This window comes from Klebsiella sp. 1SOBk10mer (assembly GCF_046602535.1).
In the GTDB taxonomy this organism is placed as follows: domain Bacteria; phylum Pseudomonadota; class Gammaproteobacteria; order Enterobacterales; family Enterobacteriaceae; genus Klebsiella; species Klebsiella quasipneumoniae.
The window spans coordinates 1-115,343 of sequence record NZ_JBKIUP010000007.1; the positions used below are offsets into that span (position 1 = coordinate 1).

General features: G+C 54.5%; 100 protein-coding genes, 1 tRNA gene and 8 pseudogenes (1 of these 109 running past the window's edge). 47 read left to right on the forward strand and 62 right to left on the reverse strand.

Annotated elements, in window-relative coordinates; translation table 11 throughout:
* Window positions 1-345: pseudogene (locus ACLH1I_RS18130) on the reverse strand (carbohydrate porin); the annotation flags it as partial.
* Window positions 346-675: 330 nt separating this feature from the next.
* A complete protein-coding gene (gene xylA, locus ACLH1I_RS18135) occupies window positions 676-1,995 on the reverse strand; it encodes a xylose isomerase (RefSeq protein WP_017900971.1) in 1,320 nt (439 codons plus the stop codon).
* A 426-nt stretch (window positions 1,996-2,421) separates the two neighbouring features.
* Here xylA and ACLH1I_RS18140 point away from each other — a divergent pair, with 426 nt between their 5' ends.
* From ACLH1I_RS18140 to ACLH1I_RS18150, 3 genes are all read left to right on the forward strand, one after another.
* The gene (locus ACLH1I_RS18140) at window positions 2,422-3,861 is read left to right on the forward strand and encodes an MFS transporter (protein ID WP_072206957.1); all 1,440 of its coding nucleotides are present in this window, start codon (window positions 2,422-2,424) and stop codon (window positions 3,859-3,861) included.
* Between the two features lie 58 nt (window positions 3,862-3,919).
* Complete coding sequence (locus ACLH1I_RS18145; RefSeq protein WP_053810821.1) at window positions 3,920-5,599, forward strand: glycoside hydrolase family 43 protein; 1,680 nt, start codon at window positions 3,920-3,922, stop codon at window positions 5,597-5,599.
* Window positions 5,600-5,843: 244 nt separating this feature from the next.
* On the forward strand, window positions 5,844-6,713 hold the full coding sequence (locus ACLH1I_RS18150) for a phosphorothioated DNA-binding restriction endonuclease (protein WP_023317468.1): 870 nt from the start codon (window positions 5,844-5,846) through the stop codon (window positions 6,711-6,713).
* A 28-nt stretch (window positions 6,714-6,741) separates the two neighbouring features.
* On the opposite strand, the pseudogene ACLH1I_RS18155 reads toward ACLH1I_RS18150, so the two are convergent.
* From ACLH1I_RS18155 to ACLH1I_RS18180, 6 genes and pseudogenes are all read right to left on the reverse strand, one after another.
* Window positions 6,742-6,834, reverse strand: a pseudogene (locus ACLH1I_RS18155) (type VI secretion system tube protein Hcp); the annotation flags it as partial.
* A gap of 1 nt (window position 6,835) precedes the next feature.
* Window positions 6,836-7,102, reverse strand: coding sequence for a hypothetical protein (locus ACLH1I_RS18160; protein ID WP_053810950.1), 267 nt, complete (start codon window positions 7,100-7,102; stop codon window positions 6,836-6,838).
* A gap of 60 nt (window positions 7,103-7,162) precedes the next feature.
* Window positions 7,163-7,270: pseudogene (locus ACLH1I_RS18165) on the reverse strand (tlde1 domain-containing protein); the annotation flags it as partial.
* Between the two features lie 669 nt (window positions 7,271-7,939).
* On the reverse strand, window positions 7,940-8,587 hold the full coding sequence (locus tag ACLH1I_RS18170) for a hypothetical protein (protein WP_411302875.1): 648 nt from the start codon (window positions 8,585-8,587) through the stop codon (window positions 7,940-7,942).
* 139 nt (window positions 8,588-8,726) lie between these two features.
* A complete protein-coding gene (locus ACLH1I_RS18175) occupies window positions 8,727-8,966 on the reverse strand; it encodes a hypothetical protein (protein WP_411302876.1) in 240 nt (79 codons plus the stop codon).
* A 317-nt stretch (window positions 8,967-9,283) separates the two neighbouring features.
* A pseudogene (locus tag ACLH1I_RS18180) lies at window positions 9,284-10,382 on the reverse strand (IS3 family transposase).
* A gap of 160 nt (window positions 10,383-10,542) precedes the next feature.
* Between ACLH1I_RS18180 and ACLH1I_RS18185 the strand changes: the two are divergent.
* From ACLH1I_RS18185 to ACLH1I_RS18200, 4 genes are all read left to right on the forward strand, one after another.
* Complete coding sequence (locus ACLH1I_RS18185; protein WP_151629324.1) at window positions 10,543-10,815, forward strand: ogr/Delta-like zinc finger family protein; 273 nt, start codon at window positions 10,543-10,545, stop codon at window positions 10,813-10,815.
* A gap of 430 nt (window positions 10,816-11,245) precedes the next feature.
* Entirely contained in the window at window positions 11,246-11,668 is a 423-nt protein-coding gene (locus tag ACLH1I_RS18190; protein ID WP_406946351.1) for a hypothetical protein, read from the forward strand.
* 45 nt (window positions 11,669-11,713) lie between these two features.
* A complete protein-coding gene (locus ACLH1I_RS18195; protein ID WP_406946350.1) occupies window positions 11,714-12,283 on the forward strand; it encodes a DUF1837 domain-containing protein in 570 nt (189 codons plus the stop codon).
* Window positions 12,267-14,816 carry a DEAD/DEAH box helicase gene (locus tag ACLH1I_RS18200; protein WP_411302877.1) on the forward strand — a complete coding sequence of 850 codons (2,550 nt, stop codon included), beginning with the start codon at window positions 12,267-12,269 and terminating at the stop codon, window positions 14,814-14,816. Before ACLH1I_RS18195 ends, ACLH1I_RS18200 begins: the two co-directional genes overlap by 17 nt.
* A 49-nt stretch (window positions 14,817-14,865) precedes the next feature.
* On the opposite strand, the gene ACLH1I_RS18205 is transcribed toward ACLH1I_RS18200, so the two are convergent.
* From ACLH1I_RS18205 to ACLH1I_RS18270, 14 genes and pseudogenes are all read right to left on the reverse strand, one after another.
* Window positions 14,866-16,131, reverse strand: coding sequence for a tyrosine-type recombinase/integrase (locus tag ACLH1I_RS18205; protein WP_117058229.1), 1,266 nt, complete (start codon window positions 16,129-16,131; stop codon window positions 14,866-14,868).
* Window positions 16,132-16,423: 292 nt separating this feature from the next.
* Window positions 16,424-17,221 (reverse strand): helix-turn-helix transcriptional regulator, encoded by a 798-nt coding sequence (locus ACLH1I_RS18210; protein WP_058836876.1) that lies wholly within the window; start codon window positions 17,219-17,221, stop codon window positions 16,424-16,426.
* Between the two features lie 143 nt (window positions 17,222-17,364).
* Entirely contained in the window at window positions 17,365-18,210 is an 846-nt protein-coding gene (locus tag ACLH1I_RS18215; RefSeq protein WP_058836877.1) for a DUF4942 domain-containing protein, read from the reverse strand.
* 81 nt (window positions 18,211-18,291) lie between these two features.
* On the reverse strand, window positions 18,292-18,495 hold the full coding sequence (locus tag ACLH1I_RS18220) for a DUF957 domain-containing protein (RefSeq protein WP_058836878.1): 204 nt from the start codon (window positions 18,493-18,495) through the stop codon (window positions 18,292-18,294).
* 62 nt (window positions 18,496-18,557) lie between these two features.
* Complete coding sequence (locus tag ACLH1I_RS18225; protein ID WP_058836879.1) at window positions 18,558-19,016, reverse strand: DUF5983 family protein; 459 nt, start codon at window positions 19,014-19,016, stop codon at window positions 18,558-18,560.
* Window positions 19,013-19,390, reverse strand: a complete 378-nt coding sequence (locus tag ACLH1I_RS18230) for a TA system toxin CbtA family protein (RefSeq protein WP_119676835.1) — start codon at window positions 19,388-19,390, stop codon at window positions 19,013-19,015. Before ACLH1I_RS18230 ends, ACLH1I_RS18225 begins: the two co-directional genes overlap by 4 nt.
* A 51-nt stretch (window positions 19,391-19,441) precedes the next feature.
* Window positions 19,442-19,801: a type IV toxin-antitoxin system YeeU family antitoxin gene (locus tag ACLH1I_RS18235; RefSeq protein ID WP_040246534.1), complete on the reverse strand. Its 360-nt coding sequence runs from the start codon at window positions 19,799-19,801 to the stop codon at window positions 19,442-19,444.
* 22 nt (window positions 19,802-19,823) lie between these two features.
* Entirely contained in the window at window positions 19,824-20,045 is a 222-nt protein-coding gene (locus ACLH1I_RS18240; protein ID WP_058836881.1) for a DUF987 family protein, read from the reverse strand.
* A gap of 20 nt (window positions 20,046-20,065) precedes the next feature.
* Window positions 20,066-20,545, reverse strand: a complete 480-nt coding sequence (gene radC, locus ACLH1I_RS18245; RefSeq protein ID WP_058836882.1) for a RadC family protein — start codon at window positions 20,543-20,545, stop codon at window positions 20,066-20,068.
* 11 nt (window positions 20,546-20,556) lie between these two features.
* The gene (locus tag ACLH1I_RS18250) at window positions 20,557-21,021 is read right to left on the reverse strand and encodes an antirestriction protein (RefSeq protein WP_058836883.1); all 465 of its coding nucleotides are present in this window, start codon (window positions 21,019-21,021) and stop codon (window positions 20,557-20,559) included.
* Window positions 21,022-21,375: 354 nt separating this feature from the next.
* Window positions 21,376-22,194, reverse strand: a complete 819-nt coding sequence (locus ACLH1I_RS18255) for a DUF932 domain-containing protein (RefSeq protein ID WP_058836884.1) — start codon at window positions 22,192-22,194, stop codon at window positions 21,376-21,378.
* A 161-nt stretch (window positions 22,195-22,355) separates the two neighbouring features.
* Window positions 22,356-23,948 (reverse strand): annotated as a pseudogene (tnpC, locus tag ACLH1I_RS18260) (IS66 family transposase).
* 30 nt (window positions 23,949-23,978) lie between these two features.
* Window positions 23,979-24,329, reverse strand: coding sequence for an IS66 family insertion sequence element accessory protein TnpB (tnpB, locus tag ACLH1I_RS18265; protein WP_009309933.1), 351 nt, complete (start codon window positions 24,327-24,329; stop codon window positions 23,979-23,981).
* Window positions 24,326-24,433, reverse strand: a pseudogene (locus ACLH1I_RS18270) (IS66 family insertion sequence element accessory protein TnpB); the annotation flags it as partial. The pseudogene ACLH1I_RS18270 and the gene tnpB, both read right to left, overlap by 4 nt.
* 32 nt (window positions 24,434-24,465) lie before the next feature.
* Between ACLH1I_RS18270 and ACLH1I_RS18275 the strand changes: the two are divergent.
* The 3 genes from ACLH1I_RS18275 to ACLH1I_RS18285 all read left to right on the forward strand — a co-directional run bounded on the left by ACLH1I_RS18275 (window position 24,466) and on the right by ACLH1I_RS18285 (window position 27,318).
* Window positions 24,466-25,637 (forward strand): IS3 family transposase gene (locus ACLH1I_RS18275; protein WP_370511359.1). Its coding sequence is split into 2 segments (ribosomal slippage): window positions 24,466-24,724 and window positions 24,724-25,637, totalling 1,173 coding nucleotides; the frame shifts between segments, so codons are not numbered across the junction.
* A 711-nt stretch (window positions 25,638-26,348) separates the two neighbouring features.
* The gene (locus ACLH1I_RS18280) at window positions 26,349-26,978 is read left to right on the forward strand and encodes an inovirus Gp2 family protein (RefSeq protein WP_058837149.1); all 630 of its coding nucleotides are present in this window, start codon (window positions 26,349-26,351) and stop codon (window positions 26,976-26,978) included.
* A 121-nt stretch (window positions 26,979-27,099) separates the two neighbouring features.
* Window positions 27,100-27,318 (forward strand): helix-turn-helix transcriptional regulator, encoded by a 219-nt coding sequence (locus ACLH1I_RS18285; protein WP_058837150.1) that lies wholly within the window; start codon window positions 27,100-27,102, stop codon window positions 27,316-27,318.
* 340 nt (window positions 27,319-27,658) lie between these two features.
* Here the strand turns inward: ACLH1I_RS18285 and ACLH1I_RS18290 are convergent, their stop codons facing one another.
* The 4 genes from ACLH1I_RS18290 to ACLH1I_RS18305 all read right to left on the reverse strand — a co-directional run bounded on the left by ACLH1I_RS18290 (window position 27,659) and on the right by ACLH1I_RS18305 (window position 30,851).
* The gene (locus ACLH1I_RS18290) at window positions 27,659-29,251 is read right to left on the reverse strand and encodes a YfjI family protein (RefSeq protein ID WP_058836888.1); all 1,593 of its coding nucleotides are present in this window, start codon (window positions 29,249-29,251) and stop codon (window positions 27,659-27,661) included.
* Window positions 29,252-29,402: 151 nt separating this feature from the next.
* A protein-coding gene (locus ACLH1I_RS18295; RefSeq protein ID WP_228703518.1) for an IS1 family transposase occupies window positions 29,403-30,100 on the reverse strand; the annotation gives its coding sequence in 2 pieces (ribosomal slippage) (window positions 29,403-29,851 and window positions 29,851-30,100; 699 coding nt in all).
* Between the two features lie 33 nt (window positions 30,101-30,133).
* Entirely contained in the window at window positions 30,134-30,526 is a 393-nt protein-coding gene (locus ACLH1I_RS18300) for a hypothetical protein (protein WP_058836890.1), read from the reverse strand.
* The gene (locus ACLH1I_RS18305) at window positions 30,513-30,851 is read right to left on the reverse strand and encodes a hypothetical protein (RefSeq protein WP_058836891.1); all 339 of its coding nucleotides are present in this window, start codon (window positions 30,849-30,851) and stop codon (window positions 30,513-30,515) included. Before ACLH1I_RS18305 ends, ACLH1I_RS18300 begins: the two co-directional genes overlap by 14 nt.
* A gap of 648 nt (window positions 30,852-31,499) precedes the next feature.
* Here ACLH1I_RS18305 and ACLH1I_RS18310 point away from each other — a divergent pair.
* The 6 genes from ACLH1I_RS18310 to brxL all read left to right on the forward strand — a co-directional run bounded on the left by ACLH1I_RS18310 (window position 31,500) and on the right by brxL (window position 44,965).
* Window positions 31,500-32,102: a DUF1819 family protein gene (locus ACLH1I_RS18310; protein ID WP_119676838.1), complete on the forward strand. Its 603-nt coding sequence runs from the start codon at window positions 31,500-31,502 to the stop codon at window positions 32,100-32,102.
* The gene (locus ACLH1I_RS18315) at window positions 32,099-32,701 is read left to right on the forward strand and encodes a DUF1788 domain-containing protein (protein WP_058836893.1); all 603 of its coding nucleotides are present in this window, start codon (window positions 32,099-32,101) and stop codon (window positions 32,699-32,701) included. The genes ACLH1I_RS18310 and ACLH1I_RS18315 overlap by 4 nt, the downstream gene beginning before the upstream one ends.
* Before the next feature lie 11 nt (window positions 32,702-32,712).
* Complete coding sequence (gene brxC / locus ACLH1I_RS18320) at window positions 32,713-36,354, forward strand: BREX system P-loop protein BrxC (RefSeq protein WP_058836894.1); 3,642 nt, start codon at window positions 32,713-32,715, stop codon at window positions 36,352-36,354.
* A gap of 45 nt (window positions 36,355-36,399) precedes the next feature.
* Window positions 36,400-40,083: a BREX-1 system adenine-specific DNA-methyltransferase PglX gene (gene pglX / locus ACLH1I_RS18325; RefSeq protein ID WP_047724722.1), complete on the forward strand. Its 3,684-nt coding sequence runs from the start codon at window positions 36,400-36,402 to the stop codon at window positions 40,081-40,083.
* A 189-nt stretch (window positions 40,084-40,272) separates the two neighbouring features.
* Entirely contained in the window at window positions 40,273-42,870 is a 2,598-nt protein-coding gene (gene pglZ / locus ACLH1I_RS18330) for a BREX-1 system phosphatase PglZ type A (protein ID WP_064157774.1), read from the forward strand.
* Window positions 42,871-42,880: 10 nt separating this feature from the next.
* On the forward strand, window positions 42,881-44,965 hold the full coding sequence (gene brxL / locus ACLH1I_RS18335; RefSeq protein ID WP_135716043.1) for a protease Lon-related BREX system protein BrxL: 2,085 nt from the start codon (window positions 42,881-42,883) through the stop codon (window positions 44,963-44,965).
* Between the two features lie 51 nt (window positions 44,966-45,016).
* Here the strand turns inward: brxL and ACLH1I_RS18340 are convergent.
* The 6 genes and pseudogenes from ACLH1I_RS18340 to ACLH1I_RS18365 all read right to left on the reverse strand — a co-directional run.
* Window positions 45,017-45,163 (reverse strand): annotated as a pseudogene (locus tag ACLH1I_RS18340) (transposase); the annotation flags it as partial.
* A 189-nt stretch (window positions 45,164-45,352) separates the two neighbouring features.
* The gene (locus tag ACLH1I_RS18345; protein ID WP_047724723.1) at window positions 45,353-46,240 is read right to left on the reverse strand and encodes a hypothetical protein; all 888 of its coding nucleotides are present in this window, start codon (window positions 46,238-46,240) and stop codon (window positions 45,353-45,355) included.
* Between the two features lie 75 nt (window positions 46,241-46,315).
* Window positions 46,316-47,095, reverse strand: a complete 780-nt coding sequence (locus ACLH1I_RS18350; protein ID WP_049109222.1) for a hypothetical protein — start codon at window positions 47,093-47,095, stop codon at window positions 46,316-46,318.
* A gap of 234 nt (window positions 47,096-47,329) precedes the next feature.
* Window positions 47,330-47,491, reverse strand: coding sequence for a hypothetical protein (locus ACLH1I_RS18355; protein WP_040216727.1), 162 nt, complete (start codon window positions 47,489-47,491; stop codon window positions 47,330-47,332).
* 865 nt (window positions 47,492-48,356) lie between these two features.
* Window positions 48,357-49,628 (reverse strand): tyrosine-type recombinase/integrase, encoded by a 1,272-nt coding sequence (locus ACLH1I_RS18360; protein ID WP_048288338.1) that lies wholly within the window; start codon window positions 49,626-49,628, stop codon window positions 48,357-48,359.
* 200 nt (window positions 49,629-49,828) lie between these two features.
* Window positions 49,829-49,913: transfer RNA gene (locus tag ACLH1I_RS18365), tRNA-Leu, on the reverse strand.
* 594 nt (window positions 49,914-50,507) lie between these two features.
* On the opposite strand from ACLH1I_RS18365, the gene ACLH1I_RS18370 reads away from it, so the two are divergent.
* The 8 genes from ACLH1I_RS18370 to ACLH1I_RS18405 all read left to right on the forward strand — a co-directional run bounded on the left by ACLH1I_RS18370 (window position 50,508) and on the right by ACLH1I_RS18405 (window position 58,888).
* The gene (locus ACLH1I_RS18370) at window positions 50,508-51,182 is read left to right on the forward strand and encodes a carbonic anhydrase (protein WP_198079905.1); all 675 of its coding nucleotides are present in this window, start codon (window positions 50,508-50,510) and stop codon (window positions 51,180-51,182) included.
* Complete coding sequence (locus ACLH1I_RS18375; RefSeq protein WP_198079904.1) at window positions 51,179-52,648, forward strand: SulP family inorganic anion transporter; 1,470 nt, start codon at window positions 51,179-51,181, stop codon at window positions 52,646-52,648. Before ACLH1I_RS18370 ends, ACLH1I_RS18375 begins: the two co-directional genes overlap by 4 nt.
* Window positions 52,649-52,759: 111 nt before the next feature.
* Window positions 52,760-53,779: an NADPH-dependent aldehyde reductase Ahr gene (locus tag ACLH1I_RS18380; RefSeq protein ID WP_048294079.1), complete on the forward strand. Its 1,020-nt coding sequence runs from the start codon at window positions 52,760-52,762 to the stop codon at window positions 53,777-53,779.
* A gap of 130 nt (window positions 53,780-53,909) precedes the next feature.
* Complete coding sequence (locus ACLH1I_RS18385) at window positions 53,910-54,794, forward strand: carbohydrate ABC transporter permease (protein ID WP_004146807.1); 885 nt, start codon at window positions 53,910-53,912, stop codon at window positions 54,792-54,794.
* Window positions 54,784-55,671, forward strand: coding sequence for a carbohydrate ABC transporter permease (locus tag ACLH1I_RS18390; protein WP_032456915.1), 888 nt, complete (start codon window positions 54,784-54,786; stop codon window positions 55,669-55,671). The genes ACLH1I_RS18385 and ACLH1I_RS18390 overlap by 11 nt, the downstream gene beginning before the upstream one ends.
* Window positions 55,672-55,681: 10 nt before the next feature.
* Window positions 55,682-56,506, forward strand: a complete 825-nt coding sequence (locus ACLH1I_RS18395; protein ID WP_017899879.1) for a phosphodiesterase — start codon at window positions 55,682-55,684, stop codon at window positions 56,504-56,506.
* Window positions 56,507-56,511: 5 nt separating this feature from the next.
* Complete coding sequence (locus ACLH1I_RS18400; protein WP_135683508.1) at window positions 56,512-57,585, forward strand: ABC transporter ATP-binding protein; 1,074 nt, start codon at window positions 56,512-56,514, stop codon at window positions 57,583-57,585.
* Window positions 57,578-58,888, forward strand: a complete 1,311-nt coding sequence (locus ACLH1I_RS18405) for an ABC transporter substrate-binding protein (RefSeq protein WP_073901621.1) — start codon at window positions 57,578-57,580, stop codon at window positions 58,886-58,888. Before ACLH1I_RS18400 ends, ACLH1I_RS18405 begins: the two co-directional genes overlap by 8 nt.
* 185 nt (window positions 58,889-59,073) lie before the next feature.
* Here the strand turns inward: ACLH1I_RS18405 and iolE are convergent, their stop codons facing one another.
* From iolE to iolD, 4 genes are read right to left on the reverse strand one after another with little or no spacing between them, the layout of a single operon-like run.
* Window positions 59,074-59,973, reverse strand: coding sequence for a myo-inosose-2 dehydratase (gene iolE / locus ACLH1I_RS18410; protein WP_002886970.1), 900 nt, complete (start codon window positions 59,971-59,973; stop codon window positions 59,074-59,076).
* Between the two features lie 23 nt (window positions 59,974-59,996).
* Entirely contained in the window at window positions 59,997-60,881 is an 885-nt protein-coding gene (locus ACLH1I_RS18415; RefSeq protein ID WP_004152193.1) for a sugar phosphate isomerase/epimerase family protein, read from the reverse strand.
* Window positions 60,882-60,922: 41 nt separating this feature from the next.
* Window positions 60,923-61,936, reverse strand: a complete 1,014-nt coding sequence (locus ACLH1I_RS18420; RefSeq protein ID WP_004186740.1) for a Gfo/Idh/MocA family protein — start codon at window positions 61,934-61,936, stop codon at window positions 60,923-60,925.
* A 46-nt stretch (window positions 61,937-61,982) separates the two neighbouring features.
* Complete coding sequence (gene iolD / locus ACLH1I_RS18425) at window positions 61,983-63,923, reverse strand: 3D-(3,5/4)-trihydroxycyclohexane-1,2-dione acylhydrolase (decyclizing) (protein ID WP_004152191.1); 1,941 nt, start codon at window positions 63,921-63,923, stop codon at window positions 61,983-61,985.
* A gap of 514 nt (window positions 63,924-64,437) precedes the next feature.
* On the opposite strand from iolD, the gene ACLH1I_RS18430 reads away from it, so the two are divergent.
* Together ACLH1I_RS18430 and ACLH1I_RS18435 are read left to right on the forward strand one after the other, a co-directional pair.
* Entirely contained in the window at window positions 64,438-66,351 is a 1,914-nt protein-coding gene (locus ACLH1I_RS18430) for a bifunctional 5-dehydro-2-deoxygluconokinase/5-dehydro-2-deoxyphosphogluconate aldolase (protein WP_069734328.1), read from the forward strand.
* Window positions 66,352-66,502: 151 nt separating this feature from the next.
* On the forward strand, window positions 66,503-67,360 hold the full coding sequence (locus ACLH1I_RS18435; protein WP_004206536.1) for a MurR/RpiR family transcriptional regulator: 858 nt from the start codon (window positions 66,503-66,505) through the stop codon (window positions 67,358-67,360).
* 991 nt (window positions 67,361-68,351) lie between these two features.
* On the opposite strand, the gene iolB is transcribed toward ACLH1I_RS18435, so the two are convergent.
* Window positions 68,352-69,161 carry a 5-deoxy-glucuronate isomerase gene (gene iolB / locus ACLH1I_RS18440; RefSeq protein WP_004206535.1) on the reverse strand — a complete coding sequence of 270 codons (810 nt, stop codon included), beginning with the start codon at window positions 69,159-69,161 and terminating at the stop codon, window positions 68,352-68,354.
* A gap of 18 nt (window positions 69,162-69,179) precedes the next feature.
* Window positions 69,180-70,685 (reverse strand): CoA-acylating methylmalonate-semialdehyde dehydrogenase, encoded by a 1,506-nt coding sequence (locus tag ACLH1I_RS18445; protein ID WP_004146794.1) that lies wholly within the window; start codon window positions 70,683-70,685, stop codon window positions 69,180-69,182.
* 351 nt (window positions 70,686-71,036) lie between these two features.
* On the opposite strand from ACLH1I_RS18445, the gene ACLH1I_RS18450 reads away from it, so the two are divergent.
* The gene (locus tag ACLH1I_RS18450) at window positions 71,037-71,858 is read left to right on the forward strand and encodes a TIM barrel protein (protein WP_151629317.1); all 822 of its coding nucleotides are present in this window, start codon (window positions 71,037-71,039) and stop codon (window positions 71,856-71,858) included.
* Window positions 71,859-71,955: 97 nt separating this feature from the next.
* Window positions 71,956-73,458, forward strand: a complete 1,503-nt coding sequence (locus tag ACLH1I_RS18455; protein ID WP_048322798.1) for a helicase HerA-like C-terminal domain-containing protein — start codon at window positions 71,956-71,958, stop codon at window positions 73,456-73,458.
* Window positions 73,459-73,506: 48 nt separating this feature from the next.
* On the opposite strand, the gene lptG is transcribed toward ACLH1I_RS18455, so the two are convergent.
* Entirely contained in the window at window positions 73,507-74,589 is a 1,083-nt protein-coding gene (lptG, locus tag ACLH1I_RS18460; protein WP_002886956.1) for an LPS export ABC transporter permease LptG, read from the reverse strand.
* Entirely contained in the window at window positions 74,589-75,686 is a 1,098-nt protein-coding gene (lptF, locus tag ACLH1I_RS18465) for an LPS export ABC transporter permease LptF (RefSeq protein ID WP_012969078.1), read from the reverse strand. The genes lptG and lptF overlap by 1 nt, the downstream gene beginning before the upstream one ends.
* Window positions 75,687-76,075: 389 nt before the next feature.
* Here lptF and pepA point away from each other — a divergent pair, with 389 nt between their 5' ends.
* The 4 genes from pepA to ACLH1I_RS18485 all read left to right on the forward strand — a co-directional run bounded on the left by pepA (window position 76,076) and on the right by ACLH1I_RS18485 (window position 81,630).
* Window positions 76,076-77,587, forward strand: coding sequence for a leucyl aminopeptidase (gene pepA / locus ACLH1I_RS18470; RefSeq protein WP_004206531.1), 1,512 nt, complete (start codon window positions 76,076-76,078; stop codon window positions 77,585-77,587).
* Between the two features lie 121 nt (window positions 77,588-77,708).
* Window positions 77,709-78,152 carry a DNA polymerase III subunit chi gene (holC, locus tag ACLH1I_RS18475; RefSeq protein WP_004206530.1) on the forward strand — a complete coding sequence of 148 codons (444 nt, stop codon included), beginning with the start codon at window positions 77,709-77,711 and terminating at the stop codon, window positions 78,150-78,152.
* Window positions 78,152-81,007: a valine--tRNA ligase gene (locus ACLH1I_RS18480; RefSeq protein ID WP_017900564.1), complete on the forward strand. Its 2,856-nt coding sequence runs from the start codon at window positions 78,152-78,154 to the stop codon at window positions 81,005-81,007. The genes holC and ACLH1I_RS18480 overlap by 1 nt, the downstream gene beginning before the upstream one ends.
* Before the next feature lie 119 nt (window positions 81,008-81,126).
* On the forward strand, window positions 81,127-81,630 hold the full coding sequence (locus tag ACLH1I_RS18485) for a GNAT family N-acetyltransferase (RefSeq protein ID WP_017900565.1): 504 nt from the start codon (window positions 81,127-81,129) through the stop codon (window positions 81,628-81,630).
* Window positions 81,631-81,913: 283 nt separating this feature from the next.
* Here the strand turns inward: ACLH1I_RS18485 and miaE are convergent, their stop codons facing one another.
* Together miaE and rraB are read right to left on the reverse strand one after the other, a co-directional pair.
* Window positions 81,914-82,678: a tRNA isopentenyl-2-thiomethyl-A-37 hydroxylase MiaE gene (gene miaE / locus ACLH1I_RS18490; protein WP_004206526.1), complete on the reverse strand. Its 765-nt coding sequence runs from the start codon at window positions 82,676-82,678 to the stop codon at window positions 81,914-81,916.
* Window positions 82,679-82,736: 58 nt separating this feature from the next.
* Window positions 82,737-83,159 (reverse strand): ribonuclease E inhibitor RraB, encoded by a 423-nt coding sequence (gene rraB / locus ACLH1I_RS18495; protein ID WP_004206524.1) that lies wholly within the window; start codon window positions 83,157-83,159, stop codon window positions 82,737-82,739.
* A gap of 98 nt (window positions 83,160-83,257) precedes the next feature.
* Here rraB and argL point away from each other — a divergent pair, with 98 nt between their 5' ends.
* On the forward strand, window positions 83,258-83,353 hold the full coding sequence (argL, locus tag ACLH1I_RS18500; protein ID WP_370736902.1) for a putative translational regulatory protein ArgL: 96 nt from the start codon (window positions 83,258-83,260) through the stop codon (window positions 83,351-83,353).
* Window positions 83,323-84,327 carry an ornithine carbamoyltransferase gene (argF, locus tag ACLH1I_RS18505; protein WP_004178387.1) on the forward strand — a complete coding sequence of 335 codons (1,005 nt, stop codon included), beginning with the start codon at window positions 83,323-83,325 and terminating at the stop codon, window positions 84,325-84,327. Before argL ends, argF begins: the two co-directional genes overlap by 31 nt.
* 69 nt (window positions 84,328-84,396) lie before the next feature.
* Here the strand turns inward: argF and ACLH1I_RS18510 are convergent, their stop codons facing one another.
* A complete protein-coding gene (locus ACLH1I_RS18510) occupies window positions 84,397-84,849 on the reverse strand; it encodes a YhcH/YjgK/YiaL family protein (RefSeq protein ID WP_049003738.1) in 453 nt (150 codons plus the stop codon).
* 194 nt (window positions 84,850-85,043) lie between these two features.
* Here ACLH1I_RS18510 and ACLH1I_RS18515 point away from each other — a divergent pair, with 194 nt between their 5' ends.
* The 5 genes from ACLH1I_RS18515 to ridA all read left to right on the forward strand — a co-directional run bounded on the left by ACLH1I_RS18515 (window position 85,044) and on the right by ridA (window position 87,135).
* On the forward strand, window positions 85,044-85,148 hold the full coding sequence (locus ACLH1I_RS18515) for a pyrBI operon leader peptide (RefSeq protein ID WP_002886930.1): 105 nt from the start codon (window positions 85,044-85,046) through the stop codon (window positions 85,146-85,148).
* Complete coding sequence (locus tag ACLH1I_RS18520; RefSeq protein WP_227650304.1) at window positions 85,123-85,182, forward strand: pyrBI operon leader peptide; 60 nt, start codon at window positions 85,123-85,125, stop codon at window positions 85,180-85,182. The genes ACLH1I_RS18515 and ACLH1I_RS18520 overlap by 26 nt, the downstream gene beginning before the upstream one ends.
* Window positions 85,183-85,184: 2 nt before the next feature.
* Window positions 85,185-86,120 (forward strand): aspartate carbamoyltransferase, encoded by a 936-nt coding sequence (gene pyrB / locus ACLH1I_RS18525; protein ID WP_004206522.1) that lies wholly within the window; start codon window positions 85,185-85,187, stop codon window positions 86,118-86,120.
* Window positions 86,121-86,134: 14 nt separating this feature from the next.
* Window positions 86,135-86,596 carry an aspartate carbamoyltransferase regulatory subunit gene (gene pyrI, locus ACLH1I_RS18530; RefSeq protein ID WP_002886927.1) on the forward strand — a complete coding sequence of 154 codons (462 nt, stop codon included), beginning with the start codon at window positions 86,135-86,137 and terminating at the stop codon, window positions 86,594-86,596.
* A 152-nt stretch (window positions 86,597-86,748) separates the two neighbouring features.
* Window positions 86,749-87,135, forward strand: coding sequence for a 2-iminobutanoate/2-iminopropanoate deaminase (gene ridA, locus ACLH1I_RS18535; RefSeq protein WP_002886926.1), 387 nt, complete (start codon window positions 86,749-86,751; stop codon window positions 87,133-87,135).
* A 73-nt stretch (window positions 87,136-87,208) separates the two neighbouring features.
* Here the strand turns inward: ridA and mgtA are convergent, their stop codons facing one another.
* A complete protein-coding gene (mgtA, locus tag ACLH1I_RS18540; protein WP_004206521.1) occupies window positions 87,209-89,917 on the reverse strand; it encodes a magnesium-translocating P-type ATPase in 2,709 nt (902 codons plus the stop codon).
* 145 nt (window positions 89,918-90,062) lie between these two features.
* Window positions 90,063-90,314 carry a mgtA regulatory leader peptide MgtL gene (gene mgtL, locus ACLH1I_RS18545; RefSeq protein ID WP_349817321.1) on the reverse strand — a complete coding sequence of 84 codons (252 nt, stop codon included), beginning with the start codon at window positions 90,312-90,314 and terminating at the stop codon, window positions 90,063-90,065.
* Here mgtL and treR point away from each other — a divergent pair.
* From treR to nrdG, 5 genes are all read left to right on the forward strand, one after another.
* Entirely contained in the window at window positions 90,295-91,242 is a 948-nt protein-coding gene (gene treR / locus ACLH1I_RS18550) for a trehalose operon repressor TreR (protein ID WP_004206520.1), read from the forward strand. The two genes, mgtL and treR, sit on opposite strands and share 20 nt — an antisense overlap.
* A gap of 131 nt (window positions 91,243-91,373) precedes the next feature.
* Window positions 91,374-92,792 carry a PTS trehalose transporter subunit IIBC gene (gene treB, locus ACLH1I_RS18555; RefSeq protein ID WP_004206516.1) on the forward strand — a complete coding sequence of 473 codons (1,419 nt, stop codon included), beginning with the start codon at window positions 91,374-91,376 and terminating at the stop codon, window positions 92,790-92,792.
* A gap of 51 nt (window positions 92,793-92,843) precedes the next feature.
* Window positions 92,844-94,499: an alpha,alpha-phosphotrehalase gene (gene treC / locus ACLH1I_RS18560; protein WP_117263642.1), complete on the forward strand. Its 1,656-nt coding sequence runs from the start codon at window positions 92,844-92,846 to the stop codon at window positions 94,497-94,499.
* Window positions 94,500-94,884: 385 nt separating this feature from the next.
* Window positions 94,885-97,023 (forward strand): anaerobic ribonucleoside-triphosphate reductase, encoded by a 2,139-nt coding sequence (nrdD, locus tag ACLH1I_RS18565; RefSeq protein ID WP_004206513.1) that lies wholly within the window; start codon window positions 94,885-94,887, stop codon window positions 97,021-97,023.
* Window positions 97,024-97,345: 322 nt separating this feature from the next.
* Window positions 97,346-97,810, forward strand: a complete 465-nt coding sequence (gene nrdG / locus ACLH1I_RS18570) for an anaerobic ribonucleoside-triphosphate reductase-activating protein (RefSeq protein WP_032456904.1) — start codon at window positions 97,346-97,348, stop codon at window positions 97,808-97,810.
* 3 nt (window positions 97,811-97,813) lie between these two features.
* Here nrdG and ACLH1I_RS18575 read toward each other — a convergent pair.
* From ACLH1I_RS18575 to pmbA, 14 genes and pseudogenes are all read right to left on the reverse strand, one after another.
* Window positions 97,814-98,095: pseudogene (locus ACLH1I_RS18575) on the reverse strand (type II toxin-antitoxin system RelE family toxin).
* A complete protein-coding gene (locus ACLH1I_RS18580) occupies window positions 98,085-98,327 on the reverse strand; it encodes a type II toxin-antitoxin system RelB/DinJ family antitoxin (protein WP_002886901.1) in 243 nt (80 codons plus the stop codon). Before ACLH1I_RS18580 ends, ACLH1I_RS18575 begins: the two are co-directional and overlap by 11 nt.
* 77 nt (window positions 98,328-98,404) lie before the next feature.
* Window positions 98,405-100,315: a BglG family transcription antiterminator gene (locus ACLH1I_RS18585; RefSeq protein WP_151629313.1), complete on the reverse strand. Its 1,911-nt coding sequence runs from the start codon at window positions 100,313-100,315 to the stop codon at window positions 98,405-98,407.
* Window positions 100,316-100,337: 22 nt separating this feature from the next.
* On the reverse strand, window positions 100,338-101,489 hold the full coding sequence (locus ACLH1I_RS18590) for a lactonase family protein (protein WP_151629311.1): 1,152 nt from the start codon (window positions 101,487-101,489) through the stop codon (window positions 100,338-100,340).
* A gap of 66 nt (window positions 101,490-101,555) precedes the next feature.
* On the reverse strand, window positions 101,556-102,296 hold the full coding sequence (dagF, locus tag ACLH1I_RS18595; RefSeq protein ID WP_049003745.1) for a 2-dehydro-3-deoxy-phosphogluconate aldolase: 741 nt from the start codon (window positions 102,294-102,296) through the stop codon (window positions 101,556-101,558).
* On the reverse strand, window positions 102,293-103,411 hold the full coding sequence (locus tag ACLH1I_RS18600; RefSeq protein ID WP_151629309.1) for a DgaE family pyridoxal phosphate-dependent ammonia lyase: 1,119 nt from the start codon (window positions 103,409-103,411) through the stop codon (window positions 102,293-102,295). The genes dagF and ACLH1I_RS18600 overlap by 4 nt, the downstream gene beginning before the upstream one ends.
* On the reverse strand, window positions 103,395-104,528 hold the full coding sequence (locus ACLH1I_RS18605) for an amidohydrolase/deacetylase family metallohydrolase (RefSeq protein WP_198079903.1): 1,134 nt from the start codon (window positions 104,526-104,528) through the stop codon (window positions 103,395-103,397). The genes ACLH1I_RS18600 and ACLH1I_RS18605 overlap by 17 nt, the downstream gene beginning before the upstream one ends.
* A 112-nt stretch (window positions 104,529-104,640) precedes the next feature.
* Window positions 104,641-105,285: a DUF4310 family protein gene (locus ACLH1I_RS18610; protein ID WP_004206504.1), complete on the reverse strand. Its 645-nt coding sequence runs from the start codon at window positions 105,283-105,285 to the stop codon at window positions 104,641-104,643.
* Between the two features lie 13 nt (window positions 105,286-105,298).
* Window positions 105,299-106,075 carry a DUF4311 domain-containing protein gene (locus ACLH1I_RS18615; protein ID WP_002886897.1) on the reverse strand — a complete coding sequence of 259 codons (777 nt, stop codon included), beginning with the start codon at window positions 106,073-106,075 and terminating at the stop codon, window positions 105,299-105,301.
* Window positions 106,076-106,096: 21 nt separating this feature from the next.
* Window positions 106,097-106,396 carry a DUF4312 family protein gene (locus ACLH1I_RS18620; protein ID WP_004206503.1) on the reverse strand — a complete coding sequence of 100 codons (300 nt, stop codon included), beginning with the start codon at window positions 106,394-106,396 and terminating at the stop codon, window positions 106,097-106,099.
* Between the two features lie 2 nt (window positions 106,397-106,398).
* Window positions 106,399-106,761, reverse strand: a complete 363-nt coding sequence (locus tag ACLH1I_RS18625) for an SFCGS family glycine-rich protein (RefSeq protein ID WP_004206501.1) — start codon at window positions 106,759-106,761, stop codon at window positions 106,399-106,401.
* Window positions 106,762-106,771: 10 nt separating this feature from the next.
* Window positions 106,772-107,110: a PRD domain-containing protein gene (locus tag ACLH1I_RS18630; RefSeq protein WP_004206500.1), complete on the reverse strand. Its 339-nt coding sequence runs from the start codon at window positions 107,108-107,110 to the stop codon at window positions 106,772-106,774.
* 289 nt (window positions 107,111-107,399) lie between these two features.
* Window positions 107,400-107,786: a cytochrome b562 gene (gene cybC, locus ACLH1I_RS18635; protein ID WP_002886893.1), complete on the reverse strand. Its 387-nt coding sequence runs from the start codon at window positions 107,784-107,786 to the stop codon at window positions 107,400-107,402.
* A gap of 36 nt (window positions 107,787-107,822) precedes the next feature.
* Entirely contained in the window at window positions 107,823-109,175 is a 1,353-nt protein-coding gene (gene pmbA / locus ACLH1I_RS18640; RefSeq protein ID WP_151629305.1) for a metalloprotease PmbA, read from the reverse strand.
* A 95-nt stretch (window positions 109,176-109,270) separates the two neighbouring features.
* On the opposite strand from pmbA, the gene yjgA reads away from it, so the two are divergent.
* Together yjgA and ACLH1I_RS18650 are read left to right on the forward strand one after the other, a co-directional pair.
* Window positions 109,271-109,822: a ribosome biogenesis factor YjgA gene (gene yjgA / locus ACLH1I_RS18645; protein ID WP_004206498.1), complete on the forward strand. Its 552-nt coding sequence runs from the start codon at window positions 109,271-109,273 to the stop codon at window positions 109,820-109,822.
* Between the two features lie 565 nt (window positions 109,823-110,387).
* A complete protein-coding gene (locus ACLH1I_RS18650; RefSeq protein ID WP_017900577.1) occupies window positions 110,388-111,596 on the forward strand; it encodes an aldose 1-epimerase family protein in 1,209 nt (402 codons plus the stop codon).
* A 43-nt stretch (window positions 111,597-111,639) separates the two neighbouring features.
* Here the strand turns inward: ACLH1I_RS18650 and ACLH1I_RS18655 are convergent, their stop codons facing one another.
* On the reverse strand, window positions 111,640-112,167 hold the full coding sequence (locus ACLH1I_RS18655) for a GNAT family N-acetyltransferase (protein ID WP_017900578.1): 528 nt from the start codon (window positions 112,165-112,167) through the stop codon (window positions 111,640-111,642).
* A gap of 68 nt (window positions 112,168-112,235) precedes the next feature.
* Window positions 112,236-113,609, reverse strand: coding sequence for a UDP-N-acetylmuramate:L-alanyl-gamma-D-glutamyl-meso-diaminopimelate ligase (mpl, locus tag ACLH1I_RS18660; protein ID WP_004206494.1), 1,374 nt, complete (start codon window positions 113,607-113,609; stop codon window positions 112,236-112,238).
* Window positions 113,610-113,784: 175 nt separating this feature from the next.
* Here mpl and fbp point away from each other — a divergent pair, with 175 nt between their 5' ends.
* Complete coding sequence (gene fbp, locus ACLH1I_RS18665) at window positions 113,785-114,783, forward strand: class 1 fructose-bisphosphatase (RefSeq protein WP_004206493.1); 999 nt, start codon at window positions 113,785-113,787, stop codon at window positions 114,781-114,783.
* Window positions 114,784-114,827: 44 nt separating this feature from the next.
* On the opposite strand, the gene yjfF is transcribed toward fbp, so the two are convergent.
* On the reverse strand, window positions 114,828-115,343 hold the 3' portion of the coding sequence (yjfF, locus tag ACLH1I_RS18670; RefSeq protein WP_002886825.1) for a galactofuranose ABC transporter, permease protein YjfF. The gene runs 483 nt beyond the window's last position; only the last 516 of its 999 coding nucleotides appear in the window; its start codon lies beyond the right edge, outside the window; the stop codon is at window positions 114,828-114,830.

Here is a 115,343-nt window from a genome sequence, read left to right on the forward strand (position 1 = left end):
GCGGCCGATCGCCGAGGCGCCGTTATAGGAGCCGTCGACGCCGACATATTTCTGGTCGCCGGTCTGGAAGTGGGCGCCATAGCGGGCGTAGCCGCTGAACTTGAGGCCGAACGGAATGGCCATATCCGGCGAGGCGGCGGTGGTCTGCGGGTTGGTGATCACGTCGACCTTTTTGTCGGCCGCGGCGTCGATTTTCGCCTGGCGGTCGGCCAGCGCTTTATCAACGGCTTTGGCGACGATGGCGTCGATCTGTTCCTGAGTAAATTCTTGCGCCATTACAGAGGTAAGCGGAAAAAACGCGGCGATAACCGCCATGGTTAATGGAAGTTTTTTTATCATTGTCATGAGTTTCTCAATATAGGTTAATTTTATTCAGACAATAACCAGCCTATTCTGAGCTGACAGAATATGTCGCTATCATCAGAACAAGTTATTTTTTATTTTGTACGGTCACAGAGGCATTACACAATTATCGCGACTCTTCCTCCTTCACTAATATTAAACAGGTGGCACAATAGCAGAACCATCCGCACAGCGAATTGTTCATCTATAGACAGTCAAACAGATAGCCTTGCGGCGCAGACAGCATAAATACAACACGAACCAATAAACGATATTTCCTGGCAGCGGGCAGATGGCGGAATATATGCCCCCGCAGGGGCATATCAGCCAAATTTAACCAAAGATATAGGTATTGACGAGATTTTCGAGTAATTCCTGACGCCCGCTGTGATGCTGCGGATTCAGATTATGCTGCTCAGCGTACCGGGCAATATTATCCAGCGACATGCGGCCGGCCATAATTTGTTGCCCCAGCTCGCCCTGCCAGCCGGCATAGCGTTTTGCCAGAGCCCGATCGAGCTTGCCATCCTCAATCATGCGCGCGGCCAGCTTGAGGGACAGCGCCATCACGTCCATGGCGCCAATATGGCCATAGAACATGTCGTATTTGTCGGTGCTTTGCCGGCGAACTTTGGCGTCAAAGTTCAGGCCGCCGGTGGTGAATCCCCCGGCTTTGAGGATCTCGTACATCACCAGAGTATTTTCTTCCACGCTGTTCGGGAACTGATCGGTATCCCAGCCGAGCTGCGCATCGCCGCGGTTGGCGTCAACGGAGCCGAAAATGCCCAGCGCGATGGCGCTGGCGATTTCATGATGGAAAGAGTGCCCCGCCAGGGTGGCGTGGTTGGCTTCAATGTTCACCTTGATCTCATTTTCCAGACCAAACTGCTTCAGGAAGCCATACACCGTCGCGACATCGTAATCGTATTGATGCTTGGTGGGCTCCTGCGGTTTCGGCTCGATAAGCAGCGTGCCGCCAAAGCCAATCTTATGCTTGTGCTCCACCACCATCTGCAGGAAGCGGCCAATCTGCTCGCGCTCCTGGCGCAGATCGGTATTCAACAGCGACTCGTAACCTTCGCGGCCGCCCCACAGCACATAGTTTTCGCCGCCGAGCTGGTGGGTGGCGTTCATGGCGGTCACCACTTGCGTGGCCGCCCAGGCAAACACCTCCGGATCGGGGTTGGTCGCCGCCCCGGCGCCGTAGCGCGGGTGGGTAAAGCAGTTGGCGGTGCCCCACAGCAGTTTCACGCCGGTTTGCTGCTGTTTCTCCGCCAGCACTTCGGTCATCACGGCGAAATTATGCAAATACTCTTTCAGCGACGCGCCTTCTGGCGAGACGTCGACATCGTGGAAGCAGTAATACGGCACGTTGAGCTTATAGAAAAATTCAAACGCCACGTCCGCTTTGCGTTTGGCCATTTCCAGCGCATCGCCCGCGGCCTGCCAGGGACGCTCAAACGAGCCGGCGCCAAACATATCCGCGCCATTCCAGCAGAAGTTATGCCAATAACAGGCGGCAAAACGCAGATGATCTGCCATGCGTTTTCCCAGCACGATTTCATCCGGATTATAGTGGCGAAACGCCAGCGGATTATCGGTTTTAGGTCCGGCAAAAAGAACGCGTTCGAGCTGGTCAAAATAAGTTTGCATGATGAACTCCGAAATTGAGGAAGCCGAAAATTAACAACTGTGACACATCGTGTATTCTCATCGTCGGTTGCTCAATTACGTTATTTCACTCAGCGATTGAGAAAATGCTCAAATGTGAGCCATCTCGCAAATAAAACTATTTTAAATATCTCGCTTCGCGCGCGTATAGCGTACACTTCCTGGGGAATTCAGTTGAACATAGCGAATTAAAATGCCGGTTTTGTCACATTGCATATCTGTCAGAAAATTAGCGGCGGATAACGATTCAACGCAGGTGATACAGGCCTTTGCTTCGAGGATCACAGAAGTAAAAAAACATAATTACTTAATTTAAAAACGTAATAGATTCTTCCAGGTCAACTGTGTCAGAAAGTGTTTCACCTACACAAAACAAACCGGAGTCTGCTTAGAATGAGTAAAAACATAATGCACAGTCGGCATGATGAATATCATAAATTAACCCGCGGAGAACGAATTGGTTATGGCATGGGCGACTTTGCGCAAAACCTGGTTTTCGGCACCATTGGGGGTTTTCTGGCTTTGCATATGCTGACGGTAAATACCATCAGCACGGCAACGGCAGGCTTTATTTTTCTTTTTGTCCGTATCATTAATGTGTTTTGGGATCCGATGGTCGGAACCTACGTGGATAAACGAACCTCGAAAGCAGGAAAATATCGTCCCTGGCTGTTACGAGCCGGCGTGCCGCTGGTGATCCTGTCGGCATTACTGTTCGCGCCCATCCCCGGAGTGAAAGGTTCGGTGGCTTTCGCCTTTATTATTTATCTGGCGCTGGACCTGGTTTATTCCTTAGTTAATATTCCCTATGGCTCGCTGAATGCCTCGCTGACCCGCGACCCGGAATCGATCGATAAGCTGACCAGTACCCGTATGATGCTGGCCAACAGCGCCAACCTGCTGGTCTATACCCTGTTCCCGATGTTTGTGCAGATGGCGGCGCCGAAAGATCGCAGCCTGAAAGACACCGGCTTTTTCGGCCTTGAGCTGAATCTGGGCAACTATACCGATCCGTCGGCGAACTACGCCTGGTTTGGCGTGTACGCCATCTATATGATCATCGGCGCGGTGGCCCTGTTTATCTGTTATAAATTCACCAAAGAACGCGTTGTCGCGACCGCCGAGCAGACCGCCAACGTCAAAACCACCGACCTTTTCCACGAGCTCAGACATAACCGCCCGCTGGTTATTCTCGGCATGTTCTTTATGCTGGCCTTTACCTTCATGTTCTTTATGAACACCGTTAACGGCTTCTTCAACCAGTACGTCGTCGGCCACTCCGAATGGATGGGCGCGGTGGGTCTCGTCGCGTCTATTCCCGGCATCGCCTTCCCGATTTTCTGGCCGAAACTGAAAAAAATCTTTGGTAAAAAAGGCTTCTTCCATCTGTTCCTCGCCATGTTCATCGTCGGCGAACTGCTGACCTACGTCTGGTCCCGCGAAGGGATGCACGACGCCCTGTGGCTGGCCTATATCGCCACCTTTATTAAACAGTGGGGCTTAACCTCCGCCACCGGCTTTATGTGGGCGCTGGTACCGGAAGTCATCGCGTATGGCGAATTAAAATCTGGCAAACGCAATGCCGCCATTATCAATGCCATTATGGGACTCTTCTTCAAGATCGGCTTCACCATCGGCGGCGCGATCCCGCTGTGGCTGCTGGCGGTGTATGGATTTAATGAAAGCGGCGCCGTGCAGAGCGCCAGCGCCATCGACGGGATCATTATGACCGCGGTGTGGATCCCGATTGCGCTGGCCGCTATTTCGATGGTGATCATGCAGGTTTATCCGATCTCCGATAAACATGTTACCGACATCAACCGTCAGCTGGATGAGATCCGCGTGTAGTTAAAAAAATTATAAATCAGACCGATTCGTCACTTTCCAATTTAAAAGGTGTAATGAAATGTCACTTATTCAAAACCCGATATTACGCGGCTTTAATGCCGACCCCAGTATTATTCGCGTCGAGGATACGTACTATATTGCCAACTCGACGTTTGAGTGGTTCCCGGGCGTGCGTTTACATGAGTCGAAAGATCTGAAAAACTGGAACCTGCTGCCTTCGCCGCTCTCCACCACCACCCTGCTGGACATGAAGGGCAACCCCTCCTCCGGCGGCATTTGGGCGCCGGCGCTCTCCTGGGCCGATGGGCAATTCTGGTTGGTGTATACCGATGTGAAGGTCACCGAAGGCGCCTTCAAAGACATGACCAACTATCTGACCACCGCAAAGGATATTCGGGGCCCGTGGAGCGACCCGATCAAGCTGAACGGCGTCGGGTTTGACGCCTCGCTGTTCCATGACGACGATGGCCGGAAATATATCGTCCAGCAAACCTGGGATCACCGGGAGTACCATCACCCCTTCGATGGCATTACCTTAACGGAGCTGGATACCAACACGCTGAAGTTAATGCCGGAAACCGCGCGCACCATTTACCGCGGCACCGCCGTGGCGCTGGTCGAGGGGCCGCACCTCTATAAACTGAACGGCTACTACTATCTGTTTGCCGCCCAGGGCGGCACCGTGTTTACCCACCAGGAGGTGGTGGCGCGGTCGAAAACCCTCGAGGCCGACAGCTTCGAAACCGAACCGGGTGACGTGTTCTTAACCAACGTCGATACCCCGGACAGCTACATCCAGAAACAGGGCCATGGCGCGCTGGTCTCCACTCCGGAAGGCGAATGGTATTACGCCTCGCTCTGCGCCCGGCCGTGGAATCGCCCGGGGGAATCCATCTACGACCCGCGCGGCTGGTCAACCCTCGGCCGGGAAACCTCGATCCAGAAAGTGTACTGGGACGATGAGGGCTGGCCGCGTATTGAAGGCGGTCACGGCGGGAAGACCTTCGTCGAAGGGCCGAAAGACGCAATCTTCACCGAAAGCGCCAGCGATAACAGCCAGCAGGATGACTTTACGTCGCCAGCGCTCGACCCGAACTGGAATACCCTGCGGGTGCCGTTTACGGCCAAAATGGGCACCACCGGCAACGGCAAATTAACCTTAATCGGTCAGGGTTCGTTAGCCAATACGCATGACCTGTCGCTGATTGCCCGCCGCTGGCAGGCCTTCTATTTTGACGCCGCGGTGAAGGTGAAATTCGAGCCCTTCAGCTATCAGCAGATGGCCGGGTTAACGAATTACTATAACGACCGCCACTGGAGCTTTGTCTTCCTGACCTGGAATGAAATTAACGGCAAGGTCATCGAAGTCGGCGAAAATAACCGCGGGAAATACACATCGTACCTGAAAGATAACGCCATCAAGGTGCCGGACGGCGTGGAATACGTCTGGTTCCGGACCAAAGTCCGCAAGCAGACCTACAGCTATGAATACAGCTTCGATGGCGTGACCTTCACCGAGATCCCGGTCCAGCTGGATGCCGCAGTGCTGTCCGATGACTATGTGTTGCAGAGCTATGGCGGGTTCTTTACCGGGGCGTTCGTCGGCCTGGCGGCGGTAGACTACGCCGGGTACGGCACCCAGGCTGAGTTTTATCAGTTCGAGTATCAGGAACTGGGCGATAGGTTAGCGGCCGATGGCAGCTACAGCTGGGAGGCTGGCGAGACGCGGGATAAGTAAGAGTGTGTGAGCCCACGCTACCGGTAAGGTAGCGTGGGGTTTGTGGTGTGCGGGAACGCAACGGTTATGCGCTCCCGATTTTTTCCAAGCTTGCGCCGCAGGAGGCGAACGCGATCTCCACTCCCACAGCAAGATCCGTTGTGATAGTTAAAAAGCGATCCACCTGGAATCGCCGCATCTGGTAGGTTGATCGGCAAGGATTTTGCGAGCATCATCGCATTTATTTAGCTGCCAATGTAACGCTATGCCCTCCAGTACGACCCTGCAACACGCGATCGAGAACATCACCATCTGGCGCAAAGGCGAACAGCGTGCGCCGCATAAGCCACTGTTGCTGCTGTACGTCCTCTCGCAGTACCAGCGCGGCCATGCGCGGATGTTCGACTACGCCTCAGAGATACGCGATGAGCTGCATAGCCTGCTGGAACGCTTTGGCCCGCAGCGCCGCCAGTACCGGCCGGACATGCCCTTCTGGCGCCTGAAAGGCGACGGCTTCTGGGAACTGCACAACAGCGAACAGTGCTCAACCCAGGGCAGCCGACAGCCGCCCGGCAAAGAGCTGGAGCTCTGTCACGTCGCCGGCGGCTTTGATGAGCCGCATTTTGCACTACTCAACAGAAATAAGAAGCTGATCAATACCCTCGCCCATCAGATCCTCGAGGCGCACTTCCCGGAGAGTATTCAGGAAGACCTGGCTGAAGAGATGGGGTTTGATCTGCTGCAGATCCGCAAAGAGCGCGATCCGCATTTTCGCCAGCAGGTGCTGCGCGCCTATAACTATGAGTGCGCGATCTGCGGCTTCAATATGCGTCATGATAATACCTCCGTCGCCCTGGAAGCGGCTCATATCAAATGGAAGCAGCACGGCGGCCCCTGCGAAATCCCTAACGGCCTGGCGCTCTGCGCGATTCACCATAAGGCCTTTGATAAAGGCTCCATTGGTCTGGATGAGGATATGCGCATCCAGGTTTCGCCAGCGGTGAACGGCGGGGGCATTGTTGGCAGGCTGTTCTGGGATTTTGATGGTAAGCCGATTACCTTGCCGCAGGGGAAAGAATGCTATCCGCAGGAAGGGTTTGTGGCATGGCACCGGCGGGAGGTGTTCAGGGGATGAGGGGGTATGGGGATGGTGATAAGCGGGTTTCGATGCTGCCTTCTCGCTCCTGAACATCAACAGATCCTTTCGTGTCTGCGCCACCATCGTCTTTAAGCCACATATACGGAGGAATTGGCATCTCATTTGCTACTTATCGTTGAAATTAACTGCAATGTCATAATGTAGAGTACAGTTGAAAGGAATATTAGTATTATCAGCAATATATAAAAGAAAGTGTCATACATCGTATCGGCGTTCACACTCCCGAACAAGAAGTGGCAAATATCCCTTGCGATATTATAATCGAGATAGATTTCCGGCCTTGGAAGTGCACGACCCAGAACCAAAAACAGCAATATGAAATAAATAATCTTACTGATTTTACGGGCAAACGTTGTTAGAGCCACTGGCAACACCTTATTGGCCGCATCCTTAATTTCTCCTCCCTTTTGAGAAAACCATTTCCCTTCATTGCGGTCAACATTCCAGTATTTTCTTAAGGGCAGCGGACCATCTTTCACGACTGCGCTGCATGCGGCTTTATCGCGATATACACCCCGCCCTGAATGCGCAATAAAAACACCGACGCCGTAAAATTAAAAAGGCGCATAATCGGCACCATTTAATATCAACTTTCCCTGTAGAGTCATGACATACCATCGTTCCTTAATGATTTGAGATATGGTAGCGGTTGGTTTAGAGAGGTCCAGAGTTAGGCTATGATTTTCAGATAATATTAATTTTATTAGGAGTTGGGATTAAAGCATTAGGTAGTATGCAGTGGCAGTGTTTGTGTAAGTATCCCGTATAATTGAGCCATTCATATTTAGAGATCATTAAGATCTGGCCGGATTATTGGATGATTCGCAGCGTCGCAGGCATGTGCGCTATCCGGAACGACTGATGGTTTAGCTGACTGAGCAGTTATGTCGTCCGTTGCCATAACCTGCAAAGATATCCTGTTATTTGCTCCAGTCACAGGTTGAAAAACAACGCCTGTTTTCGTGATTAGTGTTAGAATCATGGAACAGAATATCATAAATGTAGACCTTTACGCATGAGTTGAGGCTTTGTTTCTGGCGACACCACCCATGCTATACCTACCCACGTCATGGCTTAGAATTATGAGAAATCGGAGCAGATCCAGGCTATGCGGGAGACAACAAAGAATTATATTTTGTGAGTATAGTAACTCTTAATTGTTATCTCCGAAAGCTAACACATTAATAAGAAAAGAATATTACCTACGAATTGTTACCCATAACCCATTCTAAGTGAGTGGCTATATTTTTATTCCTATCTATGTTAATTTTCCCATCAACAAAATCGATTACAAAAAAATGTTCATTTTTCGGCTGAACAGTGTTGGAATAAAAAGAGAAGTATTCATTGTTATTTTCACATTGAAAATCTACAGCGATTGCTTTTACTCTCTTGTGGTTAACCAGCTCTGTGAACATTTTATTTAAATCCGGGCGTTTACTTTCTTTATCATCATTTTGTAGTTCCGTATCAAAGTATCGTATAAAACAATTTTCAATGATCCTCCCCTCTTTATCTACCTCAACCTCATCTATCTGAGAATTAGCAATACCAAAACTAACATTATAATCATCATTATGTGATATTACTACAGGATTAAATATGCTAAAGTAAACAAAAAAATCATTATCCTCGTTTGAAACATTATAAAGCATTCTTGATAAACCACGATGAATAAAATCTATAGGTCGTTTATGTGGGTGACGAGTATATCCAACATAATGTATCTCAGTACTTATTCCCAATTTTATATAGTTATCTTTAAGAAAATCATGGATAGAAATTACACTCACATGTTTACCATCATGTTCAACATATAAATATTTATCAGTCACTCTTATTTTTGGCATTATTTTCCTCTTGCCACTTGGCGTAACATCAAAAAAAGAATATTTTAACTTTAACTTTCTACACTCCTGTCCAATTAATAAAGTTAGGTTTAAGTCCTTCGTAAAATAAGAGTAACTTGGTTTTTTCTCAGTGGAAAACCTAACTTTTTTTTTTTGCACCTAAAAAATAGATAAATCTTTTTTCACAATGCTCATTCAAATAAGCCTCAACCGACCCAAGATAATTCTTTATGATTTTATTGGTGTCAATACTATCGGGTGGGTTTATAAGCATATCATACCAAATGCAATTAGTATTTATAAGTTCTACCCACCAAGACTTTTCCGATTCAAAATAAATTTTGTTGGAATTTATAAAGCCAAAATCGCCACGTCCCATAATACTACCTCATAAAATATTTACCGCAGTTTAACTAAAACTCTTTTGTATACCAAAGTTATTTCTCTTAGTTGACATGAGAAAATAACATTCTATAAAGAGCTTCTGACTTTAATGTCTAAGCATTGTATATCAAATATTAAAAAAAGTTCCAGCAGATAAGCTAAGAGTATGTAGAGCCTTTGCAAAAAATGATTGTTACTGATGCTGTAACCGTATTGGACTGTCCCCATCCCGGTAATCGATTCTGCCCTATAGTTTGAGCATAGGGGGAGCATATGGACATGACCCTGGCCCAAATTCAGTGCAGTGCTAAATCAGAGAGCTTCGTCTTTCCGGAGACTTCGGATGAATTCAGCCGGAGTCATGTCATTTAATGATGAATGCGTTCTCTCATGATTATATTCCCTGCGCCAGTTGTCGAGTTTGTCCTGCGCATCTTCCAGCGAGAGAAACCAGTGAATGTTCAGGCTTTCATCCCGCAGACTGTCGTTAAATGATTCAATTAACGAGTTATCCGTTGGTTTTCCGGGGCGGGAGAAGTCCATTGTGACCCCGTGCTCATACGCCCATTTATCCAGACTTTTCGAAATAAACTCGCTGCCGTTATCTGTCTGAATACGTACCGGCAGGCGCTTGCCCAGCACCCGTAACCTTTCCATCACACCGACCACATCCTCACCTTTCAGCGACTTCCCGGCATGGATCGCCACACACTCCCGACTAAAATTATCCACTACAGTCAGCGCCCGGAAACGTCGTCCGTTAAACAGGTTATCCGACACGAAATCCATACTCCAGCACTGATCGACACCGGTCAGGACCGGACGCTGCTGACGATGTGCTGCACTGACATGCCTGCGGGGGCGCTTTTTGCGCAGGTTGAGGCCTTCCAGACAGTAAATCCGGTGTGTTTTCTTGTGGTTAACAGGCCAGCCTTCCCGCCGCAGCTGAATATGAATACGCGGACAACCGTAGCGGATCCGGGTTTCCGCTATTTCCCGGATACGCAGGGTTATCGCCCGATCATCCCACCGGATCTGCCAGTGGTAAACGGTTCTGCTCTGCATCAGCAGTCCGCATCCCCGTCGGACACTGATACGGTAAGCCTCCCGCAGAAAATGCACCGCCTGTCGCTTCTGAGCCGGCCTCAGAACTTTTTTTGATAACTTCCTGCAGCATCTCCTTGTCCAGACTTAAATCGGCCACCAGACGTTTCAGACGCTAATTCTCTTCCTCAAGCTGGCGCAGGCGGCGCAGCTCTGTCACGCAAATGCCGCCAAACTTTTTCTTCCAGTGGTAAAATGTGGCTTCAGAAATGCCCATCTTTCTGCAGACTTCCTCCACCCGAGTGCCGGTTTCGGCCTGTTTCAGCGCAAATGCTATCTGTTCTTCGGTATAGCGGGTCTTTTCCATGGCGATGTGCCTCTCTGTGAGATGGAAGAAAGACCGGAGACTTCAGTTTAGCCTGGCAATGTTTTCAGGGAGGAGATCAAAATCAGAGGAGATCACTGGCACAACATCTGCGCTTTCAGCAACGCCTGAATGACATTAACGATATGCAGGAGTGATATTAATGGCACTTAAATGTCCCGAATGCGGTACGACGGCACACGCCAGAACCTCCGCCTATGAAGCACGATCGGTTAAACGCTCATGGTATCAGTGCCAGAACCTGGAATGTTCCTGCACATTTACCGCACTCGAAAGTGTGGATACGATAATTATGAAGCCCCGGCGCAATGAAAATGTACCAGTCGAACCGGAGCAACCTGAAAAGCAGCAGAGAACGCTCAATCGCTATGGCTCCGCGTCAAAGCTGTCAGGCCGTCAGCAAATCCCTGTCTGATTAGCAAAAAACGCCCACGTAATCCCGGTCCAGTACCGGGATTTTTTACGCCTTTTCCCTGGCTGGCCTGAGAGCGCGTGAGTGCATGTCTATGGCGCATGAAAACGCATGAGTGTCATGCGCCATTTTTGACGCGAAAGCCCTTGTGCGGCAGCTTCTGAGACGATTTACGGGGTGCATGAAAACCAGTCTGTTAAGCGAAGCGGGCAGGCGGGCGGGGCTGCGCGCGCTGAGATACAAAAGATAACCAATTATCAATGAGGTCATACTCAATAATTTGGCTATCAGCCAGTCACATGCTTAATGCTACAACTTGATAGCTCAATTTTTATCACGCATACTGCTGGCATTATCCGTAATCAGATAACTCCTAAAGAACTGATTAGAACGGCTTCAAATCACAACTTTAGACTGAGAGGTTGAACAAGGAATGAAATCTGAAGACACTAATTCGTTACATAAAATATACAATCCAGTTTATGGACTTGATAATATCGTATTACTTGCACAAGAGTGTCAGTCTACAGATCCAGTAAAAGTTAATCTTCTTTGCTTAGGATTCAAAGAAGACTTACCCAAAGACAAAGAGCTTGCTGAAACTTTATTTTTAGAGTTAGTTCATTATTGCATTCCCCATCCAGTTATAGCGAAAAGAAAAGCCTTAAGTCAAACTGAAGGCAAAGATGAGGCAAGGCTTTATAGTGAACTTGCAAGAGAAGCACGTAGTCTTTTTATGAAATATAAATTAGAAAGTACGTTAACTATAAAAAAAGGTGAAACTCAGGAGAAGTTTGAACAACGAGTAAGGAATGCTAATTTACGCTATGGTGAAGTGGGTGAATTAATATCATAGTGTATAGCAATCCATTTTTTAAAAGCAGCGCAATTAGTCTCAAAAATGGCTCTCAAAACATCATCTGAAATGCCTGTTTTTGGACTGGATGGAATACATGCAACCGTAGATGACGAGGGAACATTAACGGTTTTTTATCTAGAATCTAAAATGACAAGAGAGTTCACTAGTGGCTCTGAACAATTTTCTAAATCAGTAAGTGGTTTTGAAAGCGATAGAAAGAGCCGTAGAAATGAATATAGAATACTACAAGATTTGAGCAACTTAGAGTCCCTAGAGGGAGAGGAGCGAAAGAAAGCAGTACAATACTTTGATCCTTATTCAAGTGAATCATCAAATGTCAGAGAGCGCTTCGTTGGAATTATTGCCTACAATGAAGAAGGTTATAAAAATAAAATAGCAATTGACGATGAATCCCCACTTTCCATCCATTTAGATCACTTTAAGAAAAGTTATATCGGTAGTTATAAAGATAAAGTAAAAATTATAACAGAAGACCTATCAAAAGCGGGAGCGACCCCGCAAAAATGTAGGGCGTACATCTTTGCATTGCCTGACGTTGATACTTTTAAATTGGATTTTGCAAAGGAGTTATCAGGTGAACACTTTAGCTAATGAAGTCATCAACCAAATAAAAAGTCGTTTAGAATTTAAAAATGATCTTGTTTTTTTATTTGCATACTCTTTTTTGCAGAAGCATACACAAACTTCTTTCTCTGCACTTCAAGGCAAAATAGAAAGTGACAGTGTCGTTATATACAAAAGATTAATTGAGTCTGCATACTTATTTTCCCAATCCGAGTCAGACGAGGATAAAAACTTAGCTCAAAGCATTGCATATCATCTAAATATAATTACAAGTGATAACTATTTAAAACAATTATCTGAAAATTTATTAAGGGCACTTGGTAACCTCCCAGGAGCAAGTTATTTAAAAGAAAAAAATGGATTTATACCAGAAACCTTTTATGCTTATTTAAAAAGATCTTTCATTGAAAATGAAAATAAAGTAAAAATAGCCAACAAAGAGATAATATTAACGAACTTTCAAAAGAAAGTATGGGAATCATTACATTCAAATGTTCCACAAGCTATATCTGCTCCAACCTCAGCTGGTAAATCGTTTTTAGTCGTAGAGATGCTTGCCAATAGGATAATTAGTGGGGAATTAAACTCTGCTATTTATATAGCACCTACTCGAGCCTTAGTAAATGAGATAACACAAAAATTTATTAACAAGACTTTACCATATCAAAATGAAGTTAGAGTAACATCCATACCTACAATTAACGGTGAATATTATAAACAGATATTTGTCTTAACACAGGAAAGGCTACAGGTCCTTCTTGATAATTTTAAAAACAAAATAGACATAGTAGTTATTGATGAGGCCCAATCAATTTCTGACGAAATTAGGGGGATGATATTACAGGATTGCCTAGACAAAATAAGCATACAAAACCCAGATGCAAAATATGTTTTTCTTGCGCCTGGTGCCGAAGGCTTCAATGATTTAGCTGATATTATTGGTATTGATACAATCCACGTAGAAAAAACCAATTTATCTCCAGTGGTCCAAAACAAAATAATTATTAAAGTAGACCCTGCGAAAGAAAATAACTTACAACTATCATTATTAGATAACTCAAACATATTATCTATAGGTGAATTAACTTCAACAAGAGGATTTGCTAATGAAAATACTAGATTAGCTGCTGTAGCTTTAGAATTAGGAAAAGATGAGGGCTCTCTTGTTTATGGAACCGGAGCTGCTAATGCAGAAGACGTTGCCAAGCAAATATCATCTGGGTTGCCTCTTCTAGAAAATGATAGCGATTTGAAAGAACTTTCAAATTTTATAAAAAAACATGTCCATAAGGATTACTCTCTTGCAAATCTGGTATTAAGAGGGGTGGGGTATCATTATGGTAAAATGCCTAGCTTATTAAGAGAAACATTAGAAAAAAACTTTACAAATAACAATCTTAAGTTTTTAGTGTGTACTACAACTCTATTCCAAGGGGTTAATCTTCCAGCAAAAAATGTTTTTATTGATACACCTACTCGAGGGAACAGAGGGGAAGCATTAGATCCAGCATCGCTTTGGAATTTCGCAGGACGGGCTGGTAGACTAGGTTATGCATTCTCGGGGAATGTTTATCTTATTGATTATGATGATTGGGAAACAAAACCTTTAGATTCTAAAATAGATTTCAAAATTACATCATCTTTTAAGAAAGTAATCAATGAAGATTTTGACACAGTAATATCCCGTTTAGATAAAAACAATCATTTAGGAGTAAGCCAATATAGTAATGTTGATGCAGCGGCGGGTCTTTTAATTTCCAGAGCAGCAAAAGGCGATTTACACAATTTTCTTGAGAGATCTTTTCGAACGATTCCTGATAAATCTAAGCTTGAAATTATTGAAGATGCTACATATAGCTCACTAGAATCTCTTAATATCCCCCATAATATATTGACGTTAAACTGGACTGTCGATCCATTTGGGCAGGAAAGATTATACAATAGATTTATTCAGAAGATAAAAGATAATAAGATTGACGAACTTATACCACGACATCCTTCAGGCAATGTTTACACTAATTACGTTGGTGTTTTTAGCAGAATAAATAAATACATTCTCAATCATAATACATCTAAGTTTTCTAACTACCTCACAGCCATGGCATTAAATTGGATGAGAGGGAAATCCCTTCCAGAGATCATATCTCTTTCGATAGCAAAGAAAAAAGAAAAAAATTCTACCCGACCAGTGAATGTAGACCGAGCTGTACGAGAGGTTTTTGATTTCGTTGAGGATAACCTGCGATTCAAATACGTTCAACTTGGTAAGGCATATATTGATTTATTGCGACAAGCTTTAATTGAAAATAATCAAGCTGAAAAAGCGGAAGAAATATATGACTTCCCTTTATCACTTGAATTAGGTGTTTCCTCAATAGCTGGACAAGTTTTTATTGAGCTAGGGCTATCAAGAATATCAGCATCCTATCTCGAAAATATAATCCCAAACTCTAATCCTACAATAAGCACGGCAAAAGAGTGGCTAAGAAACAATGATTATGATTCATTAAACTTGCCACTTACCATTTATTCAGAATTAGAAGACAAAGGATTGTTATAATATCATTAGACATGAAAGGGCTGTATTCTTCAGCCCTTTCTTAAAAAAATTAATTGCGATTGTTCATTTTGGCGAAATCATATGGTGTTATGTAAATGATTTTTATCTCATCAAGATAGTCAGCCCACCACTGGACCATCAACCGGCGCTCATCCAAATGTTCAGAAGTATGAATATATGCTGCACGTACATTGTTACGTTCCGAGTGGCTTAGCTGGCGCTCTATCGCATCATCGCTCCATAAACCTGACTCTCCCAACGCACCACGCGCCATCGTCCTAAACCCATGTCCGCAGACCTCTGTTTTAGTGTCATAGCCCATCGCACGTAATGCGCTATTTACCGTGTTTTCACTCATAACCTTGGTTGGGTCATGATCCCCCGGAAAAAGCAGCTCTTTATCACCACTAATCTGCTTGAGCTGCTCTAACAAAGCCATCGCCTGCAGACTAAGCGGAACGATATGCTCCTCTTTCATCTTCATGCCACGGTATGAGTACCGCACGCCTTTAATTTCTTCTCTTTTTGCAGGTACACGCCAGAGAGACTTATCGAAGTCGAACTCATCCCAACGCGCGAAACGTAATTCACTGGAACGTACAAAAGTTAGTAAGGAAAGCTCAACCGCGATCCGTGTCATTATACGGCCACGATATGCAGCAAGACGTGCAAGAAACTCAGGGAATCGACTTGAGGGTAAAGCGGGGTAATGTCGCGCTTTGGTTGTCGATAGCGCACCGGCCATATCACTGGCCGGATTAGAGTCGATGTAATCGTTCTGAACGGCATAACGCATTACAGCCGTGACACGTTGTTGAAGACGCTGCGCAACGTCATGCTTACCACTGGCATCAACTTTTTTAATCGGTGCTAACAGGTGGCTGGTTTTAAGCTGCCGAATGTCGGACGAACCGATATGAGGGAAGATATAAAGCTCAAGATAGCGCAGAACGCGTGATCGATGGTCTTCACTCCAGCGCTTGTTACTGGCATGCCATTCACGAGCAATGGTTTCGAAAGTGTATGCCCCCGAATTCTCAGCCTGAGCTTCTTTCTGTTCGGCTTTTGGGTCAATGCCCTGTACTAAGAGCTTTTTAGCCTCGTCACGCTTTGCTCTTGCCTGAGCAAGCGTCACCGTAGGCCAAACACCAAAGGCAAGGCGATCCTCTTTTTTGTCAGAGGGGCGTCTGTATTTCATGCGCCAGTATTTAGAACCCTTGGCCGAAACCTCAAGATACAAACCGCCGCCATCGGCCATTTTGTAGGTTTTGTCTTTTGGCTTTGCGGTCTCGACCTGTCTGGCGTTGAGCTTCATCTGGGGGCACATTTTTTATCGAAGTTAAGATGCCCCCAATTATGCCCCCAATGACATCCGGATTTCAACGGACTACCTCGGACAACTCAGGACGTAAAATCGCTGCAAACGTTGATTTTAAAGGGTTTGATGGAATTTCTCGGATGGTCTGGGAAGTACTAATGGTGCGAAGGCCGCACCGCAATTCACGCCATAACCAATTGAAATTCATTGGTTTATAAAAACAAGAAACCACATTGTATACTCACATGTATACTCAACGCGATTCCCTGAGAATATATCTAGCTAAAAACTACTCTTCATCTTCTTCCACAGGCTCCAGCGCGTCAAGTACGACTCGTACCATGGCAATAGAACCAATACGGATAAAAGCATCTTCTCCATCTTCGTCGGTTAACATATAACGATCTGTGGTTTCAGGCTCGCAGTCCAGTTTGTCAAAGAACGCATTCAACTGACAGATATCATCCGCCTCTTCGTTTTGCGGCGCATCAGGCTCAACACTCAGCGGAATCACAGGGCCACCGTTCACCAAGGTGATATGGACATTAAAATAATCGTCTTCGTAATCATCATCTTCTTCAGCAACGATTGGCGGTAGACCATCAGACAAGAACTGGTGAAATACCACTTCACGCATATTTAACGCATAACGATACTGATCCGAGTCAAAGACAAAGAACCGCTCTACATTCGGGCTAGCTGTTTCCTGAAAATAATAATAAAACCTCCGCTTATCAGCAGCTGAAATGGGCAACAATAAATAATCCTGCTGCCCCTGTAGCCAGAGTTTTACGATCCAGAGACCGCTATCCATTTCAATACCGCTTGTAGCTATCGCCTCAAGATCATCATCGGTTTTACGGCGCTTCTTGTGAAAGTCGTTAATCAACCGATCGCTTTCCGGGAATACGATGTTTAAAGGCTTATCCAAAGCATTGCATATTGCCTGTGCAGTGCCCAGCTTTGCTGCGACCTTTCCGGTTTCGATGCGTTGGATTTGCTGTTGGCTGGTGCCGACCATATACGCCAGTTCGCGCTGCGTAATCGACAGTTGAGTACGAAGCTGTTTGATGTTGTTCTGTAACATGGCATCACTCTTCTCATGAGGTTGATGGCTGACATCAAAACACAAAAACGCGTAAATACACACAAACGTGTTTTCAGATAGGAATTTGTCATAAGTGTGGAAGATTTAAAAGGCCATCACCCAAAAGAGAAGACCTTTTACACTCACTTAGCAGCCAGCATCCCCGGATAGTGTCGGGCGATGATGTCATTCAGTTTATCGACCAGTCCTTGTCGCTTAAAGGTGATATGTGCCGTTCCCTTCTGAAAATATTTGATGGCAAACATCTCGTCCTCGTAACGATTGCTGTGCCTGTTCTCATGGATATGATCGCCGAGTCGACGAGTGACGTCGGCACGGTTGTCGGGAACTGGTTTCCCGTCCAGAAGCATCAGCATACGTTCAAGATCCGCTAACCGGTCACGTTGCCAGCCCCAGTTAAGCCCAAATCCCCAACGGTCGAATTTGACCAGTCCCGTCACAATGATTTTCGCGCCAAACTTACAGGGGCTGTTCGTCCGATAGTCCCAGCTTAAGCCTTTGAACACATTTATCACTCCGCGCTCAAACACCTCCCCCTTGTTCAGATGCAGTTGCTCAAAGGTGCTCATAATATTCTCTTCGCTGACAGCCGGAATGTCGTCCTTTTCCAGGCTGTTGTACCACTGCTCACGGGCTACAGCATCCATCAGACTGAGCATCCCTGACTTCTTCATGAGGTCTCGCCATATACCGCGATCGAGATTGCGGGTAATAGCTTTCATCGCCACTTCTGGTTTTTCCATCAACCAGCAGCCGCAACGGAAGTTCTGCTTCATCGCCCAGTCCAGCGCGGTTTTTCCGCCGATACTGTGGGTCAGCGTTGAAATATCGTCAAGCTGCTGTATCAACGTTTCAATCTGCGCCAGCGCGGCATTACGTCCGGTGACGGTGCGTTCAATGCTGGTGGAACAAATCACCTCGGTGTGACCGGTTAATACTTCGGGTTCGGTGACAGTAAGTTCTGACATTGTTTATTTCCTTTATATAAAGCAAAGCGCCAGCCGATGAGGACTGGCGCTTGTATGTACGTGATGAGTAGGGTGCGAAGGCTAATCTGTACCGGCCTGTTGCAGAAGCTGAAGATGACGAAGATCGCGAACATCCCTGAGCACCTGTTCAATCCATGGCAACAGCGCCGCTGAATCGGTATTGTCTTCGTCGTTATCGAAGATGATGTTGCTGTCGCAACAGATGTTTTCCTGCAGCCAGTCGATCAGAATACTGAGGGCGGTTTCAGTGGTTAATGGTGGCATGAAAATACCTTGTGATTACCGGGGATGCATCACTAGTCAAAGGTGGTAAAGCCGGGCAGCACTTAACCTGAAGCATCAAAGTGGATGATGTCAGCGGAATAGCGACGCATAAGCGTCACCACTAACCGGCGACAGGCCTTTGATAACCCCATTCGCTTCAGCTCCAGGACCGGGTATAAGCGGGCGTTCAGCCTGAGCAGATAGCCGTAGCCGGTGTACAATATCCCGTCGCTGTTGCTGCCGTCATGTCGCTGAAGAGAGGTCTGGTCCAGAATAGTGTTATCCTGACGGGTAATATGCGCGGTACTGCACTGGATGCCGTTAATGCGCGTGACAGGCGGCAGTGGATCTTCAACAACCAGCTTCCCGGGCTCGTCAGCAACGCGAAGTGAATAACCGTTGTCACAGACCACATCAATCAGCGCAGCCAGTTCGATACCGTCGATATCGACGGCGATCCGGCCCATGTTGAGGGCCAGTATGTTGAGGGTATCGGCCTCCACTGTGAGGGACAGCTTCATGGCTGCACCTCACGGTATTTACCGGTGGTGATGTCGGTCACCGTTCTGTAGTCGTTGCGGGTCATCAGCCCGGTGGCTTTGCGGGCGCGGAGAATATCGATACTGCTGATAAGCGGCGACTGTGTTTCTGCGCTGAAACCGGGACGGTCGGTGCGCACCAGATCGTACTTTTCCACGATAACATTCACGGCATCGCACAGTGAGATACCCGCGTCGATATGCTCCTGAATCACGCAATCGTGACCAAATGGCGTGTCGTTAAGCGTCAGACCGTAGTGACGATCCAGCAGGTGACTCAGAAGCTGCTGCCAGATATCCACCGGTGACGGGCGTGGCGAAGCCTCCTGCCTGGAGGATAGCGGTTGGGTTTGCATAGTGGGATCTCTTTGTTGATGGGTTAAAATAAGGGAAAGTCGTGCGAAGGTTTACGCGGTTGCTGCAGGCGTTGGATAAATCGCAATATAAATGTAGCCATGCGAGCCGAGTGAATCGGCTTCGCAGGTCAACCCTTTTGCGTAGAGCGTAACGCCGTGCTGATGGTGAGGATTGAGTTCACCGGAAACCAGCATCAATTCCAGCTGTTTGAGTAGTACCGGAAAGGCTTGGTCAAGATGGCGTAAATCCGCCTCGCTGAACTGACCGGTGATGCTGGCGCGGTCGGCGAGATAGTGCACCTGGTTGCCCTCCTGCACCAGTCGTGCGCCAAAGCACGGTGTGACGGTGGGCTTAAGGCCCCACCAGGGTTCAGCGATATCGTGGTTTACTGCCGGTATTTCATTCGACAATTTAGCTTTCCTTAAATTAACGTTAATTGAGCGTGACGCTGCGCAGGACGACATATGGACCGTTGCGGTTCTGACGGCGCTCTGCAAAGACCGCGAGCACACCGCTGATATCCTGGACTTCCCGCCCGGCATAGTGACAGATGCTGCCGGACCATTTGCATTTGCCGGTACAGAAGCGAAACAGCCGGGACTGCGGATACTGGCGGTATATCGCCATCGTCTGACGTTTACTGATAATATTCATCGGGTTATTTCCCTGTTGTGCTATAGCCAGCCACGCTCTGCAAACGAGGTGATTTCCATACCACCCACCACCAGGTGATCCAGCAGACGGATATCCACCAGTTCCAGCGCCTGCTGGATACGCGTAGTGACCTGACGATCGGCCTGGCTGGGCTCCGCCTTCCCGGAGGGATGGTTATGTGCCAGCACGGCAGCAGCAGCGTTATACCTGAGACCGGATTTCACCACTTCGCGGGGATGGACCTGCGTATGGTTGATGGTGCCGGTGAAGAGGGTTTCATGGGCTATCAGGCGATGCTGGTTATCAAGAAAGAGGACGGTAAACTCTTCCCGCTCCAGTGACGCAAGCTGCAGACGCAGCCAGTCGCGGACGGCATTGCTGGAGGTAAATGGCGCGCCGGGTTCACGTAGCTGGCGTTCCAGCAGGGTTAAGGCTACCCGGATGGTCTGCTGGTCAGTGGGGGCTAACTCGCGGGCAAACAGCGGGAGTTGTTGTTCCATAGCGACTGACCTCAGTCAATAATGCGCATAATGGTGTTGCATTCCGCGTGGTTGAGCGCGTAGTCCCGCAGGCGGTAATAGTGCTCTGTCATGGCGTCGCATTCGGTGCGCATGGCGTGGTGGCTGTAAGCCATCAGGCTGGCCGCTATGCCCGCGGCCTCTGCGCTCACCTCCGCGCCGTTACCATTCATCGGGTTGAACAGCGTCCATTTTTCATCATCGCCACTGCCAGGCTCCGGAGCCATAAACGCGCCATCGTTACTGAGCGTATAAAAACACCAGATACCTCCGCTGTAATCCGCGCACAGACGGTCCATCCAGGCGAAGATATGTGGTTCCAGGGTTATCCACTGTGGGATGTTGCCGAAGTATTGCGGCCAGAAGCCGATGCGCTGTTCATCGGGCAACAATGTGGCGGTGAGGGTGTTGGTATTTTCGGTGTCTGAAAGGGTTTGCAGATTTGTAGCGTTATTCATTGGTTATTCCTTTTGAAAGATCATCAGTGCGGCCCTGATTAACGGGAACCTGATGTGGATGTGGAAACTGTGATTTGAGGCGTGATGGCGAAGGAATGCGTTACCGGAGTTCAGCAGGTGGTATGTTCAGGTGTAACTGTAGGCAGGATTGTGCATAGCCATCGACATCAACCAGTGAGGGCCAGATGCCGTCACCCACTGACAGTCGGCACAGGCTGAGTTCACCAGGCCGGTAGCAGAGATGCCTGCACCAGGCGCAGAGGTCATCGTCGGATACAGAACGACAGCCGGGCTGGTTTTGCAGAGAGACGGGCCAGGCAGCTGTCTGGCAGGCATTTTCAGGAACGTGCTGCATCAGCTCAGCGCCAGCTGCAGTTCTTCTGCCATCACCCACAAGGCCCGGTTCAGTTTAAGGTCACCGTCGATACCGTTGACAGCGCGGGTGCGGCTGCGTTTGCCCTGCGCTGAACGCCCGGATAATCCTCCTTTAATCAAATTTTCCTGGAGCCTTTGGTAAACCGTCCACAGGTCATTGCTTTCGTCCTGCCAGCGGCGCGGTGAGAGGATTTGCGACTCGGTGACGGGTTGATGTTCTTCACCAAAGCGGTACGTCAGTGCGGCTTTTGCCAGCGCATGCTGTGCCGGCGGTGGTAGCAACAATGACTGCATGGCATCGCGCTTCTCTTCCACCCGGTCAAAGACCCCGAGCACCTTGTAAGCACCTTCGATAACCTTCTCAACCACGTTGCCCCTGTGCGGAACTCTGATTTCACCAAACGACTCTCCGCAGACGAGTGAATTAGTACAGACGCTTCTGAAGTACCCTGGTAGCATCTGGTAACTACTTGATCCATCATGTGAATTTAAAAGAATAATCTCCGGGACCTGCATGCCGGTGATTTGCCCGGCGCGTCTCAACCGGAGCAGGTGTTTGGTATGTTCACGTTTGCCGGGGTCACGGACGCGGGACTGGCAGGCGAAGAACGGTTCAAACCCTTCCCGCTGCAGATTCTCCAGCAGCGTGATAGTCGGGATGTATGCATATTTCTCACTGCGGGACTCATGCCTGTCTTCACTGAACACGCTGGGAACAACCTGCATCATTTCATCGCGGGTCAGTGGACGGTCGCGGCGTATCTGGTTAGTACGGCCAAAGCGGCTGGCTAATCGCATCGTAAAAACTCCTGTGTGGTTAACGGCATAAACGCAGACAGGTCACACTCCGGTAAGGAAGCATGGCCCGTGGTGCTGTTTTGCGGTAGTGCCAGATTGAAGAAAATAGTGGTGTTGCTAAAGAGTAAGCGTACAGCGAAAACCGTATTGACGAACGAGGGCTATTTAGTTGGCAGGACTGTGCACCACGGCAACAGTTCGCTGACCCGGTTTATCGGCCAGTCAGCAATAACGTCAAGAACATAGCGAAGGTAGCCTTCTGGATCCACATCGTTCAGCTTGCACGTCCCGATCAGGCTGTACAGCAGCGCACCTCGCTCACCACCATGATCCGAACCGAAGAACAAGAAGTTTTTTCGGCCCAGACTGACCATCCACAGCGCGTTTTCGGCGATATTATTGTCCGCTTCCGCCCAGCCATCTTCCCCGTAGTACGTCAGAGCTGACCACCGGTTTAGCGCATACGTGAACGCCTTTGCCAGCTCTGAGTGTCGCGACAGGATTTTCATCTTTTCACGCAGCCAGCTTTCCAGGGATGTCAGTAGCAGTTTCGCTTTCTGCTGACGTTCGGCAAGGCGCTGCTCTGCCGGCATTCCCTTTATTTCCGCCTCGATGGCATACAACTCACCGATACGTTTCAGGGCTTCCCCGGCGGTGGCCGTCTGAGTACTTATATAGACGTCGTGGATTTTTCGACGCGCGTGGGCCCAGCATGCAGCTTCTGTTAGCGGGCCATCGTTACGCTCTGCGCTGAACAACCTGTCGTACCCTGCGAAGGCATCGGCCTGCAGTACGCCATGATAATGGCGAAGATGCTGCTGAGGATGTTTCCCCTGTCGGTCAGGGGAGAAGGCGAACCACGCCGCTGGCGGGTCTGACGATCCAGCGCTTCGGTCATCACGCACATACGTCCAGATGCGCCCGGTTTTCGTCTTCTTCCACCCCGGTGCCAGTACCGGCACCGGGGTATCGTCCGTATGCAGTTTGCGGCAGTCCATCACGTAACGATAAAGGGCTTCATCCAGCGGTGCCATCAACCGGCAACACGCATCCACCCAGTTGGAGAGCAGAGCCCGGCTCAGATCCACGCCCTGGCGGGCAAAGATTTCGCACTGGCGATAGAGCGGCAGGTGCTCGCAGTATTCGGCCGTTAACACGCGGGCCAGCAGACCCGGCCCGGCGATACCCCGATCGATGGGGCGTGATGGTGCCGACGCTTCAACGATGCAGTCGCATCGGGTGCAGGCCTTTTTCACCCTGACCGTGCGGATCACTTTCAGGGCGCTGGAGACCAGCTCCAGCTGCTCTGCGCTGACTTCGCTGAGGTATGCCATATCGCTGCCGCAGTCCGGACAACAGGTTTCGGCGGGCTCCAGCCTGTTTATTTCGCGTGGAAGATGGTCAGGCAGAGGACGACGATGGCGCGACTGGCGATGCTGACGCGGAACCTGCTGATCGTTATCCCGGCCGTTGTAACGTTCGCTTTGCTGCTCCTGCTGTTTCAGCAGGGCTTCGGCTTCTTCAACCTGCCGGCGCAGCTTTTCAGAACCGGTACCGAACAGCATCCGCCGTAGTTTTTCTATCTACGCCCGCAGATGCTCTATTTCGCGCTCTTCGTTCTCTATTTTCTCTTCAGCGCGCGCCAGCGCTGAACGCAGGAGCGACTCAGTCTCAGCAACGAGACTAAGCTGACTGTCTTTCTGGCGAAGCGCGTCTTCCAGCGCGGCGATACGGGCGAGATAGTCCTGACTCATGACCCCATTTATAATGCGGTCATGCTCTTTTTACAACATTGTCAGTGAGTTAAGACGAGCTGTTTTTGGCTGACGCCAGTCCAGCTTATCGAGGAGCATGGCGAGTTGTGAGCGGGTAATGGCGATTTTACCATCGCGTACAGCAGGCCAGATGAACTGGCCTTCTTCCAGCCGTTTGGTCAACAGGCACAGGCCGTCAGCATCGGCCCAGAGTATCTTTACGGTGTCACCTCTGCGGCCACGGAAGATAAACAGGTGGCCGGAGAACGGGTTTTCATCAAGGGCATGCTGTACCAGCTCGCCCAGACCATTGAACGATTTACGCATATCCGTGACGCCAGCAACCAGCCAGATACGGGTACCTGACGGGAGGGATATCATTGGCTTCTCCCGGTCAGCTCGCGGAGCAGCACGCCCAGCAACTCCGGCGAGGGGTTTTCGAGGCTTATTTTACCGTGGCGGAACTCCACGCTGCAGGAGGAAGCATTCAGCGGACACTGCCCGGAACCGTTATCTTATGTTGGTGGTTCAGATACACGGGCTTGAACCCTGGAAGGCATCGGGCTGCATACGCTTTGCCAAATCTAATCGTATTAATTTTAATCAGTCTTCAAGATACAAGGAAGGCAGCCTCACAGCCGTTGCCGCTGGAGAACAGGTTGTGCCCGCGTCGGAGCTGGCGTCTGCGATGAAGCAAATCAAAGAGCTGCAGCGCCTGCTGGGCAAGAAAACCATGGAAAACGAGCTGCTTAAAGAAGCTGTTGAATATGGTCGACAAAAAAAGTGGATAGCGCACGTGCCCTTGTTGCCGGAGGATGGCGAATAAGCCTTGTCAGTCGTTGCCTCCGGGTGTCACGTGCGCAACTGCATGCCATGGCCCGTCGGTCGAAGGACTGGCAGGATCGTCGGCTCAAGCGCAAGCCTGATGATACTGAAGCACTGGCCCGTATCCATGACGTTATCAGCGATCTGCCCACCTATGGTTATCGTCGGGTATGGGCACTGCTGCGCAGGCAATCAGAAACTGACGACATGGCGGTGATCAATGCCAAACGTGTATACCGCATCATGCGTCAGAATGCGCTGCTGCTTGAGCGTAAACCGGAAATACCGCCATCGAAACGGGCGCATACAGGGAAAGTGGCCGTTGGAGAAAGTAACCAGCGGTGGTGCTCTGACGGCTTCGAGTTCAGCTGTGATAACGGTGAAAAACTGCGGGTCACGTTCGCGCTGGACTGTTGCGATCGTGAGGCACTTCACTGGGCGGCCAGTACCGGTGGATATGACAGTGAAACCGTGCAGGATGTCATGCTGGGTGCAGTGGAGCGTCGCTTCGGTAACAGCCTGCCGACATCCCCCGTTGAGTGGCTGACAGACAACGGTTCAGCCTGCCGTTCTCATCAGACGCGTCAGTTCGCCAGAATGGTAGGACTGGAGCCTAAACATACGGCGGTACGTAGCCCGGAAAGCAACGGGATGGCGGAGAGCTTCGTGAAAACGATGAAGCGCGATTACATCAGCGTCATGCCAAAGCCCGACGGGTTAACAGCGGTAAAGAACCTTGCGGAGGCCTTCGAACATTACAACGAATGGCATCCGCATAGTGCACTGGGATATCGTTCGCCACGTGAATATCTGCGGCGGCGAAGCAGTGATGGGTTAGGTGATAAAAAGTGTATGGAAATATAGGGGCCAAACCAAGGAGATATGGCCGCATCGTAGCGGGAGAAGCATGCAGATATTCTGCAGGAGGACTGCAGGAGGACTCACCGGGGAGAGGGAATAATGGCAGTTTCAGAGTATCAGAACCACTGATTGTTCTTATCAGACACATTGGCCTCCGTGAGTGAAATTACAAAATGGCAGCATTTCTGCTACCGTTATCACAGGAGTAATATAGATCTGAATTTTTTTTCAATGTCATTCTTGAGGGAGGTGAGTTGTTCCTGGTAAGAGGACCGTTTGAGGGAGTACAGAGTAGGTGTAACAGACCATTTTTTAGCTGACTATGATTTGAGAAATGAGTGCTAACTTGAGAGTAAAAACAAGCGGTTATCTGATGTAAAAATACGAGGTTTAAGTATTTTCTTCTATTGTATTCCTCTATAAATATACGTTAATATTTGTCGGGTTGGTAATACAATAATATAGGTACACTTATTAGTGTTTACATGATTATATTAGCAAGCGTATCAGATAGAGCAATGGTTATATGTGCAAAATCATATAACAAACTCATTCAATGAATATAACCAACCTAAGATATTATACCTGATGTCAAATCAATAACACGCATTCGCCCCCTATCACTTCCTGATATTAATCTACAGAACAGAAAGTAATTTATTACTGTCTGGATATATCCTATTGAACAAACTCACTAACACAAGGTCTTTCATCATGAGTATCAATACTAACAGCTACGGCACACTGAACAAGAATTACGTTAAACGTATTCAGGATACTATCACTAAAGCCCTGAATGAGTATCCGCGTGTAATGGTCCTGAGGGTAGATCTTCGTTTTCCTGAGATTGAGACAGGCTCATATAACTCAGATTCAGGAATAGTCACCCGTTTCGTTGTTTCTCTTAAAGCACAGATTGAAGCTGACTTACTGAAAAAATGTCATGCAGGTAAACGAGTTCATTCTTGCCATGTTCGTCATATCTGGGCAAGGGAGTTTAATAAGTACGGTAAAAAGCATTATCACGTGGCCTTGCTCTTTAATCGTGAAGCCTATGCTTATCCAGGAAGCTATATTAGCACCGATGGAGAATATACCCACAACCTGGCCATGATGATTATGGAGGCCTGGGTACGGGCACTGGGGTTGAATACTTTGGTTAATCATCAGAAATATTATCCCCTGGTAGAATTTCCTGCCAGTTGCTACTACCACCTGAGTAAAAACAACAATAACTATGCGGCTCAGTTATCCAATGTCACTGACAGGCTTAATTATCTGGCCAAGGATTACAGCAAAGATAATTCAGACAGCCAGCGTAACTTTGGATGCAGTCAGTACTGATCAGGTCATCAATATTTTTCTACTGACGAGAGGAATGTTATGGCGGAGTACCAGGTTAACGATAAATCAATCCTTCCTGGCACTCCTGTCTTTCATTCCATTAAGACAGAGAGAAATCGTCATGACTAATACAATAACCCACAGCCTGCTCAGTGATAAGATGGTCGATATGGCATTCATTACTGAATATACAGGGTGCAGTGATAAATGGTTCTATAAATTAATACAGGATGGTTTATTCCCAAAACCGATTAAGCTGGGGCGCAGTTCACGCTGGCTTAAGAGTGAGGTGGAGAACTGGGTTAAATTACGTATTGCCACCTCACGTAATCAGGAATGAATTCACAGATAATCCGATGTTAATTATACTTATCCGATTACAAATCCATATAAAACGAAGGTTCAGCATCCATCAGATGTTTTAGCCCGCACCATGCTATTGAGTTGCTTAGCCTGCTTTGTGAGCCACTATACTTATGGTTGTTTTTTAAATCTGGCTTTCGTTGCTACAGTAGCACCGAAAGCCAGTGTTTTTTAGGTTATTGCCTTAAAAGTGATTATATGTTAATCGCACATCGGATGAGTTAGATGGCCGTGGCATTGTTTCATATGAAAGTCATCTCTCTTTTGATATTTTTTGTTTTCATCGCATGAAATAGCATTCAGGTATTACTGAGTCGTCAACTGATTGCAACATCATAGGGTCTTCCTGTTGTATTATTATATGACTGGATAATATTGAAGCCAGAGTGCCACCAAAATCCTCTGGGGAATAGAACGTCGCCATTTTTATAGTGGGGGCTGACGTAAAGTGCGCGATGTGAATTCATCTGAATGATAACAAAGTAGCCCTGACTGATTAACTGATTTAGAACTGGCGTCAGTTTCTCAGTGCGTCTGAGGCGATGCGGTCCATATTTTTCCAGGTCGTTTTTTAAAATAGCACAGTTGTTATTTTGCCTGATTCTGTCCATAATCCATGAATCCAGTTCGCGAACATCCTGTTCAAACTGGAAACGTTCTGACATCGTATAAAAAATCATGCAGGCTTGGTTCAGATGCCATTCCATTAAGTTAATTGCACATTGAGTTGCCTCGAGAGAAATTATTTCGGGGGTGTCGTCGTAAAAAAACTGGATAAGTGCGGCTATTCTGAGGATGTTGGCGCTTGCTTTTGATGCTATATCACGGATATGTTCCCATTCGCCCTGTGATGCTATCTTTTTTTCAATTTCTGTACGGTTGTTTTTCCAGTATGTCAGCGCTTCATTTTCCAGAGTTAGCTGTTTCTTACTCGCTGTGGGATTGTTAATTAAGCACCTGTTAAGCTTGAGAAGCTCGTCCAGTCTCTGGTGGAAAATATTTAAATCATGGTCTGCATCTATTTTTTCGTGAGTTACCTGACGAGAGCCAATTGAACTTTCTACCCATGAAAAAAGAAAACGGGACAGGAAACCGCTATCTCGTGCTGATACACCATTTTTATTTATGTAGTTCCTAAACACCCCGGGTTGAGACATTAATGAAAATGTCAAACGCGGGGTGATTTGATAAATTTCTCCATCTGCCCGACGAAAATCAAACATCTCACCATCCCAGGCTTTGTTCAGCAGTCCCGTATTGTTTTTCAGATAACTTTTAAAAAAGGTAATAGCTTCATCAGAGATAAATCCTGCTTCAGGATGTTCATTCAGACCTTCAACTAGTGCTTTGAGTGAGGTATCTTCATAAATGAAATTAGGCCGGGCAGGACGCTGTGGTTCATTTTGAGCATGTTTGCTTATTTCTGCCTCTTCATTTTCTCCTGAATAGTTCTTTTTTATCGCCTGTCTTAAATTGCTTTCAAGAGCCTGTTGACGGATTTTCCAGAGTCTTAATTTTTTCTTATAGTCGATGACCTGCTGTTCGTATTGCTGAATAATCTCTGTTGCAAATGCGTAACAGGGTTTCATGACCTGCTTGTTAATGGTTGTTTTTCCTTCGCCCGATTCGGCGATAGTCATCAGGTAAAGTGAACAGGGCTCTGGCATATTCGTATGGGGCTGAATAACCTCAATCAATGACTGGCAAGTTAATGACGTTGCTGCCAGTACCACATTGCCAATTAGCTCTACCGGGATCTGGGTATTGTTATGTAATGCCTGGATGACATTCCGGAGAACAGGGGGGAATTGCTGGACCGGATAGGGTTCTGAGGCTTTTTTCACAGGACTGTACTGCAGTGTCGGAAGATTTACCTGGCTGGCATTATACAATTCGGGGGATAAATTCATCGACCTTGTTCCTTCGTCATTCCGTAGTGTGGTAACACAATTCAGACAGCATAAAACAGAACCTGAGGAGGATGGTAGTGTTAGTGTCTCTGTCAGTCCTGCCTGCTGTCATAACTGTATTACAGATAACATTGACGGCAATGACTCCAATTTACTGGTAGTGTTTTATGTTCAGGTAATGCCCGATGACTTTGTCATGCAGCGCCACCGATTTGGAGAACGACAGGGACTTCCTGCCCAGCCTTGCCAGATGCTGTCTCAGATTCAGGTTGTGTCGCTCAATTCGCTGCGCGTAACGCTTACTGATGACGTGCAGTTTTCCCTTCAGACGTGACTCATACAGCGGCCAACCATCCGTCATCCATACCACCACGTCAAAAACTGACAGCAGGCTCAGAAGACGCTCCAGTGTGGCCATAGTGCGTTCACCGAAAACGTGGGCTACCACCGCCCAGCGTATCCTGTCATACGCGTAAAACAGCCAGCGCTGACGTGATTTGGCCCCGACGTAACCCCTTTGCTCGTCCATCTCCGCACAGACGATGATGTCACTTCCCGGCTGTATCCGGGAGGTTACTGACTGCGGCCTGAGTTTTTTAAATGGCGCAAAATGGTGTTGAGGCCCACGCCCATTAGTCGTGCGGTGGCACGGCAACCGACACCGTTCATAGCCATATCAATGATTTTCTGGTGTGTACCGGGCTGAGAAGCGGCATAAGTGAAGGTGAGCTGCCATGTTTTACGGCAGTGAGAGCAGAGATAACGTTGATGCCCGGCAGTACTTTTGCCATTACGCATCACGCCTTCAGTAGCGGAACAGGAGGGACAGCAGACGGAGACTGAAGCCACGGGAGCACCTCAAAAACACCATTATACACTAAATCAGCAAGTTGGTAGTATTACCCGAAATACGCTGACGTAGCGAGTTTTAAGACTGTCGGGGATATTACTGAAGAAGAGCGTCAGGGCATCCTTGCTTGCTTCGCACATCAGCGACTTAAGATAGGTCAGTACATCAGTATGCAGTTGGTGTAACTCGGGGATCTGGCGAATAAAGGCTTCAGCGGCCTCCCATACAGGCTTACTATCCGGCAGATCATAGTCGTAGGTCGTCGTGAAAAAACGCATACTGATCATCGGTGATTTGTAGCGGCCGTTGGTACCGAGCGCAAGCTGATTTGTCAGCAGTTCACTTTCCTTCTGATGGCCAAAAGTGAGCTGAGGGTTCTTATCTGAGGTATGCCATTTTGCCCTGGCCTTATTAATCCCCTGCACACCTGCGTTCCGCCCCCAGCATCGAATAAATATTCTCCAGTTGGATAAGGCTTGCCGCGATAAACTCTCTGAGCTGCTTTTTGGGATAGCGTATTTTCATCGCGCCAGCGGTTTGCACAGCATCATCCAGCATTATTTTTCGGATGACGCTGTGGTGCAGCAGGTTGAGCGTATACTGCCTGACATCATTGGCAATAGAAGTGATGCGTCCGTGAAAGAGGTCCAGTCCCCAGGATGACCAGATAACCAGTTGGCCCAAAGGGTCGATATTCATCTCGCCGGTCAGCGACTCATCATATTCAGTTAAAAATTTATCAATGTACATTGTACTGAATTCGTTGGAGAAACTACGAGTAAAAATAGCATGACGCGTGGCGGGAGCCCTCTATCAAGGTCAATGTTTATCAGTTTATAACATCCCGTTAAGGTACCTGCGGATCAGAAATGGACACAAACACTCGCCCTCATAGTAAAGTACACCGGCATTAGTTCTTCCCTCGGAAGCGAGGAACAATGATCACAACACCACTGACAGTCCCCTATGAACGTGCTCGGAATTAGCATTCTCGCCGCGGATCTCGGCATTGGTTAAAGATGCTTGTCACTCTTGCGAGCCCCTTCCAAGCCTGACTCTAACCTACTGATTTTACGTTAAGGGAGTCCGCCGCCTTTGTAGGTTCGCAGTATAATCTCTATTTATTCAACAACACCATCCATTACTACAAGGTCGACCAAAACCATATTGCAACGGTGAACTGTCCCCGAATGATATGGACAGATGAATGATAAAACAGTGTTCTGATTAACTTGACCAGAACAAGCACCACCATGCAGGTGAGATTTAAGTGCTCCTTATTAGAGCCCTCCCCTCTCACAAATTGCCTTTTCTCATGGCATCCGGTCCCTTCCCCCATTACAATCATTGTTTGTTTTTTGCGAGCAGCATAGCAGTTTTCAGAGGGTAGAAATGACGGTGAAAAACGACAAAGCATGGATTGGAGACCTGCTAGGCGGGCCGCTTATGAGCAGGGAAAGTCGAATCATCGCTGAGCTCATGCTTACCAATCCCGATGAACAGACCTGGCAAGAGCAGATCGTTGGTCATAACATTCTACAATCCTCCTCTGCCAATACGGCGAAGCGCTATGCCACAACGATAAAACTACGCCTGAATACGCTTGATAAAGTGGCGTGGTCACTTATTGCGGAAGGAAGCGAGCGCGAGCGTCAGCAATTGCTGTTTGTCGCTCTGGTCCTCCATTCACCGGTTGTTAAAGACTTTCTGGCTGAAGTGGTGAACGACCTTCGCAGACAATTTAAAGAAAAGCTTCCTATGGATAGCTGGGATGAGTTTGTGGCCAGCCATCTTCGCCAGCAGCCCGTACTCACCAGTTACTCAGATTCATCCATCAAAAAAATGGGTAACAACCTGATCAAAGCACTGGCTGAAGCAGGTTATCTGGATACGCCACGTCGACGTAATCTCCAGTCAGTCTTTCTTTTACCAGAAACTCAGGCAACCTTGCAGCGCCTTGGACAACAAGAATTGGTTTCTATTCTGGAGGGGCAACGGTGATCGATCCCGTGCTTGAATACCGCCTGTCACAGGTTCAGAACCGCATTAGCGAAGAGCGCTTCCTCAAAAATAACGGCTCCGGTAATGAGATTGGGTTCTGGATTTTTGATTATCCTGCTCAGAATGAGCTGCAGGTACGTGAACACCTGAAGTATCTGTTCCGTAATCTGGAAAAGGACCACAAGTTCGCGCACCTCAACATCTTTCAGATCATCATCGACATGCTCACTGAACGTGAGTTATTTGAACGCGTCTGTCAGCAGGAAGTGAAAGTAGGTACCGAAGCGCTGAAAAAACAGCTCGTTGGCTTGTTAAACCAGAAAAAGATCGCAGATTACATAGCAAAAAAAGTCGATCTTCAGAATCAAGAATTTGTCATCCTGACGGGCATGGGTAATGCCTGGCCGCTGGTTCGTGGTCATGAGCTGATGAGCGCCTTGCAGGACGTGATGGGTTTCACCCCCCTGCTGATGTTTTATCCGGGAACCTATAGCGGACACGACCTCTCTCCGTTGGCGGGCATTGATTCCCGAAATTACTATCGCGCCTTCAGGCTGGTACCCGAAAGCGGGCCTGCGGCGACATTGAATCCTCATTAAAGAGCACAGCAATGAATATTGAACAGATCTTTGAAAAACGTCTGGACCGAAATATCAATGGCGTTGTAAAAGCCGAACAGACGGACGATGCCAGTGCCTGGATTGAGCTTGATGAATACGTCATCACCCGGGAACTGGAAGGACATCTGCGCCACTTCTTTGAATCTTATGTTCCGGCAACCGGTCCGGAGCGCATACGCATGGAAAATAAAATCGGCGTATGGGTGTCAGGGTTCTTTGGCTCAGGTAAATCACACTTTATCAAGATTCTGTCGTATCTCTTGTCTAACCGCAAAGTCAGCCATAACGGTACGGAACGTCATGCATACGCCTTCTTTGAAGACAAAATCAAAGATGCTCTGTTCCTCGCTGATATCAACAAAGCGGTCCATCATCCGACGGAAGTGATTCTATTCAATATTGATTCTCGTGCTAACGTCGATGACAAAGAAGATGCCATCCTTAAAGTCTTCCTGAAGGTATTTAACGAACGGGTTGGCTACTGCGCTGATTTTCCGCACATCGCCCATCTGGAGCGTGAGCTGGCTAAACGCGGCCAATACGACGCGTTTAAGACCGCATTCTCCACTATCACTGGATCAAGTTGGGAAAAAGAGCGCGATTCCTACTATTTCATCAGCGATGAAATGGCAGAAGCCCTAAGCCAGGCCACAGGTCAAAGCGTTGACGCCTCGCGTCAATGGGTGGAACAGCTCGATAAGAACTTCCCATTAGATATCAATAATTTTTGCCAGTGGGTCAAAGAGTGGCTGGATGAAAACGGCAAAAATATCCTCTTCATGGTAGATGAGGTCGGCCAGTTCATCGGTAAAAATACGCAGATGATGTTAAAGCTGCAGACTATCACTGAAAACTTGGGTGTTATCTGTGGTGGACGCGCATGGGTTATTGTTACCTCCCAGGCAGATATCAATGCGGCCATTGGCGGCATGAGCAGCCGCGACGGGCAAGATTTCTCTAAAATACAGGGCCGCTTCTCAACTCGCCTGCAGCTTTCAAGCTCCAATACCTCCGAAGTTATCCAAAAACGTTTGCTGGTGAAAACCGATGCTGCAAAACCCGCGCTGGCTAAAGTCTGGCAGGAAAAAGGCGACATTCTGCGTAACCAGCTTGCCTTTGACCCTACAACCACCGCTTCTTTGCGTCCTTACACCAGTGAAGAAGAATTTATTGATAACTACCCGTTTGTCCCGTGGCACTACCAGATTCTGCAGAAGGTTTTTGAGTCTATCCGGACCAAAGGTGCCGCCGGTAAACAGTTAGCCATGGGTGAACGCTCACAGTTAGAAGCGTTCCAGACTGCGGCACAGCAAATCGCCCCGCAGGGTCTGGATTCTCTGGTGCCGTTCTGGCGTTTTTATGCCGCGATTGAGAGCTTCCTGGAACCGGCCGTCAGCCGCACCATCACTCAGGCCTGCCAGAATGGCATTCTTGATGAATTCGATGGCAACTTACTGAAAACGCTGTTCCTGATCCGTTATGTCGATGTGCTGAAAAGTACACTCGATAATCTGGTCACCCTTTCCATTGATAAAATCGATGCTGATAAAGTCGATCTGCGCCGCCGCGTTGAAAAAAGCCTGAACAAACTGGAACGGGAAATGTTGATTGCACGCGTTGAAGACAAATACGTGTTCCTGACCAACGAAGAAAAAGAGATCGAGAACGAGATCCGCAACGTCGAAATCGATTTCTCAGCGATCAATAAAAAACTGGCGTCGATCATCTTTGATGACATTCTGAAAAACAGAAAATATCGCTATCCAGCGAATAAGCAGGACTTTGATATCAGCCGCTTCCTGAACGGGCATCCGTTGGACGGCGCAATGCTTAACGATCTGGTGGTAAAAATTCTCACGCCAAAAGATCCGACCTATACGTTCTATAACAGCGATGCCGCCTGCCGTCCTTATACTTCGGAAGGTGATGGCTGTATTTTGATTCGCCTCCCTGAGGAGGGACGCACCTGGACCGACATTGATTTAGTCGTTCAGACCGAAAAATTCCTCAAGGACAACGCCGGACAACGCCCGGAACAGGCCAGCCTGCTTTCAGAAAAAGCCCGCGAGAACAGCGTTCGCGAAAAAATGCTGCGCGTCCAGCTGGAGTCGCTTATTGCCGAAGCAGACGTCTGGGCGATTGGCGAGCGCTTACCGAAGAAATCTTCGACGCCATCCAGCATTGTGGATGAAGCCTGCCGTTACGTGATTGAAAACACGTTCGGCAAGCTAAAAATGTTGCGTCCTTATAATGGCGAAATCGCACGTGAGATTAATCACCAGCTTACTTTAGAAAATGATGCGGAACTGGATCTGGGCGACACAGAAGAATCCAATCCCGACGCAATGCGCGAGGTGGAAACCTGGGTCAGCATGAACATCGAGTTCAATAAGCCAGTCTATTTACGCGATATTCTGAACCACTTTGCTCGTCGTCCTTATGGATGGCCAGAAGAAGAAGTGAAGCTGTTGGTTGCTCGCCTAGCACGTAAAGGCAAATTCAGCTTTAGCCAGCAGAATAACAATATCGAGCGTAAGCAGGTTTGGGAGCTGTTCAATAACAGCCGTCGCCACAGCGAGCTACGTCTGCACAAAATTCGTCGTCACGACGAATCACAAATTCGCAAAGCCGCCCAAACCATGGCGGAGATTGCCCAACAACCGTTTAGCGAACGTGAAGAACCCGCACTGGTCGAACATATCCGTCAGGTCTTCGACGACTGGAAGCAAGAGCTGAATGTCTTCAGAGCGAAAGCGGAAGGTGGAAACAATCCAGGCAAAAATGAGATTGAGTCAGGTCTGCGCCTGCTGAATTCCATTTTGAATGAAAATGAAGATTTTGCCCTGATTGAGAAGGTCACCAGCCAGGCCAATGAACTGCTGGATTTCAGTGAAGATCGTGAAGATTTGGTCGATTTCTACCGCAAGCAGTTTGCCACCTGGCAAAAACTGGGTGCTGCACTGAATGGCAGTTTTAAATCCAACCGCAGCGCGCTGGAAAAAGACGCCGTGGCGGTAAAAGCGCTGGGTGAACTGGAAAGCATCTGGCAGATGCCGGAGCCTTACAAGCATCTCAATCGCATCACGCCGCTGATTGAACAGGTTCAGAACGTTAACCATCAGTTAGTTGAACAGCACCGCCAGCGCGCCCTGGAACGAATTGACGCCCGCATCGAAGAGAGTCGTCAACGTTTGCAGGAAGCGCATGCCACATCGGAGCTGCAAAACAGCGTTCTGCTGCCGATGCAAAAAGCCAGAAAGCGCGCTGAGGTCAGCCATTCGATTCCGGAAATTCTGGCGGAACAGCAAGAGACGAAAGCGCTACAAACGGATGCAGAAAAGAAGATTAACCAGTGGATCGACGAGCTGCGTAAAAAGCAGGAAGCCCAGCTACGAGCAGCGAATGAAGCCACACGCGCTGCAGAATCACAACAGACCTATGTTGTGGCAGAAAAACCCGTAATCCAACCGGTACCGAAAAAAACGCATCTGGTCAATGTCGCCAGCGAGATGCGCAAAGCCACCGGTTGTGAAGTGCTGGAAACCGCCGAGCAGGTGGAAAAAGCGCTTGATACGCTTCGCGCTGCCCTGCTGGCAGCCATTGAGGCAGGTGACCGGATTCGTCTTCAGTAACCCCCATTTCAGGGCAGCGCTCTGCTGCCCTTTGCAGGATTTTCTATGAATACCAATAACATCAAAAAATACGCTCCACAGGCCCGTAACCAGTTCCGCGATGCGGTGATCCAGAAGCTAACCACGCTGGGGATTTCCGTCGATAAAAAAGGCACTTTGCAGATTGCTGATGCCGAGAGCGTCGGTGAAACCGTGCGCTATGGTCAGTTCGACTACCCCAAATCCACCCTCGTCCGCCGCGATCGTCTGGTCAAACGCGCCCGCGAGCAGGGCTTTGACGTGCTGGTTGAGCACTGTGCCTACACCTGGTTCAACCGCCTGTGCGCCATTCGCTATATGGAGATCCAGGGTTACCTTGACCACGGTTTCCGCATGCTCTCGCATCCGGATAATCCAACCGGCTTTGAAGTGCTGGATCATGTGCCGGAAGTGGCGGAAGCATTACTGCCAGAGAAAAAGGCACAGTTGGTGGAGATGAAGTTGTCCGGTAACCAGGACGAAGCCATCTACCGTGAACTGCTGCTGACCCAGTGCCACGCGCTGCATCGTGCGATGCCGTTCCTGTTTGAAGCGGTCGACGATGAAGCTGAACTGCTGCTGCCGGATAACCTGACCCGTACAGACTCCATTTTGCGCGGTCTGGTGGACGGCATTCCGCCTGAAGACTGGGAAGACGTTGAGGTTATCGGCTGGTTATATCAGTTTTATATCTCTGAAAAAAAAGATGCGGTTATCGGCAAGGTAGTAAAGAGCGAAGATATTCCTGCCGCCACCCAGCTTTTTACCCCAAACTGGATTGTGCAGTATCTGGTGCAGAACTCCGTTGGCCGCCAGTGGTTGCAGACCTACCCCGACTCGCCGCTGAAAGGCAAAATGGACTACTACATTGAGCCAGCCGAACAGACGTCAGAAGTGCAGGCGCATCTGGCAGCCATTACGCCTGCCAGCATTGAACCGGAAAGCATCAAAGTACTCGACCCGGCCTGCGGCTCCGGGCATATTTTGATTGAAGCCTATAACGTGCTGAAAAATATCTATGAAGAGCGCGGATATCGTGCCCGTGATATTCCGCAGCTGATTCTGGGAAATAATATTTTTGGTCTCGACATCGACGACCGCGCAGCCCAGCTTTCCGGCTTTGCCTTATTAATGATGGCTCGAAAGGATGACCGCCGGATATTCACCCGCGATGTACGCCTGAATATTCTCTCTCTGCAGGAGAGCCTACATCTGGATATTGCTAAGCTGTGGCAGCAGCTCAACTTCCACCAGCAGAACCAAACCGGCAGCATGGGGGATATGTTTGCCGAAAATACCCAATTAGCCCATACCGACAGCGCGGAATATCAGCTGCTGATGCGCACGCTGAAGTGCTTTGTTAATGCCAAAACGCTGGGCTCATTGATTCAGGTGCCGCAGGAAGAAGAAGCGGAGCTGAAGGCGTTTCTCGAAGCGCTGTATCGCCTTGAACAGGATGGGGATTTCCAGCAGAAGACTGCAGCGAAGGCGTTTATTCCGTATATTCAGCAGGCGTGGATACTGGCGCAGCGGTATGATGCGGTGGTCGCGAATCCACCGTATATGGGTACTGGTGGGATGAATAGTGATTTGAAAATATTTGCTAAAACTTACTACCCTGACAGCAAATCAGATCTCTTTGCGATGTTTATGCAACGTGCTTTTTCTTTACTTAAAGAAAATGGATTTAATGCACAAATAAATATGCAATCATGGATGTTTTTATCTAGCTACGAAACTCTACGCTACTGGTTATTAAATAATAAGACATTTACCACAATGGCTCACCTTGGTGCTCGGGCGTTCGGGCAAATATCCGGGGAAGTTGTTCAAACCACCGCATGGGTGATTAAAAACTCTTATATCGTAAATAATCAACCAGTATTTTTCCGATTAATTGAAGGTAGCGAAGAGCAGAAAAAAAATGAATTAGCTAGTCGCGAGAAACGTTTTGATCATACCTTGCAAGAGGATTTCATGAAAATACCAGGCTCTCCAATAGCTTATTGGTTGAGCTCACCCGCACGTTACATTTTTGAAACTTCTCCTGCAATAACATCAGTAGCGACATCTGCAGTTGGCCTACAGACCGGTGATAATGACAGGTTTTTAAAATATTGGTTTGAAGTACAAAACGATAAAATATATCTAAATGCAATTGATAGAAAGAGCGCGTTAAGCTCTCAGAAAAAGTGGTTCCCATGTAATAAAGGCGGGGCATTTAGAAAGTGGTATGGAAACCAAGACTATGTTGTTAACTGGGAATATGATGGTATTGAAATAAAAAACTGCGTCGATGAAAATGGTAAGCTACGCTCACGCCAGCAAAATTCAACGTTTTATTTTAGAGAAAGCGTTAGCTGGTCTGATGTAACTTCAGGTGATAATGCTTTCAGGTATATACCTAAAGGTTTTATATTTGATGCCACTGGTCACTCATCATTTTATAATAATGATAGTGATCTCCATTTATGCTTAGCATTTCTTAATAATATTTATTGCTCATATATAACAAAAATACTCAACCCAACAATACATTTTCATGTTGGCTATTTCAATAGACTTCCTTTCCCTGAAGATATAAAAAAACACTCCGATGAAATCATCTCTTTGGCAAAGGAGGCGGTTTCATTGAGTGCCAATGATTGGAATGGTTTCGAACGCTCATGGGAGTTCAAGAAAAACCCATTAGTAGCGGAGAAAAAATCTTCCTTAAGAGATAGCTTTATATTTTACAAAAATAACTGTTATGATAATTTTAACCGGTTATATGAAATAGAATTTAAAAATAACAAGCTTTTTTTAGACTTATATAAATTACAAGATGAATTTAATGCTTGCCCAGATGCATCAACCATATCACTTGACGTAAATCCTTTATATAGATATGGATCATCTTTAAAACCGGAACAATATCAAGCCAGATTCTGTTCAGATAGTATTGTTGAACTTCTGTCTTACAACATCGGCTGCCAAATGGGCCGCTATTCCCTCGATCGCGAAGGCCTCGTCTACGCCCATGAAGGCAGCAAAGGCTTTACCGAACTGGTCGCTGAAGGTGCCTACAAAACTTTCCCGGCCGATAACGACGGCATCCTACCGCTGATGGATGACGAATGGTTTGACGATGACATCACCTCTCGCGTCAAAGAGTTTGTCCGCACCGTCTGGGGCGAGGAACATTTGCAGGAAAATCTCGAATTTATCGCCGAAAGTCTCTGTTTATACGCGATCAAGCCGAAAAAAGGCGAATCTGCGCTGGATACTATCCGTCGCTATCTTTCCACCCAGTTCTGGAAAGATCATCTGAAGATGTACAAAAAGCGCCCGATCTACTGGCTGTTCAGCTCCGGTAAAGAGAAAGCGTTTGAGTGCCTGGTCTATCTGCATCGCTACAACGACGCGACGCTGGCGAGAATGCGTACTGAATACGTGGTGCCGCTGCTGGCGCGCTACCAGGCCAATATCGATCGCCTGAACGAACAGGTCGATGGTGCCTCCGGCGGCGAAGCCACCCGTCTGAAACGTGAGCGTGATAGCCTGAGCAAGAAATTCAACGAATTGCGCAGCTTTGACGATCGCTTACGCCACTATGCTGATATGAGAATCAGTATTGATCTCGACGACGGCGTTAAGGTTAACTACGGTAAGTTTGGCGATCTGCTGGCGGATGTGAAAGCCATTACCGGCAATGCGCCTGAGGTGATTTAATCAAATAACTTACCTTCCCACACCACCGGGCTTCAGCCTGGTGGTGATCTCGATACGGGAAACCAGCCTTATTCAGGCATCCGTCACCTCCAGTTCATGATAAAATGCGGCTTTATGTCAGAACGCGGAACACGGTTTCCAGGCGTTCAGGCATCTTCGAATTTACCGAATCAACATGGGATTGTGACCTTGCAAAATCAGGAATTTATTGCCGGCCTTAAAGCAAAACTCGCCGAAAATCGCATCGTTTTCTGGCACGATCCTGATAAGCGTTTCCTCGAAGAGCTGGGTAACCTCGAACTGGAGAACATCACGCTGCTCGATATGACCGACCAGTCACAGCTGGAAGTGAAAAAGCGCATTGAAGTTGATGAGCCTGAACAGCAGTTTTTGCTGTGGTTCCCCCACGATGTGCCACCCAAAGAGTCCGACTGGCTGCTGGATATTCGTCTTTACAGTACGGAGTTCCACGCCGATTTCGCCGCCATCACGCTGAATACGTTAGGCATTCCGCAGCTTGGCCTACGCGAGCACATACAACGCCGGAAGGCATTTTTCAGCACTAAACGTCTTTCTGCCTTGAAAGGCCTAGTGACTGAGCAGGAAAACGAAGCCTCTCTTGATAAGAAGATGGTTGCGGTCATCACTGGCGTAAAAACAGCAAAAACGGAAGAGATTCTGTTCAGCCTGATTACCCAATACGTTAACCAGCAGAAAGATGACGACAGCGATCTGGAAAACACGCTGGCGATGCTGAAACGCCACGATCTGGAAGGTGTGCTGTGGGGCATTCTGAATCAGGAAATGGGCTATCAGGCCGAGCATCCTTCGCTGGAAAACCTGATCCTCAAGCTGTTCTGTACCGATCTCTCCGCACAGGCTGATCCGCAGAAACGCGAATGGCTGGAAAAAAACGTGCTGACCACGCCGTCAGGCAGAGCCTCCGCGCTGGCCTTTATGGTCACCTGGCGTGCCGACCGTCGCTACAAAGACGCTTATGATTATTGCGCACAGCAGATGCAGGATGCGCTGCGACCAGAAGACCAGTACCGTCTTAGCTCACCGTATGATTTGCACGAGTGCGAAACCACGCTGAGCATTGAACAGACCGTTATTCATGCGCTGGTGACGCAGCTTCTGGAAGAGAGCACCACGCTTGACCGTGAAGCCTTTAAGAAGCTTCTGTCCGAACGACAGAGCAAATACTGGTGTCAGACGCGTCAGGAATACTACGCCATCTATGACGCGCTTCGTCAGGCTGAACGACTGCTGAATCTGCGTAATCGTCATATTGACGGTTTCCACTATCAGGACAGCGCAACGTTCTGGAAAGCTTACTGCGAAGAGCTGTTCCGCTTTGACCAGGCCTATCGCCTGTTTAACGAATACGCGCTGTTGGTTCACAGCAAAGGCGCAATGATCCTGAAAAGCCTGGATGACTATATCGAAGCGCTATATTCCAACTGGTACCTGGCAGAATTAAGCCGGAGCTGGAATAAGGTTCTGGAAGCCGAAAACCGTATGCAGGAGTGGCGTATGGTGGGCGTTCCACGTCAGCAAAACTTCTATAATGAGGTGGTTAAGCCACAGTTTAACAATCCACAAATCAAGCGCGTGTTCGTGATTATCTCCGACGCGCTGCGTTATGAAGTGGCAGAAGAGCTGGGCAACCAAATCAATACCGAGAAGCGCTTTACTGCCGAACTGCGTTCCCAATTAGGCGTGTTACCCAGCTATACCCAGCTGGGAATGGCGGCATTGCTGCCACATGACGAGATGTGCTACCAAACGGGTAATGGCGATATCGTTTATGCAGACGGGCTGTCTACCTCAGGTACGCCTAATCGCGATTCCATTCTGAAGAAATATAAAGGGATGGCAGTAAAATCGGACGATCTTCTGAAATGGAAAAATCAGGAAGGACGGGATCTTATTCGCGATTACGAAGTCGTTTATATCTGGCATAACACCATTGATGCCATGGGCGACAGCGCATCTACGGAGGAGAAAACCTTCGAAGCGTGCCGCAACGCGGTGGTTGAACTGAAGGATTTAGTGACCCGTGTGATTAACCGTCTCCACGGTACACGCATTATTGTCACGGCGGACCACGGTTTCCTGTTCCAGCAGCAGCCCCTTTCCGGGCAGGATAAAACCACGCTGCAGATCAAGCCAGGCAATACGATTAAAAACCACAAACGCTTTATTATCGGCCATAAGCTTCCTGCCGATGATTTTTGCTGGAAAGGAAAAGTGGCGGATACCGCAGGCGTCAGCGATAACAGCGAGTTCCTGATCCCAAAAGGGATCCAGCGTTTCCATTTCTCGGGCGGCGCGCGATTTGTGCATGGTGGTGCCATGCTGCAGGAAGTCTGCGTTCCCGTATTGCAGGTGAAAGCGCTGCAGAAAACCGCTGCCGAGAAGCAACCTCAGCGTCGTCAGGTAGATATCGTGAATTACCATCCGCTGATCAAACTCGTCAATAACATTGATAAGGTCAGCCTGCTGCAAACCCATCCGGTAGGTGAATTATACGAAGCGCGAACTCTGAACATCTTCATCGTCGATAACGCCAATAATGTGGTATCCGGTAAAGAGCGAATCTGCTTTGACAGCGATAACAACACAATGGAAAAACGTGTGCGTGACGTTACGCTGAAGCTGATTGGCGCGAATTTTAATCGCCGTAATGAATACTGGTTGATACTGGAAGATGCGCAAACGGAAACGGGTTACCAGAAGTACCCTGTAATTATCGATCTGGCATTTCAGGATGATTTCTTTTAAGTGAGGCGATATGCAAACCCATCATGACTTACCCGTTCCAGCTGTATCCGAAGGGGAACTCGTCGCAGAAGGTTACGATCTGGACGCCTTGCTGAATCAGCATTTTCGTGGTCGGGTGGTACGTAAGGACCTGACTAAACAGCTCAAGGAAGGGGCTAACGTCCCGGTCTATGTGCTGGAGTACCTGCTCGGTATGTACTGCGCTTCCGACGACGACCAGATCGTCGAACAAGGCTTGCAGAATGTTAAGCGCATTCTGGCTGATAACTACGTCCGCCCTGATGAAGCGGAGAAGGTGAAATCGCTCATTCGTGAGAGAGGATCCTACAAGATCATCGACAAAGTGTCGGTAAAGCTCAATCAGAAAAAAGACGTTTACGAAGCCCAGCTATCTAACCTCGGCATTAAAGATGCGCTGGTGCCATCGCAGATGGTCAAGGACAACGAGAAGCTGTTGACCGGCGGCATCTGGTGCATGATCACCGTGAACTACTTCTTCGAGGAAGGACAGAAAACGTCGCCCTTCTCCCTGATGACCCTCAAACCTATCCAGATGCCTAATATGGACATGGAAGAGGTGTTTACCGCGCGCACCCACTTCAACCGCGACCAGTGGATTGACGTTCTGCTGCGTTCCGTGGGTATGGAGCCCGCCAATATTGAGCAGCGAACCAAGTGGCACCTGATCACCCGCATGATCCCTTTCGTGGAAAACAACTATAACGTTTGCGAACTTGGCCCACGCGGTACCGGTAAAAGCCACGTCTATAAAGAGTGTTCGCCAAACTCACTGTTAGTTTCCGGTGGGCAAACCACGGTTGCCAACCTGTTTTACAACATGGCCAGCCGCCAGATTGGCCTGGTTGGCATGTGGGATGTCGTGGCGTTTGATGAAGTGGCGGGGATCACTTTCAAAGACAAAGACGGCGTGCAAATCATGAAGGATTACATGGCGTCTGGCTCGTTTTCCCGCGGCAGAGATTCGATTGAAGGCAAAGCATCAATGGTGTTCGTCGGCAACATCAATCAGAGCGTTGAGACGTTAGTCAAAACCAGCCATCTGTTAGCCCCCTTCCCTGCCGCGATGATCGACACGGCGTTTTTCGACCGCTTCCACGCCTATATACCCGGCTGGGAAATCCCGAAAATGCGCCCGGAATTCTTTACCAATCGCTACGGCCTTATCACGGATTATCTCGCCGAATACATGCGGGAAATGCGCAAACGCAGCTTCTCCGATGCGATTGATAAATTCTATAAGCTGGGTAATAACCTCAACCAACGCGACGTTATCGCGGTAAGGCGCACGGTTTCTGGTCTATTGAAACTTCTTCATCCCAATGGCTCTTACAGCAAAGAGGACGTCTGTGTTTGCCTGACCTACGCAATGGAAGCCCGCCGTCGTGTCAAAGAACAGCTTAAAAAGCTGGGCGGACTGGAATTCTTCGATGTGAACTTCAGTTACATCGATAACGAAACGCTGGAAGAATTCTTCGTCAGCGTGCCAGAACAGGGCGGCAGCGAATTAATTCCGGCTAGCATGCCAAAGCCAGGCGTAGTGCATTTGGTTACGCAAGCGGAAAGTGGTATGACGGGTCTGTACCGCTTCGAAACTCAGATGACCGCAGGCAACGGTAAGCATAGCGTTTCTGGTCTGGGATCAAGCACCTCGGCAAAGGAAGCTATCCGGGTTGGATTTGACTATTTCAAAGGCAACCTCAGCCGCGTTAGCGCAACAGCGAAATTTTCTGAACATGAGTACCACCTGCACGTAGTCGAATTGCATAATACCGGACCAAGTACCGCGACCAGTCTTGCCGCGCTGATTGCGCTGTGTTCCGTTTTACTGGCGAAACCCGTTCAGGAACAAATGGTCGTGTTAGGTAGCATGACGCTCGGTGGTGTGATCAACCCTGTTCAGGATCTGGCGGCTAGCTTACAACTCGCCTTCGACAGCGGCGCGAAAAAGGTACTTCTGCCGATGTCTTCCGCAGTAGATATTCCGACTGTGCCAGCCGAGTTATTTACCAAATTCCAGGTTAGTTTTTACTCTGAACCGGTAGATGCGGTTTATAAGGCATTGGGAGTAAACTAAATATATCGAGGAGTGGGTCTCACTCCTCGATATATTATTTAGCTGAAATTAACCCGCCCGCACTTCCTTTAACTGGCGGCCCCACTTATCCATCGTGGATTTATCAACATTCATTGTAGTTGCTGCAGCAGCAACGATGTAATGCTGATCGAGTACAAGCTGGGCGGCTTCGAGGCGAAACTCTGGGCTAAAATTACGTGGGTAGAATCATGTCACCTGTTTTTGACTATGAGGCAATGGGCAGCAGAATAATATGATGATGCTGCAGTAATTTTAACGTGACATAGATTTCTGAACGATTTCTTGAAAATAAATACTTGCTCACAATTTTAATTGAACAAGTATTTATACGTTTCATTATCATGTTCCCAGTATCTTTATTGCGATCTATCTGGAAAGATTAAAACTATAATTACCGCTATTAGTCTTAACCTCGACTTCTGACCACATACATTTTGAGTATCTATTATTCATCTCAACCCAATTCCACCCGGAGTTTGCATAGGCAACCTTTTGACTGATAACAAGAGAGAAATCTGTACCTTTACCATAGCCCAGAGTTACTGGTCGGGTATTCCACCGATAACAACTACCACGGTCTATACTTAAACCAGTAATCGTTACACTATCCTTCATACCATAAACATAAACATGTCTTCTTATAGTGTGCTCAGCACTGACATTACCTTTGAAGTTGTAAGTGGTATCTTCTATTTTGATCTTAACAGGTGATTGAGATGATATCTTCTCTGATTCTGAGTTGGATTTATTACTTTCATGTTCGTTAATATTGTCTGAATGTTCATCGGGGATACCATGCATCATATTGCTGTCACCCAAATGTTGTTCCCAGACATCATCGCATTTTATCGTATTTATTTCTTTCCCCTGTTTTAAAACAGTTATTTCCCCATCAGTATTTTTTCCATCATCGATATAGGAAACAGAGTAAGTATACTCATTTTCTGGTATGTTCAATGTATGTATCGACACGCCCTCAGCCCTACTGTAATTCCAGGCCTGACTTAGCTGGCTCACATTTTTTACCAAAGTGATTTCAGGAATCACCCCACCCCCTCCGTTAATATCCGATTTACCGAATAAATAAGTGACCTCATTATTATTCCTCAACACAGCCACTTCTTTAGTGGTTTTACCTTTTATGATACACCCGAACAGAACATCTGAATCTCCATAAGGTGATGCCATTACTGAACAGGAGGCGGTTATTACCCCCAGAGTGATTACATATTTCAGTTTCTTTAAAAATTTCATACAAACCTCCTCTAAAAATAAAAAAATATATAAGAAGCACTTACCCCAAAGGTAAGTGCTTTGCCTCAAAAATGCCTATTCAATATATACAACAATCTTACCATCTGATTGTTCTGTCACGGTAATATCTTTAGTTGTCCCATCACTAATCTGAGCAAATCCATAGTGCCGTTTTCCTTCACTTTCAGTTAACGTTACGTTCTCACATTGCTGTGAGTACTGGCGTAGTTGCCTATGATAGATATCCGTTACCACCTCACATGCTGAGCGCTCCAGCATTGTTTTGCTACTGTTGAATGCAAAGTTCCCGATGCCATATACAACCCATATTCCAAGCCAGACCAGCAACAGCATTTTTCCCTGACCAACGGCTTTACAACGTTTAGCAATATAGACTGGCGAAAAGAGAATCCACCATTTTGAAAAGCTTGCCTTACCATGTTTATCCAGTAGCTTCCAGTCCATATAGAACAAAATAACCAGGGCAATCATAACGAACAGATTAACCGTATAGTTGACAGCTAAACTAAACAAACATGCAGATAAAACGCCGATAACAAACAATCCCGTTGCAATCCAGATATATTTCTCATGTAACGACGAGTTGTCTATATTTAATAATTTACGGATATTCTCAGCACTTACCAAATCAGACTTGTTACGATCGCCAACAATAAAAGAAATTAATTTATTATTATACAGTACCCTGGCTTCATCGTTTAACAGAATGGATTTCATTTCACGGATGAATTTTAAATCTGCATCATCACGTTCACTTACTTTTTGTATCGCATGGTTTAATTCATCAACGCTGGCATTCATATCCAGTTCAAGATATTCATAATAGTTTATCATGATAATTCCTTATCTTTACATAATAGCCAAAATATTACAGAGAATGTTAAACTGATATACTTCAAGAGTGTTGAACAGGAGATGGGTATGGCGGTAGATATAAAGGAATTATTAAAATACGTGATCATTTCCCTTATAAACATAACAAAATAACAATACCTATAAAAACAAGTAACACGAATAAAAAGCCAATACCAAGATAGGCTTTAAAAAGCCTCTTAATTCTGTCTGGTTTCATTTTGACCTCACAACTACAGCAAAAAGAATCGCACCAAATATGGGGTCTATAAGCATACTGATAACAAACCATATGAAGAACGAACGGCCACTGGCCTGAGCCAATTTACCAATAACTATCGATGCTCCGATCCACAAAAGTAAAAGAATAAATGCCATCGTTGGCTCCTTGAAAAATAGCAATAAATGACTGAAGTGGTGGTTTAACACCGTCACTTTGTCCGGTAAGCATGTTGAATAGATGGGCAGACTTATACCTGCCGCAATGAAACGTCCTTACTATAGGCGCATGGTGCATCTCCTTATTGTCACCCGGTGAGAATCCTGGCCTGATTCTAATCAAATCCTTTCTAAGATAGGGAGGTTGTGAGTGCAGGTAAAATTGTTATTACCGATCGAATTTCAATAATTGATCTGTATAATCTATCGTTAAAAACGATCAATTTTATGTAATTGATAGTTTTTAACTATCATTATAATGATATCGATCGTTTTTGTAGATCGGTTTATGCGGGGGATGGGGTGTATTAAAATTGATGAGGCAAGTAGTGGATATTTTTTATTCATTAAAAACATAAGGATATGACATTTTTCATAACCTTCTAGTCAAAGGTATGACCACAATCGCCACACTCATATCTGTCAAACAGGAGTCCATCAAGGGCTGAGCCGGTAACCGCTCCCGCAGTTGCACCAGCCACAAACCTCCCAAGCACAGCACCAATAACAGCCCCGGTCGCAGTCCCCAGAACTGGCACAACAGAGCCAATTGCAGCCCCCGAGCTTGCTCCACTAAGGGCTCCAGCCACACCTCCAGCAATACCTCCAGCCTTCCTCCCAATGTTACGTTCGCTAACGTGTTCTGAACCACATTTTGGACACATTGTAACCATTGATAAAATCTCCTGATTTTCGGGTGTTAAAAAGCAAAAAGGCACCCGAACGTTAAAGTACGGATGCCTTCTTTATGTAATCACTCATGTTGAATCTACGGGGTTAAGGGGCCAACATATAGCGTCATGTGTTATCTGGTCAGCATGGGATTATTAATTTTCGCAAAATCAAAAGGACTAATACTCTTCTCCCGATTTGCATCCAGGAAGTTTGCCCACCATTGCAGCATCAACTTGCGTTCATCCAGATGTTCCGCTTTATGGATATATGCTGCGCGTACCGAATTACGTTCCATATGGCTCATCTGGCGCTCCACCGCATCCTTCGACCATAAACCTGACTCAATTAACGAACTACAGGCCATTGTGCGGAAGCCGTGGCCGCAAACCTCAACTTTAGTATCATAGCCCATCACCCGTAGCGCACTATTTACCGTGTTCTCGCTCATGGGTTTACGCGGATCGTGATCGCCAATAAAAATCAGCTCATGTTCACCACAGAACTGTTTTATCTGCTTCAGGATCGCCAGCGCCTGCTTTGATAGCGGCACCAGATGAGGTGTACGCATCTTTGATCCTCGCTGAGAATGTTTCACGCCGGGAATAGGCTCTCGCTCAGGCGGGATGGTCCACATTGACGTTTCAAAATCGATCTCTGACCAGCGAGCAAAACGCAGCTCACTGGAGCGAATAAAGATAAGCAGAGTAAGTTCCGTTGCCCAGCGGGTTAGCGGCCTGCCGGTATAACCGTCTATTTTCTCGAGTAACTCAGGGATACGCTTTAATTCTAGCGCCGGACGATGTTGTCGATTGCCAGAGGCGACGGCTCCAGCCATCTCCTGCGCTGGGTTGTAATCAATCAGCCCGCTTTGTACTGCATAACGCATGATGGCCGTGGTGCGCTGTTGGAGACGAGAAGCCACCTCAAGACGTCCAGACACTTCCACTGCTTTAATTGGTGCCAGTAAATCACGAGTACCCAATTCAGCAATGTTGCAAGTACCAATTGCCGGGAAGATATTGTCCTCCAGGCTCTTTTTTACGCGATTAGCATGATCTTCCGACCATTTTTGGTTAGTCGCAAGCCATTCTCTGGCAACCTTCTCGAAAGTAATAATCTCTTTCGCCTGCTCTTCTTTTAAAGCACGCTTATGCTCACGAGGATCAATGCCAGCAGCAACCAGCTTTCTAGCCTCTTCTCTCTTTTGTCTGGCATTAGCTAACGAGATTTCAGGATAGACACCGAACGCCATCAAATGTTGTTTACCGCCAAAACGGAAACGAAATCGCCAATACTTTGAGCCGTTAGGTTTTACAAGTAAGGACATACCGTCGCCGTCAACAAGTGAATACTCTTTCTCCTCAGGTTTCGCAGAACGAACTTTAGTATCCGTTAAGGCCATAATGGTCCTCCTTCCATTGGTATGTCGTGAGTATACAAGCAATATCGAATCGACAAATATACTCATTAGTATACTCACAAACTTGTTGATGTGGGTTGAGTTAGGTTGACTTCAGTTGAGGGAAAAAGCGGGTAAAGCCTTGTATGGCGCGGATTTCTGGCATAAAAAAAGACGTCGATTGACGTCTATTTATATACTTTTGGTGCCGAAGGCCGGACTCGAACCGGCACGTATTTCTACGGTTGATTTTGAATCAACTGCGTCTACCGATTTCGCCACTTCGGCACTGAAGGGGATGCGGAAACGTTCTGGATTATACCTGTCGGCGGCGGCCATGCAAGCGACAGCGTGTCATCATTGCGCTAAGTGTTGAAAAAAACAGCGCTATCCTGCGCAGCGTCACCTTTTGCTGCCGTTCCATAGCGCGACGGCCACCAATCCCCCTCCTCTCACAACCTCGCGACCCCAACTCCACATGCAAACCATTACCCCTTCCCCCTCAATAACACCCAAATCCCACTCAAACTCATCTCAAATTATTCTCACCTCACTCTCACCCGCATCCCCAGCACAACCCATCTTTCCCCAGATAAATTCCCCTCACCAAGCGCCAACTATCTCCCCCAACCGCACCCACCACCATTCCCATATATTCCAGAAAGTTTTAGCCAATGCCTTTTTGTTATTCACCCACTCCGCAGCAAAATATTAATTTCATCAATATTTTTATAACTTTACATTAATGAAAAGTTTTCTTTTTGCCGTTTATTCCAGGATTTTCCTCAGGCGTGAAGGATTCCGGTAAACACTATTTTTACTAGTCGCTGTACGAGTCTTGATGGACATATTCACTCGATGAATTAACTCAGGAGAATACTTGTGACGACGTTAAAACCTTTGCTGGCCCGCAACCGCAGCTGGGCGCTGCAGAAGTGTCAGCATGATCCGGACTATTTCGAAAAATGGGTCGACGGGCAGCGGCCCCACTCGCTGTGGATCGGCTGCTCCGACAGCCGCGTGCCCGCCGAGGTGCTCACCGGCAGCCAGCCCGGCGAGCTCTTTGTCCACCGCAATATCGCCAACATGCTCGATCCCGCCGACGACAACGTCATGAGCGTCCTGCAGTATGCCCTCCACTACCTTGAGGTGGACCGGGTGGTGCTCTGCGGCCACTACAGCTGCGGCGGCGTGCAGGCGGCGCTCTCTCTGCCCACCCTGCCGCTGGCGCAGGAATCCTCGGCGCTGGCTCGCCGCATCGGCCAGCTGCGCCACACCCTGCATCACGAAATTGCGCAGATCGCCGATGACTGTTGTGTTGCGGCCTCCTCCGGCGCCAGCGCCAGCACCGATTCGGAGCGCTCTCGCCATGCGCTGGACGCCCTGGTGGAAGCCAACGTTCGCGCCCAGTTCGCCCGTCTGCTGGAGAGTGAGCCGGTGCAGACGGTGCTCGCCAGCGGGCGGCCGCTCAGCCTGCACGGCTGCGTCTACGATCTGGCTTCCGGCCATTTAAGCACCCTCGTCGAACACCTCTCACCGCAGGAGCACGCCCCATGAACACGCTTCGTCAGGACTCTCTCGCCGGCATCGTCGTCTTCCTTGTCGCCCTGCCGCTGTGCCTCGGCATCGCCCAGGCCAGCGGCTTACCGCCCTTCGTCGGCCTGCTGACCGGCATCATCGGCGGCCTGGTCGTCACCGCCCTCAGCCCCTCCCGCTTCGCCGTCAGCGGCCCCGCCGCCGGACTGGTCACCATCGTCGTCGCCGCCATTGAATCTCTGGGTTCCTTCTCCCTCTTCCTGATGGCGCTGGTGCTGGCCGGCGCGCTGCAGCTGCTGTTCGGCATCCTGCGGGCCGGGCGCTTTATCTCGCTGGTTCCCGCCAGCGTCATCAAAGGCATGCTGGCGGCTATCGGCATCCTGCTGATTATGCAGCAGATCCCCGTCGCGCTCGGCACGGCGGAAGAGACCGGGCTTGCCGATGTGGTGCAGGGCAATGCCGCTTCCTCCGTCACTGCGATGGCCGTCGCCGCGGGCGGCCTTCTGGTGCTTTGGCTGTGGGGCTCGCCGCTTATCCGCCGGGTGAAGAGCCTGCGCTGGATCCCCGGGCCGCTGATCGCCGTCCTGCTCGGCTGCGTGACCACCCTGCTGCTGACCCATTTTGCGCCGCAGCAGCTGGCCGCTCTGCCGCGCATCACCCTGCCGGCGTTCGGCAGCCTCGGCGACCTGCTGGGCGAGCTGGAGTCGCCGGCGTGGAGCGCGTGGCGCAATCCGTCGGTGTGGGTGGTGGCGGTGACCCTGGCGCTGGTCGCCAGCCTCGAAACCCTGCTCAGCCAGGAGGCGCTGAAAAAGCTGCGCCCGCAAAATCCGCCGCCTTCGCCGAACCGCGAAATGGTCGCCCAGGGCGTCGGCAACCTGCTCTCCGGCGTGCTGGGGGCGATGCCGATAACCGCAGTGATCGTCCGCAGCTCGGTGAACGTCAGCAACGGCGCCCAGAGCAAACTGTCGATCTTTATCCACGGCGTGCTGCTGTTGATCTGCGGCCTGTGGTTCAGCGGCCTGCTGACCTTAATCCCGCTCGCCAGCCTCGCCGCCGTGCTGCTCTATACCGGCTATAAGCTGGCGACGCCGCGGCTGTTCATCGAGCAGTTCCGCCAGGGGGCGGCGCAGTACGTTCCGTTCCTCGCCACCATCGGCGGGATTATCGCCTTCGGCATGCTGGCGGGGATCGGGATTGGTCTTGCCACCCAGATGGCGTTCAGCCTCTGGCGCAGCCATCGTCACTCGCTGCAGCTGGCGCGCTACGATGACCACTACGTGCTGCGCATCCAGCAAAATCTGACCTTTATGCACAATCCGCATCTGCTGGCCCTGCTGGCGAAAATTCCGGAAAAGAGCGTGGTGATCGTCGAGCACGACAGCGTCGGCTATCTGGACCCGGACGTGCGGGCGGTGCTGGATGATTTTGCCGAGAGCGCGCCGCAGCGCGGCATCCGCCTTAATCAGTGGCCGCTGGCCAGCCGCTGAGCTTAACGGGCGGCTGGTCCGCCCGCTTCGCGACCCCTCCGATTGCCAAGCGCCGTGGAATACCATGCTCTACACTTTCTGGGTTATCACGCCAACCCCAAGGAAATAAACATGAGCATCATTAAAAGCTACGCCGCCAAAGAAGCGGGCGCCGATCTGTCGCTGTGGGAGTACGATGCCGGCGAGCTGCAGCCGGAAGATGTTGAAGTTGAAGTGGAATACTGCGGGATCTGCCATTCGGACCTGTCGATGATCGACAACGAATGGGGGATGTCGAGCTACCCGCTGGTGGCCGGTCACGAGGTGATTGGCCGGGTGGCGGCGCTGGGCAGCGCGGCGCAGGATAAAGGGCTGAAGATTGGCCAGAAGGTCGGCATCGGCTGGACGGCGCGCAGCTGCGGTCATTGCGACGCCTGCATCAGCGGCAACCAGATCAACTGTCTGGAAGGCTCGGTGCCGACCATTCTCAACCGCGGCGGCTTCGCCAATAAGCTGCGCGCCGACTGGCAGTGGGTGATCCCCCTGCCGGAGAGCATCGATCTGGCGTCCGCCGGCCCGATGCTGTGCGGCGGCATCACCGTCTTTAAACCGCTGCTGACCCACCACGTCACCGCCACCAGCCGCGTCGGGGTGATCGGCATCGGCGGCCTCGGCCATATCGCCATTAAGCTGCTGCGGGCGATGGGCGCGGAAGTGACCGCCTTCAGCTCCAACCCGGCCAAAGAGCAGGAAGTGCTGGCGATGGGCGCCGATCGCGTGGTCAACAGCCGCGATCCGGAAGTCTTAAAAGCGCTGGCCGGTCAGTTTGACCTGATCATCAACACCGTGGCGGTGGATCTCGACTGGCAGCCGTACTTCGAAGCCCTTGCTTACGGCGGCAACTTCCATACCGTCGGCGCGGTGATGAAGCCGTTCCCGGTGCCGGCCTTTACCCTTATCGGCGGCGACCGCAGCATCTCCGGCTCGGCGACCGGCAACCCGTCCGAACTGCGCACGCTGATGAAGTTCGCCGGGCGCAGCAAAGTGGCCCCGACCACCGAGCTGTTCCCGATGTCGCAGATTAACGAAGCGCTGAAGCACGTTCGCGAAGGCAAAGCCCGCTACCGCGCGGTGCTGAAAGCCGACTTCTGATGGTTCTCTCCCGCCGGGCGGCCCGCTCGCCCGGCGTTTTCCCCGTCGCTTCATCAAACCGTCATCTCCCCGCCATGCCTCTGTAGTCATTGCTTCCCACAATCCGGGCTTCGATAAATGGCTGAACGAGATGCGCGTCACCATGAGAAAGACCTGGCTTCCCTGGCTGATCCTGTCGCCTTCCCTGCTGTTTTTACTGCTGTTTACCTGGTTCCCGCTGGGGCGTTCGGTGTATGACAGCCTGTTTGATACCCGCATGGCCAGCGACGGCGCACAGTACGTCGGGCTGGATAACTTCGCCCGCCTGTTTGCCGATAACGTCTTCTGGCAGTCGCTGGGCAATAACCTGCTCTATATCCTGCTGACGGTGGTGCCCGGGGTGACCCTCGCCCTGCTGCTGGCGGTGGCGCTGAGCGAGAACCATCGCGTCAACCGCTGGCTGCGCACCGCCTTCTTCTTCCCGATGATTATCCCGATGGTCAGCGCCGCCGCGCTGTGGCTGTTTATCTTTATGCCCGGCCTCGGCCTGCTCGACCACTATCTGGCGAAGCTGTTCGGGCCGATGAACAACAACTGGCTGGGGCGCAGCAACAGCGCGCTGCTGGCGCTGGCGCTGATTGGCGTGTGGAAGTTCGCCGGCTACTACATGCTGTTTTTCCTCGCCGGGCTGCAGAGCATTCCGGCCTCGACGCGGGAAGCGGCGCTGATGGAAGGGGCCACCCGCACCCAGGTATTTTTTAAAGTGACGCTGCCGCTGCTGCGCCCGACGCTGAGCTTTGTAATCACCACCGCGCTGATCTACTCCATTACCCAGATCGATCACGTGGCGGTAATGACCCGCGGCGGGCCGGACAACGCCACCACCGTGCTGCTCTATTACATCCAGAATCTCGCCTGGGATACCCACGACCTCGGTAAAGCCTCCGCCGCCACCTTCCTGACCCTGGCCGGGCTGTTCGCCTTCTCGCTGATTAACCTGAAACTGCTGGAGAAAGGAGCCCACTATGAGCGCTGACATCTCGCCGCTGCTGGTCCGCTCGCCCACCGCTACGCGTCCACTGTGGTTGCGCCTGCGCCGCTCGTCGCCCTTTACGCTCACAGTATTAATGTGCTGCCTGGCGCTGCTGTGGATCAGCCCGTTTATCTGGATGCTGGCCACCTCGTTCAGCGCCACCACCTTCGGGGAAGATATGGCCTCGCTGCTGCCGCGACTGCCGCTGACCCTCGATAACTTCCGCGACGCCTGGAACAGCGCCGACTGGCTGAGCCTGTACGCCAACACCCTTATCTTCACCTTCGGCACCTTCTTTGTGCAGCTGTTGACCATCACCACCGCCGGGTACGTCTTCGCCTGCCACGAGTTTCGCGGCAAGCAGACGCTGTTTCTCCTGTTCCTGGTGCAGTTGATGATCATGCCGGTAGTGATGATGGTGCCGAACATGCTGACCCTGAAAACCTTCGGCCTGCTCAACACCCTCACCGGGGTGATGATGCCCTACTTCACCTCGGCGTTCGGCGTGTTCCTGATGCGTCAGGCGTTCCTCGCCATCCCGAAAGAGCTGGAGGAGGCGGCGCTGATGGAGGGCTGCCGCTGGTGGCAGGTGTTGTTCCGCGTGCTGCTGCCGATGTCCTGGCCGTCGGTGCTGGCCTTCGCCACCGTCAGCATTACCTACCACTGGAACGAGTACCTGTGGCCGCTGATGATGCTCAACGATCCCGATAAGCAGGTGCTGACCGTCGGGCTGGTCTCCTTCGCCATGGGCGCCGAATCCGGCGGCCAGTGGGGCACCATCGGCGCCGGGACGCTGATGGTCTGCCTGCCGCTGATGCTGGCGTTCATCCTTTTTCAGAAACAGTTCCTGCGGAGCTTCGGCTTCTCCGGGATCAAATAAGGAGTGATTCATGCTGTTAGCGCACATTTCCGATACCCATTTCCGCAGCCGCGGCGAGAAGCTGTACGGCTTTATCGACGTCAACGCCGCCAACGCCGACGTGGTCTCGCAGCTTAACGCGCTGCGCGAGCGCCCGGACGCGGTGGTGGTGAGCGGGGATATCGTCAACTGCGGCCGCCCGGAGGAGTATCAGATGGCCCGCCAGATCCTCGGCAGCCTGAACTATCCGCTGTATCTGATCCCCGGCAACCACGACGACAAAGCCCATTTTCTGGAGCATCTTCACCCGCTGTGCCCGCAGCTGGGCAACGATCCGCAAAATATGCGCTATGCGGTGGATGACTTCGCCACCCGCCTGCTGTTTATCGATTCCAGCCGCGCCGGCACCTCGAAGGGCTGGCTGACCGACGAGACCATCGGCTGGCTGGAAGCCCAGCTGTTCGAGGGCGGCGACAAACCGGCGACCATCTTTATGCACCACCCGCCTCTGCCGCTGGGCAATGCGCAGATGGACCCGATCGCCTGCGAAAACGGCCACCGTCTGCTGGCGCTGGTGGAGCGTTTCCCGTCGCTGACGCGCATCTTCTGCGGCCATAACCACAGCCTGACCATGACCCAGTATCGCCAGGCGCTGATCTCCACTATCCCTGGTACCGTCCATCAGGTGCCGTACTGCCACGAAGACACCCGGCCCTATTACGACCTCTCCCCGGCTTCATGCCTGATGCACCGCCAGGTCGGCGAGCAGTGGGTGAGCTACCAGCACTCGCTGGCCCACTACGCCGGGCCGTGGCTGTACGACGAAAACATCAGTTGCCCAACGGAAGAGCGCTAACCGCCATGCTCAGTCTGCAAAACATCAGTAAACGTTTCGACGGCAAGCCGGCGCTCAGCGCCCTGTCGCTGGATATTCACGAAGGCGAATTCGTGGTGCTGGTCGGCCCGTCGGGCTGCGGGAAAAGCACCCTGCTGCGCCTGCTCGCCGGGCTGGAGCCGGTTAGCGAAGGCCAAATCTGGCTGCATGATGAGAACATCACCGCCGCCACGCCGCGCGAGCGCAACTTCGCGATGATCTTCCAGAACTATGCCCTGTTTCCGCATCTGTCGGTGCGCGACAACATCACCTTCGGCATGCAGGTGCGCAAGGAAGAGAAAAGCAGCTGGCAGCCGCGGGTGGACAAAGTGGCGCAGATGCTGCAGCTGGAGGCGCTGCTTGACCGCAAACCGGCGAAACTCTCCGGCGGCCAGCGCCAGCGGGTGGCGATGGCCCGGGCGATCGTGCGCAATCCGCGGCTGTTCCTGATGGACGAGCCGCTCTCCAACCTCGACGCCCGTCTGCGCAGCGAAGTGCGCGACAGCATTATGGCCCTCCACCAGCAGCTGAAAACCAGCACCATCTATGTGACCCACGACCAGACCGAGGCGATGTCGATGGCCGACCGCATCGTGGTGATGAACGGCGGCCACGTGCAGCAGGTCGGGCGCCCGGAGTATCTGTACGCCAACCCGGCCAACCTGTTCGTCGCCGGGTTTATCGGTTCGCCGGCGATGAACCTGCTGTCGCTGCCCTGCGCCAATGGTGAAGTACTGTTGGGAGAACAGCGCTATCCGCTGCCGCCGCGCCACCGGGATCAGACCCGCGTCTGGCTGGGCGTTCGCCCGGAACATATTACCGACCGCGTGGAGGAGGGCCATCTGCGCCTCCCGGCCACCGTTCTGCAACGAGAACTGATGGGAGCCGACTACCTGCTCCACGTCAGCACCCCGATCGGCACCCTGCGCTTTAGCCGCCGCCACCGCGGCACGGTGCCGGAGAAAGGCGAGTCGCTACCGATCGGCTTTTCGCCTGCCGATGTGCATCTTTTTCATGCTGAGACCCAGCATAATTTATTGATGGAGTGTAATCATGTTTAAACCTCTTACGGTAGTCGCGGTTGGCCTCAGTCTTGCCCTGAGCGGCGCGGCGCTGGCAAAAGAGAAAATAGACTTCATGTTCCCGGCGCCGGTGGACGGCAAGCTGACCATGGAGATGACCCGCGTCATTAAGCAATTCAACGACTCGCAGCAGGATGTCGAAGTGCGCGGCATCTTCACTGGCAACTACGACACCACCAAGATCAAAGCCGAATCGGCGCAGAAGGCCGGCCAGCCGCCGGCGCTGGTGATCATGTCCGCCAACTTCACCACCGATCTGGCGCTGAAGGATGAGATCCTGCCGATGGACGAGCTGTTTAAATATGGCGATCAAAAGGCTGGCGATTTTCTGCAAAAGGAATTCTGGCCCGCGATGCATAAGAACGCCCAGGTGATGGGCACCACCTATGCGATCCCGTTCCATAACTCGACGCCGATCCTCTACTACAACAAGACGATGTTCGATCGGGCCGGGATCAAACAGCCGCCGCAGACCTGGGCCGAGCTGCTGGCTGATGCCAAAAAGCTGACCGACGAGAGCAAAGGCCAGTGGGGGATCATGCTGCCGTCGACCAACGACGACTACGGCGGCTGGATCTTCTCGGCGCTGGTACGCGCCAACGGCGGGAAATACTTTAACGAAGACTATCCTGGCGAGGTCTATTACAACTCGCCGACCGCCATCGGCGCCCTGCGCTTCTGGCAGGATCTGATTTACAAGGACAAGGTGATGCCGTCCGGGGTGCTGAACTCGAAGCAGATCAGCGCCGCTTTCTTCTCCGGCAAGCTCGGGATGGCGATGCTCAGCACCGGCGCGCTGGGCTTTATGCGCGAAAATAGCAAAGATTTTGAGCTTGGGGTGGCGATGCTGCCGGCCAAAGAGCAGCGCGCGGTGCCGATCGGCGGCGCCAGCCTGGTGAGCTTTAAAGGCATCAGCGATGCGCAGAAGAAAGCGGCGTATCAGTTCCTGACCTATCTGGTGAGCCCCGACGTGAACGGCGCGTGGAGCCGCTTTACCGGCTACTTCTCGCCGCGCAAGGCGTCATACGATACGCCAGAGATGAAGGCCTATCTGCAGCAGGATCCGCGGGCGGCGATCGCCCTTGAGCAGCTGAAGTACGCCCATCCGTGGTACTCCACCTGGGAGACCGTTGCGGTACGTAAGGCGATGGAGAACCAGCTGGCGGCGGTGGTTAACGATGCCAAAGTGACGCCGGAAGCGGCGGTGCAGGCGGCGCAGAAGGAAGCCGACGCGCTGATGAAACCTTATGTGGATAAGACCGCGCTGGCGGAAGTGAAGTGACGCTTTACCCGTCATCGTCACCCTCACCCTGGCCCTCTCCCTGAGGGAGAGGGGACGGTACGGCGCTGTGGTTAAGCCCTGGGCCCGGGAGAGGGAACTGTCCGGCGCCGTGGTTGAGCCCTGGGTCCGGTTGAGAAAGGAAAAAAGCAGGCCATACCCGGTATGGCCTGAAAATGTCACAACGATTAGATCCCTGCCGTTTCGCGAATATATTTGCGCGCTTTGACGGCGTATTCGAAAGGATTGGCCAGGGCAGGATCCTGCTCGGCTTCCACCACCATCCAGCCTTTATAGCCAAAGTCGTCCAGCAGCTTGAACACCGGACGGAAATCGATCACCCCGTCGCCCGGGACGGTGAAGGTGCCTTTTTTCACGCCGTCGAGGAACGACAGGCCGTCGCGGCGCACCTGGTCGATCACCGGCGGACGGACGTCTTTCAGGTGAACGTGGTTGATGCGCGGCAGATACTTTTTGAGGATCGCCAGCATCGGCGCTTCGCCGCCTTCGGAATACCAGGCGTGGCCGGTGTCGAACAGCAGGAAGACGCGCTCGTCCACCAGCGACATAAACTTGTCGATTTCCGCAGTGGTCTGGATGCCGGTGCCCATGTGGTGATGCAGGCAGACCTGCATCCCCTTCTCCGCCGCCAGGCGACCTAGGGTGTTATAGCCTTCCGCTACCCGCTGCCACTCCTCGTCGCTGAAGCACGGCTTCGCATCGCCGAGGATCGGTTTATCCAGCCCCTGGATGCTGCCGCTCTGCTCGGAGCAGCCAATCACTTTCGCGCCCATCGCATGAAGGAAGTTCATGTGATTGACGAATTCATCAATGGTTTTTTCCCGCTGGCCGTTGGCGAAAAAGGTGCTGAACCAGGCGTTGCAGATCTGAATGCCGCGGATGTCCAGCATCGGCTTGAGGACCGCCGGGTCGCGCGGATATTTGCTGCCGACTTCGCTGCCGGTAAAGCCGGCCAGCGCCATTTCGCTGACGATCTGCTGGAAGGTGTTTTCGCTGCCGAGCTCCGGCATATCATCGTTAGTCCAGCCGATCGGGGCGATAGCCAGTTTGACGTTATCTTTGTTCATAGTAGGGCTCCTGCCGCTGCGCCTTAGCGGCGCAGCAATTCACGTTCAATGAGTTCACGGGTTTCCACTGCCTGGTATTTCATTTTTTCCGGGTAGCCAAACAGCGAGGTGGCGACAATCGGCTCCCCGCCGACCTTGAAGGTCTGCTCGGCGAATTTCATTTCGCGCAGGGTGCGGAACAGCGCGTCGAAATCCACATCCCCTTCCCCGACGCCTACGTGCTGGTGCACCACGGCATCCACGCCCGGCGGGTTAACGATATAGCGGCAATGTTTCGTATGATTGCGGGTGTCCGCAATCAGGACATGGGAGAGATCGCTCCCGGCATAGCGCAGCATGCTCGCCACATCGCCGACGCCTTTGTCGTAGAAAAAGGTGTGCGGCACGCTGTAGACGTACTTCACGTTATCGCTGCGGAACGACTTCACAATATCGACGGTTTCATTGTTCTCTTCGCAGAAATCCCAGGGATGCGCCTGGATCTCCACGCGGATGCCTTCCCGCTCAAAAATCGGCAACAGCTCTTCCATCGAGCGATAGAACATTTCATCGCAGATCTCAGGCTGATTCGGATCGCCGGAGAACTCGGTGTTGATCACCTGAACGCCCATCTCCACCGCAATTTCCACCAGCCGTTTCCAGTTTTTCACCGCTGCCTGACGGCGCAGTTCGTCCGGGCCAGACCAGCGGTAGACGCAGATAAACGACGACAGCTCAAGGCCGGTATCGCGCAGCGCCTGCTTGTACTCCGCCATGATCTCCCGGCTGGCGCGCGGGTGCTTGTAGAACGGGTTAATCTGCGGGTGCGGCGACTGTTCAATGTACTTGTAGCCCCACTCCGCTACCTGATGGACCATGCGGGTGATCCCGAGGTCCTTAATCACATCCACATCAAAGGCAATTTTCATCGTCGTTACCTGTGCAAAGAAGTTCCGTCAGCAAAACGTGCTTAACGTTTATAGAATGCCGGGCACTCAGGCAGCGTCACTTCAACCGGCTCGCTGGTTCCCTGCGCTTTAATGCAGGCGTCCGCCGCCACCGACGCCGCGTAGCCGTCCCAGGCCGACGGGCCGTGCAGCTGGCCGGCTTTGACGTCGTTGATAAAGGCCTGCAGCTCGACGTCGTAGGCTTTGATAAAGCGGTCTTTCCAGTCGGTCAGAATGGCAGTCGACAGGCTGGCGGACTTGCGCATCTGGACGGCAGACGGCTCCGGCAGACGGGCAATCCCGGTCTCGCCGACCACTTCGCACTGGATGTCATACCCGTACTGGCAGTTCACGAACACCTCGACGTCGATCAGGGTGCCTTTTTTGGTTTCAAAGGAGACGATCTGCGGATCTTTCAGACGCGCGTGGGTGTGCGAGGTGGAGCGCGGGAAGCGCACCTGCACGGAACGGTAGTCATCGTTCAGCAGCCAGCGCAGCACGTCCAGCTCGTGGATCAGGGTGTTGGTGATCGCCATATCGGTGGTGTAGTTCTCGCCGACCGACTGGTTGCGGTGGGCGCAGCGCAGCATCAGCGGCGCGCCGATATCGCCATCGTCGATCACTTTTTTCAGCGCCAGATAGCCTTCGTCGTACGGGCGCATAAAACCTACCTGCACCAGGCGACGGCCGGCCTTCATTTCAGCATCGACGATGCGGCGGCAGCCTTCCGCGGTCATCGCCAGCGGTTTTTCGCAGAACACCGGCTTACCGGCGGCGATGGCGGCCAGGGTGTACTCTTCGTGGGTCGGGTCCCAGGAGGTGACCAGGATGGCATCGACATCGCTGGCGTTAATCACGTCGTGGCCGTCGGCGTAGACTTCCGCCTGCACGCCCGGCAGCGCGACCGCCGCACGGGCGTTGTCGGCATTGATATCAGACACCGCCACAACGGTGGCGCCCTGCAGAACCTGGGTGCAGCGACGGATGTGTTCTTTACCGATAGCGCCAGCGCCGATGACACCTAATTTGAGCGACATAATGGTTTTCTCCGTAAGTCTGTAGGATTCAGAGTGGATGTTCGTTTTAGTAATCACGCGCCTGGGCGCGCTTTTCATTAATCATTTGCGCAACTTTGCGGATCCGCTCAGAGAGCGCCGTCTGGGCGACGCCAACGTTCCACCAGCTGCCGTATTTGTGCACCATGGTCTTCGGCAGCACTTTAATATCAATCAGGGTGCTGACCGTTTCGCGACGGGCGGCGTCCAGCGCGTGGCGCAGTTCGTCCAGGGTGGTGACGCGCCAGGTTTTGCAACCGTAGCCGGCGGCGATGGTGGCGAAGTCCACCGGCACCAGGCCGCCCTGCAGCTGGCCGGTTTCCGGCTGGCGGTAGCGGAACTCGGTGCCGAAGCTGTCCATCCCGTGCTCCATCTGCAGGTTGTTGATGCAGCCGTTGGCCATGTTGTCGAACAGCACGACGTTGATCTTCGCCCGCTCCTGCAGAGAGGTGACCAGTTCAGAGTGGAGCATCATGAACGAGCCATCGCCGACCAGGGAGTAGACTTCGCTCTGCGGCTGCGCCAGCTTCACGCCCAGCGCGGCGTTGACCTCATATCCCATGCAGGAGTAGCCGTACTCCACGTGGTAGGTGTTTTCCGCGCGGTTGCGCCAGACGCGCTGCAGATCGCCAGGCAGGCTGCCCGCCGCCGCGACGATCACCGCCTCGGCCGGCAGCGTTTCATTCAGTACCCCAAGGACGCTGCTCTGGGTCAGGGTGGAGTCGGTGATCTGGCGGAATTCGCGATACACTGATTCGCGATCGAGATGATCATCGATCTCCGGGACAAAGGATTTCTCCTGCCACACCGCCTGGTAGACGCGCTGGGTCTCTTTTAACTGACGGCTCTGCACGCTCTCGATCTGCGCGCCCCAGCCGGCCTGCCAGCCGCTGTCCGCCAGCGCCGCGTCGAGGGCGGTCATCGCTTCCCGGGCGTCCGCCAGCATGGCAATGCCGTCCAGCTTCCAGGCGTCGAAGTTGCTGACGTTAATATTCAGGAAACGCACCTCCGGGTGCTGGAAAATCCATTTCGAGGCGGTGGTAAAATCGCTGAAACGGGTGCCAACGCCGATCACCAGGTCGGCCTCTTTCGCCAGCAGGTTCGCCGCCAGACAGCCCGTCTCGCCGACGCCGCCGACGTTCAGGGGGTGAGAAGAGACCACCGTCCCCTTCCCGGCCTGGGTTTCGGCAAAGGGCACCCCGTAGCGCTCGGCGAAACGGGACAGCGCTTCGCCCGCGCCGGAGTATTTCACCCCGCCGCCGCAGACGATCAGCGGTTTACGACTGGCTTTGATGGCCGCCACGGCGTCCGCCAGCTGCGCGGCGCTGGCCGGGCGGCGGTCAAGACGGTGCACCCGGCGCGCAAAGAAGGATTCCGGGTAGTCCCAGGCTTCGCCCTGCACGTCCTGCGGCAGGCACAGCGTCACCGCGCCGGTTTCCGCCGGGTCGGTCAGGACGCGCATAGCGTTGATGCAGGCGCTCATTAGCTGTTCCGGGCGGGTAATGCGGTCCCAGTATTTGCTGACCGCGCGGAAAGCGTCATTGGTGCTGATGCTGAGATCGTAGCTCTGTTCAATCTGCTGGAGCACCGGGTCCGGCTGGCGGGTGGCGAAGACATCGCCCGGCAGCAGCAGCAGCGGAATGCGGTTGGCGCTGGCGGTGCCGGCGGCGGTGATCATGTTGGCCGCCCCCGGACCGATGGAGGAGGTGCAGGCGATAATCTGCCGGCGCAAGGCCTGGCGGGCAAAACCGGTGGCCGCGTGGGCCATCCCCTGCTCGTTGCGCCCCTGATAGACGCGCATGTCGCCGCTGTCCTGCTCCAGCGCCTGCCCCAGCCCCAGGACGTTGCCATGGCCGAATATCGCGAAAATGCCTTTCACGAACTTCAGCTCTACGCCATCCACTTCCAGGTACTGGTTATCGAGGAACTTCACCAGCGCCTGCGCCGTTGTCAGTCTCAGTTTGCCCATGATGCACAATCCTTATTGTTCAGTATTTGTGTGTGGCGTCGCGCCGATGCCGCCGGGGCCGCCGGGGCCGTCGTTCACGTCACTGGAATACCTGTGGATTATAGGCAAACATTTTTTTCATTAAATACAAATACAGAAGAAATATTTCATTTTGCGAGAAGGATCAAACTCTCTACCCATTTCATACGTTTCACTTACATTCCTGACACGTTTTCGGGCCCTTTTTTGCCGCAGCACACGGAAATATCCCCTTAAAAATCATAGGTAAATGGCTGTCGTGTGGCGTTTCATTTTCTCCCGGGTCAACAGTGGGGACGATCCGCGCTCACGCGAGGCTCAGTGCGGCAGAGTGGTAGATCCCTCACACTTTTGGTTTTTTAATTTCGAACGAGTTTGCAAATGAAATATTTATTTCTCAAACTAAGGGTAACCAATAACCCTCAGGCTGTTCACGGAGTCGACGTCGGGATCCCGACCCTTCCAGGCAGCAGACACCAAAAAGGAAATCCTAGCTATGAATGCAGCAGTAAAGCGGCTCGACGTCATCTGTATAGGTCGGGTGGCCGTCGACCTCTATGCCCAGCAGATCGGTTCGCGGCTAGAAGACGTTGCCAGTTTCGCGAAATATCTGGGCGGCTCCTCCGGCAACGTGGCCTTTGGCACCGCGATTCAGGGGCTGAAATCGGCCATGCTGGCGCGCGTTGGCGATGAACACAACGGCCGTTTCCTGCGCGAAACGCTCAACCGCGCCGGGGTGGATACTGAGTATCTGATTACCGACAAATCCCGCCTGACCGCGCTGGTGATGCTGGGGATAAAGGATCAGGAGACTTTCCCTCTGATTTTCTACCGCGATAACTGCGCCGATATGGCCTTAACGCCTGACGACATCAGCGAGGAGTATATTGCCTCCTCCCGGGCGCTGGCGGTGACCGGCACCCATCTGTCGCACGCCAACACCCGCGCCGCGGTGCTGAAGGCGCTGGAGTACGCCCGCCGTCACGGCCTGCGTACCGCGCTGGATATCGATTACCGTCCGGTGCTGTGGGGACTCACCTCGCTCGGCGATGGCGAAACCCGTTTCATTGAGTCCGGGCCGGTCACCAGCCAGCTGCAGGAAGTGCTGCATCTGTTCGATTTGGTGGTCGGAACCGAAGAAGAGTTTCATATTGCCGGGGGCAGCACCGATACCCTGACCGCGCTCAAAAATGTGCGCCATGCCACCAAAGCCACCCTCGTCTGCAAGCGCGGGCCGATGGGCTGCGTGGTGCTGGAAGGCGACATCCCGGACAGCTGGGACCAGGTGCCGCTGCAGCAGGGCGTGCGCGTGGAGGTGCTCAACGTGCTGGGCGCCGGAGATGCCTTTATGTCTGGCCTGCTGCGCGGCTGGCTTAACGACGAGGGCTGGGAGCAGGCTTGCCGTTATGCCAACGCCTGCGGGGCGCTGGTGGTCTCCCGCCACGGCTGTGCGCCGGCGATGCCGACCAAAGTCGAACTCGATGACTATCTGCAGCGCGCCGAATCGGTGCCGCGCCCGGACGTCGACGAGCGCCTCAACCACCTGCACCGGGTGACCAGCCGCCGCCAGCAGTGGCCGGAGCTGTGCATTTTCGCCTTCGACCATCGCAAACAGCTGGCCGATCTGGCGCGGGAGACCGGGCGCGATGAAGCCTGCATTCCGCAGCTCAAGCTGCTGTTGTTGGCCGCGGCCGAAGCGGCGGCGCAGGAGGCGGGTCTTGACCAGCGCAGCGGTATTCTGGCCGACGGCACCTACGGCCAGCGTGCGCTAAACGCCATTACCGGCAAGGGCTGGTGGATCGGGCGCCCTATCGAACTGCCCAGCTCGCGACCGCTGCGTCTGGAGCATGGCAACATCGGCTCGCAGCTGATCGACTGGCCGCTGGAGCATGTCGTCAAATGTCTGGTTTTCTATCACCCGGATGACCCGGCGGCGCTGCGTGCAGAGCAGGACGCCCTGCTGCTCGAGGTGTGGCAGGCCTGTAACAAGTCAGGCCATGAATTGCTGCTGGAGGTGATCCTGCCGGAAAATGGCCCGGACAAAGACGAGCGCCATTACCACACCATGCTGGAACACTTCTATCAGCTGGGGATCAAGCCGGACTGGTGGAAGCTGCCGCCGCTCTCCAGCGCCAGCTGGCAGCAGATCACCGCCCTTATCGAGCGCGAAGATCCGTGGAGCCGCGGGATCCTGATCCTCGGCCTCGACGCGCCTTCCGACAAACTGCGCGCCGGTTTCGCCGAAGCGGCCGCACACCCGATGATCAAAGGTTTCGCCGTCGGGCGCACCATCTTTGGCCAGCCGTCGCGGCGCTGGATGCAGGGTGAGCTCAGCGATGAGGCGCTGATAGAGGAAGTGAAACGCAACTACCTGACGCTTATTGGCTACTGGCGCGAAGCCCGCCGCTGATCCCCCGACGCCCGTCTCCGTCACCTTGCGGAGCGGGCGTTTTTCTGTTTCTTCGTGAAATGAATCGCGTATTTCGTCGCAATAAATGAAAAATTCGCTTCATTTGGTACACTGGAAGCCATATTCCTTCCATTTTCTCAGAGCGCACTCTATGGCCAATAACCCAACACAGCTGACCATCCTGCAGGATGAAATCAGGCGTCGCTACGATACGTTAAGCAAACGCCTGAAACAGGTCGCCCGCTATATCCTTGATAACAGCAATAGCGTGGCTTTCGATACCGTGGCCTCCATTGCGCAACAGGCGGACGTTCCCCCTTCCACGTTGATTCGTTTTGCCAACGCCTTCGGCTTCAGCGGCTTTAACGAAATGAAACAGATGTTCAAGCAACATTTGATGGAAGAGACCGCCAACTATACCGAGCGCGCCCGTCTGTTCCGCCAGACCACCAGCGATGAGTCCAGCCCGCCGGAAACGCCGACGGAAATTCTCAATATGTTCACGATGGTGAACAACCAGGCGCTGCAGCAGCTGGCGATGCAGACCTCCAGCGATGAGCTGGAGCGCGCGGTGGCCCTGCTGGGCGAGGCGGAAAATATCTACGTCATTGGCCTGCGCCGGTCGTTCAGCGTCGCCTCCTATCTGACCTATGCGCTGCGCCACCTCGATCGCAAAGCCTTTCTGATCGACGGCCTCGGCGGCATGTTCACCGAGCAACTGAGTCTGGTCGGCCCGAAAGACGTGGTGGTGGCGGTGAGCTTCTCGCCGTACGCCCGGGAAGTGGTCGAGCTGGTGGAGCTGGGCGCGCAGCGCAAAGCGCGGCAGATCGCCATTACCGACAGCCAGGTCAGCCCGCTGGCGGCCTTCAGCGATGTCTGCTTTGTGGTGCGGGAAGCGCAGGTGGATGGCTTCCGCTCGCAGGTTGCTTCCCTGTGCCTGGCCCAGACGCTGGCGGTGTCGCTGGCGCTGAACAGCAGTCAGGAGTCTGAGGCCAAGCAGAAGGCGTGAGATAAGCCGCCTGGCGTTAGTTGCCCGGCGGAGTTGTATAAGCCTGCGGGAGGCGCCAGTAGGCCGGGCAAGGCATTTATGCCGCCATCCGACACAAAGACGGGTATGGCGTCGGAGGTGTCCTGCCCGGCGGCGCTGCGCTTGCCGGGCCTACGGTATAGGGGCTTACGGGAGGATCCCGTAGGCCGGATAAGGCGAAGCCGCCATCCGGCACAAAGGCAGGTATGGCGCCGGAGGTGTCCTGCCCGGCGGCGCTGCGCTTGCCGGGCCTGGGATATGTGCACCTGCGGGTCGCCGTAGAGACTGTTATCGGTTTGCAACTTTCCCGGCCAGACAATGCGTTTATCACGTGTAACTTCAGCGAAATTTGCGCTCCCGGTTAATCGTCTGCGTTATGCCTGGCATGGCGCAGGGAGCGCACAGGGGGCGGCCAGTCGCCGCCGCCCCCTGTACCCCCGGGCTCCGGCCAGCAAAATCGCCGCTGCGCGGTCCCTTCGACTTATCCCTGCAGGCTTCGGGTCGGGCCGAGGCAGCGTCCCTGCAAAACACGGCCCTCAGCCCGCATCCATGCGGGCTGCCCCGGCCTTCCGGGAACGTCTCAGCGATTTTGAGGCCGTCAGCACCGGCAGTTTCAGTCGCGCAAGTGGGTAAATCAGGGACAGGTCGCAGGGACCCTGTAGGCCGGGCCAGGCACAGCCGCCACCCGACAACATCCCAGGTATCGAGTCTGATATCTTGTCCGGCGGCGCTGCGCTTGCCGGGCGTGGGTTATATGGGCTCAGGAGAGGATCCTGTAGGCCGGATAAGCGTAGCGCCATCCGGCATAAGACGGGTATGGCGCCTGAGGTGTCCTCCCCGGCAGCGCTGTGCTTGCCGGGCCTGAGAGAGAGATTCTGCGGAGCGTTACGCTACAAATGTACCCGCTGCTCTCAAACAAAAAGGCCGGTTAGCATTGCTAACCGGCCTTTTTTATCGGCGTCTGCGCGTCACGTTAGTCGTGACGCGGATACTCCGGCGTGTTGATCCAGGCGTGGTCATCTTCCCAGGTGAACAGCCATTTCCGGTCCGGCCCGGCCATGACGTTCAGATAGTAGCTGTCGTAACCGGCAATCGCCGCCACCGGATGGTAACCGCGCGGCACCATCACCACATCGTGGTTATAGGGCGCCATGCAGGCGTCCAGGCTGCGGTCGTCGGTGTAGACCCGCTGGAAGGCAAAGCCCTGCGGCGGATCGAAGCGGTGATAGTAGGTCTCTTCCAGCTGCGTCTCTTTGCCCGGCTGGGCGGTATCGTGCTTATGCGACGGCCACGAGCTGGTGGCCCCTTCGTCGGTGTAGACTTCCACCACCAGCAGGCAATCAGCCTCGGCGCTGTCCGGCAGAATATTATGCACCCGACGCTGGTTGCGCCCTTTCCCACGATGCTCGACGCCGACATCTTCCGGCCGAATAAGGCGTGCCGGGAAGCTGCCTTTGCCCGGCGCGCTACACACCGCCAGCTCCAGATCGGAATCGGCGGTCACCTCGACCCGATCCTGCGGCGGCACGTACACCGACCACGGCGGGGTGCGTTCAAACGGCGACATCCGTTTACCGAGATTCGGGAAATCGGCCTGCTGCGTTTTCACCGACGCCAGGCCGGCGACCAGCACCAGGCACAGCTCGCGGTCGCCGCTCTCCAGCGTCACGGTCTGCCCTTTTTTCAACATCCAGACATCAAAGCCGATATAGCGCCAACCGGCGCTTTGCGGCGTAATATGCTGGATCTGTCCCTCTTTTCGCGATTTAGCCAGTAACGACATGGCGCTCTCCTTCGCCGATTAACCTAACGTCGGCATGCTGAATTCAGATACGGTCTGCTGCCCTGCCGGCCAGCGTACGGTGGCGGTCTTCATGCGCGTGTAGAAGCGCACGCCGTCCGGCCCGTGAACGTTCAGCGCCCCGAACACTGAGCGCTTCCAGCCGCCGAAGCTGTGGAACGCCATCGGCACCGGGACCGGCACGTTCACCCCGACCATCCCCGCCTGCACGTCGTGGACGAATTCACGCGCGGTGTGGCCGTTGCTGGTGAAGACGGCGCTGCCGTTGCCAAACTCGTGGCTGTTGACCAGCTCGAGGGCGCTGTCATAGTCCGCCGCGCGCACAATCCCCAGCACCGGGCCAAAGATCTCTTCGCGCCAGATGGTCATCTCCGGGGTGACGTGATCGAACAGGGTGCCGCCGACATAATAGCCCGCGTCGTAACCCGGCACGCGCAGTTTGCGGCCATCGACCACCAGTTTTGCCCCTTCGCTTTCGCCTTTATCAATATAGCCGAGGACTTTTTTCTGGTGAGTATCAGAAACCACCGGCCCCATCTCGTTCTCTTCCTGGCCGCGCATGCAGCCCGGGCCCACTTTCAGCGCCTCCACCAACGGCTTCAGGCGGGCGATCAGTTTGTCGGCGGTTTCATCTCCCACCGCGACCACCACCGGCAGCGCCATGCAGCGCTCGCCTGCGGAGCCGAAGGCGCCGCCCATAATGGCGTTAACGGTGGCGTCAAGATCGGCATCCGGCATCACTATCGCGTGGTTTTTGGCGGCGCCAAAGGCTTGCACGCGCTTGCCGTGGGCGCTGGCGGTCTTATAGATATACTCCGCCACGCCGGAGGAGCCAACGAAGCTCACTGCCGCAATGCGCGGGTCAGTGTACAGCTGCTCGGCATCTTCATTGCTGCAGTGCACGACGTTAAACACGCCGTCCGGCAGACCAGCCTCTTTCAGCAGCTCTGCCAGACGCACGGCGGCCGTCGGCGCCAGCGCCGGCGGTTTGAGGACGAAGCTGTTGCCGCAGGCCAGCGCCAGCGGGAACATCCACATCGGCACCATCGCCGGGAAGTTGAACGGGGTGATCCCGGCCACCACGCCCAGCGGCTGCATCAGCGAATAGCTGTCGACGCCGGTGCCGACGTCAGAAGAGTATTCACCTTTAATCAGGTGCGGGATCCCGCAGGCGAATTCGACCACTTCCATGCCGCGGGTCAGCTCGCCCAGCGCATCCGACCACACTTTGCCGTGCTCGCTGACGATGATCCCCGCCAGCTCTTCCACGTGCTGCTCCAGCAGCATTTTGAAGTTGAACAGCACGCGGGCGCGGCGCAGCGGCGTGGTACGGGACCAGCTGTCAAACGCATCGCGAGCAACCTGAATCGCCTCAGAGACTTCCTGCGCGGTCGATACCGTGACTTCGCGCACCGCTTTGCCCGTCGCCGGATCGTACACCGGCATCGTTTCGTTGCTGCTGCTGATAACGGTTTTCCCGCCAATAAAGTTTCCTGTGATCGTCATGTTCTCGCCTCATAGTGAAGAGGGCCAGCGCACACCGGCCCGTCGCTGATTCTGCTGTGCTATAACCGTAGTAAAATGAAATTTATATTTCAACATTGTTGTGAAATGAAATTTCATTTTGGTGATAACAGTCGCATTTTGCGCTCACGCATCGCTTACACGCTTCCCCCATCGAGCCGCGCCGCCTCGTGATGCCAGGCTCCCCGTCCCGGTCGCTCCCGCCGCGGCGGCCGGGAATATTTTGCGAGGCAGCTCAAACAATCATCATTTTCATTCTTGCTTATTTTGGAATAAACGTTTTGACTGTTAGCCAATTGAACGAACCTAACCCTCTTCCGTCAGGAGTGTCCTATGGCCATCGCAATGCAACGTTTTTGTATTAACCGCAAAATCGCGCCAGCGCTCAGCATTGAAGCGTTTTTCCGTCTGGTGAACCGTCTGGGCCTGAATAAAGTCGAGCTGCGCAACGATTTACCCAGCGAGAAAGTGACCGACGATCTGAGCCATCAGCAGGTGCGCGAGCTGGCGGCGCGTTACCACATCGAGATCCTGACGATTAACGCGGTCTATCCCTTTAACCGCCGTAGCGAAGAGGTGCGGCAGCTGACCGAGTCGCTGCTGAAAGAGGCCCAGGCCATCGGCGCCAAATCGCTGGTGCTCTGCCCGCTCAACGACGGCAGCGAGGTGCCGGCCAGCGACACTCTGAGCGCCCTGCACGACCTGGCGCCGCTGTTCGCCTTCTACGGCATCCACGGCCTGGTGGAGCCGCTGGGCTTCCCGCAAAGCTCACTGCGATCGGCGCACCAGGCGCAGACGCTGATCCATGACGCCCGCGTGCCGTTTAAGCTGCTGATCGACACCTTCCATCACCATCTCTACCCGCAGGCGGCGGACGAGTTCAGCCAGGTGGAGGTGGCGGATATCGGTCTGGTGCACCTCTCCGGGGTGGACGATACCCGTCCGCGCGAGCAGCTCACCGATGCCGAGCGCATCATGCTGACGCCGCAGGATCGCCTCGGCACCTGCGAGCAGGTTAAAGCGCTGGAAGCCCGCGGCTATCAGGGGGTATACGCTTTTGAACCCTTCGCTCCCGAGCTGGCGCAGTGGAGCGAAGCGGATATCGAGCGCGAAATTGAGCAGAGCATTGCGCTTATCCAACGCCACTGCGCCTGAGGCCTCTCGCGACAGCGTGCGCGGCGCGTGACGATTTCCCCAACGCCGGACGACGAGGTTGCCTATAATCGTCGCAGGATAAATGGAGGAATCGATCATGAGCTCACCCCTGTTGATTGCGCGCACGCTGGATAACGCGCTCTATTTGTTGCCCGCGATGGCCAACCGCCATGGGCTGATCACCGGTGCGACCGGCACCGGTAAAACCGTCACCCTGCAAAAGCTGGCTGAGTCGTTTTCGGAGATTGGCGTGCCGGTATTTATGGCGGACGTCAAGGGCGACCTGACCGGCATTGCCGCCGCGGGCCAGAGCTCAGAGAAGCTGCAGGCGCGGCTGGAGAAGATCGGCGTCAGCGACTGGGAGCCGCACGCCAACCCGGTGGTGCTCTGGGATATCTTTGGCGAAAAGGGCCACCCGGTGCGGGCGACGGTCTCCGATCTTGGCCCCCTGCTGCTGGCGCGCCTGCTCAATCTCAATGAGGTGCAGAGCGGCGTGCTGAACATTATTTTCCGCATCGCGGACGACCGCGGCCTGCTGCTGCTCGACTTCAAAGACCTCCGCGCCATCACCCAGTTTATCGGCGACAACGCCAAATCTTTCCAGAATCAGTACGGCAATATCAGCAGCGCCTCGGTCGGCGCCATCCAGCGCGGGCTGTTGACCCTGGAGCAACAGGGCGCCGGGCACTTCTTCGGCGAGCCGATGCTGGATATTGCCGACTGGATGCGCGTCGATGCCAGTGGCAAAGGGGTAATCAATATCCTCAGCGCTGAAAAGCTCTACCAGATGCCGAAGCTCTACGCCGCCAGCCTGCTGTGGATGCTCTCCGAGCTGTACGAGCGCCTACCGGAGGCGGGCGATCTCGACAAGCCCAAACTGGTGTTCTTCTTCGATGAGGCGCATCTGCTGTTCAACGATGCGCCGCAGGTGCTGCTGGATAAAATCGAACAGGTGATCCGTCTTATCCGCTCCAAGGGCGTCGGCGTCTATTTTGTCTCGCAGAACCCGGCGGATATTCCCGACGCTGTGCTCGGCCAGTTGGGCAACCGTGTGCAGCACGCGCTGCGCGCCTTTACGCCGAAGGATCAGAAAGCGGTGAAAACCGCCGCCCAGACCATGCGCGCCAACCCGGCCTTCAGTACCGAACAGGCGATCCAGGAGCTGGGCACCGGCGAGGCGCTGATCTCCTTCCTCGATGAGAAAGGCAGTCCGTCGGTGGTTGAGCGGGCGATGGTTATCGCCCCCTGCTCGCGGATGGGGCCGGTCAGCGATGACGAGCGCAATGGCCTGCTGAATCACTCGCCGCTGTACGGCAAGTATGAAGAGGAGGTGGACCGCGAGTCGGCCTTCGAGATGCTGCAGCAAGGGGTGCAGGTCACTACCGAGCAGCAGTCGGCTCCGCCGGCGAAGGGTCAGCAGAGCGGGGAAGACGACGGGCTGCTCGGCGGCCTGAAAGATATCCTGTTCGGCAGCACCGGCCCGCGCGGCGGCAAACGCGACGGTATCGTGCAGACCGCGGCGAAAAGCGCAGTTCGCCAGGTCACCAATCAGATCGTCCGCGGCATGCTGGGGAGCCTGCTGGGCGGACGCAAGCGCTAAAAAAAAGCCCCCTCATCAATGAGGGGGCTTAGGTTTCAGGCTTACCCGCTAGGCCTTACGCATCATCAGCCAGAGGCTTATCAGGAAGAAGCTGGCGCTTGGCAACAGCGCGCCGATGATCGGCGGTATGCCGTACACCAGGGTCAGCGGGCCGAAAATCTGATCCAGCACGTAGAAGATAAAGCCGAAGCTAATCCCCGTCACCACCCGGACGCCCATCGGCACGCTACGCAGCGGGCCAAAGATAAACGACAGCGCCATCAGCATCATCACCGCCACTGACAGCGGCTGGAAGATTTTGCTCCACATATTGAGCTGGTAGCGTCCCGGATCCTGACCGCTGGATTTCAGGTATTTCACATAGTTGTGCAGCCCGCTGATCGACAGCGCATCCGGATCCAGGGCAACCACGCCGAGCTTGTCCGGCGTCAGGTTGGTTTTCCAGGTACCGCTCACCATCTGCGACCCGGTCACCTGCTTCGGATCGGTCAGATCGGATTCATCCACCTGCGACAGGCGCCACACTTTATTCTCGCTATCGAATTTTGCCGAGGCGGCATAGCGCACCGACTGTAAACGACGCTCCGGGTTGAAGGCATAAATGCTGACGCCCCCCAGCTCATCGTTACCTTTCACCCGTTCGATATAGACAAAGTTATGGCCATCTTTCGCCCACAGCCCCTGCTGGGTGGAAAGTAGCGAACCGCCGTACATCTGCTGGGCGCGGTAATTGCGCGCCATCTGTTCGCCCTGCGGCGCCACCCACTCGCCGATCGCCATGGTCAGCAGCACCAGCGGGATAGCGGTTTTCATCACCGCCAGCGCCACCTGCAGCCGGGTGAAACCGGACGCCTGCATCACCACCAGCTCGCTGCGCTGGGCCAGCATCCCCAGCCCCAGCAGCGCGCCAAGCAGCGCCGCCATTGGGAAGAAGATCTGGATGTCTTTCGGCACGCTGAGGATGGTATAGAGGCCGGCGCCCAGCGCGTCGTAACTGCCCTGCCCGGACTTTTTCAGCTGATCGACAAACTTGATAATGCCGGAGAGCGACACCAGCATGAACAGCGTCATCATGATGGTGTTGAAAATCGTCTTACCGATATAACGGTCAAGTACGCCAAACGCCTGCATCAGGCCGCTCCTTTATTAAAACGGGCGCGGAAGCGGCGCATCGGCACCGTGTCCCACAGGTTTAACAGCACCGCCAGCGCAAAATAGAGCAGGTTGATCGCCCACATCCAGATAGCCGGGTCCATTTTGCCTTTGCCGCCGTTCGACTTGATTGAGGTCTGCAGCAGGAAGAACACCAGGTAGAGCAGCATCGCCGGCAGCATCGACAGCACGCGGCCCTGGCGCGGGTTCACCACGCTGAGGGGCACCACCATCAGCGCCATAATGAAGACCGTCGCCACCAGCGTGAAGCGCCAGTGCAGTTCGGCGCGCGCGCGGTCGGTGTGGGTCTGCCACAGAGTGCGCATATCCATCTGTTCGGTGTCGTCCGGATCGGAGGTCACCGCCTGGTGGCCGATAATGGCCTGATAGTTATTGAAATCGGTAATGCGGAAATCGCGCAGCATCGCGGTGCCTTCAAAGCGGGTGCCCTTGTTGAGGGTCACCACCTGCGAACCGTCTTTCTGCTGCGACAGCTCGCCGGAATCCGCCACCACCACGGAAGGTCGCGCGTTGCCTTTCGGACGCAGCTGGGCAAGGAAGACGTCATGGAAGCGGTTGCCGTTGACGCTCTCGATAAACATCACCGCGTTACCATCGCTGGCCTGCTGGAACTGGCCCTGGGCCAGAGCGGCCATGCCGGGGTTGGCTTTGGCTTCCGCCAGCACTTCATCCTGATGGCGCGACGACCACGGCCCCGCCCACATCACGTTGACCGCCGCCACCGCGCCGGTGAACAGCGCGAGGATCATCGCCGCCTTGATCAGCACGGCTTTACTCAGGCCGCAGGCGTGCATCACCGTAATTTCGCTTTCGGTGTACAGCTTGCCGAGGGTCATCAGCAGGCCAAGGAACAGACTTAACGGCAGGATAAGCTGCGCCATCTCCGGGATGCCGAGCCCCAACAGCGAGAGCACCAGATTGGTTGGGATATCGCCATCCACCGCAGCGCCGAGGATCCTGACTAATTTCTGACAAAAGAAAATCAGTAACAGGATGAATAGGATCGCCAACTGGCTTTTCAGCGTCTCACGAACCAGATATCTTATGATTATCACTATAAATACGCCCGTAAAAACCCGTTTTAGTGCAGGAAAATTGCTTGTTTCATGGCTTAAACGTCATTTATTCTCTTTGGTCGTCGAAAACGTCGCTAAGATTAAATGACTCATCGGTTCTGCATGTCAGGATCTTTTCTGACGAACCCAGGCCTTAATAACGTTAAGATTAACACGAAGTCACCGCAACAGCGGATATGAGTTACGAAAGCTTGCAATTATATACTCAATGGATTTCGAGTTGTAAGAAGGCAGCAGGGCTGTGGCCCCTGGCGCGCACAATGTGCCACGTCAGGGTAAGCAGGCGCAGCCGGCGCATCTGCAACTTGAAAGGCGACGAGTATAGCCGTAGCCACCACTGTTGTCTTTAAGATTCAGGAGCATAGTGCATGGAGTTCAGTGTAAAAAGCGGTAGCCCGGAGAAGCAGCGGAGCGCCTGTATCGTGGTCGGCGTCTTTGAACCACGTCGCCTCTCCCCCATCGCCGAACAACTCGATAAAATCAGCGACGGCTACATCAGCGCCCTGCTACGTCGCGGCGAGCTGGAAGGCAAACCTGGCCAGACGTTATTGCTGCACCATGTGCCAAACATTCTGTCTGAGCGCATTCTGCTGATTGGCTGCGGCAAAGAGCGCGAACTGGATGAGCGTCAGTACAAGCAGGTCATCCAGAAAACCATCAATACCCTGAATGATACCGGTTCAATGGAGGCGGTCTGCTTCCTGACCGAGCTGCACGTCAAGGGCCGTAACAACTACTGGAAAGTTCGCCAGGCCGTTGAAACCGCCAAAGAGACGCTGTACAGCTTCGACCAGCTGAAGACCAACAAAAGCGAGCCGCGTCGCCCGCTGCGTAAAATGGTCTTTAACGTGCCGACCCGTCGCGAGCTGACCAGCGGCGAACGCGCCATTCAGCACGGGCTGGCGATCGCCGCCGGCATCAAAGCGGCGAAAGATCTCGGCAACATGCCGCCGAACATCTGTAACGCCGCCTATCTGGCCTCCCAGGCACGCCAGCTGGCCGATACCTATAGCAAAAACGTTATCACCCGCGTGATCGGCGAACAGCAGATGCGCGAGCTGGGAATGAACGCCTACCTCGCCGTCGGCAACGGTTCGCAGAACGAGTCGCTGATGTCGGTCATCGAGTATAAAGGCAACCCGTCGGAAGACGCGCGCCCTATCGTGCTGGTCGGTAAAGGCCTGACCTTCGACTCCGGCGGCATCTCCATCAAGCCGGCTGAAGGCATGGACGAGATGAAGTACGACATGTGCGGCGCCGCGGCGGTGTACGGGGTGATGCGGATGGTTGCTGAGCTGCAGCTGCCGCTGAACGTGATCGGCGTGCTGGCGGGCTGTGAAAACATGCCTGGCGGTCGCGCGTATCGCCCGGGCGATGTTCTGACCACCATGTCCGGCCAGACGGTGGAAGTGCTGAACACCGACGCCGAAGGCCGTCTGGTGCTGTGCGATGTGCTGACCTACGTTGAGCGCTTCGAGCCGGAAGCGGTTATCGATGTCGCAACGCTTACCGGCGCCTGCGTGATTGCCCTCGGCCATCACATCACCGGCCTGATGTCGAACCATAACCCGCTGGCCCATGAGCTGATCGGCGCCTCCGAACTGGCCGGCGACCGCGCATGGCGTCTGCCGCTGGCCGATGAGTTCCAGGACCAGCTGGAATCCAACTTTGCCGATATGGCGAATATCGGCGGCCGTCCTGGCGGCGCGATCACCGCCGGCTGCTTCCTGTCGCGCTTCACCCGCAAGTACAACTGGGCGCACCTCGACATCGCCGGCACCGCCTGGCGTTCCGGCAAAGCCAAAGGCGCCACCGGTCGTCCGGTCGCTCTGCTGTCGCAGTTCCTGCTCAATCGCGCGGGTTTTAACGGCGAAGAGTGATTGCCGTCTGATGCCCGGTGGCGCTACGCTTACCGGGCCTACGGAAAGATGCCGTTTGTAGGCCGGGTAAGCCTAGCGCCACCCGGCTTTGCATTTAAATCCACGACAAGAAGCCCCATATATGAAGAATGCAACGTTCTACCTTCTGGACAACGAAGACACCGTCGACGGCCTGAGCGCCGTCGAGCAGCTGGTGTGTGACATTGCCGCAGAACGTTGGCGCAACGGCAAGCGCGTCCTGATCGCCTGTGAAGATGAGCAGCAGGCGATTCGTCTCGATGAGGCGCTGTGGTCGCGGCCGCCGGAGAGCTTTGTGCCGCACAATCTGGCGGGCGAAGGCCCGCGAGGCGGCGCGCCGGTGGAGATTGCCTGGCCGCAAAAGCGCAACAGCAGCCCGCGGGATATTCTGATCAGCCTGCGGCTTAACTTTGCAGATTTTGCCACCGCTTTCACAGAAGTGATAGACTTTGTCCCTTACGAAGAAAATCTGAAACAACTGGCGCGCGAACGCTATAAGGCGTACCGCATGGCTGGTTTCAACCTGAACACGGCAACCTGGAAATAATGGAAAAGACATACAACCCACAAGATATCGAACAGCCGCTTTACGAGCACTGGGAAAAGCAGGGCTATTTCAAACCGAATGGTGATGAAAGCCAGGAGAGCTTCTGCATCATGATCCCGCCGCCGAACGTCACCGGCAGTTTGCATATGGGTCATGCCTTCCAGCAAACCATCATGGATACCATGATTCGCTACCAGCGCATGCAGGGCAAAAACACCCTGTGGCAGGCGGGGACCGACCACGCGGGTATCGCTACCCAGATGGTGGTTGAGCGTAAGATTGCCGCTGAAGAAGGGAAAACCCGCCACGACTACGGCCGCGACGCCTTCATCGACAAAATCTGGCAGTGGAAAGCGGAATCCGGCGGCACCATTACCCGTCAGATGCGCCGTCTCGGCAACTCCGTGGATTGGGAGCGCGAGCGCTTCACCATGGACGAGGGGCTTTCCAATGCCGTGAAAGAAGTCTTTGTTCGCCTGTACAAAGAAGATCTGATCTACCGCGGTAAACGCCTGGTTAACTGGGACCCGAAACTGCGCACCGCCATTTCCGACCTCGAAGTGGAAAACCGCGAATCGAAAGGTTCGATGTGGCACATCCGCTACCCGCTGGCCGATGGCGCGAAAACCGCTGACGGTAAAGACTACCTGGTGGTCGCCACTACCCGTCCGGAAACCCTGCTGGGCGATACCGGCGTGGCCGTTAACCCGGAAGATCCGCGCTACAAAGATCTGATTGGCAAATTCGTGGTGCTGCCGCTGGTAAACCGCCGCATCCCGATCGTGGGCGACGAACACGCCGACATGGAGAAAGGCACCGGCTGCGTGAAGATCACCCCGGCGCACGACTTTAACGACTACGAAGTGGGTCGTCGTCACCAGCTGCCGATGATCAACATCCTGACCTTTGACGGCGACATCCGCGAAAGCGCGGAAGTGTACGACACCAAAGGCAATGAATCTGACGTCTACTCCAGCGAGATCCCGGCGGAGTTCCAGAAACTGGAACGCTTCGCGGCGCGTAAAGCCGTCGTTGCGGCGGTTGACGCCCTCGGCCTGCTGGAAGAGATCAAACCGCACGACCTGACCGTCCCTTACGGCGACCGCGGCGGCGTGGTTATCGAACCGATGCTGACCGACCAGTGGTACGTGCGCGCGGACGTGCTGGCCAAGCCGGCGGTGGAAGCCGTTGAAAACGGCGACATCCAGTTCGTGCCGAAGCAGTACGAAAACATGTACTTCTCCTGGATGCGCGATATTCAGGACTGGTGTATCTCCCGTCAGCTGTGGTGGGGTCACCGCATTCCGGCATGGTATGACAACGACGGCAACGTCTACGTGGGCCGTAGCGAAGACGAAGTGCGTCAGGAAAACAACCTGAGCGCCGACGTTGCGCTGCGTCAGGACGAAGACGTTCTCGATACCTGGTTCTCCTCCGCGCTGTGGACCTTCTCCACCCTCGGCTGGCCGGAAAACACCGACGCCCTGCGTCAGTTCCACCCAACCAGCGTGATGGTGTCCGGCTTCGACATCATCTTCTTCTGGATCGCCCGCATGATCATGATGACCATGCACTTCATCAAAGATGAAAACGGTAAACCGCAGGTTCCGTTTAAGACCGTCTACATGACTGGTCTGATCCGCGATGACGAAGGCCAGAAGATGTCCAAATCCAAGGGTAACGTTATCGACCCGCTGGATATGGTTGACGGCATCACCCTGCCGGAGCTGCTGGAGAAACGTACCGGCAACATGATGCAGCCGCAGCTGGCGGAGAAAATCCGTAAGCGCACCGAGAAACAGTTCCCGAACGGCATCGAGCCGCACGGCACCGACGCCCTGCGCTTTACCCTGGCGGCGCTGGCCTCTACCGGCCGCGACATCAACTGGGATATGAAGCGTCTGGAAGGTTATCGTAACTTCTGTAACAAGCTGTGGAACGCCAGCCGCTTTGTGCTGATGAACACCGAAGATCAGGATTGCGGCTTCAACGGCGGCGAGATGGTGCTCTCCCTGGCCGACCGCTGGATCCTTGCGGAATTCAACCACACCGTCAAAGCGTATCGCGAAGCGCTGGATAACTTCCGCTTCGATATCGCCGCCGGCATCCTGTATGAGTTCACCTGGAACCAGTTCTGCGACTGGTACCTGGAACTGACCAAGCCGGTCATGAACGGCGGCAGCGAAGCGGAGCTGCGCGGCACTCGCCATACGCTGGTGACTGTGCTGGAAGGTCTGCTGCGCCTGGCGCATCCGATCATTCCGTTCATCACTGAGACCATCTGGCAGCGCGTGAAGGTCATCTGCGGGATCACCGCCGACACCATCATGCTGCAGCCGTTCCCGCAGTACGATGCCTCTCAGGTGGACGACGCGGCGCTGGCAGACACCGAATGGCTGAAGCAGGCGATCGTCGCCGTGCGCAACATCCGTGCGGAAATGAACATCGCTCCGGGCAAACCGCTGGAACTGCTGCTGCGCGGCTGCAGCAAAGAGGCCGAGCGTCGCGTGAACGACAACCGCAGCTTCCTGCTGAATCTGGCGCGTCTGGAAAGCATTACCGTGCTGCCTGCCGAGGATAAAGGTCCGGTCTCGGTGACCAAGATCGTCGACGGCGCCGAACTGCTGATCCCGATGGCGGGCCTCATCAACAAAGAAGATGAGCTGGCGCGTCTGGCGAAAGAAGTGGCCAAAATCGAAGGTGAAATTGGCCGCATCGAAAGCAAGCTGGCCAACGAAGGCTTTGTCGCCCGAGCGCCGGAAGCGGTGATCGCCAAAGAGCGCGAGAAGCTGGAAGGCTACGCGGAAGCGAAAGCGAAGCTGATTGAACAGCAGGCGGTGATCGCCGCGCTGTAACCCTCCCGCCCCTTGCCACCCGGCAAGGGGCGTTTTTATGAAACATCCTCGCTTGCGCTCTCCCCTGCCGCGATGTTATTAACATCATCATTCGTCTTTTTTGGGTAATGAGTCATTGTATGAATACGAGCGTCCCCGCGGCGACGTTGCTGCGTCGCATTACGGCGGCAGACAATCCCGCCATCGCCAGGGTCATCCGTCAGGTCTCCGCTGAATACGGCCTGACCGCCGATAAAGGCTATACGGTCGCCGACCCGAATCTCGATGAGCTGTATGAGCTGTACAGCCAGCCGGGCTCCGCCTACTGGGTGGTGGAGAAAGAGGGAGAAGTGGTGGGCGGCGGCGGCGTCGCGCCGCTCGCCTGCAGCGAGCCGGATATCTGCGAGCTGCAGAAAATGTATTTTATGACCAGCGCCCGCGGCCAGGGGCTGGCGAAGAAGCTGGCGCTGTTGGCGCTGGACTACGCCCGCGAGCAGGGCTTTAAACGCTGCTATCTGGAAACCACCGCCTTCCTGACGGAGGCGATCGGCTTATATGAGCATCTTGGCTTCGAACATATTGACGGTCCGCTGGGCTGCACCGGCCACGTGGACTGCGAAGTGCGGATGTTGAAAACGCTGTAGCGCCTCGATATCGCAGGCGTCCCCGGTAGCGCTACGCTTATCGGGGCTACAGTTCGGTAGCCCGGCTAAGCGCAGCGCGAGCCGGGGTATGTCCCGGATGGCACTGCTGGCACCTTACCCGTGCTCGCGGTGCCGTTTTTTTGTCGGGTGGCGGCTAACGCCTTACCCAACCTACGGCCCGTACTATTGCGAGCTGAAGCTCTCAACGCTATCTCTCTCCCCATGGCTAATGAAACTGCCGGCGTGAGTGGCTACCGGGGCTACAGGGGCCGAATAGCGTGGGCTACGCCGCCGCCGGCACGCCGCTGTGAAAGCGGAACTCGGCCTCCGGACGGAGGATCAGCGCCGCTTCCGCCTCGCCGAGCTGGCGTACCCGCTCGCTGATATCTTCTCCGGCAATCTTCTGCGCCAGATCCAGGTAGTCCTGATAGTGACGCGCTTCCGAGCGCAGCAGCGACAGATAGAACTTCTGCAGATCGTCGTCCAGCCACGGCGCCAGCGCCGCAAAGCGCTCGCAGGAGCGGGCCTCGATATAGGCGCCGCAGATGAGCTTATCGATCAGCATCACCGGCTCATGTGAGCGTACCTCCCGTCGCATGCCGCGGGCATAGTTGCTGGCGGTGATTTTGACATAGGGGATATCGCGCGCCAGCATCATCTCCCGCACTTGCCAGAAGTGATGCAGCTCCTCTTTAATCAGCAAAATCATGCTGTCCAGCAGCTGACGGCCCCATGGGTCGTCGGTCTGCGGCATGGCGCTTTTGTTGATCCGCTTATGCAGAGCGACAAAATCCGGCTCCGGCCCCCGGCGGTAGGTGAAGTCTTCATACGGCTTCAGGCAGTCCAGAAGCTCATCGGCGTCGGCTTTATCCGCGACGTAGCGACGCACCAGCAGCATGGCGTTCTGCGCCGCTTTCAGTTCGCACACCATATGGTCGGTCAGCAGCAGCGGCAGGTTTTCCGGCTTGCGGGCTTCGTCAATCCACGCCTGCGGCGTCGGGCAGTGCAGGAAGTTGATAATCGGGGAGAGTATCTGCGGGTAATCCATGGAAGTTCCTTGCTATACGGCGGCTGGCGCCGCCGTATCCATCTACAACATCTGCGACTTAGTGACGAACGCCATCGTCGTCTTCATCGACAAAATCTTCGTCATCATCGCCGTCTTCTTCGCCGTTCGGGTCCTCATAGTAGGTGCCCCAACCGTCATACTCGACGTCAAATTTTTCTGCCAGCGTCATCAGCTGTTCCACCTGGGCATCGATCAGTTCTGCGTTCAGGGCGCATTCGCTCAGAATATCGCAGCAGATGACCACTTCACCCTCTTCCACTTCCAGCTCTTCGGGCTCGGTTACTTCGTAGCCCAGCTTAAAGGCTTCCACCGCCACTTTCTCCAGGGTTTCGAAATCGTCTGCAGAGAGGTGATGCTCAATCGTGTACAGTGCGTCCGGATCGCTGCCATCCTCCAGCAGCTCTTCGATAATCAGACGCGTCTCTTCACGCTGTTCTTCCAGGTGTTCCGGGTTTGCCATGGCTCGTTCCTCATAATGTGCGGCAGTTATCCCTATTGTCACATACCGCCGTCATTGCCTCCACTTCTCAGTGAAAGTTTTCGATCACAGACTTGCAAATGAATATTCATACATATAAATTGAATTTTAATTCAATTAGTGGCCTATGCCAGGTGAGGGAACCATGTCTGCGTTTTACCAGAAGCATTTTTTAAAGTTACTCGATTTTACGCCTGCAGAAATCACCGCTCTGCTCGAGCTGGCGGCAAAGCTGAAAGCCGATAAGAAAAACGGTATCGAAGTCCAGAAACTGGCAGGAAAAAACATCGCGCTCATCTTCGAAAAAGACTCAACCCGTACACGATGCTCTTTCGAAGTTGCCGCATACGATCAGGGCGCCCGCGTGACCTACCTGGGGCCAAGCGGCAGCCAGATTGGCCATAAAGAGTCGATCAAGGACACCGCCCGTGTGCTCGGACGGATGTACGACGGCATTCAGTATCGCGGCCACGGCCAGGAAGTGGTGGAGACCCTGGCGCAATATGCCGGCGTGCCGGTATGGAACGGCCTCACCAACGAATTCCACCCTACCCAGCTGCTGGCGGACCTGCTGACCATGAAAGAGCACCTGCCGGGCAAAGCCTTTAATCAGATGACGCTGGTCTACGCCGGCGACGCGCGCAACAACATGGGCAATTCGATGCTGGAAGCCGCGGCGCTGACCGGTCTGGATCTGCGCCTGGTGGCGCCCTCGGCCTGCTGGCCGGAGGCCGCGCTGGTGGAAACCTGTACCGCGCTGGCGAAACAGCAGGGCGGCAACATCACCCTGACGGAAGATATCGCCGCGGGGGTGAAAGGCGCCGATTTTATCTATACCGACGTCTGGGTCTCAATGGGCGAGGCGAAGGAAAAATGGGCCGAACGTATCGCCCTGCTGCGCGACTATCAGGTTAACAGCGCGATGCTGGCGCTGACCGGCAATCCGCAGGTCAAGTTCCTCCACTGCCTGCCGGCGTTCCATGACGACCAGACCACGCTGGGCAAACAGATGGCGGCCGATTACGGCCTGCACGGCGGCATGGAAGTGACTGACGAGGTGTTTGAGTCAGCGGCAAGCGTGGTCTTTGACCAGGCGGAAAACCGAATGCACACCATCAAAGCGGTGATGGTGGCGACGCTGAGCAAATAGTCCTTCGCTCGCCGTCAAATCCCGGATCGCGCGGCGCGTATCCGGGATACCGCCCGTCAGGGCGCTGCGTTACGCCATCAGCATCTTCACCACCGCTTTGCGCACCTTCGCCGGCGCGCCCACGGCGCACAGCGGTTTATGCACTTCCCCGGGATAAAACACCACAAAGTCCCCTTCGTTAAGGATCACCGTTTGCTCCTGCGTCCCCTCCGCCAGGAAAGCGATGTCTTTCTCCGCCAGCCAGTTGGTCTGTGGCTCTCCTGCCGGCAAGGTGCTGAAGGTCATCCCCTCGCTGCCGCGGAGCACAATCTGGATATCGAGATAGCGGGCATGATATTCCGCGCGGCGTGCGGCCTGCGGCTCGGTGGTGTCTTCGGAAATCAGATAAAACAGGTTGTCGCCGTCGATATCGTGTTTACCCAGCGGCGTCGCCTCGCTGACATGGGCGATAACGTGTTCGATAGCCTCGCGCAGCGCGGCCGGCAGCCACGGCTGCAGATGGTGGATATTGCCAATAATCATCGCTTACCTCGAATATAAAACAACATTTCATTTTTGCGTTTTATACCCCCATCGCCGCTGCCATACCAGTACAGTTTCATGGTTCTTTGCGCTGGCGCACTTTTCTGCAGGCAAACGATTACCTGATTGTGAATGAATCGCTTGATCGTCATAACGGTCTGCGTATAATGCCAGTCGTTTTGCCGGGAGGAAGCATGGCCAATTGCGTACGACATTCTGTCTTAGCGCGTCTCAATGCAGACGCTGGCCTGCCGTTTTTCTTTCCGTTGCTCATTGGATTCCCGAAGCCCCTTATTTAAGGGGCTTTTTTTTTGCCCAGGCGTCAGGAGATAAGCATGGCTAACCCGCTATATCAAAAACATATCATTTCCATAAACGATCTCAGCCGCGAAGACCTCGAACTGGTGCTGGCGACGGCGGCAAAGCTGAAAGCCAATCCACAACCCGAGCTGCTGAAGCATAAGGTTATCGCCAGCTGTTTCTTTGAAGCCTCGACCCGCACCCGCCTCTCTTTTGAAACCTCGATGCACCGCCTGGGGGCCAGCGTGGTCGGCTTTTCCGACAGCGCCAACACTTCGCTGGGCAAAAAAGGGGAAACGCTGGCGGATACCATCTCCGTCATCAGCACCTACGTTGATGCCATCGTGATGCGTCATCCGCAGGAGGGCGCGGCCCGTCTGGCGACCGAATTCTCCGGCGGCGTGCCGGTACTGAACGCCGGCGACGGCGCTAACCAGCACCCGACCCAGACCCTGCTCGACCTGTTCACCATTCAGGAGACCCAGGGCCGCCTCGAAAACCTCAACGTGGCGATGGTCGGCGATCTGAAGTATGGCCGTACCGTCCACTCCCTGACCCAGGCGCTGGCCAAGTTCAGCGGCAACCGCTTCTACTTCATCGCCCCGGACGCGCTGGCCATGCCGCAATACATCCTCGATATGCTGGATGAAAAAGGTATCGCCTGGAGCCTGCATAGCGCCATCGACGACGTAATGGCGGAAGTGGATATTCTGTACATGACCCGCGTGCAGAAAGAGCGTCTGGATCCGTCGGAATATGCCAACGTCAAAGCGCAGTTCGTCCTGCGCGCCGCCGACCTTGAAGGGGCGCGCGCTAACATGAAGGTGCTGCACCCGCTGCCGCGCATTGACGAAATCACCACCGATGTCGATAAAACGCCGCACGCCTGGTACTTCCAGCAGGCCGGTAACGGCATCTTCGCCCGCCAGGCGTTACTGGCACTGGTACTGAATAGCGAGCTGGCTCTGTAAGGGGGAAATGAGAGATGACACACGACAATAAACTGCAGGTAGAAGCGATCAAACGCGGCACCGTGATCGACCACATCCCGGCGCAGGTCGGCTTTAAGCTGCTCACCCTGTTCAAACTGACCGAAACCGACCAGCGCATCACCATCGGCCTGAACCTGCCCTCCGGCGAGATGGGCCGCAAAGACTTGATTAAAATCGAGAACACCTTCCTGACCGACGAGCAGGTTAACCAGCTGTCGTTATACGCCCCGCAGGCGACGGTAAACCGCATTGATGATTACGAAGTGGTGGGCAAATCCCGCCCGAGCCTGCCGGATCGTATCGACAGCGTGCTGGTCTGCCCGAACAGCAACTGTATCAGCCACGCCGAACCGGTTTCTTCCAGTTTTGCAGTGAAAAAGCGCGCTGATGACATCGCACTCAAATGTAAATACTGCGAAAAAGAGTTTTCTCATTATGTGGTGCTGGCCAACTAAATGCGGTTGGTATTGGTGGTAGGCCTCCCTATAATGGCTACCACCCTACGCTTCGTCCTTCAGGCGGCGTCTGCGCCGGCGATACAGCGCTTATCGCCTGGCGGCAACCTGAATGATTTTGCGTAACATTACTCAGTTCATCTGGAGATAACATGAGCAAAACTATTGCGACGGAAAATGCACCAGCAGCGATTGGCCCATACGTTCAGGGCGTTGACCTCGGCAGCATGATCATCACCTCTGGCCAAATCCCGGTCGACCCGAAAACCGGCAGCGTTCCGGAAGACGTGTCCGCACAGGCGCGCCAGTCGCTGAACAACGTGAAAGCGATCGTTGAAGCCGCTGGCCTCACCGTCGGCGATATCGTCAAGACCACCGTTTTCGTCAAAGACCTCAACGATTTCGCTACCGTTAACGCCACTTACGAAGCGTTCTTCACCGAGCACAACGCCACCTTCCCGGCGCGCTCCTGCGTTGAAGTGGCGCGTCTGCCGAAAGATGTGAAGATCGAGATCGAAGCCATCGCCGTGCGTCGCTGATCGCTAACCTCGGCATGAAAAAAGGCAGCCCGCAGGCTGCCTTTTTTACGTGGGTCATCCGTAAACCTTACCCTCATTGCCAGCCGTAGCGGCGGCTGTAGAAGCCTTTGACGGTTTGGGTCAGCACCATATAGCCCGCCAGGATCGCCACCAGCCACGGGAAGTAGCTCAGCGGCAGAGCCTGCAGCTGCAGATAGCCCGCCAGCGGCGAGAACGGCAGCGCGATCCCCACCGCCATCACCACCAGGGTCATGGCGAACAGCGGCCAGGCGGCGCGGCTCTGGACGAACGGAATGCGCCGGGTGCGGATCATGTGCACAATCAGCGTTTGCGACAGCAGCCCCTCGATAAACCAGCCGGACTGGAACAGGGTCTGCATCTCCACGGTATTGGCGTGGAACACCCACCACATCAGGCCGAAGGTGAGGATATCGAAAATCGAGCTGATCGGGCCGAAGAAGACCATAAAGCGCCCGAGATCGGCCGGGTTCCAGCGCTGCGGTTTGCGGATCTGTTCATCATCGACGTTATCGAACGGGATCGCCACCTGGGAGACATCGTACAGCAGGTTTTGAATCAACAGGTGCAGCGGCAGCATCGGCAGAAACGGCAGGAAGGCGCTGGCCACCAGCACGCTGAAGACGTTGCCGAAGTTGGAGCTGGCGGTCATTTTGATGTACTTAAGCATGTTGGCGAAGGTGCGGCGTCCTTCGATCACCCCCTCCTCCAGTACCATCAGGCTCTTCTCCAGCAGAATGATATCCGCCGCCTCGCGGGCAATATCCACCGCGCCGTCGACCGAGATGCCGATGTCCGCCGCGCGCAGCGCCGGGGCGTCGTTGATGCCGTCGCCCATAAAGCCCACCACGTGGCCTTCGCGTTTCAGCAGCGTCACGATACGCTCCTTATGCAGCGGCGCCAGGCGGGCGAAGAGCGTGGTGCGTTTCGCCAGCGCCGCCAGCTCGTCGTCGCTCATCGCTTCAATCTGGCTGCCAATCACCACTTCGCCGGCATCCAGCCCCACTTCATGGCACACCTTGGCAGCCACCAGCTCGCTGTCGCCGGTGAGGATCTTCACCGTGATGCCGCTGGCTTTTAACGCTTTCAGCGCCGGAGCGGTGGTCTCTTTCGGCGGATCGAGGAAAGCGATGTAGCCTTCCAGGATCAGGTCCGACTCATCGGCGCGCTGGTAGTCGCCTTCGCGGGCCGGCAGATATTTGGTCGCCACCGCCACCACCCGCAGCCCCTGCCGGTTGAGGGTGTCGGTCACCCGGCGAATGCGGCGCAGCATGGTGTCGTCAAGCGGCACGATATCGCCGTTGTAGCGCACCTGGGTTGAGACGTTGAGGATCTCCTGCAGCGCCCCTTTGCAGATCAGCTGATGCGCGTCGTCCTGCTCTTTGACCACCACCGACATGCGGCGGCGTTCGAAGTCGAAGGGGATCTCATCTACCTTCTGCCAGCGCGCCGCCAGCCCGCGGGCGGCTTCCAGCTCAACGCCCTCCAGCACCGCGGTGTCGAGCAGGTTTTTCAGGCCGGTCTGGTAGTGGCTGTTGAGCCAGGCGGCATGCAGTACCCGCTCGCTGACCTTGCCGGAGACGTCGGTATGGTTCTCCAGCACGATTTTATCCTGGGTCAGGGTGCCGGTTTTATCGGTGCAGAGGATGTCCATCGCGCCAAAATTCTGAATGGCGTCGAGGTGCTTCACGATAACCTTTTGCTTCGACAGCTTCACCGCCCCGCGCGCCAGCGTCGAGGTGACGATCATCGGCAGCATCTCCGGCGTCAGGCCAACCGCCACCGACAGCGCGAACAGCGCCGCCTCCCACCAGTCGCCTTTGGTGTAGCCATTGATCAGCAGCACCACCGGGGCCATCACCAGCATAAAGCGGATCAGCAACATGCTCACCCGACTGATGCCTTTCTGGAAGGCGTTCGGCTCGCTCTCCTGCTCGCTGACGCGGCCGGCCAGTTGACCAAACCAGGTGTGGCCGCCGGTGGCGAAGACGATGGCCTGCGCCGAGCCGCTCACCACGTTGGTGCCCATAAAGCACAGGGTGTCGCACTCCAGCGGGTTCTGCTGCAGCGGATCGCGGCTGCGGGCCACTTTCTCCACCGGCAGCGATTCGCCGGTCAGCGAGGCCTGGGCGACGAACAGATCCCGCGCCTGCAGGATACGCAGATCGGCCGGGATCATGTCTCCCGCCGACAGCCTGATGATGTCGCCCGGCACCAGCTGGTCGATAGGCAATTCCAGCCAGCGGCTCTCCCCCTGCTCGTTGACCACCCGCAGCACGGTGGCGGTATTGCTCACCATCGCCTTCAGCGCATCCGCCGCTTTGGTCGAGCGCGCCTCCTGGATGAAGTTGAGCAGCGTCGAGATCCCCACCATCAGGGCGATAACCCCGGCGGCGAACAGATCCTCGGTGGAATAGGAGACGATGCCGAGCACCGTCAACAGCAGATTGAACGGGTTGCGGTAGCAGGTCCACAGATGCACCCACCACGGAGAGGGCTTCTGCGCCGGGATCTGGTTGTCACCGTGTTTGAGGATTTTCGCCGCCACTTCGCCTTCATTGAGCCCTTCTGGGTGGCTGTCAAAGGCGCGCCAGATCTCCTGGTCGTCCATCGCCGCCACGTCCAGACACTGTTTGCCCAGCGACTCAGGAATGGGGCCGCTCGCCAGATGGCGGGCGTCCGGCAGCGGATCGCGCTGGACTAAACGGCGTGGCAGATGGCGGCTAAGCTGTGCGAACAGCTGCCGGGTATAATTTTTCAGCATAAACAGTCCCTCCGCGCTCGCCAAAGCGAACGCAGCGTTGCCGACGGGCGTAGCAAAACCTACCTGTCAGGCATGTTATTTTTATGGCAGGGACATCAAGGACGTCACTGCTTTACGCTTTCCGGTAAAGCAGTGTTAAACAGGCTTACCGGAAAGAAAGGTTGCTCCATCGAGGATGAGGAGTGGGATCGGGGTCCATAACTATCTCCGGTAAGTGAATATAAACGGCGCGGATTATAGCGCCCTCGTTAAGGATTGTGTGGCAATAATGGCGATGATAAACCCGCGCAACTAAACCGAACGTAAACCAGACTTTGCTCATTGCGGTTTGGTTGAGTAGCATTATGCTCACTTCTACCCCCTGACGAGAATTCCGCATGCAGAACCGGCTGACCATCAAAGATATCGCGCGCTTAAGCGGCGTAGGGAAATCAACGGTATCCCGCGTCCTCAACAACGAGAGCGGGGTCAGCGAACGGACCCGCGAGCGCGTCGAAGCGGTAATGCAGCAGCACGGTTTCTCGCCCTCTCGTTCCGCCCGCGCCATGCGCGGCCAGAGCGATAAAGTGGTGGCGATTATCGTCACCCGTCTCGATTCGCTGTCGGAAAACCTCGCCGTGCAGACCATGCTGCCCGCCTTTTATGAGCAGGGTTACGACCCGATTATGATGGAGAGTCAGTTCTCCCCGGGGCTGGTGGAGGAGCATCTCGGCATGCTCGCCCGGCGTAATATTGACGGCGTGGTACTGTTCGGTTTTACCGGCATCGACGAGGCGATGCTCGCCCCCTGGCGCGACACCCTGGTGCTGATGGCCCGCGACGCCCCCGGCTTCGCCTCGGTGTGCTATGACGACGAGGGGGCCATCACGCTGCTGATGCAGCGGCTCTACGAACGCGGACATCGCCACATCAGCTTCCTTGGCGTACCGCACAGCGACGTCACCACCGGCGAACGCCGCCATCTCGCCTACCTCGCCTTCTGTAAAAAGCATCGTCTGACGCCCACCGCCGCCCTGCCGGGGCTGGGCATGAAGCAGGGGTATGACACCGTCGCCAGCGTGTTGACGGCCGAGACCAGCGCCCTGGTCTGCGCCACCGATACCCTCGCCCTCGGCGCCAGTAAGTACCTCCAGCAGCAGGGCCGCGATGCGCTGCAGCTCGCCAGCGTCGGCAGCACGCCGCTGATGAAGTTTCTCCACCCGGAAATATTGACCGTCGATCCTGGCTATGCCGAGTCCGGACGCCGGGCCGCCCGGCAGTTGATCGAGCAGATCGCCGGCAGCGTCGATCCCCGCCAGATCGTCATTCCCGCCGCCCTGAATTAATCTCGTTCGGGCGATTTATGTGATCGTCGCCGGGTTTCGGGAACGTTCCCATTTTGCAAATCAAGCGGAACGGTTAGGATGCCCTCAAGGTAAAAACGGCATCTCTCCCCCTCTGTTTTTGAGGCTTCATCATGAGCAAAGTAAACCAGCAGGACATCGATAAACTGATCGAACTGGTGGGCGGGCGCGGCAATATCGCCACCGTCAGCCACTGTATTACCCGTTTGCGCTTTGTGCTGAACGACCCGGCCATCGCCAGACCAAAAGAGATTGAGCAGCTGCGCATGGTGAAGGGATGCTTCACTAACGCCGGCCAGTTCCAGGTGGTCATCGGCACCGAGGTGGGCGATTACTACAAAGCCCTGCTGGCGACCACTGGCCAGACTTCCGCCGATAAAGAGCAGGTCAAACAGGCCGCGCGGCAAAATATGAAGTGGCATGAACAGCTGATTTCGCACTTCGCCGAGATCTTCTTCCCACTGCTGCCGGCGCTGATCAGCGGCGGTCTGATCCTCGGTTTCCGCAACGTCATCGGCGACCTGCCCATGAGCAACGGCCAGACGCTGGCCCAGATGCACCCGTCGCTGAAAACCATCTATGACTTCCTGTGGCTGATTGGCGAGGCGATCTTCTTCTATCTGCCGGTGGGGATCTGCTGGTCAGCGGTGAAGAAGATGGGCGGCACGCCGATCCTCGGGATCGTCCTTGGCGTCACCCTGGTGTCCCCGCAGCTGATGAACGCCTATCTCCTCGGCCAGCAGGTGCCGGAGGTGTGGAACTTCGGCCTGTTTACCATTGCCAAAGTCGGCTACCAGGCGCAGGTGATCCCGGCCCTGCTGGCTGGCCTGGCCTTAGGCTTTATCGAGACGCGCCTCAAGCGCATCGTGCCTGACTACCTCTACCTGGTCATTGTCCCGGTCTGCTCGCTGATCCTCGCGGTGTTCCTCGCGCACGCCATTATCGGTCCGTTCGGCCGCCTGATCGGCGACGGCGTGGCCTTCGCGGTACGCCATCTGTTAACCGGCAGCTTCGCGCCGATCGGCGCCGCGCTGTTTGGCTTCCTCTACGCGCCGCTGGTGATCACCGGCGTCCACCAGACCACCCTCGCCATCGATATGCAGATGATCCAAAGCATGGGCGGCACCCCGGTGTGGCCGCTGATTGCGCTGTCCAACATTGCCCAGGCATCGGCGGTGGTCGGCATCATCATCGCCAGCCGCAAGCAGAATGAACGTGAAATATCGGTGCCGGCGGCGATCTCCGCCTATCTCGGGGTCACCGAGCCGGCAATGTACGGTATCAACCTGAAGTACCGCTTCCCGATGCTGTGCGCGATGATCGGCTCCGGCCTCGCCGGCCTGCTGTGCGGCCTGAACGGCGTGCTGGCGAACGGCATCGGCGTCGGCGGCCTGCCGGGGATCCTCTCCATCCAGCCTACCTACTGGCAGGTGTACGCCATGGCGATGGCCATCGCGGTGGTGGTGCCGATTATCCTCACCACCGTGGTGTATCAACGCAAGTACCGTCAGGGCACTTTGCAGATTGTCTAACTTCTTCTTTCGGGGCGCCTTTGGCGCCCCTCGTTGCAGCAGGAAAGTACTATGAATCAACTCCCCCACTGGTGGCAAAACGGCGTTATTTATCAAATCTATCCGAAGAGTTTTCAGGATACCACCGGCAGCGGTACCGGCGACCTGCGCGGCGTCACCTCCCGCCTCGACTATCTGCAAAAGCTTGGGGTAGACGCCATCTGGCTGACGCCGTTCTACGTCTCTCCGCAGGTGGATAACGGCTACGACGTGGCGAACTACACCGCCATCGATCCCTCCTACGGCACGATGGCCGACTTTGACGCCCTGGTGGCGGAGGCGAAGGCCCGCGGGATCCGCATCGTGCTGGATATGGTGCTGAACCATACCTCGACCGAACACGAATGGTTCCGTCAGTCGCTGAATAAGGAAAGCCCCTACCGTCAGTTCTATATCTGGCGTGACGGCGAACCGGACGCCCTGCCGAACAACTGGCGCTCCAAGTTTGGCGGCAACGCCTGGCAGTGGCACGCCGACAGCGGGCAGTATTATCTGCACCTGTTCGCCATTGAGCAGGCGGATCTCAACTGGGAGAATCCGGCGGTGCGCGCCGAGCTGAAAAAGGTCTGCGAATTCTGGGCTGACCGCGGCGTCGACGGTCTGCGCCTCGACGTGGTCAACCTGATCTCAAAAGACCAGACCTTTCCCTGCGATCTGGACGGGGATGGCCGCCGCTTCTATACCGACGGCCCGCGGGTGCATGAGTTCCTGCAGGAGATGAGCCGCGATGTCTTCACCCCGCGTCATCTGATGACCGTCGGCGAGATGTCCTCCACCTCGCTGGAGCACTGCCAGCAGTACGCCGCGCTGGACGGCCGCGAGCTGTCGATGACCTTTAACTTCCACCATTTAAAAGTCGATTATCCCGGCGGAGAGAAGTGGACCCTCGCCCGCCCGGACTATGTGGCGCTGAAGGCGCTGTTCCGCCACTGGCAGCAGGGGATGCACAACCGGGCATGGAACGCGCTGTTCTGGTGTAACCACGATCAGCCGCGCATCGTCTCGCGCTTTGGCGACGAAGGCGCGTACCGGGTGCCGGCGGCGAAGATGCTGGCGATGGTGCTGCACGGCATGCAGGGCACGCCCTATATTTATCAGGGCGAAGAGATCGGTATGACCAATCCGCACTTCAACAGCATCAGCGATTATCGCGACGTCGAGAGCCACAATATGTTTATCGAACGTGCGGCGCAGGGGCAAAGCCCGGACGAACTGCTGGCAATCCTTGCCAGCAAATCGCGCGACAACAGCCGCACGCCGATGCCGTGGCATAGTGGCGAGAACGGTGGCTTTAGCGACGGTGAGCCGTGGATCGGCCTTGGCGATAACTACCGGGAGATCAACGTCGAGGCGGCGCTGGCGGACCCCGATTCGGTGTTTTATGCCTATCAGCAGCTGATTACGCTGCGTAAAACCCTGCCGCTGCTGACCTGGGGCGATTATCAGGATCTCCTGCCTGACCATCCGTCGCTGTGGTGTTATCGCCGTCAGTGGCAGGGACAAACGCTGGTGGTCGCCGCCAACCTGAGCCGCGACCTGCAGACCTGGCAGCCAGAGGAGGCCCCAGGCGACTGGAAGATGATTATCAGCAACTATGCCGAGACCACGCCCCGCCCGACCGGGCTGACGCTGCGGCCGTTCGAAGCGGTATGGTGGCTGCAGGCGTAAAGTATCTCCTGCCCTCCCGAGATGAGAATGTCATGCCTGGCGCCGGTGGCGAACGCCAGGCATTTTTGCTTATTTTCCAGCCAGATAAATTTACATTTATCGCCAGCGCCCATCATCCGTACTCTCACCTTTTTACCTTGTTCTGGGTCAATAAAATCGCAAACATCTTTGATGCAAATCACTACATATAGAACTTAAAATGCGTCCCGGCCCTACATGTTGTATTAATCGTCTATTATGTCACCATATCTTGTCGATGTCTGGCGGTGATGAGATGTGGATAAAACGGGCCGGATCTGAAGGCAAACAGCACGAGCCGTAGCGCGCAGCGCCTTCGGGATAACCTCCGCCTCTGTGGATAACCTGTTCTATATATGGAGTGATCATGACACCGCATGTGATGAAACGTGATGGCTGTAAAGTGCCGTTCAAGTCAGAGCGCATTCAGGAAGCAATTCTGCGTGCAGCTAAAGCAGCGGGAGTCGATGACGCAGACTATTGCGCCACCGTCGCAGAAGTCGTTAGCCAACAAATGCAGGGCCGCGCCCAGGTCGACATCAATGAGATCCAGACCGCGGTGGAAAACCAGCTGATGTCCGGCCCCTATAAGCAGCTGGCGCGCGCCTATATTGAGTATCGCCATGACCGCGATAGCCAGCGTGAGAAGCGCGGCCGCCTCAATCAGGAGATCCGCGGCCTCGTCGAGCAGACCAACTCCGCGCTGCTCAACGAAAACGCCAACAAGGACAGTAAAGTCATCCCGACCCAGCGCGACCTGCTGGCCGGTATCGTCGCCAAGCACTACGCCCGGCAGCACCTGCTGCCTCACGATGTGGTGATGGCCCACGAACGCGGCATGATCCACTATCATGACCTCGATTACTCGCCCTTTTTCCCCATGTTTAACTGCATGCTGATCGACCTGAAAGGCATGCTGACCCAGGGCTTTAAGATGGGCAACGCGGAGATCGAGCCGCCGAAGTCTATCTCTACCGCCACCGCGGTGACAGCGCAGATCATCGCCCAGGTCGCCAGCCATATTTACGGCGGCACCACCATTAACCGCATCGATGAAGTGCTGGCGCCGTTCGTCAGCGAAAGCTTTAACAAGCATCGCAAAATCGCCGAAGAGTGGCAGATCCCGGATGCCGAAGGCTATGCCCGCGCCCGTACCGAAAAAGAGTGCTACGACGCCTTCCAGTCGCTGGAGTATGAGGTTAACACGCTGCATACCGCCAACGGCCAGACGCCGTTCGTCACCTTCGGGTTCGGCCTCGGCACCAGCTGGGAATCGCGGTTGATCCAGCAGTCGATTCTGCGTAACCGCATTGCCGGCCTCGGTAAAAACCGTAAGACCGCGGTGTTCCCGAAACTGGTGTTCGCGATCCGTGACGGCCTGAACCATAAGTTCGGCGATCCGAACTACGACATCAAACAGCTGGCGCTGGAGTGCGCCAGCAAGCGCATGTACCCGGATATCCTCAACTACGACCAGGTGGTGAAGGTTACCGGGTCGTTTAAAACGCCGATGGGCTGCCGCAGCTTCCTCGGGGTGTGGGAAAACGAGAACGGCGAGCAGGTGCACGATGGGCGCAATAACCTCGGCGTTATCAGCCTCAACCTGCCGCGCATCGCCCTGGAAGCGAAAGGCGACGAAGCCGCTTTCTGGGCGCTGCTGGACGAGCGCCTGCAGCTGGCGCGCAAAGCGCTGATGACCCGTATTGCCCGCCTGGAAGGGGTAAAAGCGCGCGTGGCGCCGATCCTCTATATGGAAGGGGCCTGCGGCGTGCGGCTGAAAGCCGACGACGACGTCTCCGAGATTTTCAAAAACGGCCGGGCGTCGATTTCGCTGGGCTATATCGGTATCCATGAAACCATCAATGCACTGTACGGCAATCAGCACATGTACGACAGCGAGGCGCTGCGCGAGAAGGGTGTGGCCATCGTCCAGCGCCTGCGCGACGCCGTCGATTTGTGGAAGGAAGAGACCGGCTACGGCTTTAGCTTGTACAGCACGCCGAGCGAAAACCTGTGCGATCGCTTCTGCCGTCTCGATACCGCCGAGTTTGGCGTGGTGGAAGGGGTGACCGACAAAGGTTACTACACCAACAGCTTCCACCTCGACGTGGAGAAGAAGGTCAACCCGTACGACAAGATCGATTTTGAAGCGCCGTATCCGCCGCTGGCCAACGGGGGCTTCATTTGCTACGGCGAATACCCGAACATCCAGCACAACCTGAAGGCGCTGGAGGACGTGTGGGATTACAGCTATCAGCATGTGCCGTATTACGGAACCAATACGCCGATCGATGAGTGCTACGAGTGTGGTTTCACCGGCGAGTTCGAGTGCACCAGCAAGGGTTTTACCTGCCCGAAATGCGGTAACCACGACGCCTCCCGCGTTTCCGTTACCCGCCGGGTGTGCGGCTACCTCGGCAGCCCGGACGCGCGTCCGTTCAACGCCGGCAAGCAGGAAGAAGTGAAGCGCCGCGTTAAACACCTGGGCAATGGGCAGATCGGTTAAAGAACAATGCGCTTTTCCCGGATAGCGGCGCGCAGCGCCTTATCCGGGCTACCACTGCCTGGTAAGTCGTAGCCCGGCCGAGCGCAGCGACGCCGGGAGCCGTTCCCTTTACAAATGCACAGCACCTCCGTTTTCGCAAAGCCATTAGCGTCAGAGCAAGGCGGCAAACGAGGGAATCCCAAACAGCCAGGTGGGTTTCCTCAAATCAGTTGGCGTTGTAGCAAGGCGGCAAACGAGTAAGTCCCGGGGAGCTTACTGGAGTAAGTGACCCGGGCGAGCGAGCGCAGCCAACGCCGCTATGGCGTTAATTGAGAAGCGAAAAATGAATTACCATCAGTACTACCCGGTAGATATTGTCAACGGCCCCGGCACCCGCTGCACCCTGTTTGTCTCCGGCTGCGTCCACGAGTGCCCAGGCTGCTACAACAAAAGCACCTGGCGGGTGAATTCCGGCATGCCCTTCACGACCGAGATGGCCGACCGCATCATTGCCGACCTCAACGATACCCGCATCAAGCGCCAGGGGATTTCACTCTCCGGCGGCGATCCGCTGCATCCGCAAAACATCGCGGAGATCTTAAAGCTGGTTCAGCGCGTGCGCGCCGAATGCCCCGGTAAAGATATCTGGGTCTGGACCGGCTATAAGCTGGAAGAGCTGAATGAGGCGCAGATGCAGGTGGTGAACCTGATCAACGTGCTGGTCGACGGTAAGTTTGTGCAAGATTTAAAAGACCCGGCGCTGATCTGGCGCGGCAGCAGCAACCAGGTCGTGCATCATTTGCGATAGCGTTTAGAGCCGTTTATTCGCCTGATGATAAACGGCCGCTTTCTCTCTTTTGCCAATGGCAATAACGTAAACCACCACCACCCTATCTCGTACTTGATACACCAGCCGATAACCTGACGCCTTAAGCTTGATTTTGTAGCAATCCGGCAAATCGTTCAGCCTGGCCGACTCAATTCGCGGATTCTGCACAATCTACTGGAGCTTAATTTTGAACTGTTTTTTGACCGTCTCGCCAAGCTGCCATTCGCGCCAGGCTCGTGGATCAAACTCCAGTTCATAGGTCATCCAGACTCACCTTAACCCCCGGCCGTGGGTTTTCCAGCCGCTCGCGAACGGTGCGTAACAACGCCGCTTCGCCATCGCTGATGGTCATACTTTTCACCGGCATGCGGCCATTTTCCGCAATGTATTGAAACAGCAGGCGTACCGCCTCCGTTGGCGTCATATCGAGTTTCTCCAGCACGGCATAAGCCTCTTTTTTGAGTTTATCATCCAGCCGAACGTTGAGCGTGGCCATTATGCCTCCAGAAAGGGATATTTTGTAATGCATTATAGCATTACATTTGAATTACACTCGAATCTGGAAAACGCCTCTCAAAACCGGCTGACGCATTCCATCGCCACCGTTTTAAACTCATCGAAGCTGCGGGTCGCGGCGAGGCGGCTCATGGCGCGCTCGCGCAGGAAAGTCACGAAAATATCGTAGATCGCCATCGCCTCTTCATACTCGCGCTTGCTGATGGCGAGCAGGAAGATGATATGGGCGGTTTCATCACCCCAGGCGATGCCCTGCGGGGCAATGACGGTATAGACCACCGTCTTTTTCGCCAGTAGCCCCAGGGAGTGCGGCAGCGCAATGCCATCGCCGAGCATGGTGCTGACAATCGCTTCACGCTCCACCACCGAAGCATGAAACTCGGCGTCAACAAAGCCTTCCTCCAGCAGCTGCTGGCACAGCTCGGCGAACAGCGTTTGCTGATCCATCGGCGTGTCGATCACCCGGAAATGGGCGGCATCGAAGTACTTATTCAGCATCCACGGACGGGTGCGGTCCACCAGCACCAGCTTGCCGATCTGATCCAGTTGATAGTCAGTGGGGAACGGCGCGATGGTCACTACCGGCTTGTCTTTTTCGCTGATCCGCACCGTGGAGATAACAAAATCCGCCTCGATCGCGTCCCGCTGTTCGTACTCGCGCTGGGAAATAGTGGCGGCGATCTCCAGCTGCGGATATTTGCGCTGCAGGATCGCCTCAATCATCCGCACCATCGCATTGCTGGTATCGCACACCAGCAGCACCTGCGGCTGACGCTGGTAGCCGATGTTGTAGTGGCGCTCCAGCCCGACGCCGATATGCAGCACCAGAAAACCGATTTCGTTTTCGCTAATGGTATAAGGCGTGTATTTGCCCCAGCTGGAGACCGCGGCGAGGGTCATATCCCAGGCCATCGGGTAGTGCTGTTTGATGTTATCCAGCAGCGGATTGGGGATCATGATCTGGTAGCGTACGCGGGTGATCATGGTCTTTATGTGGGTCAGCAGATCGGCGTGCAGCTGGGCATCGTCCAGCAGGTTGTAGTTATACTGGCTGTTGATGTAGCGCAGGATGTAGTTGACCAGCGCTTCATCATCGTCGGCGCTGATGGTTTCCGGGTCCACGTCCTGTACCTGACGGGCGGCGATATGCACGCACAGCCACTCTTCTTCCGCGGGCGATAAAGGTTTACCGGCCAGCCGCTGCAGTTCGCCCGCCAGATCGCGCGCGGCATCGCGGACGTTCTGCGCCACATCTTCAGCACTAAAATCCGCCAGCGGGTAGCCTTCGCTGACGCGACGCACCACCACCGCCCCGTACAGGCAGATAAAGCGCTCGCCGACGTCGGTGAGACGAATATGGTGGCGCGTGAGCGTCTCCTGCAGCATGGGCTCCAGCAGCGCAGGCACCTCCTCTGCAAAGGCCTCGGCGCCGATCGGCGGCGCGATACCGCCCTGCTGGGTTAGCTCCCACAGCAGGTCGGTGAGGCAGGCGCGAACCGATACCTCGCTACCGAACAGCTTCATGCCGTGGCGCGGGCGGGTTTCAAGGGTGAGCTGATAGCGCTGGAAGCGCTCGCGCACCTCGACCATATCGTTTTGCAGCGTGGCGCGGCTGACGAACCACTCATCCGCCAGGTCTTCCAGCTTGATCGAGAACGCCGACGTCAGAAAACGCACCAGCAGGAAAGTGATGCGATCCTGGGCGGTACGCGGGACATGCTGCGCCTTCGGCGCCGTCTCCTCCAGCGCCTGAAAGCTCGCCGGGTTATCAATTTTCAGCTGATAACCGCTGCCGCGGTTAAGGATAAACTGCGCGCCATACTGCGCCAGTAGCGCATTCAGGGCGGTAATATCGGCGCGCACGGTACGGGTGGAAACCGACAGGCGTTGCGCCAGCTCATCCTGCGGCAGCGTTTCATTCCGCAGCAGGGTGAAGAGTTGCGCTAAGCGTTGGTTGGGAAATCGCATGTCAGTTCCTTGTGGTTACGGCTCAGGGTTGGGCGGATATCACCATCTGCGATGGGCTGCCGACCGGCGTGTAGTCTGAGACAAAGGTCAATTTGCCATCCTTCGGCGCCACGCTGAAGCGGGTAATATTATCGCTACGCTGGTTCATGACGTACAGCCACTGCCCCTGAGTATCCAGGGTCAGCGTGCGGGGGTAATCTCCGCGCGTCCAGATATCCTCCTGGTGGCTCAGGCGGCCATCGGCCTGCACCGTAAAGTGGGCGATGCTGTTATGCAGACGGTTGGCGACGTACAGCTGTTTGCCGTCGTTGCTCAGCGCCAGACCGGCGGCAAAGCTGGTGCCCTTATACTCTTTCGGCAGCGCGGAGACGGTTTTGCCTTCGCGCAGCAGACCGCTTTGCTGATCCAGATGATAGAAGGTCAGCGTCGACGCTTCTTCGTTAATCAGCCACAGGCCGTCGCCCTTTGGCGTAAAGACGAAGTGGCGCGGGCCGGCGCCCGGCGACGAAGCGGCGATAAATGGCGGATCGTTCGGCGTCAACTTGCCGCTGGCGCTATCCAGCCGATACTGATAGATCCGATCCAGCCCCAGATCGGTGGAGTAAACAAATTTCCCGCTGGGATCGGCGGCGATCATATGGGCGTGCGGGCCAATGTGATCGCTGATGGCGAAGCTGCCCTCGACGGCCGCCCCCGGGCGTTCGGCCCCTGCCGGGCCTTCATCCTGATGCCTGTCCACCGCCTCGCCCAGGCTACCGTCTTCTTTCACCGGTAGCACGGCGATGCTGCCGCTGACGTAGTTGGCCACCAGCAGCTGTTTACCGTTCGGCGTCAGGGAGAGATAAACCGGCCCGGCGCCGCCGGAGGCGACCTGATTGAGTGCGGTCAGCTCGCCGTTCTTCTCAATGCGCCACGCCTGCACCACGCCTTTCTCCACTTCGCTGGCGGCATACAGCGTCTTGCCATCGCGCGAGACGGTCAGCTGCGCGGCGTTCGGCAACGAGCTCACCAGCGTCCTGTCACGTAGCGCGCCGGTTTGGCTATCAACGGTAAAGCGGTACAGACCTTCGCCATTGGGATTATAGGTGCCAATCCAGGCGTAGTGGGTTTGCGCGGCGGCGCCGGCGGCAAGCAAAGACAGTGAAGCAACAAGCAGGTGACGAGCGGTTGGCATGGTAACTCCTTGATGGTTCGGTGGGATCAGTTGCCCCTCACCCTTTGAGGGTGAGGGGCAAGGGCACTACTTCACTAACTGTTTGGTCATCTCCAGCAGCTGGCGAACATCGGCCGGGCGGGTGTTGCCGCTGGCCTTATCGATAATCGAGCTGTAGATATGCGGGATGATTTTGCTCACCCCGACATCAAGGGCGATTTTCAGGATCTCGCTGTAGTTTTCCAGATCGATACCGCCGGTCGGCTCCAGCCAGAAATCGTGCGCGGCGCAGGCTTTGGCCACCGCCTCGAACTCGTCGCGGTGCTTCAGGCCGCCCATCGGGAAGTATTTGATGGAGCTGCCGCCCATATCTTTTAACAGCGCGATGGCGGTTTCCAGCGGCACAATCCCATCCGCCGCGCCGCTGCTCAGCGGGCCGGTGGAGATCTTCACCATCCCCGGGGTACCGGTGGGCGAAACCAGGCCGTTGACCACCGTCTCGTTTTGCCCGAGCAGCGCGCGGCTGGTGGCCACGCCGGTGAAGACCTGGTTGACGTGCTGCGGCTGCACCTGGCGAGAAATCTCGCTCACCATCGCCGACTGATTCGGATCCCCCGCGCCCAGCCCGACGGAGAGGGCGTTATCAATCAGCTTCGCGTAGTCGCGCATATCGGCCACCGCGCTGGCGACGTCCGGGTAATTTTTGGAGAGCACGCCGACCAGGACATGACCTTCCGCCGCGTCGTAGATTTCCCGAGCGTTGTCTTTGCTGCCCGCCAGGACGTTCAGGCACACGCGGTCACGGTAAAAGTTTGGGGTCAGTTTCATGCTTGTTTCTCCTTGTGCAGAACTTCCGCGATGCGACGGGCGACCACCGCCAGCTGCTGTGCGTTAACGCTGCGGACATCGGCTTCGATAATGCCTTCATTCGCTTTATAGCCGCGGAAGTAGATGGCGTATTCGCCTTGCTTCAGCGCGTTAACCAGATCGCCGGTCTTCACGCCGGTCACCGCTTCGTCGAATTTGATTTCGGCGCGGGCGATATCGCGGCCGGCGCTGTCCCATACCACACGGGCAGTGACGCCGTCGAGGGTGTTGAGCTGTTCGATAAACGGCGTCATCTTCGTCACCATCTCCTCACCGCTCTCTTTGCTCGCCGTCAGGTAGTGTTCAATGGCGCAGGTCAGGCCGAGGATCCCCTCTTTACCCACTTTCATCGCCCGGCCAATGCCCATCGACTGGCGTTTAACCCACTCAACGTACTGCGTTTTGCCGATCACCAGCCCGCTGGTCGGCCCTTCAATCGCTTTCGCGCCGCTGTAGATCACCAGGTCGGCGCCCATGCGGTAGTAGCCCTGCAGATCTTCCTCCGCCGCCGCGTCGACGATCAGCGGTAAATGATGCTGACGCGCCACTTCCGCGGCCTGCGCCACGTTGAGCATGCTTTTCTGCACACAGTGGTGGGATTTGATGTAGAGGATCGCCGCGGTGCGCGGGGTGATCGCCGCCGCCAGCTGTTGGGCAGAACATTCGTTGGCGTAGCCCGCTTCCACCAGCTTACCGCCGCCCAGCGCCACCATGGTGCCAACCGGGGCACCGAAGTTGACGTTGTGGCCCTTCGGCAACACGATTTCGTTATTTTCAATCGGCGTGACGTGCAGATTTTCCAGCAGCCAGTCGCTGTCTTTCACCAGCACCGCCGCTACCGACTGGGCAATCCCTGCCGACGCGCAGGAGACAACGGTCGCCCCTTCCACGTCCAGCAGTCTCGCGATGTACTCACCGGTCTTATTCACCAGGTCTTTCATTTCAAAGTACTGGTTCATACCGGCCATCGCGGCTTCCACCACTTCCGGGCGCGGCGTGGAGACGCCCAGCGCCGTCATCCGGCCGGAAGTGTTAATTACTTGTTTTAAACGGTATTTTTCAAAAATCGAAGGCATGTTCCGCGCTCCCTTGTTCGGTCAGATAGCCTTTGCCCGCGCGGATCGCGGCCAGCGGCACCAGAATGTTGTCTGCCTGGAGGCTCTCTTTTTCGGCATCCACCAGCAGCGTTGGCTGGCGCTCCAGGCGAAATAGCGTTAGATCGGCGTCGAAACCCACTTCCAGCCGCCCTTTACGCGACAGGCGCAGCCCCTCGGCGGCGCTGACGGTCACGCAGTCAATCACCTGCGGCAGGGTCATGCCGATAGCGAGGAATTTCGACATCACCAGCGCCAGCGAACGTACCGGGCCGTCGATGCGGTTGCGGCAGTAAATATCCGAGCTGATGGTGTGCGGCAGAATGCCCAGCGCAATCGCCCGGCGCGCCACTTCAAAGCTGAAGCTGGCGGTACCGTGGCCGACGTCAAGGCGCACGCCGCGGTGCAGGGCGCGGGTAATCGAACTGCGCAGTTCGCCGGCAGGATTCAGAATGCGGTTCGGCTTGCCGTTATAGCAGTGGGTAATGATGTCGCCGCGACTCAACAGCTCGGCAATTTCATCGAGGTTCGGCGGATTATTGCCGATGTGTACTATCAGCGGCAGATCGCCGTTTTCCTGCTGCATAGTCTTGGCGCGCGCCAGCGGCGTAATGCCGTTTTCCCCCACCACGCTGCTGCTCATCCGCGCCTTCAGGCCGACGATAAAGTCGGGATGGCGCTGCACCGCCTGCTTCACCGCCTCGGCGTCGATATTGGCCACAATGGCCAGTTCGTTCTGGGCAATCAGCCCGACGCGGGAAATATTGAGCAGGGCATAGACTTCCGTCACCGCTTTGCGGGTTAACTGGTAGAAGTCGTCCACATCGTCGGCGCCGGTGCTGCCAGCATCAATCACGGTGGTGACGCCGGTGGCGATGCCGACGCTGTCCGGCTCATCGTGATATATCGGCGAATTCGGGTAGCAGTGAACGTGGGAGTCAATCCAGCCGGCGCTGACGTAGCTGTTGCCCTGCAGATCGATGGTTTTACGGGAGGGCGCGCTAATCTCGCCCAGCGCCGCGATTTTCCCGTCCTGAATGGCGATATCAGTCAGGGTATCGTCGACGAGGCGCGCGCGGCGCAGGAGTAAATCAAACATAGCTATCTCCTGATGAAAGAGTGAATCTGTTGCCGGATGGCGGCGTACCGCCTTATCCGGCCTACACATCGCGCTGACCTGTAGGCCCGATAAGCGCAGCGCCATCGGGCGATTAGCTAATCGCCACCGGGAAGATCGAGCCAAGGATCATCGCGCCGAGGATGGCGCCGCCGGTGATCGGTTTCTGCCAGATATAGAACAGCAGTGCGCCAACCAGCGAGCCGATCCCGATAGGAATCGAGGCGGTCATTGCGCTGAGGATAATCAACGGCCCCAGGAAGCGGCCGGAGGCGTTACCTGCGCCCATCATCACGTCGGCGCCGTAGGTGGAGTCGCTTTGGTTGATGGTGAACTTACGCGCCAGAATAATGATGTAGCCCACCGCCAGGCCGAGGATCAGGCCGGTTGCCAGCGAGGCGGCGAAGTTCGCCACCGGGAAGACAAAGCCCGCGCCGAGCAGCAGCGCCGGGACGCCAAGACCGATCCCGGTCTGAATAGCGCCGCCGATATCGAGGATCCCCACCAGCGACCCTTCGATGATGCGGGCGAACAGGAAGCTGGCGCCAAACGCCGCCACCGCGCCGTAAACGCCGGTATCAATCCCCGACTTCAGCATCGCCACGAAGGCGACTTCGTTAAAGGCGCCGATGCCGTACAGGTAGTACATGTGGGTCCCGGCGAAGACGCCGGAGGAGAGCAGGCCAACGAAGATCGGGAACGACCAGTCGGCATACCAAAAACCTTTATTCTGTTCCATTATCAGGCTCCCGTTATTTGCCGCTGAGTGAGTTGTGGATCATGTCCAGCCAGTTCGGCACGGTCAGATGGAAGGATTCGATCATCTTCATGTCGAAGCCGCGGAAGAAACCGCTGAGGACGAACAGGGCGACAATGGCCACCATCATCACTTTGGTGACCCGGTTCCAGCCGCTCTCTTCAACGCCTTTGCCGATCAGAATACCCAGCACCAGCCCCGGTACGGCGTTGCCCATAATCAGCTGCGCCGCGCCGCCGAAGATGGTCGCCCAGAAGCCTGATTTTTTACCGGCGTCGATCGCCGCCAGCCAGAAGATCACCGGCATCACGGTGTTCACCAGCAGGTTTGCCGCCGGCACCAGTACCTTAACCGCGGTCACCTGCAGCGCTTCCGGTACGGACGAGGCGGTAAGGTTGAGGAAGGCGACGACAATCATGCCGATGATGCCGCAGGAGATGGCCATTTTTTTCGGATCGTGCAGCGTTTCGCCGACGTTACGATTTTTCAGCATCAGCGCCGCCGCGCCCCAGTTGGGGATAATGCGGTGGTCAACATCCTGGGTGAAGGAGCCTGCTGCAACGGAAGAGGCCCAGGCGTTAAAGAAGAAACCGAGGCCAAAGGAGAAGTGGGAAGCCGGATCGCCCTCACAGGAGTTTAGCTCGCCCAGGGTTCGAAACGCCCCCATCCCCTGGGTGGTAGGGGCATGAAACATGCGTGCCGCTCCGGCGCCCACGCCGACGCCGACCAGGCCGCCGATGATAAGCGATTTTATTAAAATTATCAGGAACATAGTCAGACCCTTTGCTAACAATCAGGTTTGCGTGACGAAATCCACTTTATCGAGATCGATGGCGGTCACGTTGACGGTGACGTCCAGCTCCACGCTGTAGGTCCGTCGTTCACGGCGCAAAAAGAAAAACAGGAAGGCCTCTTTTCGTACCGCTTCGCGCGCATGAACAACCGTCACGTCCTGTGGCTCAATACGCAGCAGAATGTGCGATGAGGTTTTCATCACCGCAGCCTGCACATGGTTCAGGGCATCGGCGAAGGCCCGTGATTTGCTTTCGCCTTTGCCGGCAACCCTCACCGTGGTGGTGAATTGCTCTTTCATACTTATGCGCCGTATTTCTTTTTCCAGGCTTCTACCAGGCGCTCGCCCAGCTCTTCTTTATCCATAAAGCCGAAGCCCAGCACGTTGCAGCCTTCGTTGATGGCGGTGACGCCCTCTTCAACAGAACGCATGCCGTATTTCGCTTTGTAGCCGTATTTGGTCTGGGCGGTGATGGCGCCGGCGCCGCCGCTGCCGCAGAAAGAGATGCCGAAGGTGGCGTTTTCCGCTTTCATCATGTCGCCAAGCTTCATGTCGGCAGCAACGCCAGGGACGACCACTGCGCGTGCGCCGGCTTTCTCTGCGCCTGCGGCGACCTTTTGGCCTTTACCCAGACGGTCGCCAATAACTACGGTGATTTGTTCCATGTTTTGCTCCTTACAGGTTTTCTTTTGCGACTTCGAAGTGGACGGAGAGCAGCCAGGCCTCTTCATCAGGCAGGTTGCCGAACTGCGCGACCACTTCGCGGGCCAACGTCATTGAATCTGGTGAAATCTCTTCGAACAGGCTGGCATCCACTTCCGGCAGCGGTTCGCCGCTGATTGACCGGTGGGCCATCGCCCGCACGTGGGAAGTCAGCATTTGCTCCTGAACGTCGTTAGGGACGATGCCGTGACGGCTTAACAGGGCAAAAACCTGCTGCAGCATCTTGTCAGCCAGGCGTTCGGTCTGCGCTGCCTGCTCCCCTACGTCGTGTATTACCGCTCCGTTATTCACTTCTGATACCCCGCTGATGTCTCTGGGAATCAAAGTAGCGCCGGGGGGTGGGAGTTTGTAGCGAGTTGTTTTCCACTTCGAAGTGGAAAGGGAGACGGCAGGCGTGATCGACACCACATATTCACTGGAAAAATGAAAAAACAGCAATTATGGCGTGAGACGTATCACAACAATGCGCGCGAATGAGCCGCCCGCGGCTGCGGAAAGGGCGGAAAAAGAAAAGGGAAAAATGTGATACAGGTAGGTTTTCAGGCGGGAGACATCGGCTGATGCCTCCCGAAAAGAACAGTTAGCGGTACTTCTTATGGTAGGTGTTGCGGGTGGTTTTAAACTCCTCCGCGGCGGCCTGCGCCTCTTTCACCTTGCCTTCATTCGCCAGCTTCAGCGCGCCGTCGATCTGGCCGATCAGAATATCCAGACCGTGACGGTAATCTTTCATCTCAGCGCTGTCGGCCGCTTTGCCTTCCAGCTTCGGCGGGGTCTCTTTCTGGGCATCAACCGCGGCGGTACGCATCTTATTCAGCGCCGCTTTCAGCTCGCCGGCGTCAGAGGTTTTCTGTACCACTTGCAGGTTTTCTGCCAGAGTGTCCATGTCTTCGCCCAGGTCGGCGAAGGCCGACGCTGAACCGAGCGCAAAAGCAGAGACAGCCAGCATCGCTAACAGTTTTTTACGCATTGCTCACTTCCTTTTTATTATTTAAGCAAACAGGTGTTATTGTCCGGCGATTTTCATCTCCGGCAGCAGCACAGAACCACACTGAATGTTGCTGCGCGTTTCAATATCATCGCCAATGGTCACGATATTACGCCACATTTCTTTCAGATTTCCTGCAATGGTGATCTCACTGACAGGATATTGAATTTCGCCGTTTTCTACCCAGAAGCCGGATGCGCCGCGTGAGTAGTCGCCGGTGACGCCACTGACACCCTGCCCCATCAGTTCGGTAACCACAAGACCGGTGCCCATCTCTTTAAGCATCTTTGCAAAACTCAGGCCGCGGCCGTTAATGCGCCAGTTGTGGATGCCCCCGGCGTGGCCGGTGCTTTTCATCCCCAGCTTACGCGCCGAGTAGTTGGTCAGCAGCCACTGGGTCAGTACGCCGTCTTTGATGATGTCACGACGCTCAGTGCGCACGCCTTCGCTGTCGAACGGCGTGGAGGCCAGCCCTTTCAGCAGGTGCGGATGCTCTTCAATGGTCAGCCACTCCGGCAAAATTTGTTTGCCCAGCGAATCGAGCAGGAAGGTGGATTTGCGGTATACCGAACCACCGGCAATCGCTCCGACCAGGTGGCCAAACAGCCCGGTCGCCACTTCGTTGGCGAAAATCACCGGCGCCTTCATGGTCGACAGCTTACGCGGCGCCAGGCGCGACAGGGTGCGGCGGGCGCACTCTTCCCCGACCCATTCCGGGGATTGCAGATCCTCGATTGCCCGGCCAATGGTGTAGGCGTAGTCGCGTTCCATATCGCCGTCATCTTCCGCAATGACGCAGCTGGAGAGCGAATGGCGAGTCGAGCAGTAGCTTTGCAGCATGCCATGGCTGTTGCCGAACACTTTGATGCCATAGTGGCTGTTAAAGCTGCCGCCTTCGGTGTTGGTGATGCGTTTATCGGCCTTCAGCGCCGCTTGCTCCGCGCGGGCGGCCAGTTCAATGGCGTCGTCCGGGGAGACCTCCGCCGGGTGGAACAGGTCCAGATCCGGGGCGTCAAAGGCCAGCAGCTCTTTATCGGCCACGCCGGCAAACGGGTCCGGGGAGGTATAGCGCGCGATATCCAGCGCCGCCTGCACGGTACGGGCGATGGCGTCCGGGCTGAGATCGGTGGAAGAGGCGCTGCCCTTGCGGTTCTGGTGGTAAACCGTGATGCCTAACGCCCCATCGCTATTGAATTCTACATTCTCCACTTCGCCATAGCGGGTGCTGACGCCGATGCCTGTCGTTTTGCTGACGGAGACTTCTGCGCCATCGGATTTACCTGCCGCCAGTTCCAGCGCCGTGGTCACGGCCTCTTCCAGCGTCTTACGTTGCTGGGCAACTTGAGAGATCACTTTCATTGCTAATGCCATAATGTAAGAAGGAGTTAACTGAAGTCTAACAGAGAACCGTTTTTCAGTGCGCGCCTTAACTGGTAACATTAGCCTCTTTTTTTAAGGAGCCTGAGATGACAAAGCAGCCCGAAGACTGGCTCGACGACGTTCCCGGTGATGATATCGAGGATGAAGACGATGAAATTATCTGGGTCAGTAAGAGTGAAATTAAGCGCGACGCGGAAGAACTGAAGCGTCTTGGCGCTGAACTCGTTGACCTGGGGAAAAACGCGCTGGATAAAATTCCGCTGGATACTGACCTGCGCGACGCCATCGAACTCGCCCAGCGAATCAAAAAAGAGGGTCGCCGCCGCCAGCTGCAGCTTATCGGTAAGATGCTGCGCAATCGCGATGTCGATCCGATTCGTCAGGCGCTGGATAAGCTAAAAAACCGCCACAACCAGCAGGTTGCGCTGTTCCACAAGCTGGAGCAGATTCGTGACCGACTGATTGACGACGGGGATGACGCCGTAGCTGAAGTGCTGAACCTGTGGCCAGATGCTGACCGTCAGCAGCTGCGTTCCCTGATCCGCAATGCGAAGAAAGAGAAAGAAGGCAACAAACCGCCGAAATCCGCGCGCCTGATCTTCCAGTATCTGCGCGAACTGGCGGAAAACGAAGGCTAATTCCCGCCGCTTTTGCCGCACAAGTCACCCGGATGGCGGCGCGCTGCGCCTTATCCGGGCTACTCCGCTGTTTCCGGCGTTGTGCCGGATGGCGGCTACGCCTTATCCGGCCTACGAAAGGCTGCTGAACCTGAGTTATCAAACAGTTGCTCAACTCCGTAGGCCCGCGCAAGCGCAGCGCCGCCGGGCAAACTGTATCCGGCGCCGTTTCCGGCGTTGTACCGGATGGCGGCTACGCCTTATCCGGCCTACCTTCCCCAGCTACAACGCCAACATCGCGCCAGCAGGGGGTTCCCGCTGCATCTCCTGAGTCCCCCTAATCCGCACAACGATACTTTTGTTTATTGCCTCACCACCGCTGAATCGTTAAAGCTAAAAGCAATGCAGATCACATCTTGTGGTGATAATTAATCATGCCTTAGCACAATAATACGACACTTATCGCATTTAACATCTTCAAAACGGCCACTTTCTCACCAGGTGAGGCGCTTCACATTTTAATCACCCCCATGCCGGTAGATTTCACACGTCAATGACACAATCGATTCAGCAAAAGGGAATAAAAATGAAAAAGACATTGGTTCTGACGGCTATCGCTCTGCTGGTTTCTGGCTCCGCCGCGGCAAAAACATGGGTGCTGACGAGTGCTGAAGAGGGCATGGATAAAGGAAACTGGCAGATCAGCAGCGATCAGCTGAAGGTGAAAGACCATACGTTCAGCATTGAGCAAAAAGTCCTGCACGGCGGCAAGCAGGAAGGCAGCAAAATCCTCACCATTCGCAGTAAAGACGGCCTGACCATCACCCTCAGCCCGACGCGGGGCATGAACTTGCTGCGAGTGGAAGGCTTCGGCAGCCGGATGGGCTGGGATTCGCCGGTCAAAGAGGTTGTTAACCCGGCGTTTATCAACCTGGAGAGCCGCAACGGACTCGGCTGGCTGGAAGGGTTCAACGAGATGATGGTCCGCTGCGGCTATGAGTGGACCGGCCATCCAGTCACCGCGGACGGGCAAATTTATACCCTGCACGGCAAGGCCGGCAACACGCCGGCCTCCCTGGTGGAGGTTGAGGTGGCCGACAGCGCGCCGTATGAAATTCGCGTCCGCGGGCTGGTGAAAGAGAGCACCTTCAAAAAAGCCGATCTGCAGACCATGACCGAGCTGCGCTATATCCCGGGCAGTAACAGCTTCAGCCTGCACGATGTCTTAACCAATCACGCCGACTATCCGCATGATTATCAGATCATCTACCACAGCAACTTCGGTACCCCGATCCTCGAAGAAGGCGCACGTTTCCTCGCCCCGATGTCCAGCATCAGCCCGTTCAATGATTACGCCAAGAGCGGGTTAAAAACCTGGCAAACCTATCAGGGACCGACCAAAGACTTTGACGAGATGGTATTTAATATTCAGCCGCTGGCCGATGAAAATCACCAGACGCTGGCCGCCGTGGTCAACAAAGCGGGCGATAAAGGAGCCTCCATTCAGTTCGACACCCGCCAGCTGCCGGTCCTGACGCTGTGGAAAAACACCGACACCGTCAAACAGGGTTACGTCACCGGTATCGAGCCGGGGACCAGCTACGCCTATCCGGTGACCATTGAACGCGAGCAAAAACGCGTGAAGCAGCTGCAGCCGGGCGCCAGCGCGCAGTTTGATCTGACCTACACCTTGCTGCACGACAGCGCCCAGGTGGCCGCCGTCGAGCAGAAGATCGCGCAGATTCAGGGCGACAATAAAGTGGTGGAGAACGAAACGCCGATCGCCAAAGAGTAAAAATACCCCCAGCCGAACGCCCGGAGCGGTACGCCGCGCCGGGCTACTCCCGCCCCATCACCTCGTGCCCGAGATCCCGGGCAAACTGCTGGTACTGTCGCTCATCGATCGGCTGCGGATAGCTCAGCACCAGCAGCTCATGATCCGCGATGCCCTGATGATAGGTGGGATGACGATGCGCCCAGGGGTTAGCGTGAAATCCCATCGACTGATAAAAGCGCAGTCGTTTATGGGCGATCTCGCTGGTGAGCGGATCGATTTCCAGAATAGTCAGCGGGGCGCGCGTCAGGATCTGCGCCAGCAGCTGTTTACCATAGCCACGGGAGCGCAGCGTATCGTCGATCGCCAGATGTTCGACATAACCGTAGCCGGCAAACAGCCAGCAGCCGCTGAGGCCGATAAATACGTTCTCATCGAACCACGCCTCCAGCGCGTAGTGCGGGTGGCTCAGCGCCTGAAGTTTGGCCTCGCTTTCGCGCTGCTCGTGCCACGGAAAGGCGCGTGCGTAGAGCGCGTCCAGCATGGCGAAATGGGGCGAGTCGGTAGTTAGTACGCTTTCGCAGGTCAGCATCACACCCTCCCTGTTGGTAAAAACAAAACTGCCCTCACGCGGAGGGCAGTGACCGGAGGCGCTCGGGCTTACTCTGCCGCGGCCGCTTTTTGCGCCAGCTTATCCAGCAGCTTTTGATGAATGCCGCCGAAGCCGCCGTTGCTCATCACCAGGATATGGTCGCCAGGATGGGCGGTTTTGACCACCATCTCCGCCAGGGTATCGACGTCGGCGCTCCAGTGGGCCGGCTGGACGCAGGCTTCCGCCACTTCCGCTACCTGCCATGGAATATGCTGCGGCTGCAGGAGGAACACTTCATCGGCGCGGCCAAGGGACGGCGCCAGATCGTCCTTGCAGACGCCCATTTTCATGGTATTAGAGCGCGGCTCCAGCACGGCGAGAATGCGCGCGGTGCCGCCCACTTTGCCGCGCAGCGCCTGCAGCGTGGCGAGGATCGCCGTCGGATGATGAGCGAAATCGTCATACACGGTGACGCCGTTGGCTTCGCCGCGCAGCTCCAGACGACGGCGGGCGTTGATAAAGCTGCCCAGCGCGTTCGCGGCATCCGCCGGCAGTACCCCGACGTGACGCGCCGCGGCAATGGCCATCAGGCCGTTATGCATATTATGTTCGCCGACCAGCGCCCACTTCACCTCGCCGACCTTTTCGCCGTCAAACAGCACTTCCCACTGCGAGGCGTCGGCGTTCAGCTTCTTCGCCTGCCAGTGGCCCTGCTCGCCCACCAGCTCCTGCTCGCTCCAGCAGCCCATCGCCATCACCTGCTTCAGGTTGATGTCGTTCTCCGGCAGGATAATTTTGCCTTTGCCCGGCACGATGCGCACCAGATGGTGGAACTGCTTCTGAATCGCCTTCAGGTCGTCAAAGATATCCGCGTGGTCGAACTCAAGGTTGTTAAGGATCAGCGTCCGCGGGCAGTAGTGAACAAATTTGGAGCGCTTGTCGAAGAAGGCGCAGTCGTATTCATCCGCTTCAATGACGAAGAACGGGCTGTCGCCCAGGCGCGCAGAGACGTCGAAATTGCCCGGAACGCCGCCAATAACGAAGCCCGGCTGGTAACCGCAGGCTTCAAGGATCCAGGTCGCCATGCCGGCGGTGGTGGTTTTGCCGTGGGTCCCGGCGACGGCCAGCACCCAGCGATCGCGCAGCACGAAGTCGTGCAGCCACTGCGGGCCGGACATATAGGGAATATTGTTTTCCAGCACCGCTTCAACGCACGGGTTGCCGCGAGTCATGGCGTTACCGATGATCACCAGGTCCGGCCGGGGCTCCAGCTGGCTGGGGTCATAGCCCTGAATTAAATCAATCCCCTGGTTTTCCAGCAGGGTGCTCATCGGCGGATAGACGTTAGCATCCGACCCCGTTACCTCATGACCGAGGGAGCGCGCCAGCATGGCCAGGCCCCCCATAAACGTGCCACAGATTCCTAAAATATGAATGCGCATTCGTCATTTCCTTCTCTTATCCGGGGCACATTTTACCCATATCCCGGGCCCTGGCGAAATGCATTTCAGGCGAATCTGTATTTTGCTGGCGCGATTCACCAGTGCGCACTTTTTTGATTCTTTGTTAAGATTGTTGCGTTCGTTTTACTCAACATAAAAATGCAGGGAACGAGTTATGAAAACGTTAGGTGAGTTTATTGTTGAAAAGCAGCACGAGTTCTCCCACGCCACCGGTGAGCTGACTGCTTTGTTGTCAGCAATAAAGCTGGGCGCCAAGATCATCCACCGCGATATCAACAAGGCCGGTCTGGTCGATATCCTGGGTGCCAGCGGTGCTGAAAACGTTCAGGGCGAGGTTCAGCAAAAACTCGATCTGTTCGCTAATGAAAAATTAAAAGCCGCACTGCGAGCACGCGATATTGTTGCCGGGATCGCCTCTGAAGAAGAAGATGAGATTGTCGTCTTCGAAGGGTGTGAACACGCCAAATACGTGGTGCTGATGGACCCCCTGGATGGCTCCTCTAACATCGACGTTAACGTCTCTGTCGGTACGATCTTCTCTATCTATCGCCGTGTGACGCCTGTTGGCACGCCGGTGACAGAAGAAGATTTCCTGCAGCCGGGAAACAAGCAGGTGGCAGCGGGCTATGTGGTCTATGGCTCTTCGACAATGCTGGTGTATACCACCGGCTGCGGCGTCCACGCCTTCACCTATGACCCGTCCCTCGGCGTCTTCTGTCTGTGCCAGGAGCGCATGCGCTTCCCGGAGAAGGGCAATACCTACTCCATTAACGAAGGCAACTACATCAAATTCCCGCAGGGCGTGAAGAAGTACATTAAGTACTGCCAGGAAGAAGACAAAGCGACTCAGCGTCCTTATACCTCACGCTATATCGGCTCTCTGGTGGCGGACTTCCACCGCAACCTGCTGAAAGGCGGCATCTACCTCTATCCAAGCACCGCCAGCCACCCGGATGGTAAGCTGCGCCTGCTGTATGAATGCAACCCGATGGCCTTCCTTGCCGAACAGGCGGGCGGTAAGGCCAGCGATGGTAAAGAGCGTATTCTGGATATTGTTCCGGAAAGCCTGCACCAGCGCCGCTCCTTCTTCGTCGGCAACAACCACATGGTGGAAGACGTCGAGAACTTTATTAAGTCGTTCCCGGACGCCTAAACGCCCTGCCCGCTCCTCCCGCGCCTGCGGGAGGAGCCTCTCGCTTAGCGACTCCCCGCCCCGCTCACCCGCGTCACCGCCGCATTCTGCCGGTTTTCCCACAGCACGGTCAGCCCACGCTGCAGCGCGATAAAGATAAACAGCAAAATGCCGATGGCGATTTTCGTCCACCATGAGCTGAGGGTGCCGTCGAAGTTGATGTAGGTCTGAATCAGCCCCTGGATCGCCACCCCGAACAGGGTTCCCAGCACGGTGCCAACGCCGCCGCTGAGCAGCGTGCCGCCGATCACCACCGAGGCAATGGCGTCCAGCTCCACGCCGACGCCTGCCAGCGCATAGCCCGCCTGGGTATAAATGGAAAAGACGATCCCGGCCAGCGTCGCCAGCCCGGTGGAGAGCATATAGATACGGATTGTGGCGCTGCGGGTGGAAATCCCCATCAGATTCGCCGACGTCGCGTTGCCGCCGATGGCATACACCTGATTGCCGAAGCGGGTGCGGTGGGCGACAAAAATACCGGCCACCACCACCAGCAGCATCAGCAGCCCCATGGCGCTGAG

What these genes read in the sequence shown, in the direction of transcription:
- xylA (WP_017900971.1), bottom strand. Translation starts at nt 1,995, where the DNA reads ATGCAAACTTATTTTGACCAGCTCGAACGCGTTCTTTTTGCCGGACCT.
- ACLH1I_RS18140 (WP_072206957.1), top strand. Translation starts at nt 2,422, where the DNA reads ATGCACAGTCGGCATGATGAATATCATAAATTAACCCGCGGAGAACGA.
- ACLH1I_RS18145 (WP_053810821.1), top strand. Translation starts at nt 3,920, where the DNA reads ATGTCACTTATTCAAAACCCGATATTACGCGGCTTTAATGCCGACCCC.
- ACLH1I_RS18150 (WP_023317468.1), top strand. Translation starts at nt 5,844, where the DNA reads ATGCCCTCCAGTACGACCCTGCAACACGCGATCGAGAACATCACCATC.
- ACLH1I_RS18170 (WP_411302875.1), bottom strand. Translation starts at nt 8,587, where the DNA reads ATGCCAAAAATAAGAGTGACTGATAAATATTTATATGTTGAACATGAT.
- ACLH1I_RS18175 (WP_411302876.1), bottom strand. Translation starts at nt 8,966, where the DNA reads ATGGGACGTGGCGATTTTGGCTTTATAAATTCCAACAAAATTTATTTT.
- ACLH1I_RS18185 (WP_151629324.1), top strand. Translation starts at nt 10,543, where the DNA reads ATGGCACTTAAATGTCCCGAATGCGGTACGACGGCACACGCCAGAACC.
- ACLH1I_RS18190 (WP_406946351.1), top strand. Translation starts at nt 11,246, where the DNA reads ATGAAATCTGAAGACACTAATTCGTTACATAAAATATACAATCCAGTT.
- ACLH1I_RS18195 (WP_406946350.1), top strand. Translation starts at nt 11,714, where the DNA reads ATGGCTCTCAAAACATCATCTGAAATGCCTGTTTTTGGACTGGATGGA.
- ACLH1I_RS18205 (WP_117058229.1), bottom strand. Translation starts at nt 16,131, where the DNA reads ATGAAGCTCAACGCCAGACAGGTCGAGACCGCAAAGCCAAAAGACAAA.
- ACLH1I_RS18210 (WP_058836876.1), bottom strand. Translation starts at nt 17,221, where the DNA reads ATGTTACAGAACAACATCAAACAGCTTCGTACTCAACTGTCGATTACG.
- ACLH1I_RS18215 (WP_058836877.1), bottom strand. Translation starts at nt 18,210, where the DNA reads ATGTCAGAACTTACTGTCACCGAACCCGAAGTATTAACCGGTCACACC.
- ACLH1I_RS18220 (WP_058836878.1), bottom strand. Translation starts at nt 18,495, where the DNA reads ATGCCACCATTAACCACTGAAACCGCCCTCAGTATTCTGATCGACTGG.
- ACLH1I_RS18225 (WP_058836879.1), bottom strand. Translation starts at nt 19,016, where the DNA reads ATGAAGCTGTCCCTCACAGTGGAGGCCGATACCCTCAACATACTGGCC.
- ACLH1I_RS18230 (WP_119676835.1), bottom strand. Translation starts at nt 19,390, where the DNA reads ATGCAAACCCAACCGCTATCCTCCAGGCAGGAGGCTTCGCCACGCCCG.
- ACLH1I_RS18240 (WP_058836881.1), bottom strand. Translation starts at nt 20,045, where the DNA reads ATGAATATTATCAGTAAACGTCAGACGATGGCGATATACCGCCAGTAT.
- radC (WP_058836882.1), bottom strand. Translation starts at nt 20,545, where the DNA reads ATGGAACAACAACTCCCGCTGTTTGCCCGCGAGTTAGCCCCCACTGAC.
- ACLH1I_RS18250 (WP_058836883.1), bottom strand. Translation starts at nt 21,021, where the DNA reads ATGAATAACGCTACAAATCTGCAAACCCTTTCAGACACCGAAAATACC.
- ACLH1I_RS18255 (WP_058836884.1), bottom strand. Translation starts at nt 22,194, where the DNA reads ATGCGATTAGCCAGCCGCTTTGGCCGTACTAACCAGATACGCCGCGAC.
- tnpB (WP_009309933.1), bottom strand. Translation starts at nt 24,329, where the DNA reads ATGATATCCCTCCCGTCAGGTACCCGTATCTGGCTGGTTGCTGGCGTC.
- ACLH1I_RS18280 (WP_058837149.1), top strand. Translation starts at nt 26,349, where the DNA reads ATGAGTATCAATACTAACAGCTACGGCACACTGAACAAGAATTACGTT.
- ACLH1I_RS18285 (WP_058837150.1), top strand. Translation starts at nt 27,100, where the DNA reads ATGACTAATACAATAACCCACAGCCTGCTCAGTGATAAGATGGTCGAT.
- ACLH1I_RS18290 (WP_058836888.1), bottom strand. Translation starts at nt 29,251, where the DNA reads ATGAATTTATCCCCCGAATTGTATAATGCCAGCCAGGTAAATCTTCCG.
- ACLH1I_RS18305 (WP_058836891.1), bottom strand. Translation starts at nt 30,851, where the DNA reads ATGTACATTGATAAATTTTTAACTGAATATGATGAGTCGCTGACCGGC.
- brxC (WP_058836894.1), top strand. Translation starts at nt 32,713, where the DNA reads ATGAATATTGAACAGATCTTTGAAAAACGTCTGGACCGAAATATCAAT.
- pglX (WP_047724722.1), top strand. Translation starts at nt 36,400, where the DNA reads ATGAATACCAATAACATCAAAAAATACGCTCCACAGGCCCGTAACCAG.
- brxL (WP_135716043.1), top strand. Translation starts at nt 42,881, where the DNA reads ATGCAAACCCATCATGACTTACCCGTTCCAGCTGTATCCGAAGGGGAA.
- ACLH1I_RS18345 (WP_047724723.1), bottom strand. Translation starts at nt 46,240, where the DNA reads ATGAAATTTTTAAAGAAACTGAAATATGTAATCACTCTGGGGGTAATA.
- ACLH1I_RS18350 (WP_049109222.1), bottom strand. Translation starts at nt 47,095, where the DNA reads ATGATAAACTATTATGAATATCTTGAACTGGATATGAATGCCAGCGTT.
- ACLH1I_RS18355 (WP_040216727.1), bottom strand. Translation starts at nt 47,491, where the DNA reads ATGGCATTTATTCTTTTACTTTTGTGGATCGGAGCATCGATAGTTATT.
- ACLH1I_RS18360 (WP_048288338.1), bottom strand. Translation starts at nt 49,628, where the DNA reads ATGGCCTTAACGGATACTAAAGTTCGTTCTGCGAAACCTGAGGAGAAA.
- ACLH1I_RS18375 (WP_198079904.1), top strand. Translation starts at nt 51,179, where the DNA reads ATGAACACGCTTCGTCAGGACTCTCTCGCCGGCATCGTCGTCTTCCTT.
- ACLH1I_RS18380 (WP_048294079.1), top strand. Translation starts at nt 52,760, where the DNA reads ATGAGCATCATTAAAAGCTACGCCGCCAAAGAAGCGGGCGCCGATCTG.
- ACLH1I_RS18385 (WP_004146807.1), top strand. Translation starts at nt 53,910, where the DNA reads ATGCGCGTCACCATGAGAAAGACCTGGCTTCCCTGGCTGATCCTGTCG.
- ACLH1I_RS18390 (WP_032456915.1), top strand. Translation starts at nt 54,784, where the DNA reads ATGAGCGCTGACATCTCGCCGCTGCTGGTCCGCTCGCCCACCGCTACG.
- ACLH1I_RS18395 (WP_017899879.1), top strand. Translation starts at nt 55,682, where the DNA reads ATGCTGTTAGCGCACATTTCCGATACCCATTTCCGCAGCCGCGGCGAG.
- ACLH1I_RS18400 (WP_135683508.1), top strand. Translation starts at nt 56,512, where the DNA reads ATGCTCAGTCTGCAAAACATCAGTAAACGTTTCGACGGCAAGCCGGCG.
- ACLH1I_RS18405 (WP_073901621.1), top strand. Translation starts at nt 57,578, where the DNA reads ATGTTTAAACCTCTTACGGTAGTCGCGGTTGGCCTCAGTCTTGCCCTG.
- iolE (WP_002886970.1), bottom strand. Translation starts at nt 59,973, where the DNA reads ATGAACAAAGATAACGTCAAACTGGCTATCGCCCCGATCGGCTGGACT.
- ACLH1I_RS18415 (WP_004152193.1), bottom strand. Translation starts at nt 60,881, where the DNA reads ATGAAAATTGCCTTTGATGTGGATGTGATTAAGGACCTCGGGATCACC.
- ACLH1I_RS18420 (WP_004186740.1), bottom strand. Translation starts at nt 61,936, where the DNA reads ATGTCGCTCAAATTAGGTGTCATCGGCGCTGGCGCTATCGGTAAAGAA.
- iolD (WP_004152191.1), bottom strand. Translation starts at nt 63,923, where the DNA reads ATGGGCAAACTGAGACTGACAACGGCGCAGGCGCTGGTGAAGTTCCTC.
- ACLH1I_RS18430 (WP_069734328.1), top strand. Translation starts at nt 64,438, where the DNA reads ATGAATGCAGCAGTAAAGCGGCTCGACGTCATCTGTATAGGTCGGGTG.
- ACLH1I_RS18435 (WP_004206536.1), top strand. Translation starts at nt 66,503, where the DNA reads ATGGCCAATAACCCAACACAGCTGACCATCCTGCAGGATGAAATCAGG.
- iolB (WP_004206535.1), bottom strand. Translation starts at nt 69,161, where the DNA reads ATGTCGTTACTGGCTAAATCGCGAAAAGAGGGACAGATCCAGCATATT.
- ACLH1I_RS18445 (WP_004146794.1), bottom strand. Translation starts at nt 70,685, where the DNA reads ATGACGATCACAGGAAACTTTATTGGCGGGAAAACCGTTATCAGCAGC.
- ACLH1I_RS18450 (WP_151629317.1), top strand. Translation starts at nt 71,037, where the DNA reads ATGGCCATCGCAATGCAACGTTTTTGTATTAACCGCAAAATCGCGCCA.
- ACLH1I_RS18455 (WP_048322798.1), top strand. Translation starts at nt 71,956, where the DNA reads ATGAGCTCACCCCTGTTGATTGCGCGCACGCTGGATAACGCGCTCTAT.
- lptG (WP_002886956.1), bottom strand. Translation starts at nt 74,589, where the DNA reads ATGCAGGCGTTTGGCGTACTTGACCGTTATATCGGTAAGACGATTTTC.
- pepA (WP_004206531.1), top strand. Translation starts at nt 76,076, where the DNA reads ATGGAGTTCAGTGTAAAAAGCGGTAGCCCGGAGAAGCAGCGGAGCGCC.
- holC (WP_004206530.1), top strand. Translation starts at nt 77,709, where the DNA reads ATGAAGAATGCAACGTTCTACCTTCTGGACAACGAAGACACCGTCGAC.
- ACLH1I_RS18480 (WP_017900564.1), top strand. Translation starts at nt 78,152, where the DNA reads ATGGAAAAGACATACAACCCACAAGATATCGAACAGCCGCTTTACGAG.
- ACLH1I_RS18485 (WP_017900565.1), top strand. Translation starts at nt 81,127, where the DNA reads ATGAATACGAGCGTCCCCGCGGCGACGTTGCTGCGTCGCATTACGGCG.
- miaE (WP_004206526.1), bottom strand. Translation starts at nt 82,678, where the DNA reads ATGGATTACCCGCAGATACTCTCCCCGATTATCAACTTCCTGCACTGC.
- rraB (WP_004206524.1), bottom strand. Translation starts at nt 83,159, where the DNA reads ATGGCAAACCCGGAACACCTGGAAGAACAGCGTGAAGAGACGCGTCTG.
- argL (WP_370736902.1), top strand. Translation starts at nt 83,258, where the DNA reads ATGAATATTCATACATATAAATTGAATTTTAATTCAATTAGTGGCCTA.
- argF (WP_004178387.1), top strand. Translation starts at nt 83,323, where the DNA reads ATGTCTGCGTTTTACCAGAAGCATTTTTTAAAGTTACTCGATTTTACG.
- ACLH1I_RS18510 (WP_049003738.1), bottom strand. Translation starts at nt 84,849, where the DNA reads ATGATTATTGGCAATATCCACCATCTGCAGCCGTGGCTGCCGGCCGCG.
- ACLH1I_RS18515 (WP_002886930.1), top strand. Translation starts at nt 85,044, where the DNA reads ATGGCCAATTGCGTACGACATTCTGTCTTAGCGCGTCTCAATGCAGAC.
- pyrB (WP_004206522.1), top strand. Translation starts at nt 85,185, where the DNA reads ATGGCTAACCCGCTATATCAAAAACATATCATTTCCATAAACGATCTC.
- pyrI (WP_002886927.1), top strand. Translation starts at nt 86,135, where the DNA reads ATGACACACGACAATAAACTGCAGGTAGAAGCGATCAAACGCGGCACC.
- ridA (WP_002886926.1), top strand. Translation starts at nt 86,749, where the DNA reads ATGAGCAAAACTATTGCGACGGAAAATGCACCAGCAGCGATTGGCCCA.
- mgtA (WP_004206521.1), bottom strand. Translation starts at nt 89,917, where the DNA reads ATGCTGAAAAATTATACCCGGCAGCTGTTCGCACAGCTTAGCCGCCAT.
- treR (WP_004206520.1), top strand. Translation starts at nt 90,295, where the DNA reads ATGCAGAACCGGCTGACCATCAAAGATATCGCGCGCTTAAGCGGCGTA.
- mgtL (WP_349817321.1), bottom strand. Translation starts at nt 90,314, where the DNA reads ATGGTCAGCCGGTTCTGCATGCGGAATTCTCGTCAGGGGGTAGAAGTG.
- treB (WP_004206516.1), top strand. Translation starts at nt 91,374, where the DNA reads ATGAGCAAAGTAAACCAGCAGGACATCGATAAACTGATCGAACTGGTG.
- treC (WP_117263642.1), top strand. Translation starts at nt 92,844, where the DNA reads ATGAATCAACTCCCCCACTGGTGGCAAAACGGCGTTATTTATCAAATC.
- nrdD (WP_004206513.1), top strand. Translation starts at nt 94,885, where the DNA reads ATGACACCGCATGTGATGAAACGTGATGGCTGTAAAGTGCCGTTCAAG.
- nrdG (WP_032456904.1), top strand. Translation starts at nt 97,346, where the DNA reads ATGAATTACCATCAGTACTACCCGGTAGATATTGTCAACGGCCCCGGC.
- ACLH1I_RS18580 (WP_002886901.1), bottom strand. Translation starts at nt 98,327, where the DNA reads ATGGCCACGCTCAACGTTCGGCTGGATGATAAACTCAAAAAAGAGGCT.
- ACLH1I_RS18585 (WP_151629313.1), bottom strand. Translation starts at nt 100,315, where the DNA reads ATGCGATTTCCCAACCAACGCTTAGCGCAACTCTTCACCCTGCTGCGG.
- ACLH1I_RS18590 (WP_151629311.1), bottom strand. Translation starts at nt 101,489, where the DNA reads ATGCCAACCGCTCGTCACCTGCTTGTTGCTTCACTGTCTTTGCTTGCC.
- dagF (WP_049003745.1), bottom strand. Translation starts at nt 102,296, where the DNA reads ATGAAACTGACCCCAAACTTTTACCGTGACCGCGTGTGCCTGAACGTC.
- ACLH1I_RS18600 (WP_151629309.1), bottom strand. Translation starts at nt 103,411, where the DNA reads ATGCCTTCGATTTTTGAAAAATACCGTTTAAAACAAGTAATTAACACT.
- ACLH1I_RS18605 (WP_198079903.1), bottom strand. Translation starts at nt 104,528, where the DNA reads ATGTTTGATTTACTCCTGCGCCGCGCGCGCCTCGTCGACGATACCCTG.
- ACLH1I_RS18610 (WP_004206504.1), bottom strand. Translation starts at nt 105,285, where the DNA reads ATGGAACAGAATAAAGGTTTTTGGTATGCCGACTGGTCGTTCCCGATC.
- ACLH1I_RS18615 (WP_002886897.1), bottom strand. Translation starts at nt 106,075, where the DNA reads ATGTTCCTGATAATTTTAATAAAATCGCTTATCATCGGCGGCCTGGTC.
- ACLH1I_RS18620 (WP_004206503.1), bottom strand. Translation starts at nt 106,396, where the DNA reads ATGAAAGAGCAATTCACCACCACGGTGAGGGTTGCCGGCAAAGGCGAA.
- ACLH1I_RS18625 (WP_004206501.1), bottom strand. Translation starts at nt 106,761, where the DNA reads ATGGAACAAATCACCGTAGTTATTGGCGACCGTCTGGGTAAAGGCCAA.
- cybC (WP_002886893.1), bottom strand. Translation starts at nt 107,786, where the DNA reads ATGCGTAAAAAACTGTTAGCGATGCTGGCTGTCTCTGCTTTTGCGCTC.
- pmbA (WP_151629305.1), bottom strand. Translation starts at nt 109,175, where the DNA reads ATGGCATTAGCAATGAAAGTGATCTCTCAAGTTGCCCAGCAACGTAAG.
- yjgA (WP_004206498.1), top strand. Translation starts at nt 109,271, where the DNA reads ATGACAAAGCAGCCCGAAGACTGGCTCGACGACGTTCCCGGTGATGAT.
- ACLH1I_RS18650 (WP_017900577.1), top strand. Translation starts at nt 110,388, where the DNA reads ATGAAAAAGACATTGGTTCTGACGGCTATCGCTCTGCTGGTTTCTGGC.
- ACLH1I_RS18655 (WP_017900578.1), bottom strand. Translation starts at nt 112,167, where the DNA reads ATGCTGACCTGCGAAAGCGTACTAACTACCGACTCGCCCCATTTCGCC.
- mpl (WP_004206494.1), bottom strand. Translation starts at nt 113,609, where the DNA reads ATGCGCATTCATATTTTAGGAATCTGTGGCACGTTTATGGGGGGCCTG.
- fbp (WP_004206493.1), top strand. Translation starts at nt 113,785, where the DNA reads ATGAAAACGTTAGGTGAGTTTATTGTTGAAAAGCAGCACGAGTTCTCC.